Below are 88,559 nucleotides of genomic sequence, written 5' to 3' on the forward strand. Positions count from 1 at the left end.
TACGCCTCAAAATGAGCCATTGAATGCGGGCAACTCCGCTTCCTTGTTGATGTTCTGGCCAGAACAACAGGCATTTGTGAAAACGGCCTTAGGTCCAAAAATCAAAGCTGCTGGTTTGACCACTAAAATCTATGCTTTTGACCATAACTATAATTACGATGATATGCCAGAGCAAGAGGATTATCCGGTAAAAATCTTCCAGGATCCTGCAGCGGCAGCCTTTTTTGCAGGTTCAGCTTTCCATAATTATGGGGGTCACAAAGATGAATTATTGGACATTCATGCCAAAGCACCTAATAAGGATATCGTTTTTACAGAAACATCCATTGGAACCTGGAATGATGGCAATGTATTGGGCAAACGTCTTACCGAAGATATGCGTGAAGTGGCCTTAGGAACCGTAAATAATTTCAGTAAAGCAGTTATTGTTTGGAACCTGATGTTGGATTCTGACAAAGGACCAAACCGTGAAGGTGGATGTCAAACCTGTTATGGAGCTGTGGATATCAGTAAAGCGGATTATAAAACCATCCGTAGAAATTCCCATTATTATATCATTGGCCACATGTCTTCGGTGGTTAAACCTGGAGCTGTTCGTATTGGTACAACAGGGTATACCGACAGTAATTTGACCTATGCAGCATTTAAAAACACCGATGGATCCTATGCTTTCGTGATTACCAATCATTCTGGAGCTGATTCATTCATCGTGTTGGAGGATGGTAAGAACAATTTTGGCTATACCGTTCCTGCTAGTTCGGTAGTTTCTTATACTTGGAAAAAATGAAAAAACTAATCAATTATACCGCAATATTATGCCTTTTTACCTTGCTGTTCTCGTGTAAAGAGGATGAATTTATCGTTCCAATTGGTGGCGGGTCACCAAGCATGGAGATCACGAACCTGCCAAAAACAGCTTTCTTCGGAGATAGTCTTGCTTTCTCGCTCAATGTTAAAGACCAAGGTGTCGCCTTGTCCACGTTGAAAGCTCAGCTTTTATTCAGTGGGGAAGTGGTTGCCGAGAAGATTATCCGTACGAAAGATTATGGCGAATATACTGGAAAATTATTTGTGCCTTTTCTTAAGGATATTCCAAATGGTGCCGCAGAATTGAAATTTACCTTGGAAAACGTGGAATTGGTGAAAGCCGATACCAGCCAGTCCATCACGATCAGTAGACCTGATTTTCCTCATATCAATTTGGTGACACCCACCAAGACCTATAAAATGAACAGGGTAGCTCTGAATAAGTATGAATTAACAGAAAACCTACCATTCAAAGTGAACGGTTATTTAGAGGCACCAGCATTTGGAGCTGCAGGAAACCCGATTCAATTTGGTTGGGAGAATGATATGATAACGCAAGGGATCACTCAGAATATTCCGTTCTCCAATTCGGTATCTGGTGTATACACCATTTCGTTCAATACCCTTACTTATGAAGCAGCACCTTTTATTATTGGTTATGCGTTCAATGGAGAGGGCATGAAAATGGTAAACGACAACCTGTACAGTGTTGATCTGACGATTGAAAATGGGCAGGAGATTACGATCGATGGTATCGAAGGACTTTCTGCATGGGGTATCAGTTCCGATTATATCCGTGAGGATGGGGGTAAATATTACTTCAACGCCATGAGCGGTAAATACCGTTTCTATGCGAATTTCGATAAAGAATATATTTACGCGGAAGCGATGAACGGAAGTAACCTAGCGAGCTTAAATGCAGACGGAACCGGCGCTATTTGGATTATCGGTGAAGGAATCGGTAAACCAACGGTAGCCTCGAATGAAGTAGGCTGGAATCCAGATAATGCGATCTGTATGGCGCCAATTGGTGGCAAGAAATACCGTGTAACGGTAATCGCTGGAAAATCCATCAAAACGGATAACATCAACTTTAAATTCTTCCATCAAAAAGGATGGGGAGGTGAATTCAAGAATGAATTGACCACGACAAGTGATGTGGTATTTGTTGGAAATGGAAGTAACGGTAGAGATCCGGGTAACTTAGGATTATTGGCTGGCAAGACCTTAACGAAGGATTCGACCTATGAATTTGTTGTCGATCTATCGGAAGGAAATGCCAAACCAAAATTGACAGTGACAAAGAAATAACCTAACTATTAATACACAAGCACCCAAAGGCTGGATATCACTCGATATCCAGCCTCTTTTTTTTGTGGCAATATTTGGTTAATTTGTGGAAATGATTAGTTAATGATGAAAAAGATTCTATATACGCTACTAACTTGTTTAATGATGGTGGGAAGTCAGGATAATAGCCAGGCTCAGGCTAAAAAAGAAGTGAAATATGTGTTGGCCATCCATGGAGGTGCCGGAACGATTCTGAAGAAGAACATGACCGACTCCTTGGAGAAGGCTTATATCGCTGCTTTAACAGAAGCATTGGAGAAGGGATATGCTAAGATCAAGAACGGTGAATCCAGTCAGGATGCGGTCATTGCCGCGATAGAAGTCATGGAGAATTCGCCTTTGTTCAATGCTGGAAAAGGTGCGGTATTTACCAATCAGGGAAAGAATGAATTGGATGCTTCCATCATGGATGGAAAAACCTTGAAGGCCGGTGCTGTTGCGGGAGTTACGATTGTTAAGAACCCTATCAAGGCAGCAAGAGCGGTAATGGATAAATCGGAACATGTGATGATGATTGCGAAGGGGGCGGAGGAATTTGCTAAAAAACAGGGCTTGGAGATCGTTGATCCCCAATATTTCTGGACACAGCAACGATGGGATGGATTGCAGCGGGCATTGGAACGTGATAAGGAAAGAATGGAATTGGATCATGATGGACAGCAGAGTAATTTGCCGCCTGTTATTAAGGATGAAAAGTTTGGAACGGTAGGTTGCGTGGCATTGGATAAAGCTGGGAATCTTGCGGCTGGAACCTCTACCGGTGGCATGACCAATAAGAAATTTGGAAGGGTAGGGGATTCTCCGATCATCGGCGCAGGGAATTATGCCAATAATGAAACAGCAGCAATTTCTTGTACAGGATGGGGGGAGTTTTATATTCGGACCTCTGCAGCTTTTAATGTTTCTGCAAGGATGAAATATGGAAAGGAAAATGTGGCAACGGCAAGTAAGGCGGTAATCGATGAAATCGGTAAGCTAGGCGGTGATGGCGGAATGATCGCTTTGGATGCAAATGGAAATGTGGCCATGCCTTTTAATACTGAAGGTATGTATCGCGGAACTGTAACGGAGGATGGAGAGGTAAAGGTGGAGATTTATAAGTAGTTTTTTTTGTTGCGTCCGGGCTGCAGTCATTGGGGGTACTGAGACATTTCGTACTATGCGTCATTGCGAGGAGGCTCGACGAAGCAATCTTTCGATTAATGTCATCCTGAGCAGCGTCGAAGGATTTGTACAGGTACCATATGTAGATGCTTCGACTTCGCTCAGCATGACATGGTTAAAGATTGCTTCGTTCCTCGCAATGACGTTCAAAATACTTCGCAATGACGTTGGGCGCTAGGATTGCTTCGTTCCTCGCAATGACGGCAAAGTCTATCATCTATCTACTCCGGTATCTCATAAACATGCATATACCTCACAATAGCATTTACCCGTCTATTTACCCAATTAGAAGGCCTTCGTGCGTCCCATTTCTGCGGGCTAGGCAGCACCGCAATAATCAATGCCGCTTCCTTCTTCGTCAAACTCTTCCCCGATTTATGGAAATAATACTGTGAAGCCGCTTCCGCCCCATACACACCTTGTCCCATCTCAATCACATTCAAATACACCTCCAATATCCTTTTCTTACTCCATAAACCCTCAATCAACAACGTAAAATAAGTCTCCAATCCTTTCCGGAACCAAGATCTTCCAGGCCAAAGAAACACATTCTTAGCCGTTTGCTGACTGATCGTACTTCCTCCCCTCAATTTTTTCCCTGCCTTATTCTTTTCAAAAGCCTGCTTGATCGCTTCCGTATCAAAACCATTATGCGTCAAAAAATGGGCATCTTCACCCGCAATAGCCGCTCTTTTCAAATTATCCGAGATATCCTCGTAATCCAACCACTTCTTGTCGATCTTCCATTCCTTCCCTGCAGCCTTCCTTTCAAAGCCCCTAGTCAACATCAGATACGTAATGGGAGGATTGATAAAACGCAGGGCGATCACCCAAAGAATAGACAGCACAAAAAATGCAATAAGTCCCCTTAATGCATAGTAACCCACCTTCCTCCACAAAGTGGATTTTCCTTTGCTGTTGTTTTGTTTGATCTTATTCTTTTTGGTACTGCGCTTAATGGCCATAACCTTGAATTTTTATGCAAACATAAGAGGTATTTTTTAATAATTCTGCTATTTTTACATCTTATTCAAAATTGGCATATCTTGGCAAAAGAGAAGAAACAAACCCCTTTAATGCAGCAATATAATACCATCAAGGCGAAATATCCTGGTGCCCTTTTGTTGTTTAGAGTGGGGGATTTTTACGAGACGTTTGGGGAAGATGCGGTGAAGGCCGCCAAAATTTTAGGGATTGTTCTAACAAAAAGAGGTAATGGCACCGAATCGGAAACGGCATTGGCAGGATTTCCGCACCATTCCTTAGAGACTTATCTACCAAAACTGGTGCGTGCCGGACAACGTGTGGCGATATGCGACCAATTGGAAGATCCCAAACAGACCAAAACCATCGTGAAACGCGGGGTGACCGAATTGGTAACTCCAGGTGTTTCTTACAATGAAAACATCGTTCATCAGAAATCAAACAATTATCTGGCCTCCCTTTATACCGAAAAATCGGTCGTTGGAGTTTCCTTCTTGGATATTTCAACCGGCGAATTTTTGGTCGCCCAAGGGAATGTGGGTTATATCGATAAATTGTTGCAAGGTTTCAAGCCAACGGAGATCATTCTTCCCAAGAAGCAGTATAAAGAGTTTCTGGAACAGTTTGGTTCCGGATACTATACCTATACCTTGGATGAATGGCCATATTCTGGTGATTATGCCGAGGAACAGTTATTGAAGCATTTTGAGGTGAAATCCATGAAAGGCTTTGGGGTAGATCGCATGAACATCGGCATTATTGCTGCTGGTGTCGCACTCCATTACCTGAATGAAACCGAACACCGAAATCTGCAGCATATTTCCAATATTTCCCGTATCGAGGAAGATCGCTACATGTGGTTGGATCGTTTTACCATCCGTAACCTGGAGTTGATCGGTTCTGCCAATGAAAATGCCAGTACCCTTTCAGATGTCCTGGATGAAACATCATCGCCTATGGGTGCCCGATTGTTGAAACGCTGGATCATCATGCCTTTGAAGGATGAAAAAGCAATTCAGGAGCGGCTACAGGTGGTGGAATATTTCCATAACCATCGGGATGTACGCGATGAGCTTATCCGTGAGATCAAGCAGGTGGGTGATTTGGAACGCCTGATCAGTAAAATCGGACTTCAGAAGGCGAATCCTCGTGAGATTATCCAATTGAAGCGGGCCTTATATGCAGTGGAAAAACTGAAGGAGATGACCAATGCTTCGGATACCGAATCGCTACGGATGATAGCCGAACAGTTGAATCCATGTCTCCTTATTCGGGACAAGATCGAAAAAACGGTTAAAGCCGAACCTCCGGTGGCATTGAACAAAGGCAATGTGATCGAAGATGGGGTGGATGCGGACCTGGATAAGCTAAGAAAGGTGGCATTCGGTGGGAAGGATTACCTCTTGGAAATCCAACGTCGGGAATCGGAGGCTACGGGTATACCATCCCTTAAAATAGCATTCAACAATGTGTTTGGTTATTATTTGGAAGTCACCAATACCCATAAAGATAAAGTTCCGGATAGTTGGATCCGCAAACAGACCTTGGTCAATGCAGAACGCTACATCACCGAAGAACTTAAAGAATACGAAGAGCAGATCTTAGGTGCCGAGGAGAAAATACAGGTCATCGAAAATAGGATCTATGCCGAATTATTGCAGGATATCGCGGCTTACATCAAGCCCATCCAGCTCAATGCGCAATTGATCGCCAAGTTGGATGTGCTGTTGAACTTTGCGGTGATCGCAGAAAAGAACTATTATATAAAACCTGAGATCAATAATTCTCGTGTTTTGGATATCAAAGGCGGTAGACATCCTGTGATCGAAAAGAAACTTCCAATTGGGGAGGATTACATCACGAACGATACCTTTTTGGATCCAGAAACGCAACAGATCATTATTATTACCGGTCCGAATATGGCAGGTAAATCTGCCTTGCTCCGACAAACGGGTCTGATTGTATTGATGGCTCAGATCGGAAGTTTTGTTCCGGCGAAGGAAGCAAGTATTGGTATTGTCGACAAGATCTTTACCCGTGTTGGGGCTTCGGATAATCTATCCTCTGGAGAATCAACCTTTATGGTGGAGATGAATGAAACGGCAAGCATCATGAATAACCTGTCTGACCGCAGTTTGATCCTCTTGGATGAGATCGGTCGTGGTACGAGTACCTATGATGGTATTTCTATTGCCTGGGCGATAGCAGAATACCTGCATGGGCATCCGAGCTGTCAGGCAAAGACGCTTTTTGCCACCCATTACCATGAATTGAACGAGCTCTGTAATTCCATGCCCCGCATCAAGAATTACAATGTAAGTGTGAAAGAGGTGAATAATAAAGTGATCTTCCTAAGGAAATTGGTTCCCGGAGGATCTGAACATAGCTTTGGTATACATGTCGCGAAACTGGCAGGTATGCCGCCGAAATTGATCGGCCGTGCGAATGATATTCTGAAACGTTTGGAGCAGGAACGCACCGGCGGAGAAAAGATCAAGGATAGCATGCGGAAGATTCAAAAGCAGGCCTATCAATTGCAGATGTTCGCTATTGATGATCCGGTGCTGGAGAAAATCAGGGATATGTTGAACAACCTGGACGTGAATACCTTAACGCCAGTTGAAGCCTTGATGAAATTGGATGAGATCCAACGTTTACTAAAGAATTAGTTTTTCGTGTTTAAATTAGAAACTCGTATTTAATATTGGGACAGGTCTTTCAATTCAAACAATTTGCTGTAGATCAGAATAATGTACCGATGCGGATCAATACCGATGGAGTCTTATTGGGCGCAACAGCCGGATTTCAGCAGGGAGGGGCTTATCATGGAACAGCAGTTAATCCGGAATCCATGGATATCTTGGATATCGGAACAGGTACCGGTGTCATTGCCTTGATGCTTGCCCAACGTTTTGAGCAGGCGAACGTATGTGGCGTGGAAATTGATGAACTGGCCGCTGAAACCGCAGGCATGAACTTTAAGCAATCGCCCTTCAAGGATAGGATGCAGCTCGTTCATGGCGATATCTTTCATTGGCAAACGGAACTGCAGTTCGACTTGATTGTGTCCAATCCACCATTCTATTTAAATTCCCTCCATAATCCTGATCAACGGAAAAAAGTTGCAAAACACACGGATGATACCTTTTTCAAAGGGATGATTAAGTTTGCTTCGGAAAGATTAAAGGCGGATGGGCAGATTCAGCTGATAGTTCCTATCGAGATGGAACAGTTCTTAAAAGATGAGGCGATTAAGCATGGCCTGGAATGGAATGGACAATGCAATATCCGATCTTTTGAAGATTCGGATAGTTTTCGTTGTATCATCAGTTTTGCCCGTAAGGCCAATCAGCCAAAAACAGAAGAATTTATTATCTATAAGGGCCGAGGGATTTATTCAGATGCTTATAATCATTTATTAGAACCTTTCTTTTTAGCTTTTTAATATGAAAATCGGACTGATTTCGGATACGCATAGTTATTTGGACGATGCGGTCTTTGAATATTTCAAGGACTGTGATGAGATCTGGCATGCTGGAGATTTTGGTTCCATGGAGGTTATTGAAAGGTTGCAGGCTTTTAAACCACTAAAAGGGGTTTTTGGGAATATCGATGGAAAGAATATTAGGATGATCTATCCGGAAAATCTGCGTTTTCAATGCGAAGGAGTGAATGTTTGGATGACGCATATTGGAGGTTACCCCGGGAAATATAGTCCACTGGTTCGGGAAGAGATCCGCAAGAATCCCCCAAAGTTATTTATCTGTGGACATTCGCATATTTTGAAGGTGCAGTTTGATCAGAAATTGGGATTACTGCATTTAAATCCCGGAGCAGCCGGAAAACAGGGTTGGCATAAGCAAAGAACGTTAATGCGTTTTGAGATCAATCAGGATCGGATAGAGAACCTGGAAGTGGTCGAGTTGAACCCGAGATGGTGATGGAAAATAAATGGTATATCCGTTTATAAACAATATTCAGATTATAAACTATCCCTAACTTCCAGCAAGAAACTTTTCAATTTTTCCAAGGAATCCACGACCCGTTGATTTTCCTTAGCTTCATTTTTATTGTTTCTAAGAAAGTCGCGAGCGCCTTGAAGGGTGTACCCTTTATCTTTGACAAGATTAAAGATGATCTTTAGGTTGGCGATATCATCTGGAGTGAATAATCGATTTCCTTTTTTGTTTTTCTTAGGTTGTAGGATATCAAATTCACGCTCATAAAAACGGATTTGTGAGGCATTTACATCGAACATTTCGGTAACTTCCCCCATTGTATAGTACAATTTATTGATTTCGCGTTCTTTATATGGCATGAATTAATGCTTTTGGTGATTATAACAAATATACAATCAATTTTGAAATTAAAAAAAAGCTATATTTTTATAGCGAAAAACATAGTTATTGTGCAAATTCTATAAAAAGCATATTCTGATCGATGAAAGGGAAAATTATAGTGAGTAAGTTTTGGACGCGTTTTTTTTCTGCCGGAAAAGCGCAGGCCATCACGATATTTCCATTTATCTTTTTGCGAGAACTGGCGAATCGATCAGATAAAGTTTTGATCAACCATGAGAGGATTCACCTTTCGCAAGCATTGGAATTGTTGATTCTGCCTTTTTATATCCTCTATCTTTTGGAATTTCTATTCCGCTTTGTACAGTACCGAAATTTTCTTCAAGCCTATGTGCATATCTCCTTTGAAAGGGAAGCCTTTGAAAATGAAGAAAACTTGTATTATATTAACAAGAGACGCCCTTTTAGTTTTCTGAAGTATTTGAAAAAGTAATGTTTTCTTTAGAGGCTTCTTTATGCAAGTAGGATTAAAGCAAAAAAAGCGATCAATATTGATCGCCTTATGTTGTTAGTGGTATTTAAACCAATAATATTTATACCTACTTCACTAATTTCAAGAAAGTAGCTACTTTATCTTTCAATTGTCTTCTATCTACAATAAAATCTAAGAAACCATGCTCCAATACAAACTCCGAAGTCTGGAATCCTTTTGGAAGATCCTTTTTGATGGTTTCCTTAATCACACGAGGACCTGCAAAACCGATCAATGCACCTGGTTCTGCGATATTAATATCACCTAACATCGCATAAGATGCCGTAACACCTCCAGTTGTAGGATCTGTTAATAAGCAAACATAAGGTAGTTTTGCTTGCGCAAGAAGAGCCAGTTTAGCCGATGTTTTCGCCATTTGCATCAATGAAAAAGCGGCTTCCATCATACGTGCACCTCCGGATTTGGAGATCAGCATAAAAGGCAGTTTATGTTCGATACAATAATCGATTGATCTCGCGATCTTTTCACCAACAACAGAACCCATGGAACCTCCGATGAAAGAGAAATCCATACAAGCGATCACAATTTCCTGTCCATCAAGCTTCCCTACAGCAGAGCGCAAAGCATCGTTCAATCCTGTTTTTGCCTGACTTTCTACCAAGCGATCCTTATAAGGCTTGCTATCGATAAAATTTAAAGGGTCTCCAGCTTTTAGGTTAGGGAATAGTTCGGTGTATTCGTTATTGTCAAATAATACAGAAAAATAAGCCGTAGAGCCAATTCTAATGTGGTAATCGCAATAATGACAAACGTATTTATTTTCTACTTGCTCAACATTCAAAAGTGGTTTTTTACAGTTCGGACATTTATTCCACATCCCATCTGGTGCCTCCTTTTTATGTTCGGTCGCAGTTTGTATTCCTGCTTTGTTTCTTTTAAACCAACTCATAGATTCGTGTTAATTCGGATTACAAATAAACGAAAAATATCTAATATGTGATTAGAATTCTTTGCGGATTGCTGGATACTGTACCTAAGGAGGAATCTGTGATGGTAATCTTAATTACATTGTGATGTGTTTACTTCAGTAATATTTTAAACACCTTTTGATAAAATGGCGTTCATATTTATAAACAAACTTCATATTTTTATAATAAATAAAGTGTTAAGCATATTTTTTTCTTGAAATAATCTTGCTTGAGTGCACATATATTAATTATTCATGATCAAAAGTGGTATAATATAGTGTTTATGAGCAAACTGGACCAATACTACTATTTAATTGTATAATATGAAATTTCTCCACACAGTTATTTTGATGCAAATAGCTCTTTTGGTGCTCATGTCTTGCCATCAAAAAAAGAAAGGCTTCAGCAGCGAGGATATACAAGGAAGGTGGGCAATCGATATGGTATTTGAAAACCATAGTTTAGATCGGGTCATGGAAAATTCACCACACGATGTATATCCAACTCGTAACCTTTTCGGTGTTTTTTCAAATGGCTTTTATTTCTATGGGGATTCTTGTAATTATAAACCTGGTTTTTTTGATAGGAATAATTCAGATAATGGAATACCGATGTTGATTGGCTCCAAAACGAAATTTAAAATTAATGGCGACACACTTAAGGTATGGGATATAGCTAATCTGGATTGGCAAATGTTGTTAATAAAAGGCCTTGATGAAAAGAGTTTGATGCTTCAAACAATAGGAATTAAAGATGAGGTATTTAAATATAAAAAGGTTGAAAAAGTTTCAAACAGTATTAGAAGTTTTGATAAAGTAATCGTTGTATCAATTACTCCTGAAGATCTCTCAGATGAATTATACACCCTAGATAATGATGGCAATTATTTATATCAAAAATTTGAAATAAGAGAAATAGATGAAATTCCTGGTTCTTTTTATCAATCCAAATTAAAGGTGAATCTATTAGAATCAATAATTGATGGTTTTGATTTTATTGATCTTGATTCACTACAGGAAGAATACTTATCCGCAAAGATGGGAGGTAATACGACGAATTTTGTGTTTTTTATTAAAAACGGTGAAATATCGAAGGTCATTGAAGATCATGACAATGTTTCTCCGGACGAACTTCAGTGGGGATATAACGCTGTGATCTTTTTGCGGAGACAGCTAGATATGAAATTTGTTGAATCTTATAAGGATATTTATGGGAGTGAAGAAATTGAATTACTTCATCCCCGGATTTTCAAAGAAGTGAAAGAACGGTTAGGTTGGCATTGGGATTATATTGAAGCCAATAAAAAGGTGTTGAATAAAACTCCTACAAATTAAATTTTTTTTAAGAAGATTAATATAATCATGTTTCATAACCAAATTATTATTTGACCATTCAAAGCGTCATTGCCTTTTGCAGATGAGAATACTATATTTATCATCTATTTTTAATGAAATTAAGGGATTGTTAGTCATTTCGGTCTGCACCTTTTAAATTTTTATCGTTTTCACGGTAATACGATATGATTTTTTCAAATTCAACAGCTGAACCATTGAAAATTTACTAAATATTATCCCTTTAAGAACATCAATTATTCATTAAAAATAAATTCCATTCTAGGTTTAAAAGGGTTTGAAGTGGGTATTGGTTTAAAACTTTATGAATGAAAGGTGTTTCTAATTTGAAAGTATGTTGTTAGTATAATTGATATACATTTTACATACTTTCGGTATACTTTCACCTTGCTTTCAGTGCGATGCCAATATTGATCAACCAAAATTTATGTTTAAGTAGGTTTTATAAATTATATTTATAAAACGAAGTTTGAATTAATTATGAGTTTGATATTCAAGGAGTTTTATGTTGTTTGTTTTATTGATTTTATTAAATCTTAGCTCTTGTAAAAATATGATTAATGAGGATGTATACCCTTTAGATTTTTATACCCAGTATAGTCAATTTTACTTGACTGATGGGGCTGATGAAGATTCTGATGGCGATTTATGGACAGACACCGCTTTTTATCAAAGAATGGCCTCTGATAAGGGGTTTTTAGCTGTAGGAACAGAATGTTATGGTCCGGTAAAAGGGCGATTGGAGATAAAGAATGATGGATCTAATATTGGGAACTTAGATGAGTATGATCATGTTGTTGAAGGTAAAATCGATATTGAGACAGGTATTTTACAAGTTCAGGACTGTCCTACATCAAGTGTAGTTCAAGAAGTTGAGTTGCCATCGGGATTGTATAGTGTTCGGGTTTATTCAAAAGGATTGACGACTGTTGAGGGGGATGAAGGAGATGATTTTTATCGTATAGTTATTTGGCCAGCTATGAATAATGATAAGAAAGTAAATGTCTTAAAACAATACACTCCTTAATTTCGATAATGCAGAAGACTAGTATAGTAAACAATGGAGCCAATCTTGAAAAAGGTTGATACTATTGTTTTATTGCTCATATGTTTTCCTAGCCTTGTAATCTCTGATGAGCGCATCGACCAGCTTGGAGGCCACTTCCACGGAAGGCGTTCGCGTTGGTAGCGGCATATGATATGAATCTTTAACAAAAAGCATTTACGAGCATAAATTAAATGCTTTTGAGAGAAGTAAACTTAAAGTTCTTCATTATGATCGGGATAAAGATAGACGAAACCTAAGGAGAGTAAAGGTGTTCGAAGATTATGAATGGATTAGAGGTTTATCTGCTTTGCATATTTATGTTAAGTTCGTGTTTTATGAATATGCTGTATAGAAGTTATGAGTTAAATCTTGATACAGATTATTCTCAATTTTATTTAGTTGATGGAGATAGAGGCCTATCTCAAAGCTTTTGGTTAGATGAGAAAGATTTTTTTTCAAGAATTGACTCATCAAACGGTATTATTGTAGTTCGGACAGAAAGAAGTTGGGTGTTGAAGGTCCCGGAAGGTTGAAAATGGGCAAATCATATAATCCTAAATATGGTAAAAAAACGAGAAAAGAATTAACTGAGCTGGCAAAGAAAGGTGACAAGATAGCTTAGGATATGAAAAAATTAATAGACCAAGCTGAACGCATTCATGACAAACTAAAAACAACGAAACGATGATAAACCTAAACAACTTTATAGAGAGATTAACAGAATATGAAAGAAACATAAATGTGATTTCTCATGATTTAATGCGTAGAACTAAAAATGATACGTCATTCTTCAATTATTTGAATAACGTTGATCAAAAGTATTTAAACGACATAAGATTAATTTTAATTATGACAGCTGCACTACAGATTTCTGAGACAGAATCGATATATGATTCTTTTGAGTTAGAGGATATAGCTAAAATATTCGATATCCTTTTAAAACAACATAAATCTAATTTAGACTTGAATTTGGAAGCAATATACTTTAATTACAACGTAATGACGGATAATAACAGAGCCCTTGCCTTAATAATTGAGTTGGAAGAAAGACTAACTGCAGAGCTATCAAAAATTTATGAAATTAAAAATGAAATACAAAAAGAAATATAGCTGCTATACCATTATATTAACTATTAACGGTTTTTAAAACTTATCAAAACTATAACTGATTAAAAACTCTACTTAAGTCATAATACTAATGACCAATATAAGTTTGGAATTAAACTAATGGGCTACTAATATGATGTTATATAAGATAAACTTTGTTTTTGCTATCATTTTGTTCATATTGACCGTAACATATAGGAATGAAGTTGTTTATGCTCTTGTAAGCAATGTTGAACATGCAAAATTATTTCTGAATATTTGGAACTGGATAATGTTGGTTAGTTTGCTTTTTTCTTCGATCCAAAGCTTGTTTTTTGTATCGCAATATGGAGGTGTCTACTACTTTTTAAGCGTGTTGGCAATTGTTCTTTTGCTGTTTGCCGCTTTTGGAATGTTGATAATGCCAAGAGGAACTATATTGAGTTAAAATAGATAAAGGTGTCGATTTCCCTTTTGATGGCGAAAATATTTAAAACAAGACAACAATTACGTGAAAATAACCATAGCCATCCTAAATGGACAGATGTAGGTCCTTTAGACCTTTCTTCAATTTATCTTATCATACACTAAAGGTTATTCTTATGTCTAAGAATTGAAGCCAGATAAAGAGTAAAAACAAAGAGCAAAACTTTAAAGGCTCTGGAAAGTTGCACATTGTATGGAGGATAACAATATAGTTGTACATTTTTATATTGTTTTATTTTCTAATTACCTGTGGTGATAACGGAGCTGATAGGTTTCCGGGGAAACCTTTATATTCAAGATAGCTTAGGTAGAATGAGTAGGTATTTGGCTTCGTATTTGTGATCGCTTCAAGTTTACAGCTTTTTTTCTTTTTAGAAGAATTAGGAGAAGTTCCAATGATAGCCGTTCTTTGTCTTTAAGCAGATCTGGTTTATGTTTTTCTCAAGGAAATAGACTTGAAGTCAACAAGTGAATCTCTGCTGGTGCTGTGATAGTTCTACGAGAATATAGGTTTTAAAACTATAGTTACCTTGAAATGGAAAAGCAAAGAGGAATAAAGGTTCATCCGATAGTTTTTGTTTTAATGATAGGATTATGTCTTTTTTTAGTTTTTAAATTCATTTATAAAAAGGATAAATTATCAATGATGAAAGAAAATTATAATTTAGAAATTGAGGATTCCTATAATGGAAAAGTTGAAAGGAAATATTATGATAAATTTAATCACAATGCTTCTATGATTGAATTTGTTAATAATAAGAGTAGAGGAATTCATCCATATTTTTGGGGAAAGATGCAAGTTGGAGATTCTATCAGTAAAGTAAAGGGAGATTCTATAATACAGGTTTTCCGAAATGGAGAAAAGATTATATTGGAAATTGCTCCGTTTTATGAAAAAGCAATAAAGAAACAACAGAAAAATAAATAAAAATTCCAGGTGTTTGGTAATGTATCAAAAATATTGTTACACACAAGACAACTAAAAAATCCTTATTTAAAATTGAAAATTCCCAGCCTTAATGGTTGGGAATTTCTGGGGCTACTGTGCAAGGTTCTATGACGCAGAGATAGGTAGGTGGAAAGTGGTGGATCCAATGGCGGAGAACCATTAAGGGGTATCGGCCTATACCTATGTTTTAAATAATCCATTAGGATATACAGATCCCTTTGGATTGGATTCGCTATCTGCCAATACGGATTATATGCAGACGTATAGAGAAGATGTAGATGTCGTAGCTATAGATGAGGTTACTGTTACTGCACCGAACCGCTTTGAGAGCAGGAACTATGGAGGGGATGGTACCGGAAGCATTGCTGATAAGTTTATGTACGTTTTAGACCAAGTAAACCAATACCTTCCCACAACCCATGTTCTGAACAGTATTACCTACGCTTTCAGAGGTAAGGACATCATGGGTAATAGCATGAGTTTAGGAGGTGCCATTTTAGGGCTGCAAGCATCTTTCCTATAGGAAAAGTTGGAGGTGCCGCTGTCCGAGGAGATGCAAATATTGCCGCTAAGACGGGAACTCAGCTTTGGACATCAACAAGTAAGATGAGTTCTGTAAAAAATGCTTTTGGGCATTGGAAGAAACAAGGAGCGGAATTTCCAAAGTTTATAAATGCCAAACAGTATGTGGAAGGTGCTAAGAGTTTTATGCACAATTCACCAGCAGAAACTTTAATTAAAACAAGAACCAATGGCGATATTTTAAAAGATCATCCGGGAACAAATACATTTGGTGTTATGGAGTTCCAAGAACTATGTTTAGACCTACGGACGGTATGAAATATTGGTTAGGGCAATAAAACGATATAGAAATGAGCGACCATAATTGTAGAGTTTGTGGACTATATAATGAAGATTTACCTTGGGGGGAAGACGGTAATTGTCCTACTTATGAAATTTGTCCTTGTTGTGGTGTGGAGTTTAGTAATGAAGATTACACAATAGAAGCAATAAAACGATATAGGGAAAAATGGATAAGTGAAGGTGCAAATTGGTTTGAGCCAAAGGAAAAACCTGAAAAGTGGGATAAAGAAGAACAGTTTAAAAACATTCCACAAGAATTTTTATAATAGCAAAAGCCCGGATTTGCCGGGCTTTTGTTATTTAGCGTATGTTTTTTTAAAATCCCTGATGAGTGAATCGAGGGTCACGAAAATATATTCCTTGTCCTTCTCGGAGAGCTTGGTCACTTCCTGCACGCAAAAGTTGAAGAGCGGAGCTATTTCGCCTGATGCAGTAGCTCCGATAAGGATAGTTGAAAAAGGTGGACTAATTTATACGTTAGATAATAGAGGTTTAAAGGCTTTTCAAGATGCAGGTCTTCCCGTCAATTATCAGAAGTTGAATGCAATTCCCATAAAATAAAGTTTAAATTTACTACAACAAATCAAGGAGTATCAATTGAAATACGTTAATAATCGCTTTGAAAATGGATATATATGAACACACACAAAATGTCAGTTCCAAATATGGATTTATAGAGTTTCTTAAGTTATTGAAAAAAAGTCTTGAGGAAAAACCAGAAGATTGGGAAAATAATGACTTGACGAGTTTTATTGAGGGTTTGTTGGGATATTCCGTGGATAGGACTCATGAGGTTCCTTCATGGAAGGTTTTTTCTGAAATCTTATTGGCGGCAAGAGTCTATGAATAAACAGCTTAAGTACTCTGATTAAGCAACACGAAGTTCATTCATAAAAATAAGTGGAATGTACTTAGAATGGGTAGGTTGGAAAATGAAGTTGAAAATGGAATGCTAGACAAAGATGGGTAAGGCAATAAAAGACTGGATATAAATGACGATGGTATTGATATTATTATAATGGATTAGAACGAGCAAAAAAATATCATTTGATCAAATACCTAGATTGTTGGATAAAAATAAAACAAATGATAAACATAATTAGATATAAAAGAACGACTTAAAGCTTCTGAAGAGGATATCAGTAAGTTACTGGATGATCTCGAAGCAAAAAAAGAGGATGATTGTTCCTTTTTTAATTTGATTTTAGAAGTCGATGAGAAGTATTTGCTCAATCATAAAATATGTCAATTGATTCTGGAGGCTTTACAATTGTCTAAATCAGAAGCGATATTCTCCATCTACGATTTAAAAGATATTGAAGCTGTCTACGATCTTATGTTGAAGTATTATCCTAACGATTTACAATTATGGATGGATGCTATTTTATTTAACTTCAATGTTCTTGATAATGAGGAAAAGGTGCAAGAGATGATTAATAAACTTGCTTATAAAATTAGTTCAGTCTCAAGACAGATCGAAGATATTAGAATAGAGTTAAACAAAGAATAATGACTATTAATTGATGCCAAAGTGCTTAAAAATTAACGGAAATGATTCCATTTAGTCCTGCTAAAAAATTACCAGCAGAAAAGAAAGGTAGAAATGCATGTCCCACAATAACGAACTTTTTAGTCTAAATCATTTTTATCAATACCTGCTTGTTTGAGGATGGCAAGGTAAGTGCCCTTTTTCATGTCCTTGTCACTGTGTACAGGCACGATAACCGTTTTGTTGGTAACAGGGTTGTAATAGAGTTGGTGCGACCCTTTGGATCGTTTGAAAACAAAACCGTACTGTTTTAATATTTTGATAAGTTTCTTAGGGCTTAGGTTCATGCAGTTTAAAGGCTTAAAGAGTATTCCAGTGTATTGCTATCATCGGGAACAACTTCGCCTCTTTCCTGCAATTCTTCAATGTAAAGTTCAATCGCTTCCTTTGCCATTGCGATAGCTTCGTCAACATCTTCACCATAAGTAATACAACCAGGTAAAGCTGGAACAGAAACCGTAAATCCGCCTTCAATTTCCTTGTGTAAATGTATCTTGTAAGTGTACATATTATTGAGCAATTAAAGTTTGTAAATTATCTTTCATTCTTTTATTAGCTAACGCCAAATCAATCATTTTAAACAAAGCTTGTTGTTCGTCAGCGGCTAAATTATCAATCATTTTTATTTTTTGCATAAGAGGCATGTTTACCACTTGTTCCAGATCATCCGACTTAAATAACTCGGCTATTTCCACTTCAAAGACCGAAGCCAATTTTTCCAAAGTAGAAATAGAGGGTTCCACCTTTCCATTCTCAATACGGCTGTATTGCCCTTGCGGTACACCCGATTCTACACACACTTCCTTTTGGGAAAGATGTTTAACCTCTCTCAGACGTTTGATATTTTTAGATATTAGTGCGACTGTCTGTGCCATAAGCAATTTAATTATGCAGTAAAGTTAATAAATTAGCCATTTTTTTGCAATGAAATAAAATTTATAGTTTTTTTATATGCAGTTGGGCATATATGTGCTATCAAAATAAATATTCATTTTGGCATTAAATATATTTAAGAAATGGAAATTGCTTAATACACAACGCTCAATCAAAATGGTATTGTAATTGGAAATTAGTAAAATATGGATTTTAATAAACTTTATGATGAATCAATAGAACTATGGACGGATGAATGATAATCTCATTGTTTTACTTACAGAAATTGCATTTGTTGTGATTTCTGTTGTTGGGATGTTCGGCCTCTTCTTAATCTTCTATTACATGTTTTAAGGTTCAGACCGACCGACTAATTATATAACCTCTCCTCCCATAAATAATCCTATTTTAAATCCACTTCCTAATAATAATGAAGGATTTAATTTTCTTATATTTATAAGGAGCACGTCTCTATATGATATATGAAAATATAACCAACTGATTGAAGCTAATCAAAACCAATTTAGAAATAATCCTCCTAAAAATCGTGAGTAATTTTTATAGAAATAAATAAAAATGAGAAATGATCAAATTGATGTAATAGAAAATATTGCGCGAGTTAGTGCATTAATTTGCGGTACAACTGCAATAATACACGCCTTATTAAGGGATTATTTGGATGAGATTGTTTTATTGTTTTTAATTATAGAATTTTTAACTGCATTGGTTTTTACCACTTGTAAAATAACTAAGTTTATCCTAAAATTAAAATCTAAAAAATGAATAATAAATGGTCAAAATTTATTATAATAAATCGAATAATTAATTGGTATTTTAATCTTAGTTTATTGTTTTATTTCTTTAATAGGGCAACTGACTTTAAATATTTTCCAAATGATCTTACTACATATAACTTTGTATTAAGCATTGGGATAATTTTAGGTTTTACTATTTGTAAAAAGATAATTAAAAAAGCTTTAGAAGAATAACCTGGATAATAAAAAGATTATTTTAATGCAATTCCTGCCCACATTTGTAACGTAACGTCCAAGATGAAGCTATTAAGTTTAAAATAAAAGACCAAATTTAGCAAAGAAATAGCTGTATCCTAGAAGAATAGTCATGCATGAATTAAAAGCAAAAATTCAAAGGCTTTTCAATCGATAAACAGTTTACATTGTATCAATAGTAGAAGTGATTTAGTACGAAGTGATAATACAAGGGTTGTGCTTCCAGTATTTGAAATAAAGAGAAATTAATTATGGTTTTTACGTTTAAAAAAAAGAGATTGTTAAAGCAATTTTATTTAGTTATAAGTTTTTTGGTTTTGATAAATATCATAATTTATTATACAATGGGTGAAGAAATAGTCCGATCACTCGGTGGTTTATTAGTTTCGGTTGGAATTTACCTTTCTATTAAATCACTTACAAAAAATTCAAAAATTACAATTAATGAAATTATTATTCAAGATGGAATTATAAATTGTAGTTTTTTCCATACTATGACCAATAGAATTAAAGTTAATAGAGATGAAATAAGAATTCTTAATGAGAATAATCAATTGATTTTGCAATATCAATCTGGTGAATTAATAGGTTATATTAAAAAGGAATATCTAATTAATCAAGATCAATGGGATTTACTTTTAAAAGTATTGGGATTAAATTCTAATAAAATTTAAAGATATTGGCTGAAAGATATCTCATTTTAAATTGGTTTTTTTAAAACTTATCAAAATTATAACTGATTAAAAACTCTACTTAAATTAGGGAGAATAAATGAATTATTAACTTATAATTTTTTAAAAACCAGTAAATTATATTTTTTGATATGAAAGGAAGTAAAGCATTAAAAGAAGCATTGGATGAAATCCATATATTGATGGAGAACGCGAAAAAAAATCTAAGTAGTCAAAAAAAGGATAGCTATTCTAAATATCGACCTTTAATCCGGAAGAGTGCTTATCTCGGAAATCCAGAAGGGCAATATAGGTATGCGCAAATGTTCGAATTTAATAATTATACAAAAAATGACAAAGAAGATTATAATAATAAGAAATATATTTATTGGATGCAAAAGGCTGCAAATAATGGTTATGCTGAAGCATACAATAATTTGGCCGATTATTATGAAAGAGGTATTGGCGTTGAAAAAGATTTAAAAAAAAGTTTTGAACTTTATAAAAAAGCTGAAGAATTGGGGTCTTACCTTGGAAAAAAAAATTCAAAATTAATGGAAAAATATTTAAAAAAACAAGGAGTACTTTTTTAATCTGTTTAAAGATTTTTGAATAACTTAGATATCCAAAATAGGAAAATTTCTTCAAGGGAAGTATGGAATGATACAGTACTAAAAAAAGATTTTGAGATTGAAAAATTGGATTTGAAAATTTAATAGCAAAGGATGGAAAAGAGCAAAAAAAAGTATCTTGAAAATATTTATGTTCCCGACTTCTATTATTTTTCATCACCGGGACTAGTCGTCGAGCGGATATATGATCTTTCATTGATTGAACAAAGGTTAAAGAAGTATTCTCCTTCGCTTTTTTGGAGCCAAATTATTATTAATGCAGAGTTTTATCTTATCATTAATTCTAAAATTTTATGAGGCCCCTTCCTATGGGCCTATTACTTAAACTCTCTATTCAGTCTTCAATATTTCCGCCCCAATCAAATTAACCTCCTCATCCATACCAAACATCGGCAAGCCCGTCTCCGGATTTAATTTCAACCAGCTAGTCTCTGTATCCTTAATAATCTGCACATACTCCTTCCCATCCTTAAAAATCGTATAAGTATCCTTTTCATCCGGGAAAACCGAATATTCCACACCATTAATTTCTATATCAAAAGGTTCTTGCATTTCCATAATTGCTGAATTTACTCCTACAAAGTTAAGCATTTAAGTTTTACAGATGTTGCAGAAAGCACATCGAATCCTTATATTTAATACCAGCTAACCGAAATAATGAATGCAATAGAGCAAATTGCGATTACCAAAATAAAGGGAATCGGACCTAAATCCTGCAAGTTGTTATTGGCCTATTTTGGCTCGCTACATGCGTTGTTCCAAAGTTCCAGATCGCAATTGAACGCTATTCCGGGAATTAGTAAACAGGTCGTTGAAACCATTCTTTCCAAGAAATATATGCAAGAGGCGGAATCCGAATACCGATTCGCTGAAAAACATGGGATCGACGTATTATGGTTCGAAGATGAACGATATCCCCGTAGACTCCGTAATTGCGATGATGCACCTTTGCTCTTGTTCAGCAAAGGCAAGGTGGATTATAATAAACAGAAAGTAGTCAGCGTAGTCGGGACGAGAAATGCAACCAACTATGGCCGGAAACTTACCGAAGAGCTCCTGGGAGGAATCGGAAGGGCCGAGGTATTGGTATGCAGTGGATTGGCATTTGGGATCGATATTATTGCCCATAAAGCCGCGAATAGCCATAACATTCCGAATGTTGCAGTATTGGGGCATGGATTGGACCGGATCTATCCCTATGAACATCGGGAGGTGGCATTAAGGATCATGGAAAATGGCAGTCTATTATCTGAATTTACCTCCGGAACGAAACCCGATAAGACCAATTTCCCTATGCGGAACCGTATTATTGCAGGTTTGGCCGATGTAACCGTGGTCGTGGAGGCGGCCGATAAGGGTGGCGCATTGATCACGGGCGATATTGCCAATAGCTATAACCGCGATGTATGTGCCTATCCCGGCAATGTGGATCAGCCGTATTCCAATGGTTGCAACCAACTTATTCAGATGCATCAGGCACATCTGATCCGAAGTTCCAAGGATCTGATGCAATTGATGCGTTGGGAAAGTCCGTCTGAACCAAAAAAGGATTCGGGTGTTCAATTAAGCATGCTCCAGGATTTGAATGCCGATGAAGAAAAAGTGTTTGGTTACCTGAAGGATGCAGGACAGGCATTGATCGATGAATTGGCAAATTACTGCGATTGGCCGCAGAGCAAACTCGCCATCGTGCTGTTGGAATTGGAGCTTAAAGGCCTCATACAATCCCTACCAGGAAAAATATACAAACTACTTTAAATTTAAATAATTCAAAATACCTTAAATTTAAATAACACAAATTACCTAAAATCTGAATAACATAAATTACCTAAAACCTAATACATCTATGCAAGAACAAGTAAGTAAGAAGGGGATCTGGAAAGTGATCGGGGCTTCCTCACTGGGAACCCTGATCGAATGGTACGATTTCTTTATTTTCGGGAGTCTGTCTGTCGTTATCTCCACCAAGTTTTTCCCGGCAGATAATCCAACTGCAGCATTTTTATCCACTTTGGCCACCTTTGCAGCGGGATTTGTGGTCAGACCTTTCGGCGCATTATTCTTTGGCCGTTTGGGCGATCTCATCGGTCGAAAATATACCTTCATGGTCACTCTGATGTTGATGGGAGGAGCTACATTCCTCATTGGATGTATTCCAAGTTATGAACAGATTGGATTTATGGCGCCATTGATCGTATTGATATTGCGTTTGCTGCAGGGATTGGCACTTGGAGGAGAATATGGAGGTGCTGCAACCTATGTGGCAGAACATGCGCCAAAAGGAGAACGGGGCTATTGGACCTCCTGGATTCAGACCACCGCAACTTTTGGCTTGTTCATTTCATTGGTGGTGATCCTATTGACCAAATTCTTCCTCACGGAAAGCCAATTTGATCAATGGGGCTGGCGTGTTCCATTCCTGCTATCTATTCTGATGGTCTATGTTTCTTACCTGATCCGGAAGAATATGGATGAATCGCCGGAATTTAAAAAGGCAAAGGCAGAAGGGAAGACTTCTACCAATCCATTGAAGGAAAGTTTTGGTAATAAATATAATCTGAAGTTCGTATTGTTGGCCTTATTTGGTGCGGCAATGGGGCAGGGGGTGGTCTGGTATACCGGACAATTCTATTCCATGAGCTATATGAAAACCGTGATGATGTTGGAATCCAATCAGGCGGATACCATCCTAGGGATCGCCTTATTGTTCGGCACTCCGTTTTTTGTGGTCTTTGGAAGATTGTCGGATAGACTGGGCAGGAAATGGGTAATGTTGCTGGGGATGTTATTGGCGGTGCTTACCTACAGACCGATCTACCAAGCCATGTATAACATTACCAACCCTGTGCTAAAAGAAGAGGTCGTAGCTTCAAGAACCGAACATTACTCGGAAAGTCAGCAAGGGGAGGATATGTATGAGGTGCATACCATCAATAAGGTGTTTTCTGATGGAACTACCTTAAAGGAAGAACATAAAAGTTTGATCAGTAGGGAAGGAAAAGCTGTTCAGGGAGAGGTAAAGGCCTTGGATAAAACAACAGTACATATCAATGGGGGGAATTACATCAAACTGATCTTGTTGATCTTTATTCAGATCATCTATATCACTCTGGTTTATGGGCCAATCGCCGCTTTCTTGGTGGAGATATTTCCGGTTAAGATCCGTTATACGTCCATGTCCTTGCCCTATCATATCGGGAATGGGATTTTCGGGGGATTATTGCCTGCAGTTTCTACCTATTTGGCGACCAATGCCAAGACCATTGGGGATCCTACCTTTTATTTGGAAGGGCTGTGGTACCCGATCATTATTTCGGCGGTGAGTTTCATCATCGGCGCGCTTTATATCAATAAAAATATGGTTGCAAAAGATTTGAGTTAATTATGGAAGGATTAAAAAAAATATTAGGATGGTTGTGGATCGGGCTGGCATTGCTGACCGCCTATTTCTGTATCGCAAAATTTGGATTGCCAAAAATCATGTCCGGTCATCAGGAAGATGTGGTGTTTGGGATTATTATTCTGTTTATTCTTACGCCAATTATTAGTATTGGGTTGGGAGTTTTTGGATATTTCGCGCTAAAAGGGGAATATCATGAAGAGAAGATGTAATTTTTTGACTGAGATTCAGGTGGATAGCAGGATAATGCTATTTTCTTTTCGGAAACATTAAAAATTTGTTAATTTTGCCGTGGGTAAGTCCTTTACGACCAGCTCCCATTGACTCCCCCAGGTTGGGAACAAAGCAAGGGTATTTGGTTGAGCGGTGCGATAAAGGGGGCTTACCCATTTTTTATGGATAATTTTTAGTTTTAAAAATATTAGTAATATATATTTCCGAACAAAGGCCTCTCGATTGAGAGGCCTTTGTCGTTTGGTAGGTCATTGCGAGGGTTTGCGTTGCGAGGAACGAAGCAATCTTTGCGAGGTTTTGCGTCATTGCGAGGAACTTTACCCGTCATTGCGAGGGTTTGCGTCATTGCGAGGAACGAAGCAATCTTTAGCGATGTCATGGTGAGCGTAGTCGAACCATCTGTTCGTATACCAGCGTACAGATCCTTCAACTACGCTCAGGATGACATAGGGCGCCGCATACCGAAAGATTGCTTCGTCGTACCTCCTCGCAATGACGCAGAGCCAATGCAATGACGCCCCTACATCTGCACGTACATCACATACTTCGTATCAAAGAAATCTTCTTTAAAGAAATCCGAGATCTTATGCAATTCCGCCTTAACCCTTGCTTCCTTGATTTCCTCCTTCAAATCCCCACCCTTCAAATATAAAATCCCATTCGGAATCCCATTCTTATCCTTTTTCTCAAACTTATTCCTTACCCAAGGGATAAAATCTCCCAATCTAGTCACCGCTCTAGAAACCACAAAATCATACTTATAATCCAGTTCCTCCGCTCTCATATGATCCGCTTCCACGTTCGTTAGTCCCAAAGCCGCTGCTACTTCCCTTACCACCTTGATCTTCTTACCGATCGAATCCACCAAATGGAACTGCACTTCCGGAAATAAAATCGCCAAAGGAATTCCAGGAAATCCTCCGCCAGTACCCACGTCCAAAACCCTTGTCTTCGGTGCCAATTCCCCAACGAATTTCCCGATCGCCAACGAATGTAGCACATGCTTCAAATAAAGACTCTCTATATCCTTGCGGGAAACCACATTGATCTGGTCGTTCCAGAATGGATAAACCTCCGCCAATTTGGCAAACTGCTCTTTCTGTTTTTCCGTAAGCTTCGGAAAGTATTGGTAAATAATATCTACTGTTGGATTCACGATGAACAAATTAATTTTAAACGAATTACCTATCTATTTCCAGCTCTTCAATTTCTTATTCCTATTGAATAAACCATTAAAACAGATATAAAAATAATAATACAAATCTAATATAGGGAGCCAGACCAACAGGTCAGACACCTGAAGTTTTCTATATATCGCCCGGAAGACCAAAAGCTGGCAAAACAATCGGATCAGGTAAGCCGCCAACGCCACATACCAGAAACTAGGCAATAAAATAACACTGACCAACAATAAACTATAGAATAGCACAGCACTGATCAATTGAATGCCCAACATGCTTTTATGACGGGCTTTGTACAATACGGATGCGCCCGCATGCCTAGCCTTCTGTTTATAATAGCTTTTCCAGGTTGTCTTTGGTGCTGATTCCACAAAGGCATCCGGATGAATGGCAATCTCCACATTATTCCGATTGGCATTGGCATTCACAAAAAGATCATCATCCCCCGATTTGATGTGCATGTGTGCATTGAACCCTTTTCCCTTGAAGAACAATTCCTTGGTATAGGCCAGGTTTCTACCAACGCCCATATAGGCATCACCCTTCAATGCATACGCCAAATAACTCATCGCCGTATGCGTGGTTTCAAATCGGATCAATTTATTCAGAAAACCGGGATATTTGAAATAAGGCGAATAACCTAACACCAATTCTTTTTTTCCTTGCAGGGCTCCAGCCATTTCTGCCAACCATTGCCGACTCATCGGCTGACAATCTGCATCTGTCATCAGCAGAAGGCCATGTTTGGCGGCCTTGATCCCCATGGTAAGTGCAAATTTCTTGCTATGCTTCAGCTGGATATGTTCCTTGATCTCCACTACCCGAAGATGGGCGTACCTGCTGGAAAATTCCTTCAATACCCATTTGGTCTCATCGCTGGAACAATCGTTCACCACAATGACCTCAAATTCCGGATATTCCTGCTCTAGAATACTTCCCAAATATTGTTGTAGGTTTTCCTGCTCGTTATGGGCACATATAATCACGGAGACCGCAGGTTTTTCAGTCGCCTCCTGATAGGATTTTACCTTATACCTAGAGAGCCTCCCATAAACAAACAGGATAAAATATAGCTGGAACAGCAACAGCAATAACAGCAGTCCATAAGGAATATGGAAGTAATTAAAGGAGATATCGAAATTAAATGGCATAAATTAGGGTCAAAGATACAGGTTCTCGACCTAAAATGTCTTTGGGATGTTAATAAATACTAATTAAATAGCGGAATTAGCATAGGCTCGAAATTTTATAGTATTTTTGCCGACGATTAAGGATAAATATGAAATTCACGCTTCAGGCACAAGATAAAAATTCAAGAGCAAGAGCCGGTGAGATCGAAACCGCGCACGGCACCATAAAAACCCCGATATTCATGCCTGTTGGTACAGCAGGAACCGTAAAAGCGGTACATCAACATGAACTGGTCAATGATATTCAAGCACAGATCATCTTAGGAAATACCTACCACCTGTACCTTCGTCCAGGTTTGGAGGTATTGAACAAAGCTGGTGGCCTGCATAAATTCATTAACTGGGACCGCCCGATCCTAACCGATTCGGGAGGCTATCAGGTATATTCCCTCACCGAGGTTCGTAAAATCAAGGAAGAGGGGGTGACCTTCCGCTCGCATATCGATGGGTCGAAACATTTGTTCACTCCAGAGAATGTAATGGATACCCAACGGGTTATCGGCGCTGATATTATCATGGCTTTTGATGAATGTACGCCATACCCTTGCGATTATCGGTATGCCAGAAGATCTTTGGATATGACCCACCGTTGGTTAAAGCGTTGTTGCGATAGATTTGATAGCACCGAGCCATTATACGGCTATGAGCAGACCTTGTTTCCTATTGTTCAGGGTTCGGTTTATAAGGATCTACGTGAGAAATCGGCCGAAGTGATCGCCTCTTTCGAGCGGGAAGGAAATGCCATTGGTGGTCTTTCCGTAGGAGAACCAGCAGAGGAAATGTATGCCATGACCGAAGTGGTGACCAATATCCTACCAAAAGAAAAACCGAGGTATTTAATGGGCGTTGGTACGCCTGTGAATATTCTGGAAAACATCGCCTTGGGAATCGATATGTTCGACTGTGTGATGCCGACCAGGAATGCCCGTAATGGGATGTTGTTTACCCGCGAGGGAATCATCAACATCAAGAACGAGAAATGGAAGGATGATTTTACGCCGATCGAGGCGGAGAGTGATCTTTTGGTGGATCAGATCCATACCAAAGCCTATTTACGTCACTTGATCAGATCCCAAGAAATTTTAGGGGCACAGATTGCTTCCTTACATAATTTACATTTTTATCTTTGGTTGGTGAACGAAGCCCGCGAGCGAATCCTTGATGGCACGTTTTATGAATGGAAGAACAAAATGGTCGTGAAATTAGGCCAGAGATTATAAGCCAATTGGTATGAAAATTATCGATCGTTATATCATTAAAAAGTACCTTTCTACTTTTATATTCACGGTAGCCATCTTCTGTGTGGTTATCATCATATTTGATATTTCGGAGAAGATCGATGATTTCAATAAATACAAAGCACCGATGTCGAAGGTCTTCCTGCAGTATTATGCGCTAGGAAGTCTACCTTTCTTCATCAATATGCTGACGCCGCTCTTTAACTTTATTGCGGTGATCTTCTTTACCTCCAAAATGGCCGATCAAACCGAGATCGTGCCTATCCTCAGTGGAGGGATGAGCTTTAACCGGATGCTTCGCCCGTATCTGATCTGTTCCGGATTGATCTGTGCGATGACCCTGGTCTCCAATATTTACGTGATACCTTTTACCAACAAGGTCAAGGTAAATTTTGAAAATGTCTATGTGAAGCCGAATAAAGTGGAAGGAACTTCCACCTCAACCCACATGCAGATTGATTCGAATACCTATGTTTATATGGGATCCTTTGATTATAAGGCCAAAGTGGGCTATAACTTTTCCTTGGAGAAGTTCGATGGGGACAAGATGATCGAGAAGATGATGGCCGAACGGATAACCTGGGATTCTACCAAGAATAAATGGAGTATTGCCTCTTTTACCACCCGCCATATCGATGGTCTGGCCGAAAGAATGGAGTCAGGTGATCAACGGGATACCACCTTGGATATGCGTCCGCAGGATTTTGAGGTCTATGAGAATATCTTCACGACCATGAGTCAGGAAGAATTGGAAACCCGAATCAGTAAAGAAGAGATTCGAGGAACAGGGATGATGAACGACCTGCTCCTGGAAAAATATAAACGTATCATCAATCCATTTTCTGCATTTATCCTAACGGTGATCGGGGTAGCACTTTCTTCCAAGAAAGTTCGGGGAGGTATTGGTTTGAGTTTGGGTATAGGGATAGGTTTGAGCTGTATCTATATCGTATTGGAAAGGTTTTCAAGTATGTTCTCCATCAAAGGAGGGTTGGATCCCTTGATCTCCGTATTGATACCGAACGTTATATTCTTGTTCATCAGTTTTTATCTTTTAAAGAAGGCGCCTAAATAGGCCAAACCATGAAACTTGTTGTTAACCGCAATATTCTCATATTGCATTTTACGGTCCTTATCTGGGGTTTTACTGGGGTTCTCGGTGAATTGATCTCCGTTTCTGCACTGCACCTGGTTTGGTACCGGGTTTTGATCGCGGCGATTTCCCTTTATGTATTTTTCCTTTATAAAAAGAAAACCATTCGGGTTTCCAAAGAACAAATCTGGCAGTATCTTGGGGTGGGTGTGCTGGTTGGATTGCATTGGGTGCTCTTTTTCCATGCCATCAAAATCTCAACGGTATCCGTCACCTTGGTGACGCTATCCTCAGTAACCTTATTTACCGCGATTTTGGAGCCGATCATCAATCGAAAGCGGATCGCCATTTCGGATGTGCTGGTAGGTCTGTTGATCATATTCGGGATATACCTTATCTTCAAATTTGAGTTCAAATATTTCTGGGGAATTGTCTTCGGGCTGTCCTGTGCCTTCTGTGCCAGTATTTTCTCGATATTGAATGCACGGATGGTAAAGAAAGCGAGTCCAAGCATCATTACCTTCTATGAAATGATCGGCGCGTTTTTGGTGGTCAGTGGTTTATTGTTGTATACCGGGCAGTTTGATTCCCAGATGATCCTGAGTCAAAAAGATCTCATGTATTTGTTGCTTCTTGGCGTGGTATGTACGGCTTTTGCCTATGTGTTAGGCGTTGCGGTCATGAAGGAACTGTCTGCTTTTACGGTGGCTCTGACCACTAACCTAGAGCCGGTTTATGGAATAATCCTCGCCTTGTTGATTTTTGGTCAACGCGAAGCCATGAGTACCGGCTTTTATTTTGGGGAAGTCATTATTTTGGGAGCAGTTTTTGTCTATCCCTATCTAAAAACTAAACTTATTGCGTAACTTTGCAATTTACATGGTACCTGAAAAATGTTGCCGTGAGGTAACAATCAAATAATAAATATGGCAAATATTGTAGCAATTGTTGGAAGACCGAATGTCGGTAAATCCACATTATATAACCGTTTGACGGAGAGTCGGAAGGCGATCGTTGATGACTTTAGTGGCGTTACGCGCGACCGTCATTATGGCCAGGCGGAATGGGTAGGAAAGCGGTTCACCGTAATCGATACGGGAGGTTTCGTGCATGGCTCGGACGATGTGTTCGAAGCAGCGATCCGTGATCAGGTATTGATCGCTATCGATGAAGCTTCCGCTATCTTATTTGTGGTGGATGCCACAACAGGAATCACCGATTTGGATGATGAAATTGCCGATGTATTGAGACGGAGCAGCAAACCTGTTTTTGTGGTTGCCAATAAGGTTGATAGTGCAAAGCAAACCCACGATACCCACGAATTCTATTCTTTGGGATTGGGTGAAGTTTATAATATTTCCTCCATGACCGGATCTGGTACAGGAGAGTTATTGGATGAATTGGTAAAAGAGCTGGATGTAGAGGATGAGGAAGAAGAAGAATTGCCAAAATTCACCATCGTAGGTCGTCCGAATGTGGGTAAATCTTCCTTGACCAATGCTTTATTGGGTGAAGAGAGAAATATCGTAACTCCTATTGCCGGAACAACCCGCGATTCGATCCGTATTCATTATAACCAATTTGGGCATGAATTCCTATTGGTAGATACAGCAGGTCTTCGCCGTAAATCAAAGGTAAACGAAGATATCGAGTTCTATTCGGTGATGCGTACCATCAAAGCCTTGGAAGATTCGGATGTCGTAATCTTGATGATCGACGCTAAGGATGGTATCGAGGCGCAGGATATTAATATCTTCCACTTGGCAGAAAAAAACAAAAAGGGTATCGTACTTTTGGTGAATAAATGGGACACAGTTGAGAAAGATCATAAAACGGCAAAGGCATTTGAAGATACCATCAAGAGCAAGATTGCACCTTTCACGGATGTTCCGATCATCTTTACTTCCGTAACGGAGAAACAACGTATTTTCAAAGCGGTGGAAACAGCGATGGAAGTCTATGAGAACAAAACCAAGAAAATCCCTACTTCGAAATTGAATGATGTGATGTTGGAGATCATTGAAAAATATCCACCTCCAGCAACAAAAGGAAAATATATTAAGATTAAATATGTAACGCAGTTGCCAGGCAGATCACCTATGTTTGCCTTCTTCTGTAACTTACCGCAATACATCAAAGATCCATATAAACGTTTTATTGAAAACAAATTGCGGGAGAACTTTGATTTCAGCGGTGTGCCGATCCAAATATTCTTTAGACAAAAATAATAGCAGCAACAATTCATTATGGAGCATAATCTTGTATTATACAATACCCTTACGCGCAAGAAAGAGAAATTTGTGCCTATTCATCCCAATTTGGTTGGTATGTATGTTTGTGGGCCCACTGTTTACAGTGATGTTCACTTAGGGAATTGTAGGACTTTTGTTTCCTTTGATTTGATCTTCCGTTATTTGGTCCATTTGGGCTATAAGGTACGTTATGTACGCAACATTACCGACGCCGGTCACCTGGAAGGAGACAATGACGAAGGGGATGATAAATTTGCTAAAAAGGCTAAATTGGAGAAATTGGAACCCATGGAGATTGTGCAAAAATATACCTTGGGTTTCCATGATGTGCTCCGCATGTTCAATACCATACCACCAAGCATAGAACCAACTGCTACTGGACATATTTCTGAACAGATAGAAATGGTTCAGGAAATTATGAAGAACGGCTTTGCCTATGAAGTGAATGGTACGGTATATTTTGACGTGGATAAATACGTTAAAGAATATAATTATACGATTTTAACCAACCGTAACCTGGAAGATATGCTGAACAATACCCGTGAACTGGGTGGGCAGGATGAGAAAAAGGGTAGGTTGGATTTCGCCCTATGGATCAAGGCTAAGCCAGAGCATATCATGCGTTGGCCATCGCCATGGGGTGTAGGCTTCCCTGGCTGGCATATTGAATGTTCGGCCATGAGCAGAAAGTATCTGGGTGATCAATTCGATATCCACGGCGGTGGTATGGATTTGGCCGCAACTCATCATACCAATGAAATTGCGCAATCTGAAGCGTGTAACCATACTACACCTGCCAAATATTGGATGCATACCAATATGTTGACCGTAAATGGTGCAAGGATGTCCAAATCTGCAGGGAATGGCTTTCTTCCTGGGGAATTGTTCACCGGGAATCATCCTTTATTGAATAGGGGATACTCGCCAATGGCTGTTAGGTTCTTTATGCTGCAGGCCCATTACCGGAGTACATTGGATTTCTCCAATGAAGCTTTGGATGCTGCAGATAAAGGCTATAAACGATTGATGTCTGCCATTGCGCTGTTGGATAAGATTGCAGTATCCGGAAAGTCCAATTTTGGAAATCTGGAGGAAATCAAAGCAAGATCTTATGCCGCGATGGACGATGACTTCAATAGCCCTGTTCTGATTGCAGAGTTGTTTGAGGTGGTTCGTATCATCAATTCACTGTATGATGGCAAATTGACGATCACAGCAGCCGACTTGGAAGCATTGAAAGGCTATGTATCGGATTTTGTTTTCGATATTTTAGGCTTGAAAGATGATCAGGTTGGAGATGTGGACAATATGGATGATCTGATGCAGATCCTTATTGGAATCCGCAATGAAGCTAAGAAAAACAAAGATTTTGTGACTTCGGATAGTATCCGCGAGAAGCTTACGGAAATAGGTATTCAGCTCAAGGACAGCAAGGAAGGAACACTTTGGAATAAGATTTGATTAGATAGCAGAAATTATATCGAATGATCTATAAAAAAGGCTTATCAATACTAGCCGCTGCCTTGGTTTCCGTTTCTGCTTTCGCCCAGATGCCTGAGAAGGTTGGGGGATTGTTGAACGTGGATAAAACCGCAGCAAACATATCAAAATCGGAGGGTCCACATGCTGGATTCAAATATATGGTAGATAAACAGTCTACCTTTTATGTGCCCTCTCCTGTGAATGCCGTTAATTATTTGGATAATAGACCTAATATTCCCGATCTGTTGACCTGGGAACCCAATCTGGTTTTGGTATCCCGTAGTTTGGACTGGGGAGTGACCTCAGGCCCTATGGAATTTCAAAAAGTGGGATCTCCGAAAAGATTTGGTCAATACCTTTCGGTATGGCGTAGGGATAAAAAAGGAAACTGGAAGATCCATTTGCGTACAGAGGTTGATAACTTTGGAAAGAAAAAATCCGAAGGATTGGAATATTACGAACCGGATAGCAAGAATTACCTGAAACATCGCTCGGAGAAGAGATTACAACAGCGTGAGGAAGTCGTTTTCCAAACGGATGAGTTATTCTCTACCATCTTGAAAGCAGATACTAGGACGGGTTATAAAGAGTTCTTGGCGGATGATGCTCGTTTTTATTTTCCTTGGAAGGATGAGATTGAAGGCAGGGATAAGGTTCTTGACTTTTTGAAAAAGGACCGGATTGAGATCGATACGGAACCAACGGAGGTAGGACGTGCTTATAGTGGTGAGTTTGCTTATACGCTAGGAACGGCTACTGTAGGGATGAAGGATAAGGTGGTTAAGTTTAGTTATATCCGGATCTGGCAATTGAAAGATGATTTCAATTGGAAGGTTATTCTGGAAATGATGTGGGAAAGGTAGAAATTGGATTGTTTTAAAGCGTTGAGCTTTAAAACGTGATAGCTATAAAGCGTCATTGCTATAAAGCGTCATTGCGAGGAACGAAGCAATCTTTCGATAAGTGTAAAGATTGCTTCGTTCCTCGCAATGACGTTTAAGTTTCTCTCAATGAGGTTTAAGTTCCTCGCAATGAAGCGTTTTTATCTAATGTCTATAATCTAATATCTATTATCTATCATCCCCAACCTAATTCCCGTTCACCGCTACATCCTCCAAATTACTCTTCGAAAAGATCTTCAGCTCATCACAAGAACCAAAATCTTCATTGATCTGAACAAACGTAGTCTTTGTTTTCTTCTCAAACCACTCACTCATTTTACGGCGAGTTTTATCCTCTTGCGCATAAAACTGAATAGTTGCAAAATCCTGCTCTAAACTTGCGCGGTGTGGCGGAATACGAGTCTTCAAATAATTGAATTTATAACCTATCTTTCCAGTTCTTGGATCTTGGTATTGATAGGATTCTGTATATTCTCCAGGTTGGATCGGGTCAATAGCGACAAATACCTCTTTCTCCAAATTCTCCACGGCAATAATCGTCGAACGGTTTTCCGATCTAGGATCGATAACCATACCTCCTGTAAACTTCGTTTCTTTATTATCCGAATATCTAGATGCAGCCGCACTAAAGCTCATCTTACCAGTTTTAACCAAATTCAAAACAGAATCTAACTTGGTTTTCGCGCGATCTAAACTTGCCTGGGTAGGCTGGGTAAGGATCAAGACATGGCGCACATTAACATCCTCTCCACGGCGTTGTAATACCTGCAAGAAGTGGAATCCATATTCCGTTTCAAATACCGGTGAGATCTCACCCTCTTTTAATTTAAAAGCCATGGCGGAAAACTCCTTCACATAATTCGTTCTAGGCGCAAAACCCAATTCACCACCTCTTTTTGCAGATTCCTTATCTTCTGAATAAAAACGTGCAACCGTACCGAAATCTGTACCATCCAAAACCTGTTGGCGGTATTTCTCTGCACGCTCCTTAAATACATTCTTCTCGTCCTTGGTCAATTCCGGTTCAATGGTGATCTCACCAATTTCCACCTGGGTACTGATGTTTGGAACTTCATTTTCTGCCAAGGATTCGAAATATTTTTTAACTTCCAATGGAGTGATCGTGATCTTTTGGATCAAGGAACGTTGGAATTTTTGTGCTTTTAATTGTTCCGCAACTACTGGACGCATTTCCTCCTTATACTGTAAGAGCGAACGTTTCAAGAAAGCCTCTACACGCTCCTGACCACCACCTTGAGCAATCATTCCACGCATACGGGAGTTTAGATCATCATCTACTTCTGATTCGGTTACTTCTACCGAGTCAATGGCCGCTTGTTGAGCCAATAACTTCGTGATGATCAACTGTTGTAAGAATCTACATTTGATATCCGCAGCAGGTTCCCCACGATTAAGCAGGTATTGGGCGTATTGAGCTTCTACCTCTGATTGTAGGATTACCCCCGAACCAACAGTAGCCACTACGCGATCAATAAGTTTTTCTTGTGCACTTACCTGTATGGAACATACCGTAAGTATTAATATTATAATCTTTGAAAGGTTTTTCATTCTATTTTAACGCGCTATTCCGATAGTCTTTTGGCAAAAATATTAAATATTATGCCTTTTTTAATACATTTACGAATGAAATAAAATAATAATCTATTTCAGCCGCTTCTTAATTCCGCTAAAATAGCGAAACAGTCTTACAATAAACTCGATTTAACCATATTTAACAGATGATTAAAAGATATTTTTCAGTTGCATTAATCCTTATGACAGTGGTAGTTACAGAAATTAAAGCGCAAAAAATTCCATTATATGTTGGAACTTATACGGAAAAAGAAGGGAGTAAAGGGATTTATACTTTTTCCTTTGATACCGAAACAGCAGATGTAACGTTGTTGTCGGAGACGGAAACCCCTTCACCATCCTTTATTGCACGGAAAAATGAGCTTTTACTGGCTGTAAATGAATTGACCGATGGTAATCAATCGATATCGGCTTTTCAGATAGAAGGGGACAAGTTGAAATTCATCAATAAATTGCCCACAACAGGGTCAGCTCCCTGTCATGTATTGTTGGATCCCAAAGGTAAATATGCCATTGTCTCCAACTATTTAGGCGGAACATTGGATATCTATGGTATTGATTCTCAAAAGGGTTTATTAGGTCATGAAGGAAATGTAAAATTCGAAGGGTCAGGACCGAATAAAAAGCGCCAGGATGCACCACATATACATTCCACATTTTTTGGAAAAGACAATCATGTCTATGTTTCTGATTTAGGTTCGGATCAGATCTATGAATTCCAGGTACAGAAGAAAGATGGAAAACATGCCTTGAATTTAGCATCGATCATTAAAACTCCTGCAGGTGCTGGACCACGCCATCTTGCCTTTCATCCGAAGAAGAAGATAATTTACGCCATTATGGAAATGACAGCTGATGTGCTGGTCTATGAAAAGGAAAATGATACTTGGGTCGAAAAACAACGATTGAACATGAATGGGGAAGGCTTTTCTGGAAACAGTGGAGCTGCGGATATCAAGGTTTCCAAGGATGGTCGATTTGTATATGCTACGGATCGGGTTGATGCGAATAACATTGCTAGCTTTAAGGTGCTTAGAGATGGAAAATTGGAGAAAATCCAAGTACAATCTGTATTGGGCAAAGGGCCGAGAAACTTTAATTTTTCACCAGATGAAAAGTTTGTGCTCGTTGGAAACCAACTCAGTAATGAAGTTGTAATCTTCAAAAGGGATAAAAAAACCGGGCTATTAACAGATTCTGGCAAACGCATCAATGCATTTAAACCTGTTTGTTTGATATTTTAACCTGATATTTTAATCCGTGGCATCATCCGAATGCGCGATGTTCTCTTTTGCATGGGGCTGTGCTTTCTCCGGATCACTTTCTAAACAATGTGTTTCCTTGTTGTACATCCCTTTAAGTTCATCGACCACCGTGCCTTTCCACAAAGGGGTGCCAGTAAAATAGGCTGCTTTGGCTATCATATGGGCCGCAATAGGGGCAGTTAGAATTAAGAAGAAAATAATGGCGATGGATTTGGTAGTTACCGAGACATCTCCAGGGAACATAATAGCCGCACAGATCAACAATAAACCAACCCCTAAGGTGGAGGCTTTTACCGTTACGGATAGGCGTAGGTAAAAATCAGGCATCCGAAGAACGCCGATAGAGGCAAACAGGATACTCAGTGCACCTACGGTGCTTAATATGGCTAGAATAATATCAATCATCTTGTTGTTTTTCAATGTAATAAGAAAAGGCGATAGTGCCTAAGAAAGCGATCAGTGCCAATATGATCGCCACATCCAATAGCACATCCTGTTCCTGTCGGATGCTGTAGACGGTGATGATTCCAATCCCGATGGTAATGATCAGATCCAGCGCGATCACTCGATCCACCACTGTTGGTCCCTTGAATAATCGGATGAAAACCAAGAGCACCGAGATGGTCAATATCGGAAGAATCACAAAATCAAAATAGGCCTCTAAACTCATCGTAATAAATCTAATAATTTACGTTCAACTCCGGTTTTTAATGTTCGGATGAATTGTTCTTCATCCTTCAGGTACATCACATGGATATAAATAGCTTTTTTATCATCGCTGATATCAATGATCAGGGTGCCTGGCGTTAAGGAGATAAAAGTGGATAACAGGTTGATTTCAAAATCGGTGTTCGCATTGACCGGATAACGAACAATACCGGGTTTGAAAAAGTATTTTGGTGTAATCACATCATATGCGACCTGGACATTGGCCTTGATTAATTCGTATAGGAAGAAAAAGAAGAAACTGATGATCTTGGGCACCCGATAAAAATAGCGGACATCCGATTCATTCCGATTCATGATCCATAACACGCCAAATCCCAGGAGGTATCCAAAGATAAAATTAGAATAGAGCATGGATCCCGTAAGAGCTACCCAAATAAAGGATAGCAACAGGTTCATTAGAAAAAACTTGATCATTGTTCAAAAACTTTATCGCCCAATACCGTGCGGATATACAGGCTGGTGTCCAACAATTCGTTCGTTATCTTATCCACCAAGATGATGATGTTTTCTACATTCAGACCAATGTACAAAGTAACACCACACAAAAGGAGGATAGGTAGTACTAAAAGGATCTTTTTGAATGGTGGCAGATCCACAAATTTATCATCAACTTCTACGCCTTCAGGGGTGTCCTTCCAGAATACATCGGCCCACATTTTGGCTATGACATACATCGTTACTAAACTTCCTACAATTAAAGCAATGATGAAGAAATATTGTTTTTCTATAAAAGCTTCCTGGAAGAGGTAGATTTTTGGCCAAAAGCCTGATAATGGCGGAATACCTACCAGTGAAAATAAGACCAAAGCAATAATCAAAGAGATCAGCGGATAATTTTTATACAGACCTCCTAATTTATTCATATCCATCGTTCCTCTGATCTGTCGGATGATCCCTGCAATCAGGAACATATTGGTCTTAACAATAATATCGTGGATCAAGTAGAGCACGGTTCCCATCAGCGCAATCTTGCTGAACATAGCAATACCACCCAGCATAAATCCGATATGGCAGACGATCAAATAGGAAAACAGCCTTCTGATATTGGTTTTGATCAATGCCCCAAAAGCTCCAGTAAGGATCGTTAAAACAGCTAGGACCATAAACAGGTTCCTGGTAAAATCATCTGGTATAAATATCAGACTGAATACACGTAGAATAGCATAGATACCGACTTTCGTCAATAGACCACCAAAGGTAGCTGCTACTGCGGAAGGTGGGGTATGGTAGGAGGAAGGTAGCCAATAATATAAGGGGAAGACGGCAGATTTGATACCAAATCCCATGATAAAGAATACCGAGGTGATCCCGACCAAAGCTTTATTGTCAAATTCCCTGATCTTAAGGGAAAGGTCTGCCATGTTCAAGGAGCCGGTAATACCGTAAAGAATCCCGATACCAGTCAGGAAGAAGGTCGAGGCGAGAATATTCATCGCCATGTATTTTACAGCACCTTCCAATTGTGCTTTTCGGCCACCCAATGTCATCAGAACAAAGGAAGAAATGATAATGACCTCAAACCAGACATAAAGGTTGAAGATATCGCCGGTCAGGAAGGCGCCGTTCAATCCCATTAAAAGGAAATGGAAGATCGGGAAGTAACCGTATAACATCCGTTGCCTATTCAGACCGATGGAGGAGAAGATGGAAACCGCGAAACCTGCAATGGAAGTGAGCAGGACCATGGTGACACTGAGCAGGTCGGCAACAAAGACGATTCCGAATGGTGCTTCCCAATTGGAGGCATTCATATGGAGCGGTCCTTCGTTATAAACCTTAGCAAACAACCGGATGGCAATCAGAAGTCCGATAAACGCGCCACCCACACTCAAAAAACGCTGAGATATTGTCTTCCGCCAAGCAATCAATTGAATGATGGCAGTGAACAAATGGATAAAAACAGGGGCTAAAATATGGTTATCGATCATATATCTTCTTCTTCCGGCGTGTTTAAATCATCCAAATCATCTGAATTGACCAATGCGTAGACACGTTTCAATAATACGATGGCAAATGCCGTTAATGCGAAACTGATAACAATCGCGGTGAGGATCAAGGCCTGCGGGATCGGATCAGCATAAATATCCTGAAAAACATTATGGTCGGCATCAATTACTGGTGGTTTTCCTTTGGTAATACTACCCAAAAGGAAAATTAAAATGTTTGTTCCATTTCCTAGGAGCATGATCCCCAAGAGGAGCTTGACCATACTTCGCCGCAGGATGAGATAGACCCCCGCAGCATACAATAAACCCAAAACAGCAACAAGTAATAATTCCATATGATTAGTCCTTGGTTAATGAGATGGTGAACAATATGGTTAAGACGACGCCTACTACGACCAGGTAAACGCCTAGGTCAAAAAATAAGGCTGAGCCTATCATGCCAATTACGGGTATCTTTTCTTCCCACCAAAGACCGGTCATTGGTGGAAGGCCAAAAAAGGTAGGAAGCACTACACTTGTGGCAGAAATGCCCAATCCGATGGGTATCAAGGACAATGGTTTTCTTTTCAATATTTTCATGGTTGCTTCGGTACCATTGGCAAAGCTATGGAGCACGAAGGCGATGGATGCGACCAAGCCGCCCACAAATCCTCCTCCGGGATAATAATGGCCACGTAGGAGCAAAAAGAAGGAAAATAAGAGTAGGATAGGCAACAGATATCGTGTTGCGGTCTGTAAAATTATACTGCGCATATTTCTATTCTTTTTCTGATGATTTCAACCTTAATTTTAACAAACTATATACGCCTAAGGCTGCTATACCAAGAACCACCGTTTCAAACATGGTATCTATACCCCGGAAGTCGGCAAGGATGAGGTTGACAACATTCTTTCCTTTGGCCAAGATATAGGCATTCTCCCCATAGAAATCACTGGTCTGTGTTTGGATAGGTTCGTATAATACCTTCAATGCAATAATGGATAAAATGGCTCCAAATCCTAATGCAACCACGATATCGCGGTATTGCTGTTTAGCGGAGGCTAGATTCAGGAAGCCTGGAAGTTTATAGAGAACCAGTACAAACAATACGGTACTTAAGGTATCAATAGTAAATTGGGTCATGGCCAGATCCGGTGCACTGTAGAACACATACATCAAACAGATACAGTAACCGATGACACTCATGGAAACTACTGCAGTTAAGCGAGAAGGGGTGGATACAACGATCAATAATGCCCCAAGGAGGATGACGACCACTGCTACTTCATAGATAGTTAAAGGAGTCAGGTTGTCAAAATCAATTTGAATTGGCCCGCTCATCCATAATTTATAGATCAGCAATCCCTCAGCAAATAGAATGATCTTCAGGTGGTAAGAGCGTAGATAGCCGTTATGGAATTTGCCCGTATACCAAGTGGAAAAACGAATAATATCGTTACTGTATCTTGTTAAAATACTTTGGGAAGATATGGATTGGAATTTTTCTAAAAAGGAGACTTTCTTTTCACTTGGTTTATTGAATATATATAGTAGGATCCCTAATCCTAGGGTTACTAGGCTAAGTATCAATACGGTATTAAAGGATCCGTGCCAGATGGCTAATTTCAAATCTGTTTCAGCACCGAATATGCTGTTTGCAGTTGCCAGGCTCATCCATTTCCCAATAAAACCAGGAAACAACCCGAACAAAAGACCTAGGGTACCTAAGATTAATGGTGGAATCCACATGGATTTATAGGGTAAGTGTAGCTTGCTATATTCCTGCGGAAGTTCCCCAGCAAAGGGTTTCCATCCTGCCATAAATCCTGCCGCTACTAGGCAGGTATTGGTAATAACCGCCAGAATGGTCAAAATTAGCATTAGGTTTTCTTTGCTATGTAAAGTGGCTTCATAGATGAGGTCCTTACCGATGAAACCAAAAGTTCCTGGTAGACCGGCACTACTTAAAGCTGCCAGTATACCTGCGATGGCCACCGGCATCAATACCTTTCTTAAGCCGGAAAGCTTAGTGATGTCCCTTGTGCCAGTTTCATGATCGATAATCCCCGTTACTAAGAACAATGTTGCTTTATAAAGGGCATGGACTAAGATAAATACGGCAGCAGCTATAATAGCTTCCCGGGTTCCAACGCCTAAAAGGAATACCAGAATTCCCAATGCCGAGATAGTTGTATAAGCTAAAATAGATTTCAGATCGATCCGGAACAGGGAATGTATGGCCGCATATAGCATGGTGAATCCCCCTACGATCATGAGTGGATAGGACCAGAGGTCGGTGCCACCTAAGGCAGGAAAGAACCTCGCCAACAGGTAGATCCCCGCTTTTACCATGGTTGCGGAGTGCAGATAAGCTGAAACTGGTGTTGGAGCTTTCATCGCTCCAGGCAACCAAAAATGGAAAGGGAACTGTGCGGATTTGGTAAATGCTCCTAAGAATATAAAAAGGAGGATTAATGGATAGAAATCACTGTTAATAATCCTATCCTTATATTCGATCAATTCCGAAATCTGATAAGTTCCAGCCACATTTCCGAGCAATACCAAACCTGCTAAGAGAAAGAATCCACCCATCCCGGTGATGGTCAACGCTGTCATGGCGCTTTTCCTGGAATCCTTATTGTCGTTATTGAATCCGATCAGGAAAAAGGAACTGATACTGGTCAACTCCCAGAAAATAAATAAGAGCAGGATGTTATCCGAAAGGACCAATCCCATCATGGCGGTCATGAAAAGGAATAAATAACCGAAGAACCGGTCAAAATAAGGATGTCCTTTGAGGTAGGTTCGCGCATAAAAGAAGATGCCGGTCCCTATTCCGGTAATCAGCAACATGAACAACATGGAGAGACCATCCAAACGGAAGTCAAAATTAACACCCAGTGTCGGGACCCATTCGATATGTTGGACAAAGGATGCTCCTGATGCAATTTTCGGGATAAATCCGAGGTAATAGGCAAAGATTCCCGTTGGGATAAGCGGTAATAAAATACTCCATTTGGATTTGAGCCTGGATCCGAAAGGGATAAGCAAAATGGCGGAAAACAAACCAAGAAGTATAGTAAACAGCATGAACTAATTATTAGAAATTTATGGGAATTGGCTAAAAATAATAAAAAACTCGCATTTTTCGTCGTTAAATTACGGTTAAACTTGAAAAAAATGTAGTTTTCGTGTGGTTTTATAATTAGCTTTATTTATCAATTACTAATCAACATGAATAAAAAACCTATCCTAATTTTGACTCTATTTCTAGGGTTTTTGATGTATAATTTTACGGCTTCAGCACAGCAAGCTTATGTGAAACCAAAACTTAGTAACAAAGACTCTTGGTCTTTGGTTTTGATTCCCGATCCGCAATCCTATGTGAAATTTGAACGCAATGTTCCGCTGGTCAATTTAATGACTGCTTGGATAAAAGAAAATGTAGACTCCTTGAACACGCAGTTTGTGTTATGTACAGGAGATCTGGTGGAGCAAAATGATCTGTTGAATCCTAATGGAAAGGCGGCCAATCAGACCAGCAAACAACAATGGTCGAATATCCGTGGAGCATTTCAGAAGTTGGATGGGTATGTGCCGTATGTATTGGCAACTGGAAACCACGATTATGGGCATGTGAGTGCCGAATACCGGTCCACGCAGTATGATCAGTATTTTAGTTCGGATCAAAATGGCTTAAATGCAAAGGCTTTGCGTGAAGTAGGTCCCAATTTGAATGGCAATTCCAGCGCGGTAAATGCGGTATATGAGTTTACTACCCCACATCTGAAGAAGATATTGGTGATGGTATTGGAATTTGCACCACGGGATACCGTATTGCAATGGGCTAAATCGGTGGTGGATAAACCGGCATATGCTGAGCATGATGTGATTGTTCTTACGCATGTATTCTTGGATAAAAACAGCAAGCATATTGTTAATCAAGGATATAAGATTCAGGATGCTAATTATGGAGCTGCGGTTTTTGAGAAGTTGGTGAAACCTTCTAAGAATATCCGTTTGGTATTTTCGGGTCATATCGGGGAACCCAATAATTTTGAAGGACATATAGGTTTCCGACAGGATAAGAATGCCGCTGGAAAAACGGTCTCCCAAATGACTTTTAATGCGCAGGCAATGGGCGGTGGTTGGTTTGGAAACGGTGGCGATGGATGGTTGAGGTATCTGGAGTTCTTGCCTGATGGAAAGACCGTGAAAGTAAAAACCTTTTCACCTTTGTTTGCAATATCGCCAGCTACCCAATCTTTAGCGTATAAAACAGAGAAAAATCAAGAATTTGAGTTTGAATTGTAGTTCTTTTTATACTTTTGGGTTTACCAAGCTATATTATGAAGAAATTAATTTTATCTCGTTTATTTGTTTTTGCCGTTTTATCGTTAGTTAGCCTGCAATCATTAGTTGCTCAGGATATTTCCAAAGATAGTTTATCCAAACATGTACATTATCTTGCTTCGGAAGAATTGGAGGGAAGAGGTTTGGGCACTGCCGGAAAGGATAAAGCGACCAAATTTATAGTAGAACAGTTCAGATCGGCAGGTTTACAGCCATATCAAGGGGGTTTTATACAGGATTTTGAATTGACTTTTAGTCTTGCGAAGGTTAAGGCGCATAATGTATGGGCATTTGTAGAAGGGTCGGATCCTCAATTGAAATCAGAATTGATCGTGTTAGGAGCTCATTATGATCATCTGGGCTATAAAAAGGATCGTAAAGTTTGGTATCCTGGTGCTGATGATAATGCTTCTGGTGTAGCGACGGTAATTGAATTGGCGAAATATTTTGGAGAGGATGTCAATAGACCGAAACGAAGTATTTTGTTTATTGCCTTTGATGCGGAGGAATCGGGTCTTTTAGGTGCGAAACATTTTGTTGATAAGTTGAGTGCTGAAGAGCGCAATAAAATTAAGGCAATGTTCAGTTTTGATATGGTGGGAATGTTGAGTAAGAATAAGGGCTTGGTGTTAAAGGGTGTTCGGACATTGGGAGATGGCGTGGAATTGGCCGAACAAGAAGCAAAAGGATTAAACCTATTAAATCTTTCGGATAAAATTGAGGAGCGAACGGATACAGAACCTTTTGGGTCAGTAGGAATTCCTGCTATCCATGTTTTTACGGGATTGAAATCTCCTTATCATAAGCCTGAGGATAAAGCGGAATTATTGGATTATGATGGGATGAAGGAAATTGCTGATTTTTCAGCTCGATTTGTTGGAGCACTGGCTAATCAGCAGAAGGAACTTGTTGCTACCAAGAAGATGCAGAGGTTGAAGGAAAATCCGAAAAGTATTGGAAAACCAGTGACTTTAGCAGGAATGTTCCAGTTGAATTCGGGAAAGCATCTGTATGATGATGAGTTTTATGATGCAAAATCGGATATTGGCTTTAGCCTTGGTCTGCAAATGGAGTATCGGTTCAAGAAATTGTGGGCGGTTGATTTAGGAGGATATTTTAATAATAATGCAAGTCGATCTGCAGAAGGAAGGTTTGAGAGGAATTCATTGATGGTTCCGATGAATCTTAAATTTGGAAGTAATGTGGTTATTTCTGCAGGGCCGTATTATAAATATCATTTTAATGGTAAGAATGGGAATACGGATTTGGATTTTGAAAATACGTTTAGGAGGGATGAATGGGGGTATTCGCTAGGTGTGGCTGTAGAGGTGATGAATTATCATGTAGGATGGATAAGTAGAAGATCTTTTCACTCTATATATTCGAATGGGCCAAAGGTGATTCCAATTGAAAATGGGGTTTCTTTGGGGTGGAGGTTTTAATTTTTTTTGGGAAGACGCTGTCCTTGCGAAGGGTTAATAACGTCATTGCGAGGTGTGTATTACGTCATTGCGAGGCACGAAGCAATCTTTACATTAGTCGAAAGATTGCTTCGTGCCTCGCAATGACGGGGAAACCCGCAATAATGATGAAATATGCAATGCTGGAGTAAACCGGCAATAACAATGGCTCCCTATTTATTTCATCTCCTTGGAGCCTTCAATAATCGCTTCCACAACAGTAGGGTCCTGCAAGGTTGAAGTATCACCTAAAGATCCCAATTCGCCTTCCGCGATTTTTCTCAAAATCCTACGCATAATCTTCCCAGACCTTGTCTTAGGCAATTCAGTCACAAACTGAATAATATCAGGTTTAGCGATCGCACCAATAATCCTAGTCACGGTCTGCAAAATATCCTGACGTGTTTTCTCAGCATCGATATGATGGTTCGCAATCACATAAGCATAGATGCCCTGTCCTTTAACAGGATGCGGATAACCAACAATTGCTGATTCCACCACATCTGCGTGCATATTGATCGCATTTTCTACTTCAGCAGTTCCGATACGGTGTCCAGAGACATTCAACACATCATCCACACGGCCCGTAATTCGGTAATATCCTTCCGGACTTCTATAACAACCGTCACCTGTAAAATACATATCCTCATACGTAGAGAAATATGTCTGTCTACAACGTTCATGGTCGCCCCAAGTTGTACGCAGCATACCTGGCCAAGGGAATTTGATACAAAGGTTTCCAGAAACATCGTTTCCTTCAATCTCTTCTCCGTTCTCATCCATCAAACAAGGTTGAACGCCTGGCAATGGTAACATGGCATATCCTGGGATTTCCGGTGTAATACCCGCAATCGGCGTAATCAAATGACCACCATTTTCTGTCTGCCACCAGGTATCCACAATCGGACAATTTCCTTTTCCCACTTTATCGTGGTACCAATTCCAAGCTTCCTCATTGATTGGCTCACCCACGGTACCTAACACTCTTAAAGAAGAAAGGTCCTTATTCTGCACATATTCATCTCCAAAAGCCATCAACGAACGGATCGCTGTAGGAGCGGTATATAAGATGTTAACTTTGTATTTTTCTACGATATCCCAGAAACGGCTAGCATCAGGATAGGTTGGAATTCCCTCAAACATCAAAGAAGTAGCTCCTTGCGATAATGGTCCATATACGATGTAACTATGGCCAGTAATCCAACCAATATCAGCTGTACAGAAATACACTTCTCCAGGTTGGTATTGGAAAGTATTGGCGAAGGTATATCCGGTATAGACCATATAACCGGCAGTACTGTGCACTACACCTTTCGGTTTTCCGGTCGAACCGGAGGTATATAGGATAAATAAGGTATCCTCAGCATCCATTTCTTCTGCTGGGCATGCTGGATTTCCTTGTGTTTCCACTTTCTTGATCTCATCTTCCCACCATACATCACGACCTTTGATCATGGAAATCGGCGTACGCGTACGGGTAAGTACAATCACTTTTTCTACCGATTTACATTGCATCAAGGCATCATCAACAATGGTTTTAAGTTCCAGGATTTTCTTTCCACGGAAACCACCATCCGAAGTGATCACCAATTTACATTCCGCATCATTGATCCTGTCTGCAATGGATTGCGCCGAGAAACCACCAAAAACCACCGAGTGGATGGCGCCTATTCGAGCACAGGCAAGAACAGCAATCACCAATTCAGGAACCATCGGCAAGTAGATACAAACCCGGTCGCCTTTGCGGATGTTGTTGTTCTTTAATACATTGGAGAATTGTTCTACCTTCTGTAATAATTGTTTATAGGAAAGCACACGATGTGCCTCATGTGGATCATTTGGCTCCCAAATAATAGCAGGCTTATCGCCCAACTGGTAAATATGACGGTCTAAACAGTTTTCGGTAATGTTCAGCTTACCACCTTCAAACCACTTAATATCCGGCTCCTTGAAATTCCAGTTTAATACATTGGTCCATTTTCTTTTCCAAAAGAAATTCTCCGCAATGCCTCCCCAGAATTGTTCCGGATTTTCTACACTCTCTTTGTAAGCTTTTTGATACTCCTCAAAAGATTTAATTTGAAAACTCATCTTTCTAAAATAAAATTATAGGTCTATATGTTTATTTGCTAGGGAAATTATTTAATTCGGTCAATTAGTTATTAGATGCCGTTAAATAGCCTCCCAGCAGAGCTAATTTAATTTTTTTTAATATGTTTTACTAATTTTTCCTGTCTTGATTGAATAAATTGCATTTTTGTTTAGGTTTTATTGTGGAAATTTTAAAGAGGATATATTATTTTTTGGTGCATACCAACCTGCTCATTGCTTTGGCTGCAATAGCCCAATGCGCCTTGACTTACATGATCCTCCAACTCCCGATAAATCCTTCCATCTTAATTGTCGAGGGAACAACCACCTTATTGTTGTACAATTTGAGCTTGTATCTCTCTTTACCCCGAGAAACCGAAAAATCACCTTATATACGAACGCGCTGGATAGGAAGGAATTTGCCTGTTTTTTGGGTATTAAGTTTATTAGCCTTTATTGTTTGTCTGTTTGCATTATGGCAACTGCAACTTATCACTTGGGTGTTTCTTGGTGTCATCGGGTTGATCAGCATTGCTTACGCTGTTCCGCTCGTCAAATTCAAAGGTAAGAGACTTGGTTTGAGGCAGGTTCCAGGTTTAAAGGTATTCTATATTGCGGTAATATGGTCGCTGAGCAGCGTGGGATTGCCCGTCCTTGAATTATATGCAAATGGTGAGGCGATCGATTGGTATATGGCTAATTACTTAGGCATCGTTAAGATTCTATTTCTGCTGCTCTGTACCTTGCCCTTTGATATCCGAGATTATGAGCAGGATGTACAATATAATCTGAAAACCTTGCCCATTCTATTGGGAAAAAGGAAAGCGATAGGTTTATCCTATGCTATGGGCGTAATCCATATTCTCTTGATCTATTTTTCACCTTATTCAGATCCTGTTAAAATGGGAATGGTTTTAACCAGTTTGCTTGTACTGTTTCTTTTTAAAGCCCTTATTTTCACAACAAAAAAACATTACCACCATGTTTACCTCTTGGATTTAGCTTTGATTGTACAGTGGTTGATCGTATGGATCTGCTTATCGTGGAAGTAGTACCTAGCCTAATTTTCTACTTTTATCTGTTCTTTAAAAAACCGATAATCTTTTCACCAAGGAAGGAGGAAAGCTTCTCGTAACTTTCAAAGGTCCAACCGGCCACATGCGGACTCAACAAAACATTGTCCCTGCTGATCAGATCTGCATACCATTCCTGTTCCGCTAAAGCTGGAAATTTTTCGAATGGGAGCACATCAAAGGCTGCTCCAAGAATCTTTCCATTGTCGAGATTCTTTAAGACCGCAGGAACTTTTGCGATTCCTCCTCGGGCGCCCATCAAAAAAAAGATGGGTTTGCGGAAATGGAAAAGATATTCCTCATCCACCATACCTCTTGTTTCGCGGGTCAATGGGATGTGGAAACTTAATACATCGGCTTGTTTTACCACTTCTTCCATGGAAACCTCACGCGCATATTGATCCGAAAAGCCAGTTTTGTATTTATCGTAAGCAATAACATTAACCTCAAAACCGGATAGCTTCTTGGCCATGGCCTGGCCGTTATTCCCATAACCGATCAATGCAACAGTCCGACCTTTGAGTTCATAACCTCTGTTTTCTTCCCTTTTCCAGAAACCCGTTCTCACTTCCTTATCCCCCCGATTCAGGTTATTCATCAAGCTCAATAACATGCCGATCATATGTTCGCCCACTGCATCGCGGTTTCCTTCATTAGCAGAAAAAAGGAATATTGCTCTAGAAGCGGCATATTCTTCATCGATATTGTCCATCCCAGCTCCGGCCCTGCCTATAAATTCCAGCTTATTCCCCAAATCGATGAAAGCCTGGTCAACTTGGAATTTTGATCGGATGATAAGTCCTGAATAGTTCCCTATTATTTTTTCTGCCTCTTCACGCTGTATATCAGGTTGATAATCATAAGCAATGTTCTCCTTCTTGAACTGGTCAAGAATAACCTCATGTAAATCATCGACAATTAATATGCTCATGAAAAATGGAATTAAATTTCAACTATTTATGTTGATTAGGGTTTCTTAGCGATTTCATTGGTCAATTGAACAAAATCGTTTACATCCAATCGTTCCGCTCGAAGTTCGTAAAGAGGATTATCACTCATCTGTTCTTTTGGGATAACGCCCGAAAGTGCATTTCTTAAGGTTTTCCGTCTTTGGTTAAATCCAGCTTTCACTACACGCCAAAATAATTTCTCATCACAATCCAAAGATTCCTTATCATTCCTCACCATGCGCATTACACCTGATAAAACCTTTGGCGGTGGATTAAAAGCACCTGCTTTTACCGTGAATAGATAAGAAACATCATAATAAGCCTGCAAAAAGACGGATAAGATTCCGTACTCTTTGTTCCCTGGCTTAGCCACACAACGTTCTGCAACTTCCTTTTGGAACATGCCCACCATTTCAACTACGCGCTGTCTTTCTTCTAAGATCTTGAAAAGAATCTGGGAGGAAATATTGTAGGGAAAATTCCCGATCACGGCCATTTTATCGCCAAAATATCGACCAAAATCCAGGTTAAGAAAGTCTCCATGGATCAATCTATTTCCTAATTCGGGGTACTTATCAGCTAAAAATTCAATGGATTCATCATCTACATCGATGAGAAAGGTTTCGTAGTTAGTGTTCTGAAGGAGGAAATCGGAGAGTACACCCATCCCAGGACCTACTTCCAACACCTGATTGAATCCTAAGGAAGGAGTCAAAGCATCCACTATACGTTGTGCCGCATTTTTATCATTAAGAAAATGCTGGCCTAAATGTTTCTTTGCACGAACTGAACCCATAAGCTTAAATTATGCAAAGATACTATTTTTAAATAACCTGATTGTTTATCTTTTTTTGCTATTTTTGACTATCTAATGCGCAAAAAAGATGAGTGAAAAGCTAAAAATTGGGATTTCAATCGGCGATATCAATGGTATCGGACTAGAGGTAATTATCAAATCGTTAATGGATCCTCGGATCTTGGATTTCTTTACCCCAATTGTATACGGAAATACCAAAGTAGCTTCCTTTCATCGCAAAGCAATAGGTGTTAATGATTTCAGTTTCAACGTGATCAATGCCGCATCAGATGCCAATCCGAAGCGTCCTAATATGATCAATTGTTGGCAAGAAGATGTGAAGATAACTTTGGGCGAACAGAACGAAACAGGCGGAAAATACGCATTCATTTCCCTACAAAAAGCAGCAGAGGACTTAAAAGCCGGTGTGATCGATGCATTGGTTACTGCACCCATCAACAAACATAATATCCAACAAGAAGGATTTAATTTTCCTGGGCATACCGAATATCTTCAAGACTTTTTCGGGGCTAAGGATGTTTTGATGTTCATGGTCAGTGAAGATCTTCGAGTAGGGGTGGTAACAGGCCATATTCCAGTTAAAGAAGTATCCGCAGCGATTACCGAAGAATCCATCCTACACAAATTGCGCATGATGAATGCCAGTCTGAAAGTAGATTTCTGGATCCAGAAACCAAAAATAGCCGTATTGGGATTAAACCCTCATGCTGGCGATGATGGACTTATCGGTACAGAGGACCAGGACATCGTCGCTCCAGCGATCAAAAAAGCCTTCGATGAAGGGATATTCTGTTTCGGACCATATCCTGCAGATGGTTTTTTTGCTGCAGATGCCTATACCAAATTTGATGCGGTATTAGCGATGTACCACGATCAAGGTCTGATCCCTTTCAAGCATATTGCTTCTCGAAACGGGATTAACTTTACTGCGGGCTTACCGGTAGTAAGGACCTCTCCGGACCATGGAACGGGTTATGATATTGCTGGAAAGAACCAAGCGTCGCATACTTCCTTCCTTTCCGCGATCTTTGAGGCCGTTCATATTGTGAATAGGCGTCGGGAGCAGGCTGTATTGGCAGAAAATCCATTAGCATTCCGTCGTTTGAGCAAGGATAGAGACTAATCTATCCGTTTTTTAGTCAGGTAGCAGGTCCCTGTTATCTATAAATTTCATTACTTTTGCACTTTGTTGCTATGAGTGAAAATTTAAGTCATCCAATATTTTCCATTATCCGAGATTTGGCGAAGGAAGAACAGGTATCTTGTTTCGTAATTGGCGGCTATGTTCGTGATCGGATCATGGGCAGGCCATTAAAAGATGATATCGATATATTAGTGTTGGGAAGTGGGATTGATTTTGCTACCAAACTAGGGGAGAAGCTGCATACGAATGTAGCGGTGTATAAATCCTTCGGAACCGCCATGCTCAATTTTCAAGGTTTACAGGTCGAATTTGTGGGGGCTCGCAAAGAATCCTATCGTCGGGAATCGAGAAAACCTATTGTGGAAGATGGTACATTGGAAGATGATCAGAATCGGCGTGATTTTACGATCAATGCAATGGCCTACTCCTTGAATGAGGAGAATTATGGCGAGTTGATCGATCCTTTTGATGGCGTGGCTGATATCCAGAACCAACTGATAAAAACCCCATTAGAACCCGGAATAACTTTTTCAGACGATCCTTTGCGAATGATGCGTGCCATCCGCTTCGCTACCCAATTGAACTTTCGAATTGATTCAGCAGCGTTGAATGCTATTGCTGAACATGCCGATCGTATCAAGATCATCTCCAAAGAGCGGGTAATCGATGAACTGAATAAAATTATCCTTGCTAAGAAACCATCCATCGGTTTTAAGTATTTGTTTGATACCGGCTTATTGGAGTTGATATTTCCGGCGATGCATCAATTATATGGTGTAGACTATGTGGATGGAAAAGGACATAAGGATAATTTCTATCATACTTTGGAGGTATTGGATAATGTAGCGGAAATGTCTGATGATCTCTGGTTGAGATGGGCAGCAATCATGCACGATATCGCCAAGCCGGCCACCAAAAGATTTGATAAGAAGGTAGGTTGGACCTTTCATGGCCATGAAGATAAAGGGGCTAAAATGGTTCCGAAACTATTTGCCGAGCTCAAGTTGCCTCTCCATGAAAAGATGAAATTTGTGCAGAAACTAGTGGCTTTGCATCTTCGTCCTATTGTGCTTGCAAAGGATATCGTAACAGATTCTGCAGTTAGAAGACTATTGTTCGAAGCGGGAGATGATATTGATGCCTTGATGATGTTATGCCATGCGGATGTAACGACCAAGAATGATTTCAAGAAAAAGAAATACCGCGAGAATTTCGACTTGGTCAAACAGAAGTTGAAAGATGTGGAGGAAAGGGATCAGATACGAAATTGGCAGCCGCCAATTGATGGTGATGATATCATGAAAATGTTTGGTATAGGCCCTGGAAGGCATGTAGGTATTATTAAAAACGCTATCCGTGAAGCTATCTTGGAAGGCGAAATTCCAAATGCAAGGAAGGAAGCACTACAATTTATGTTGGAGAAAGGTAAAAACTTAGGCCTTGAAGTGGTTGGTCAAGTTTAATTTTTTTAAAAAATATGTAACTTTAATGCTCGAAATATCGCATTATTAACGAAATATAAAATGGCAATTTACAGATTTAGGGTAACCTTTGAAGACTATGAGGATGTGTACAGAGAGGTTGACATGCCTTCTAAAGCAACTTTTTTAGAACTGCATGAAACGATCCATAAATCAACGGGTTACGATCAGGACAAATCTTCTTCTTTTTATGTAAGTAATGACCAATGGAAAAAAGGCACTGAAATCGCATTTCAACCTAATCAAAGGAAGAAGAGTGCAGGTGTATTATTGGTAGAAGATGTTCGACTTAGTAAATTCATCGATGATCCACATCAGAAATTTTACTACGTATATAATTTTGATCGTCCATACGACTTTCATGTAGAGCTGATCAAGATCCTTAAAGAAGAGGATGGGAAGGAATATCCTGCGGTATTCAAAAAAGTGGGTGAAGCACCAAAAGTGGTTTCTGCGGCTAATTTCCCTGTTACAGGCGATGAGGATGAGGACGATGATTATGTTGAAGAAGTTGGCGAAGAGTACGGTGTAGATGAGGAGGATGATTATGATATGTTCGATGACGAAGAAGGGGAAGAAGGAGAGGGCGAAGAAAAAAGCTCATCAAACGAAGATTATTAAGATTTTTTAGATTCGAATAGGAATAGATGATAGCCAAACTATCATCTATTTTTTTAAATATCCATTATGTCAAGTCAGAAAACATTGATTGTTGTTGTTGGACCTACTGCTGTTGGCAAGACGGCTATGGGCATCGCCTTGGCAAAATATTTCAAAACATCCATTATATCGGCTGATTCCCGGCAATTCTATCAAGAAATGAGTATTGGGACAGCCAAACCGACAAAAGAGGAACTTGCCGAAGCAAAACATTACTTTATCGATTCCCATTCTATTGCCACTGATTATACGGCGGGTGACTATGAACGGGAAGCACTTCAATGCTTGGAAGAATTATTCAAAACTACAGATGTAGTGATCGCTGTGGGAGGATCTGGTTTATTTGTTCGTGCGCTGACAGAAGGACTGGATGATTTACCTAAAGCACCGGAAGAAGTCCGTGAATCTTTGAACCAATCCTTTAGGGAACATGGTTTGCAACCCCTCCAAGCAAGATTAAAGGAGGTTGATCCCACTTACTATGCCAAGGCTGATATCGAAAATCCGCAGCGTGTAATCCGTGCATTGGAAGTTTTTGAAGCTTCAGGGAAACCTATTTCTCATTTTTTGAAAAATGAGACTATGAAAAGACCATTCGATGTCATCAGTATTGGTTTGAATACGGATAGAGCGGTGTTATACGAACGAATCAATCGTCGGGTAGACATCATGATGGAACAAGGTCTTTTAGCGGAGGTACAATCCCTTTCCTCCTATAAAAATAAGCCAGCGCTATTGACGGTTGGTTATGCAGAACTATTCGATTACCTGGATGGTCTAATCTCTTTGGAAGAAGCAATAGACCGAATCAAACAGAACTCTAGGCGTTACGCAAAACGACAGATAACCTGGTTCAAGAAATATGGCCAAACCCATTGGTTCGAGCCCAACGATCCGCAGGCCGTCCTGGAATTTCTATCAGAAAAATTGCCAAAAAAATAGCCCCTCTTTCAAGGGGCATTCATTTGTGTATGTAATAGATGTGATTTAATCGTTTGGCAGCTCTTCCAGGTATTTCAATTCACTCTCTGATAAACCTTGAGAAGAATCGGTTAGCTTCCATAGAATATCCTGCAATTCATCAACAATATCCCAATAATCGCTGCTGTAATCTTCCTGTACGTTGTATTGTTCAATGTTAATTTTTTTATTCTTTAACTTGTTGATCAGGTCATGAATGATTCTCGAATTGGTAACCACCGCAAAGTCATATTGTTCAGAACTTGATGAACTTGATTTTGATGCATTTCCACAGTACATATGTAGATCCAATAGTTTCGTGCTGTTAGCTGGGATGGTAATCGTCACTTTCTTCAACAGAACACCATTCTGATAATGTCCTGACCTGGATTTAATGATCAATCCTGCCGGTATTTCAAATCTTTTTTCAGAAGAAGTGCTATTCTTCAAATTAAGGGCTAACCTCACGTATTCCCCACTTCCTCTTGTAAAATCAGCGGTATTATTAGCTAAATCAGCTTTTAGCGCAGCTCTTTTTTTGGAAATAGACGCTTTGAACCCTTGCTGTGTTTCGGTATTTACCTTGGAGAAGTTACCATAGTACCCTGAAAAGCCTGTGATCTCACCTTCTTGGCTAATACCTTCAGGTAGGGTGTATTTTATCCCGGTCAATTCTCCCTCTTTTTGCCCAAGGCCAGGGATCTCTCCAGGAGTGTAATCTTTTAATTCTTGATTATAGGAGGTATCATCATTACTGTCTTTAGAACAGGAAATTTGGAAGAAGCAGATGCTGCATAAAAGGACAAGGCTTGTCAAGATGGATCGTTTTTTCATAAGATTCGTTTTATTAATAGTAAGTTTCAATTGAATAGAACTTCTGTTTCAAAGGTATGAAGAAGAAAAACCTTAAAAAATACCGGATTTCAGGTAAATTTCATTTCATTTTACGGGAGTTGGCAAAGTTTACAATTTGCGCAATCGATTGACAGCAATTTCAGAAGAAGAGAATTCTTATATTGTCGCTCAAATTATAATACCCCATATCATGATTTTCAAGAAACTACCTTATTTGACGCTTTCGATGGTTTTAGGCCTTTCGTCCGTTCATGCGCAATCAAGAGTTGATAAACCATTTAATGATAATTGGCAATTCTATAAAGCGAACAACAGCACATTTTTTACGGATTTTGATAATGGCACTAAGTATTTTGAAAGCCAAAGTCAATGGACCAAATTAGAAGTTTGGGAGGATATTCAGTTGCCTCATACCTATAATAGGGAAGATATGCAAAAAGATCGGAATTTCTTTGAAGGCAAAGCTGTTTATCAAAAGAAATTCCAGATGACAGCTGCGGATAAGGAAAAAAGGAGCTTTCTGAAATTTGAAGGAGTAGGGGCAGTCGCTCAACTATTCATCAATGGAAATTATATTGGAGAACATAAGGGCGGATATGGAATGTTCGTTTTTGAGATCACCAATTCGGTGGATTATGAAAAGGAGAATACTGTGGTTGTTGTTACGGACAATAAATCGAGACGTGATATTATTCCGATCAACCAATTTTTATTTCCGGTATATGGCGGTATTTACAGGCCGGTGCATTTGATCCAAACGAATAAAACAGGATTTGTAGTTACGGACCAAGCTTCTGCCGGTATTTATATCCGTCAGAAAAATGTATCTTCCAAGAGTGCTGATGTTTCGGTGGAGGTAAAATTGGAAACCAAAGAAAAGCATACCCAATCGGGAGAATTGCTTGTTGAAATCCGGGATTTTGAAGGCAAGGTGGTGCAAACGGAAAAACAGGCGGTTAAGATAAGTCCACAAGGTGTAACCTATGTAACCCAGGATATCAAGATGAAATCGCCAAGATTGTGGGACGGCGTTAGGGATCCATACCTCTATTCCTTGACCGCGAAATTAATGGTGAAAGGGAAAGAGATGGATGCGGTAAAACAACCGTTGGGGGTTCGTAAGGTAGAATTGATCGCGGGTAAAGGTGTGTTCTTAAATGGCAAGCAATATCCAATGTTTGGTGTATGTAGACATCAGGACCGGGAAGGATTTGGAAGTGCATTAAGTTTTGAACAGCATAAGGAGGATTTCGAATTTATGAAGGAAATGGGGGTTACTACGCTCCGTTTGGCACATTATCAGCAATCTCCGGAGGTATATGCTTTGGCTGATACTGTAGGTTTTCTTACTTGGGCAGAGATTCCTTTTGTGAACAGGGTGTCGTATTATGAGAATGATAATGCAAAGCAGCAGATGCATGAATTGGTGAAACAGAATTTCAACCATCCTTCCATTTATATCTGGGGAGTACATAATGAAGTATATTCTAAAACTGCGGATGAACAAGTTCCGGTGTTGTCAAGGGAATTGAATGATATCGCAAAGACATTGGATCCAGATCGTTATACTGTAGCAGTTACGGGTTATAATGTAGTTGATCGTCAGGAAAATCTGAGTACAGATGTTCAGGGGATAAATCATTATTTCGGATGGTATGGTGGTAAGATTGAAGATCTGAAACCATGGGCAGAAAAGGTTCAGCAGAATTTCCCGGATTATAAGGTTATTTTATCGGAATATGGGGCAGATGGAAATATAGATATTGGCCAAGAGTTGTTGGAACAACCTAAGGATGTGGTTTCGGGGAAGTCTTTTCCAGAGAATTATCAAACGGAGACCCATATTAAGCAATGGGCTGCGATAGAACAGAATCCAATTATTTTGGCTTCCTATGTTTGGAACATGTTCGAATTTGCGGTTCCTGCCTGGAATAGGGGTGGTGTGAATGCAAGAAACTTAAAAGGGCTGATTACATTTGATCGCAAGCGTAAAAAAGATTCTTTCTATTGGTATAAGGCAAATTGGAATCCAGAGCCGATGATTTATTTGGCGAATAGGAGAGATAATAAAAGAACAAATGCAAGTACGAAGATTCAGGTGTTTTCGAATTTAAATAATGTGGTTGTTTCGGTTAATGGGAAAGATTATAAGGCAGTGAAAGGGGAGAACGATAAGCATTGGGTGGTAGAGCAGGTTCAGCTTCAAAAAGGAGAAAATAGGATTGTAGCGAAGGGGGAAAATAATGCAGGTGGTAAAGCTGTTGGTGGTAAAGTGGCTGGTAGTAAAGCTACTGCTGCTAATGTGTTGACCGATGAAATGATTTGGACTTTGGAATAGATTAGGGGTTGGAATACGTTGTGCCTTGGAATAGGTTGGATGTTTTCACTCAAACGTCATTGCGAGGAGGTACGACGAAGCAATCTTACCTTATGTCATGCTGAGCGTAGTCGAAGCATCTGTTCGTTAGTAACCGTACAGATCCTTCGACGATGCTCAGGATGACAAAGTGTAAAGATTGCTTCGTTCCTCGCAATGACGATAAAGTTCCTCGCAATGACGTGAATTTATCTTAATCCACCATTATCCCTACTTCACTATAAAATTCCAGCCAAATGGATCTTCGATCCTCCCATATCTTAAATCATTCAAATAATTCAATACCTTATTTGAAAATTCTCTTCCTTCAACCGGAGGAAGACTATAATCCTCACCTTCATATCCAATACGATCAATATGCGTAATAGTCGCAGCAGTACCTGCCGCAAAAGCTTCCGTAACTTTACCCTCTTTTATCCCATCGATCAGCTCCTGAACAGAAACCTTACGTTGCTCTGCCTTATAACCCCATTTTTCAGCCAATTCCATAATCGTCCTACGCGTCACACCATGAAGAATCGTATCCCCATGAGGCGTAATAATCGTATCTCCAATCCGGAAAATTAAATTCGCTGTACCAGCTTCTTCAATGTACTTATGCTCAAGCGCATCCGTCCACATGATCTGGTCATAGCCTTCATCGTTCGCTAATTGCGTAGGATATAACGATAACGCATAATTCCCAGCATTTTTAGAGAAACCAACACCACCTTCAGCAGCACGTGTATAATGCGTTTCCACTTTTAAACTGATCGGTTTGCTGTAATAAGCCCCTACCGGACAAGTGATAATAATGAATTTGTATGATTTTGATGGATGTACGCCCAATGCAGCTTCAGTCGCAAACATAAAAGGTCGAATATAAAGGGAAGTTCCACCTACTGCTGGAACCCAATCTCTATCTACATCCAATAATTTTTTTAACCCATCCATGAAGATCTCTTCCGGCACCTCTGGCATCTGCAAACGTGCAGCAGATTTATTGAATCTTTCCCAGTTTTTATCCGGACGGAAAATACTAACCGTACCATCTTCAAACTTATATCCTTTGATACCTTCAAAAATAGCTTGACCATAGTGCAGTGCAGACATGGAAGGGCTTACAGAAAGGTCTCCATAAGGCACAATGCTTACATCTTCCCATTTGCCATTGTCGTAGCTAGCTACGAGCATGTGATCAGACATGATCTGTCCGAATTTTAAATTGTTAAAGTCTACCTGCGAGAGTCTTGATTGTGTTACTGGCTCTACGCGAAATGAAATTTGTTCTGTCGCGCTCATATCTTAATTGATTGTTTTCGTTCTGCAAGTTAGGCAAAATTATTAAAATCCATACATTGTATGTTTTCCTATTCAGCACTGTATACTCTTTGCTATACTGTTAAGTATTAATACCCGAAAAATCCGAGAAAATTCAGTTCGGTATAATATTTGGATTATCGACCGGCAACTAACAATATTTTGTTAACAAACAACAGGTTATGGAAAGGAAATTGACAAATTTTAATAATTACGAAACAAAAGAAGTAGGTGGTTGGAAATTCATCTTGGGTTTTTTTGTGTTTCTATATAAAACAGCGATTCGTCCTTAATAATAGGCTATCATTGGTGGTCAAGCGACCCACCATTCACTAACTATTTTTCATTAATTCGAGCAGGGGATCAAGATATTCTCTACTATTCGCTAATCTTGGGACTTTATTTTGTCCACCTAATTTACCCCTACTTTTCATCCATTTGTAGAAGGTTTCTTGAGGAGCATGATGTATGATCGGCTTATTCAAGGCCATATTCTTGTGACGTTTAGCGTCATAGTCGGAATTTATCTCGCGAAGGGTATTATCCAAAATATCACAGAATCTTTCGAAGTCTATTGGGTCTTTTTCAAATTCGATGACCCACTCATGTGCTCCAGCTTCCCCTTGCCTAAAATAAACTGGCCCTGCTGTATAATCTTTGATGTTCGCATCGGTGGCCAAACAAGCGGCTGCTAAGGCATGTTCCGCATTATCCACGATCACTTCTTCTCCAAAAGTATTGATGTACTGTTTGGTTCTTCCTGAAATCTGAAATCGATAAGGTGTGGTCGAAGTGAATTTAATTGTATCACCAATCTTATATCTCCAAAGACCAGCATTGGTAGAAATAATGAGGGCATAATTCTTCCCGATTTCTACTTCGTGTAAACCCAGAGTTTTAGGATTCTCTTCGTGGATATTCTCCATGGGAAGGAATTCATAATAGATTCCATAATCCAACATCAATAAGAGGTCGTCGGAGTCCGACTGGTCTTGGATTCCAAAATATCCTTCCGAAGCATTGTAGTTCTCCAGGTAATACATGCTATCCGAAGGGATCAATCGTTTGAACTGTTCCTTATAAGGCTTGAAACTGACGCCTCCATGTCCATAGAATTCCAGGTTTGGCCATACCTCCAAGAGGTTGTCTTTCCCGGTAAGTTCTAGGATGCGGTTCGCCATGACAATGTTCCAGGTCGGAACACCCGCTAATGAAGTAACATTTTCCTTGATGGTGATCTCCGCAATCTGAGCAATCTTTTCCTCAAAGTTCGGATTTAGGGTCACCTCAAGCGTTGGTGTCCTTTTGAACTCTGCCCAAAAGGGAAGATTTCGAATCAATATTGAGGATAAGTCCCCATAATAGGAATCAGGGCTGAAATTGTTGATTTGGGAGGATCCACCAATGACGACGGATTTTCCAGTGAAGACTTTATTCTCTGGCTTATTATGGCAGTAAATGGAAAGCATGTCCTTTCCGCCTTGGTAATGGCATTCTTCTAATGCCTCAATACTTACAGGAATAAATTTACTGCGGTCAGAAGTAGTGCCAGAGCTTTTTGCGAACCATTTGATATCTGATGGCCAAAGGATGTTCTGTTCGCCTTTGATCATCCGGTCTACATAACCTTTTATGTCATCATAATCCTGGATCGGTACCCTTCTTTTGTATTCATCTGGCGTAAAAATGCTATTATAGCCGTATTTTTTACCCCATTCTGTAGCTTCTGCGGCAGATATCAAACTTTGGAACCACTCATCCTGTACATCATGTGGATATTTCATGAATAACTCAATCTGATGAATGCGTTTTTTCATGATCCAGGTAAAAAGTGAGTTCAGTAAAGCCATAGTGTATTGCCGAAAGCTAAATTTAGAATTTTTTTCTTCTCAATTCAAAATGTCTACCCAAGTAAAATTTACGTGCAAGTTCATTGTTCGCGATTTCTTCGGGTGTTCCAGTTAACATGATCTTTCCTTCGGTAAGGAGATATGCCCTGTCCGTAATGGAAAGGGTTTCCTGTACGTTATGGTCAGTAATAAGGATACCGATGTTTCTGGTCTTTAATTTTGCAACGATGGTTTGGATCTCTTCCACAGCGATCGGGTCGACCCCTGCAAAAGGCTCATCCAATAGAATAAAGCTCGGATTGGCGGCCAAAGCGCGAGCAATTTCCGTCCGGCGTCTTTCACCACCCGATAGTAGATCGCCCCGGTTCTTACGAACCCGGTGCAAACTGAATTCGGTAAGTAATTCTTCCAGTTTTTCCTTGCGTTCAGCTTTGTTGGGGTAATGGATCTCCAGTACCGCCATAATGTTGTTCTCCACAGATAACTTACGGAAAACGGAAGCTTCTTGAGCCAAATAACCAATACCGCGTTGCGCACGTTTGTACATCGCATCTTGTGTGATTTCAAGATCATCTAAGTACACATGCCCATCATTGGGCTTGATCAATCCCACGATCATATAGAAAGAAGTGGTTTTACCGGCTCCATTGGGGCCTAATAAACCGACAATCTCCCCTTGTTCTACGTGGAAGGAAACATCATTAACAACAGTACGTTGTTTGTATTTTTTGATGAGATGTTCTGCTCTAAGAATCATGTGTTATTCCTTTATCTGCAAAGATATTTTTAAAATTTTATTGCCTTTACATTTAATTGCAAATTCTTCTTCCCGCGCCAATTATTTTCTTCGATCGAGTAACAGATGTCGAATGGCTGTCCGGAATTGATCTGATCCACAAATTCGCCAAGGCCAAAACCGATACAATCGTATGTGACGGAATCGGATTGTTTGACAGAAAATTTCAAATGTATCCCCCCTACAATGTAGGCGGGATAGGCAAAAGTAACCTGCTTCGTCAAAAAGATTGGTGCTTCATTCTGTGGGCCATAAGGCTCAAACTGGCGCAGCAATCTAAAAAACTTCGTATCAATATCGTTAAAATTGATTTCTTTTTCAATTAAAACTTCTTGTTGTAGCATTTCTGGTTTAATGGTTCTGGAAACCACCTGTTCGAAGCGTTCCTGAAACAGGGTAACATTTTCAGTCGGCATGGTCAATCCAGCGGCATATTTATGTCCTCCAAATTGATCCAATAGATCAGCACACTCGCTCAAGGCTTCATAAAGGTCGAATCCAACTACGGAACGTGCGGATCCCGCGATATGTCCATTTGTTCGGGTTAGGATAATGGTCGGTCGGTAATATTTCTCCGTTAATCTGGATGCTACTATACCAATCACGCCCTTATGCCAATCTTCTTTATACAGCACGGTGGTCTTGCGCTGTTGAAGGACGGTATTGTCGTTCAATAGTCGTAATGCTTCCTCAGTTATATTTAAATCAAACTCCTTACGGGCATTGTTCTGATCATCAATATTGAGTGAAAATTCCTTCGCTTCTTTCAAGGATTTGGAGATCAATAATTGAACGGCATCCTTCGCGTGGTCGATCCGTCCTGCAGCATTGATCCGAGGTCCGATCTGGAAAACAATATCGTTCACCGAGAAGGTTCCGGTTTTGTTGCTGGAGAGATCAATTAAGGCTTTTAACCCAAAAGAGGGGTTGCTGTTTAGTTTTTTAAGTCCAAAATGGGTTAAGAGACGGTTTTCGCCTGTGATCGGAACGATATCTGAAGCAATACTTACCGCTACGAGATCCAGGTATTGGTAGGCAAGTTCCATATCCATATTATTCTGGAGGATAAACGCCTGTACGATCTTAAAACCAATCCCACAACCGGATAATTCCTTATAGGGATAGGGGCAATCCGACCGCTTAGGATCTAATACGGCAAATGCATTCGGCAGTTGATCACCTGGTAAATGGTGGTCCCCGATGATAAAATCAATGCCCTTACTATTGGCATAATCAATCTTGTCGTTTGCCTTGATACCACAGTCCAGGGCGATGATCAAGCTGAAACCATTGGCTTCGGCATAATCGATCCCTTGGGTAGAAATACCGTAGCCTTCACTATAACGGTCTGGTATATAATATTCCATACCAGAGTTAAAATTCCGGAAGAAACTGTACACCACCGAAACGGCCGTGGTTCCATCCACGTCATAATCGCCATAGATCAATATCTTTTCCTTATTCCCGATAGCTCTTTCAATGCGTTCTATAGCCTTGTCCATATCCTTCATCAGGAAGGGGTCAAGAAGGAGCGAAAGGGAAGGGCGGAAGAATTCTTTGGCCTGATCGAAAGTCTCTACGTTTCTGTTGATTAAGAGTTCTGCTATGATGGGGTTTATGCCAAGCTCCTGTTGGAGCTTATCGGTTTTATCTGTATTCTTTTTTGGTTTCAGGACCCACCTTTTTTGCATATCTTTGCCTCTAAATAACGTGTAAATATACATTTTCTAGCGCTACTTACCTACAAACATATATAAATGGCGAAAGCATATTCATTATTTGAGGGTTCTTATTCTGTCGATTCCAGTAAAAAATTTATTCCATTTGATCCCAAAAAAGATGATCCGAAAGACAGGCCGGGTTCATTGTTCGTACATGTACATCCTTTTCTTATCGAAACTTCCGATGGTCTGATCGTATTGGATACGGGTTTAGGATTGAGAAACGAAAAGGATGAATTGATCATCCATGAAAATATTAAAAAATTAGGCTTCTCGCCAAACGATGTGCGGTATGTATTGATGTCGCATCTGCATAAGGATCATGCTGGTGGCATGGTGGATATTAAAGATGGCGTAAAACGCCTTGCATTTCCCAATGCGGAGTATGTGATCCAGGAGCAAGAGTGGGAATATGCTTACAGTACCGAGTCCTCATCCTACAAGACGGAGGTCTTCGATGTCTTACAACGCAGTGGAAACATTCTTTTTGTGAATGGCGATGGGCAATTGACACCAGAGATCAGCTATGAACTTTCCAGTGGGCATAGCAAATACCATCAGGTATTCCATGTGTTGGCGGATGGTAAGAATTACTTTTTCGGTGGTGATGAGTTGCCGGAACCGGAAGAGATCTTCCGCAGCTTCATTGCCAAATACGATTATGATGGTCGCAGGGCGAGGGATCTTCGCGCACAATATTGGGCAGAAGGTGCACCAGCAGGTTGGATTTACCTGTTCTATCATTCTAAGAACATCAGCGTAGGGAAGCCTGAGCAGAAACCGGATGGGACCTATAAGATTGTTACAGCCGAATAATCACGAAAAATTATTATATTTATAAACAAGGTTTGTTTAAATTATTTAATTTTTATTTAAAATATAACGTTTAATCATGTCGATAGTTAGAGAAAGTGACCTAATTGGTATTGGCAAAAAATACCAGATTGAGACGGAGGCTGGAGACAACATGGTTGTCGTTATCCATGATGATGGTCGTCGGGAATTATACCGGCACGAAGATGAAGATAACGAAACCCATTGTGTCATGACCCTTTCTGACGAGGAGTCTAGACAAGTTGCCGGCATTCTTGGCGGTTTATCCTATAAACCAAAAGCATTAGAAACGATAGAAGTAGCCTTAGATGATTTAAGGATCGAATGGTATAAGGTAGAACCAAGCAACGATGGTGTGAACAAAAGCATCGGACAATTGGAGGTTCGCCAGCGTACGGGGGCTTCTATCATCGCGGCCATCCGGGAAGAAGAAACCATTATTAATCCAGGACCAGATTATGTAATCACTCCAGGTACCACACTGGTTATTGCTGGAAAGCAAAAAAACATCAAATTATTAAAAGAAATCTTACTGTAATTTAATTCTATGCACAATACCATTATTATAGAAATAGGAATCGCTGTTTTATTAGTTGCGTTAGTAGGTCTTTTGGCCAATAGACTTCGGTTTTCAGTAATTCCTTTTTTTATTGTGATCGGCATGGTGCTGGGAAATGAAAATTACCCTGATTTTGTAGGTGATTTATTGGCAAAGGTCAACCATGAGGGTTTTACCCATGCGGTGCAATCCACTTGGAAGTTTTTGACCTTTACCGAGAGTAAACCTTTCATTGATTTCATGGGGCGCTTGGGAGTGTTATTCCTGCTGTTCTATCTAGGGCTGGAATTTTCCGTTGGAAGGCTCATCAAGTCCGGTAAATCCATCGTAGCAGGAGGAACGATCTATGTATTGTTGAACTTTTTCTCCGGCCTATTGGTGGGATGGATGATGCATCTGCCTTTTAAAGAGATGATGGTGCTTTGTGGGATCATGACAAGTTCATCCACGGCGATCGTAGCCAAGGTCTTGACCGATCTGAAACGAACCGCCAACCCGGAAACAGAGGTGATCATGGGTATGATCATGTTTGATGACCTGTTCATTGCCATGCATATCTCTTTCCTCTCCGGATTGATCCTTACCGGGAGTGGTTCCTTCTGGACGGTTGCAGGAACCTCTTTGTTAGCATTGGGATTTATCCTCTCTTTCCTTATTTTAGGAAGGAAATTAGTTCCCTTCATCGATCGGTTATTGCAGGATAAATCATCCGAATTATTCATTTTGGTCATCTTCAGTTTGTTGTTCTGTATCGCAGGTTTTTCCGAAACCATCCATGTGGCAGAGGCTATTGGAGCCTTAATGGCAGGCTTGGTATTCGCGGATTCCAAATACCTAAAGAAGATTGAGAACATGGTGCTACCGTTCAAAGATTTCTTTGGTGCGATGTTCTTCTTTAGTTTCGGATTATCCATTGATATGTACTCCCTTGGAGGAGCAGTAGGATGGGCATGTTTCGCCGCAGGTATTACTGTTGTTTGTAATGTGGCGTCTGGTTATTTCGCTAGTAGGTTCTCCAACCTGAAAGCGAAAAATTCTGTCGATATCGGTTTTACCTTATCGGCCAGGGGAGAGTTCTCCATTATTATGGCGAACATCGGTAAGGCTGGTAAGTTGCTGCCGGTAATCCAATCTTTTGTAGTGGTGTATGTATTGATCCTGTCCATTATCTCTCCTTTGTTGACCAAGGAGTCCAGAAATATCTGGAATAAGTTGGCAGGGCATGAGGCAGCCCCTAAAAAACCAAGAAAGAAACTTAGTGATTTAGAAGCTCCCTTGACCGACTCTTAATCGTCGTATCCGAATCTTTTCAGGTAATTCTTTTTACTTCTCCAATCGGGGATAACCTTTACGAACAGTTCCAAGAAGACTTTTCCGCCAATAAATTCTTCGATATCCTGTCTGGCATAGGTGCCCACTTTTTTGATCATGGCGCCTGCTTTTCCAATAATGATGTTCTTTTGGGAATCTCTTTCCACAATGATTTCGGCAGCAATCCTAGTCAGGTTGCCTTCTTCTTTAAAGGCCGTTATAATGATTTCCGTACTGTATGGGATTTCTTTTTCGTACAGTTTGAATACTTTTTCGCGGATGATCTCAGACACAAAGAAACGCATGTTCTTGTCCGTTAACTCGTCCTTTGCATAATAAGCAGGATGTTCAGGCAATTTATCTTTGATATATTGCATCACCGATTCCACATTGTAACCCAGTAGGGCGGAAATTGGGAAGATGGCGTCTGGATTGATCTTGTTTTTCCAGAACTCAATTTTAGCTTTCACTTCTTCCTCGGAGGATTTATCAATCTTGTTGATGATGACGGCAACCGGTGATTTGGTGGTTCTCAGTTTTTCAAGAACATCGTTTTCGTCGTATTTTTCGTTGATGTCTGTAACAAAAAGAAGAATATCCGCATCAATTATGGATCCCATCACGAAATTCATCATGGATTCCTGCAGGGAATAGTTGGGTTTGATGACCCCAGGTGTGTCGGAAAACACGATTTGGTGGTCTTCATCATTGACAATTCCGATAATTCGGTGTCTTGTTGTTTGTACTTTAGGAGTGATGATTGACATCTTTTCACCTACTAAAGCGTTCATTAGCGTAGACTTACCTGCGTTTGGCTTACCAATGATACTTACGAACCCTGCTTTATGTGACATTATTTTTAATTATTTATTTGGAATACAAAGAAACAAATAATATCTTTGTGCTCCAATTCGGAAGTAATATAATCTGCTTTTATAGATATAGGGAGCAAGATTTTAAAAATATAATGCGGGATGGAGCAGTTGGTAGCTCGTCGGGCTCATAACCCGAAGGTCATCAGTTCGAGTCTGGTTCCCGCTACTAAAAGGGTTAAACGCGAGGTTTAACCCAAAGACATTTAAAATACATTGCGGGGTGGAGCAGTTGGTAGCTCGTCGGGCTCATAACCCGAAGGTCATCAGTTCGAGTCTGGTCCCCGCTACTACTAAGGTTTCTATGGTAACATGGGAACCTTTTTTTTTGGTTTAAATCGGAGAATTTTCATTTTCAAACAAATCGTGTAGTTTTTGTTGGAGCAACCTTTTATCAGGTAGTTGCATTTGATATTCAGCGACCATTGTTGGTGAAAGGCTGCGGTTCAAAGCATATTTTACTACTTCACTATCTTTGTCTTTACAAAGCAATATACCAATACTTGGGTTTTCGTTGGGTTTTTTCATGTCCCGATCCAAAGCTTCGAGATAGAAATTGAGCTTTCCTAAATGCTCTGGCTTGAATTTATGGGCTTTAAGTTCAAAAGCTATTAAACACTGCAAACCTCGGTGATAAAACAATAAATCGACATAGAAATCACTATTCCCAACTTGAAGCGTATGCTCTTCAGCAATAAATAAAAAATCTTTACCTAATTCTAGAATAAAGTTTTTCATTTGATGTATTAAGCCTTTTTTTAAATCGCTCTCGTTAAATGGTTCAGGAAGGTTTAAGAAATCAAAAATATAACTGTCTTTGAATGCATTAGTAATACCTGCATTTATTTCTTTAAAAGTTTCGGGCAGTTTAGCCGTGCTAATTATTGTTCGCTCAAAAACAGCGCTATTAATTTGACGTTCCAATTCTCGTATGCTATATTTTTCCTGGATGGTTAACCGGAGATAAAACTCTCTTTCTTCTTCGGATTTACAACGAGAAAAAATTGTTCGATGATGTGTCCAACTTAGTTGAGTCAAAATGGTTTTTCTAATGTCCTGAAATTCGAAAGTAATTTGTGTCCCCAGTGGGGGCACAAATTTATCGTATTGATTATCAGCATGTTGAAATTGTCGCTTCACTGAGGCGACAAATTCAACATGCTGATAAGTTTCATAAAACTGAATCATTCTATATAGCCCTCTGCGATTGAACCCCTTTAGCTCAGGATTGTTCTTTTGAATGAATTGGGCTAATTCATCAACCGTTTTATCTCCCCATTCCGCAACAGAAAGTTTTTGTTTTATGTAAGCTCCAATGTTCCAATACAAATTGATCAATTCGACATTTACCGCTTTAATCGCTTTGTTTCGAGACTGTTGTATTAAAGAAATGATTTCTGTAAACTGTTGATGCATAATGAGTTGTATGTAGCATAAAATTATATATTATACTCCAATCACATTAGTCGTATATTGTACATCCTTAATTAATTTTCTTTACATTTATTATTCTTTTTCTTGCCATGGTTTCTATGTTTGCTATTCAAAATATGTTTGATTTAGGATTAAAACAGTGCCTAAGTATGCTTGAAGCAAGGTTATAGTATGTAAAAAGTATGCCCAACATACATTTTATATACTTTCAGTATGCTTTCATTATAGTTTCACTACGGATTCAACTTTACTGTTTTATGATTTGAACTCATTTTTTACTAATGAAATAGTTGTTTAACGAACTGGTTTATAGAGTCTCCAATTAATTATATTTAAAATAAAATATATAATATTAAGAAAATATAATTACCTTTGCTTTTACTATTTTTGAATATTGTACCATTATTGACAATTCCTTTCTATTTAGTTATTCAAAATTAACCGGAAAAGCGAATTATTGCTGTTATGATCTTGGAGCAGAGAAGTATTAAAATCGGTTTGTTCGTATTCGAGGAAACAGATGGGCAACGCTTGGAAGACATTATGTTGGGATATGAGTTGACCAATTTTCTGGTTTACAATTTAAGAGAGACAACCGTAGATAGGCTATTACCGTCCCTTTCCTTAAATGCTATGGATATTTGCATCCTTGACATCGATTTGGGATTGGAACAAATCGAGAGGTTATTTGCCATGGCTGCTTTGGAAAACTCCTGTCATATTTTGATCTATACCGATGAACATCAGATGGATTCCATGCGTAAATGTATGGAATATGGAGCTAAGGGTTTTTTAAAAAAGGGAGTACAGGAGGCCGAATTATTATTTGCCATGGCCTCTCTTTTAGAAGGTGAGTCATTTATCAGTCCGGTCCTGGCTACCCATTTATTTAAAACCTACCAACGTAAATGGAAACTATTAAATGAACTGACCGAGAGAGAAATCCTTGTAGTAAATGGTTTGGTTGAAGGATCAAGCTACAAACAAATTGCACAACAGAACCACATGTCCATCAATACTGTTAGGGATTATGTGAAGAAGATCTATCGAAAACTCCATATTCAAAGCCGGGGCGAATTGCTCTATAAAGTACATATTCTCTAGCAAATAGGATTTAATTAAATTCGACATGCGAGATTCTTCTACCGTAGGGATACTATTCCTTATTTTTCTCTATTTATTTCCATACCTATGTTTTGGTCAGGATAAGGATTTGAATATTCATTTTGAAAAAGATAGTTTGGAAATTCAAGATGGGATGACCTTTTTGAATTCATTGATCATTGAGAATCTGAGATCGGATACCCTTTATTTAGAAATAGCTGGAGAATTTTTGCCGATGGCTCTATTGAAAATTCCTGATGAGCTCCAGATTGCGCCCCATGGAACCTTACATCTCCCCATAAAATTTTTAGCATCCAAGTCCCTGATCCATCAGCAAGATCAACATTTCTATTTTGATGTTGTTGTTAGGAAAAAAAGCGCCTCTCCAAAAAAGATAGTTATCGGTTTCAAGGCCCATATAACCCATAAAAAAGGGCTGTCTGTGCAATTAGAAAAATCCGAATTCTATCTGCTTCCCGGAATGGAAAAGACCTACTTAAGCATTTTGGTTTCCAACCCAGGTTTGTTGCCCGTTGATTTTAAAGTGAAGGTCAAGAACCTGCCTAAAGGCTTTGAGCTTTTAGCGCATGCAGAAGCTCATCACTTGGGAGGTAATGAGAAGAAAGAAATTGTAATTCCTCTTAAGCATCCCAGTTTTGAGGGGAAATCAATCGATTTTTACAGCTCTTTGGAATTGGAGTTGGACCCTAGGGAAAGACCTTTGCGCTATACCCTGCGGTTTTTAAGTTTAGGCAGTAAGGTAAATTTAATTGATCAATATGCAAGTGCTGGAAATTTCAGCGTAAGTAACAATGAAATAAATTATTTGGGCAGTAATTTCATCAATAGTCTACAACTGAATTCCAGATCAGAACTTTATTTTCCAGGCCACAAGAAATTGGATTATTCGCTGCAATACAATTATTACCTCAATCAATCCACTTACCAATTGTTCAACAGTTATTTGCAATTCACCAACAAGAGCTGGGGAATTTATGCGGGTTCGTTGAATGAAAATTTGAATTATAATCTGAACGGAAAGGGAATTAAAGGAACCTATCGCTGGAAGGATCAACGGATACACGGCATTTTCATGGATAATGACCTGGTTATCCTTGGAAATGAAATGGGGCGTAGGCCTGTGGGTTATAATATAGCCTTGGAATACCTGAAAGGTCCACTTTCGAAGGAAACCAGCCGATTTTTAGCGGTATTCAATAGCAGACCCGACCTTTACTCCAAAGGTGCCATGATGAATGTAGAACAACAGGTTTTTCAGTCGGGGTTTCATAAAATGCAATTGGAAAGCGGTGTAAGTTTAAATAGATTGACGCTTGATCAGGATCAGATTTATGAACTGGGATATGCTGGTGGGATACGCTATGGATTTCAAGGAGAACGATTTGGCTGGCAAAGTTTGCACTATTATTCCCATCCAAATTTTACCGGAAACCGTAGGGGGGTATTACAATCGGAGATTTTGTTTGATCATAAACCACATAAGATCCGGAGTTATACGTTGGGATGGACCTTTAACCGGAACCGGATAAAATCCAACGGGATGGAATATGCGGCTGTGCTAAAAGATCTGTTACAGATCTCCCAGATGAATGCCAGCGTTGGTGTCCAACAAAAATTATCCAGGGATTGGTCTGTAGGTTTTAGCCCTTATTATATGAGGCAGGAGATGGATCGGTATGATGCAGCTGCGGAAATCGAACATAATGAATCCCAATCCTGGAGGCTTCGAAATTCATGGAGTTATTTCGGAAGAGGGAAAGGCATGAATATAAGTTTGGATCAGGGGTTTTCCGAACAGCACATTGGTCAATCCAGAATAGAGCGGTTCTATTCCATTAGGGTGAATTCACAAGTCAATTTAAGAGCCTTCAGCCTGACGATGTTCTACCAATATAACCCCTATTTTTTGTCCGATGGGTTAAGCAATATGAAATTTGGGAAGTACCATGTGTTAACCGTAGAACCCAAATATTCCAAAAGTTTCTTGCATAATACCTTACAAGTTTCCAGTTCCTTGATGTACTATTATCATGGTGATAGCCGGAACAGCAACTATGTTTGGAACGGACAGTTTGAATATGAGGTAAAACCTGGATTACAGTTAAGGGGAGATTTCTATTTTGGGATAAACAAGGTGCAGCGAATGATGATGTATAACCCGGAAACGGGAATCGATCCGGAACCGATTGTATATAATAAAAGAGATCCTACGCTGTTGTCTACCCGACAGATCCGATTAGGCCTTAGGAAGGATGTTAAGTTCAATAGCCAACGAAATGAGGCCAACCTATTGTTACAATTTTTCCATGACAGCAATGGAAATGGCAAACGTGATGATGGTGAATCCGCAGCGTCGGGAGTGCTCGTGGGAATGAAAGGATTGATGGCGCAGACGGATAAGAATGGAAAAGTAAAGTTTAAGGTGTTAAAGGGAGAAACCTATTCTTATAATTTACAAAGCCATAATGGTTGGATGCTCTCGAATGATGCCATCAAGCAGTTTAGCCTGAGTAGGAATCAATCTTTTGACATTCCCTTGGTCAAGATGGCCCTGGTCAGAGGGGCGATTTTTCAGGAATTAAAGGCCTACCAGCAACAGGTTTCGGATTTTTCCGATTATCAGGTCCTTATCCGCGGCGAAAATGGCGGTTTTTTTCAAGCTCGAACGAATGCTGAAGGCCGTTTTATCGTTTTTTTACCCGAGGGAAACTATAGGGTGGAGGTCATTCCTAAACAAGGGTTTATGGAAGTGGTGGAAAACGGGAAGCACTTTAGTATTCAGGAAGGAAAAGAGGTTAGTTTGAATTTTCAGGTCATCAATTCTGAACGACGGATTAGGATACAACAATTTTAATATGGAAAAACACATCTTTATGTATAGAAAAAATAATTAACTAATAAGACAGTATGCTTAAATTAGCAGTCTGTTTAATTTATTAATGATTATGTTAAAAAAATCAGTTTTAATGTTTGCTACACTGTTGTGTGTTAGCATGGTTCAAGTTGTTTATGGACAAAGTAGAGATGTAACGGTCAATGTGGAGTTACGAGATGTTTTGAGTGGGGGTGGTACAGGAGATGGTGGTACAGCCACCGGTTCCAATAATGTTGCTTTCCTTTTTGATACGGAGGCAAAATATCGCCAAACCCAAACGCAAGTGGTTGCAGATCAATTGCGTGTGTTGGCTACCAGGAATTACAATATCAACGTAAAAGCCCAAACGCCTACATTCACATCCACTACCTCTTCAAGCACCCTTCCACTTAGTATTTTGAAAGTATCGACAGCCCTAAATGGAACAACTTCATTTAGTACCGCTGTTGTCCCAACAACCGTAGATCAAGTTGTTTACACAGGTGGAGTACCGACTTTAAGTCAAGGATTTGACTTTAAATACGAAATTGAACCAAACGTATTGTTGGTTCAAGCCCCAAAGGAACAGTATAATGTGGTATTAACTTATACAGTTGTTGCAAATTAACAGTCATGGACAGGGGATTCTTTTTCCCTGTCCTATTTTTTTTATTACCTATGTTACGCTCCATATCCTTTTATTTTTTCCTGGTTTTATTATTTACGATAACCAAAACATCGGGGCAGGAAATATCGATTTCACCAGCTATTTTGATTTTTGACGGGGAACCAGGTCAAAGTATGAGCAAAACCATAAAGTTGACCAATCATGGGAAAAAAGTCTATGATTTCCAGGTAACCATCAAAGATTGGACAAGGGATTCCATTGGAACCAAGATCTATGCAGAACAGGGAACTATGCCAAATTCCAATGCCAATTGGATCCGTGTGAATGAAACCATTGTTCGGATTTTGCCTGGTCAGGATCTACAGATGACCATCCAAATGGAAATACCTGCTGGTCATGTTGGGGATTTTACGAGTAACTCCATGTTCTTCCTAACGCAAATAAACGCTGAAAGACAACAAACCAATCATCCCTCTATAGGAATTCAAATAAATTATGAATTTGGGGTGCAGATTTTTCATAATCCGGTGGGTGCCAAAAAAGGGGAAGTCATCTTCAAGAACCTATCCTATTTGGAAAATAAGGAAACGGGAAAACGCCAGATCCGTGTTGATTTTGAGAACAATGGTCATCTCCATAAATCGGGTCAGATTCGTTTCGAAATGACCAATACCGAAAATGGAAGGGATTATAAGTTAAATGAACTGGCCTTCGCCATCATGCCTTTGGGTAAACAATACCAATTAATAGATATCCCAAAAGAGTTGGAAGCAGGAAAGTTTCATTTGGTAGCGCTGTTGGATGCCGGAGCGGGCTATGAATTGAATATTGCAGAAAAGAAGATAGATGTGGGCTTTTAGGATATATTTATTTCTACTTGTCTTCATATCACATGGTTATGGGCAAACGGCACGTATGGAATTGACTATGGCTTCCATGCAGGCAGGAAATGCGAGCATGTTAGGTACAGGATACCAATATAGTCGCGGATTGGCATTTACCAATACAATCCTTGCAAGATCTCAGTATATTTATTTTCAGGAGGGATATGCGATTTCAAATTTGCCAATTGGTTTATTATATCTTCGTGCAGAACAATCCGACCGAGTTTATCCGACCTTCCAATTGACGACCTATGATCAAGAAATGGCGCCGGATGTGATTTTAAACCAGATGAGTTCCGGTAGTTTTAATATTAGATATGAGCTATTAAATCTTCAACAATATGCTTTGAAGGCTGGGGAATATCACAATTTAATCCAACTTGAACCTAAAAACAACGCATTATTTTCGCAGGTTAGTCCTAATCCGACCAGATTTGATCTGGTGATACCACGCGTTGTTTCCCCTAACTTCATCAATAGGGATGTGACATTGAACATCAATCAATTGTCGTATTATCGAAATGGGTTTACCTATCAAGTTCCCTTTAATTCATCCGTATATCATTCCGTACCAGTCCGAGCAGAATTTAATAGCCATAGTCCTTATTTTAATTTCTCTTCTCCACATAATACCATCCAAAATAACTACGTCGAAGTTTCCAATCTCCAGATGCATGGTGGAAAATTTATAAATAATGCCTTCTATAGGTTAAGTGATGCCCAGCAATTTTTATGGCAAATTACAGACATCCCCGTAGGAAACAGGACCCAACTTTATTATGGATTTAAACTGACCTCGACAGATTTGAAATCTTCTTTTTTGCAGCCTGGGACCTATAGCACACAGATCCAACTTCGGTTGATGGATGCGAACGACCATCGGATTAATCGAGATCAGGCCATTAATGTCCATTTGGAAATTCCGGAAATGACCGAGTTTCAAGTGAGTTCCAACCAGGTGGATTTAGCGTTAAATTCTGCTGTTGCATATCTGCAGGGCGTAAATAAAGATTATGCAGGACATTTGGTTCTTAGTAAGAATGGGCCTTTCCAAGTGACCGTTCGTTCGAATTCCGCCTGGTTATACAATGGGCCAAATAGGATTCCGGCCAGTACCATTTCGATCGGGCCGGTTGGGAGTGACCCGCGCATTACGCCTATCGAACAATTGAGCTATGATCCCCAAACGCTGATCCTTTCTTCCACTGGCATCATCGATGGCTCCTACAATATCCGTTACTCCATTCGCCCTACAGCCGCCCATCAGCTCATCCATGTGGAAAAAGGGCGGTATACAGGCCTTATTACCTACTCCATTACAGCCCTCTAGCACTGTATAATAATATTATTACAGAATCGTATCCCTTTTTTCGCTAATTTTCAGTTCGTTTTATTTAGCAATAAACCCTTATTCGCACTAAAGTGCATGTACTGAATGAAAAAGAGATCCATTATCTTGATAGGAATTGCGATAGCAATTGTTGTAGGCTTAATTGTTTATCGTGTGATAAGCAATAAGGAGAAAGAGGAAAAGCAAAGTGGCCCTGGAGGTCCAAGGGCGGCTTCTAAAGTTTATGGAAAAGTGATACAGGGTCAGCCATTTTCTGATTTCCTTTCCTTGTCGGGTTCTATTGAAGCCGATGAACAGATCGAGATCCATTCGGAGATTTCTGGTCTGGTGGAGTCCATCAATTTTTCGGAAGGTGGTAGGGTTGGCCAGGGGCAGACGCTGCTGAAGATCAACGACGCCGAATTGCAGGCCCAATTGGCGCAGGCGCAGACCCGCAATAACCTGGCAGGTGAAAATGAACGCCGAGCAAAATTATTGTTGGAGAAAGAGGCGATAAGTCAGGAAGAATATGATATTGCCAGTGCAGATTTTCGTACGGCACAGTCACAGATCCAATTAATCCGAGCACAATTAAGCAAGACCATTATCAAGGCGCCATTTTCGGGAACCATCGGTCTTCGTAATATTTCCAAAGGAAGTTATATCACGCCGACCACCAATGTGGCACAGTTGGTGAACACCAATCGGGTAAAGATTTCCTTTTCCATTCCGGAAAAATATGCCAACAAAGTACGGGTGAACAATCAGATCAAGTTTTCTGTTCAAGGAGTAGAAGGCGAGTTTACTGCCAAGATCTATGCAACAGAACCATCTGTGGAACTGAATACCCGGACCTTATTGGTAAAAGCGGTCACACCAAATCCCAATGCTAAACTGATGCCAGGTACCTTTGCGAATATCATCTTTCCGTTGGAAACGGTAGAAGATGGCCTATTGGTCCCAGCAGAAGCATTAATCCCGATTCAGAATGGGAAGAAGATTTTTGTGATGAGAAACGGTAAAGCAAAAGAGGTGATGGTGGAGACGGGCGCACGTACGGATGAGGACGTGTTGGTCACCTCGGGATTGGTAGCTGGGGATACTGTGCTGACATCAGGGGTGATGTCTTTGCGTGATGGTGCAGCAGTGAAAGTCACACTTCGTTAATAAGCGAAAACATGAGTTTATCTACCTTAAGTATAAAACGTCCGGTTCTGACGATTGTGATGAACCTGCTCTTGATCCTGTTCGGGATCATTGGCTATACCTTTTTAGGGATCCGGGAATTCCCTTCCATTGACCCAGCGCAGATCTCCGTAAGGACCAATTATGCTGGAGCGAATGCGGATATTATCGAATCCCAGATCACGGAACCCCTGGAAAAGGCCATCAACTCCATCGATGGTATCCGAAATATTTCGTCCTCCAGTAACCAAGGTTCCAGTAATATCAGTATTGAATTTAATTTGGGCAAGAACCTGGAGGAGGCGGCCAATGATGTTCGGGATAAGGTTTCCCAGGCTTTACGCAGTCTTCCACAGGATATTGATGCCCCGCCAGTAGTTTCCAAAGCGGATGCCGATTCGGAGCCTATTATCACCATGACCATCCAGAGTGCCACGAAAAACGTATTGGAGCTATCGGATTATGCGGAGAATGTTATTGCTCAACGATTGCAGACCATTCTTGGTGTCAGTTCGGTACAAATCTGGGGGCAGAAAAAATATGCTATGCGCTTGTGGATAGATCCGGTAAAACTGGCTTCCTATGGGTTAACAGTAATGGATGTGCGGAATGCACTGAATACGCAGAATGTGGAGCTTCCATCAGGGAAGCTGACCGGAGCAAATACCGAACTCGCCATTAAAACCTTAGGGAATCTGGCAACAGAAGAGGAATTCAGCAATATCATCATCCGTTCTGATAACAACCGAACCATCCGGTTTTCGGATGTGGGAAAAGCGGCTTTAGAGGCGGAGAATTTTGAAACCAAAATGTCGGATTCAGGTTTCCCGATGGTGAGTTTAGCAATCATTCCTCAGCCAGGAACCAATTACTTGGAAATTGCAGATCAATTCCATAAGGAATACGAAAAGTTAGAGAATGAACTGCCTGAGGGGTTTGAAACCAATATTGCCATCGATAATACCCTTTTTGTTAAAAAGGCGGTGCTGGAGGTAGTGGAGACCTTAGGGATTGCGATTGTCCTGGTGGTACTGATTATTTACCTATTCTTTAGAAACTGGTCCATTGCATTCCGACCTTTGATCGATATACCCGTTTCTTTGATCGCTACTTTCTTTATCATGTACCTCTGCGGGTTTTCCATCAATGTATTGACCTTGTTGGCTATCGTACTGGCAACGGGATTGGTGGTGGATGATGGTATTGTAGTTACGGAGAATATTTTCAAGAAGGTGGAAGAGGGGATGTCGCCAATTGAAGCGGCCATCAAAGGTTCCAATGAGATTTTCTTTGCGGTTATCTCCATTTCTGTTACCCTTGCTGCGGTTTTCCTGCCGGTAATCTTCCTCGAAGGGTTCGTGGGAAGGCTTTTCCGAGAATTTGGGGTCGTCATCGGTGCGGCGGTACTGATCTCGGCCTTTGTTTCCCTGACCTTAACGCCGATGTTGAATGCCTATTTAATGAAAGGTGGCGAGCAGAAACATTCCAAGTTCTACATGAGAACGGAAAAGTATTTCGAGATGATGAACAAGGATTATGCAAGTGGGTTAAAAAGCTTCCTGAAATATAAATGGTTGGCTTTTGCGACGATTATCCTTTGTTTTGGTTTGATCTATCTTTTCTATCAATTATTACCAAAAGAGACTGCTCCTTATGATGATCGAAGTTACATCAGTTTGAGAGCAACTGCACCAGAAGGTGTTTCCTACGATTATATGGATCGTTTTATGACGGATCTCACGATGCTGATCAATGATTCGGTGCCGGAAAAGAAAGTGAGCTTAGTGATCACCTCTCCAGGATTCGGTTCTGCTTCTTCCAATAGTGGCTTTGTGCGGTTGGGATTGGTTCAGCCGGATGAACGGGAGAGATCGCAGGCTGAAATCGCCGATCATCTTTCAAAATTGACCAGGCAATATTCCGAGGCCAGGGTGGCAGTTTCACAACAGCCAACGATTTCGGTGAACCGCCGTGGAGGGATGCCAATACAATATATTATCCAAGCGCCTAACTTCCAGAAATTGGAGGAAAAGATCCCTGTGTTTATGGAAGAATTGGCGAACGATAAGACATTTTCCATCACCGATGTGAACCTGAAGTTCAATAAGCCGGAGATCTATGTGACTATTGATCGGGAAAAAGCAGAATCTATGGGCGTATCGGTATTGGATGTGGCACAGACCCTACAGATGTCTCTTTCGGGCCAACGCTTTGGTTATTTCATGATGAATGGAAAGCAGTATCAGGTGATGGGACAATTTGATCGGAAGGATCGTTCTACACCAATGGATCTGGCATCTATCTATGCGAAGAATGGTCAAGGAGAATTGATACAGTTGGATAATATTGTTGAAATTGAGGAGCGGAGTAGTCCGCCGCAATTGTACCATAACAACCGTTACATGTCGGCTACGGTTTCTGCCGGACTTGCTCCAGGTAAAAGTATGGGCGACGGTATTGAAGCAATGGAAGCTATTAAGGAAAAGGTATTGGATGATACCTTTACCACGGACTTGGGGGGTGAATCCCGAGATTTCGTAGAAAGTGGATCAAATACCATGTTTGCGTTCGGATTAGCTGTTCTTTTGATCTTCTTGATCTTGGCAGCACAATTTGAAAGTTTTATCGACCCGATCATCATCATCATCACGGTTCCGATGGCTGTTGCAGGGGCTATGTTCTCGCTGTGGTTATTTGGCCAATCCTGGAATATCTTCAGTCAGATCGGTACGATCATGTTGATTGGTCTGGTAACCAAGAACGGTATTCTGATCGTTGAATTTGCCAATCAGTTGCGGGAAGAAGGAATGGAAAAATACGAAGCAGTGGTAACCGCTTCGGAAGCCAGGTTGAGACCTATTTTAATGACTTCCTTGGCCATTGCCTTGGGGGCATTGCCTATTGCGATGTCTTTAGGTGCGGCATCCACCAGTAGGATCGGTATGGGGGTTGTGATTGTAGGTGGAACCATGTTTGCCTTGGTATTGACCTTATTTGTCATTCCTGCCTTTTATTTAATGATGTCCAGAAAGAAACATAAGAATCCAGAATTGGAGCAAATTGAAGAATAACATGAAGAATTTAGGGATCATATGGTTATTGATGTTGGCTTGTTCGGGTTCTCAAGCTCAGGGGCTATTAACGGTGCAAGAGGCCGTGGAAATAGCCTTGGAGAATAATTATGAAATCAAGCTTTCCAATAATGATTTAAGGATTGCCGAGGAAAATGTGACCTACGGTAATGCAGGTATGCTACCAAATGTGACGGGAAATTTCTCCCAGAGCAATAGTGTGCAGAACTCCAGGCAGACGCAGTCCAATGGAGATGAACGTTCTTTAAGGAATGCCAAAAACAACAGTATGTCGGTCGGGGTGAGTGTAGGATGGACGATTTTTGATGGTTTTGGCATGTTCTCTCGTTATGACCAATTGAAGGAATTGCGGAAACAAGGCGAGTTTGAATTGAAAAAAACGGTATTGACGACGGTTTCAGATGTAATCTCTACCTATTATACCATAGTGGAACAGCAGAATTTGTTGTTGGCCATTGATTCCAGTATCAATATCTCGAAGGAAAGGTTGAAAACAGCAGAAAACAGGTTTTCGATCGGAAAAGCCTCTCGCTTAGAAGTGCTTAATGTGCAGGTGAATTTGAACGAAGATGAATCTAGCCGGTTGCGGCAGGCCGATGTAGTCAAGAATCTGAAGATCAATCTGAACAGTTTGATGGCAAGGGAGCTGAGTATTGATTTTGATGTGGAAAAGGATGTGGAATATGACGATACCCTCATTTTCGAGGATTTATTGCAGAAAGCTAGGGCGCATAACCCGGACCTGCAGATCATAGCAGTGAACAAACGGATGGCCGAACTGGAAGTGAAACGGGTTAGGGCAGGGCGATATCCAGTAGTACGTTTGACCACCGGGTATAACCTTTCGGAATCCGAATCCAGCTTGGGATTCGTTTCCAGTTCCAATTCACGTGGATTGAATTATGGTGTTACGGCATCGATCAACCTGTTCGATGGCTTTAACCAACGGAGGAATGAAAGAAATGCCAAGATACAATTAGAAAGTGCGGACCTATTAATCCAACAACAGGATCTAATGGTTAGAACAGCGATATCTACCGCCTTTCAGACGTACCAAACCAACTTGTCTTTGGCACGTTTAGAAGATAACAATGCGGCTATTGCCCGTCAGAATTTGAATATCACCCTCGAAAAATATAGGATCGGAACAATCAGCGCAGTGGAGTTCAGGGATGCCCAGGAGAACTTCATCAATGCGATATCTCGATTTAATTCCGCTCGTTTACAAGCTAAATTATCCGAGTTGCAATTGAAGGAAATTATAGGGAACATCGATCTTTAGGTAATTGTCTCAAGAAAATGACAGTAAAGCAATCGGTTGTGTAAATTGAACAAACGTTTGCATTTCCAAATCATTTTTGAATTACTGAAAAACGTATTATACTTGTATTAGGGGTTTGATTATCAAGCTCCTCAACCAAATTATGAAATTCAATAATTTGATAGTTTTCAAAATTCGACTGTTTAGTTTGTTTTAAAATAGGTGATTTATTGGGGGGCTATTAGTCCCCCATAATTTTGTAACTTAGTTTCTTTATTATTATATACTATGAATAACAACCGTAGAGATTTTTTGAAGAAGGCAGGTTTATTGTCGTCAGCGGCAATTGCTTTACCTTCATTAAATAACCAAGTTTTTGCAGCTCCAAACTTTAACATGGCAGGATTTGCTGCTCCAAAAATTGATAAAGTAAAAGTTGCTATCATTGGATTAGGAATGCGTGGTCCAGGTGCCGTTGATCGTATTTCTTACATCGAAGGTGCAGAGATTGTTGCTTTATGCGATAAGCATGCTGACCGTGTAACGAAAGCACAGACCATCCTGACCAAAAAAGGATTAAAAGAAGCTAAAGCTTATTCTGGCGAAGATGGCTGGAAAACCATGCTAAAGAATGAAGATTTAGACCTCGTATATATCTGTACACCTTGGGAGTACCATGCGCCAATGGCGATCGAAGCGATGAAATCAGGTGCTCATGCGGCTACTGAAGTTCCGATCGGATTGACCATTAGCGAGATCTGGGAAGTGGTGAAAACATCAGAAGCGACCAAAAAGCACTGTATGATGTTGGAGAACTGTTGTTATGATTTCTTCGAGATGTTGACTTTGAACATGGCCCGTCAGGGTATGTTCGGGGAGTTGGTACATGCTGAAGGAGCTTATATCCACGATCTATTGGATCTGAACTTCAACAAAAATGGGTATGACAATATGTGGAGGTTGCGTGAAAACATCAAAATGAATGGTAACCTTTATCCAACACATGGTATTGGTCCGATCGCACAATGTTTGAACATCAACACCGGTGATAGAATGACGCATTTAGTGGCTATGCAATCCAATGATTTCCAAATGGCTGATAAGGCTAGGGAATTGGCAGCTAAGGATTCTTTCTACCAAGAATTTGTGGGTAAGAAATACAGAGGAAACATGGACGTTACGTTGATCAAGACGGAGAAAGGTAAAACCATGATGATCCAACATGATGTAACTTCGCCAAGACCTTATTCCCGTATTCACTTATTGAGTGGTACCAAAGGTTTTGCACAGAAGTATCCGCAAGAAGGAATTGCTTTTGGTCATAGCTACATCAAACCAGAAGAATTGAAAGGGCTATATGACAAATACACACCAGAATTGGTTAAATTCATTGGTGAACAAGCGAAGCAAGTTGGTGGTCATGGTGGTATGGACTTCATGATGGACTGGCGTATGATCGACTGTTTGCGTAATGGTTTACCATTGGATCAGTCGGTATATGATGGTGCATCTTGGAGTGCTGTAGTTCCTTTGAGCGTACAGTCTGTTGCTAAAAACAGTCGTACAGTAGAGGTTCCTGACTTTACAAGAGGTAACTGGAAAACCAACAAGCCACACGACATGACCTTGAATGGTGGTGGGAACACGAAAATCCGTGCGAAAGTAAACGGAAAGAACATTCAATTGGACGTGTAACGAATACGTATAATTTAAAATAATCCCCTTATAAGAGGTTGCTTTCTTTGGATAGCAACCTTTTTTTTGTTATCATCGTTCTATCATGAAGAAAATCAACCTATTGATCCTTCTGGCTTGTGCTCTACAGGCTTGTGAGTCAACGAATAAAAAACAAGATTCCAATTCTTTATTGGCTTCAGATTCTGCGGCGGTATGCCATAATGGAAGTATTCCTTCTCGTTTTGCTTCTTTGGTGAACCAGGGCGATTCCTTGCAGCGTATTCAAGGTAAGGATGAAGTGGAAATGGTTTATATACCAGGAGGTTTGTTTCGGATGGGTTCGGAGGCTTTTGAGGATGCTAAGCCTATTCATGAGGTGCAGGTTTCGCCATTTTATATGGATGCACATGAAGTAACTAATGCGCAGTATACCGTTTTTGTAAAGGCGACAGGTTATGTGACGGTAGCTGAGCGCCCATTGGATCCTAAGGAGTTTCCGGGGGTTGATCCGGCTATGTTGGTGCCTGGATCGGCTGTTTTCGCTGCGCCGGCTAATGTGGAAGGTTTGCAGAACCATCTGCAGTGGTGGAAGTATGTGCCTGATGCGAATTGGCGGCAACCGGAGGGTCCTGGGAGTTCTATTGTAGGAAAAGAAAACCATCCGGTTACTCAGTTGGCATATCAGGATGCAGAAGCCTATGCGAAATGGGCGGGCAAGCGTTTGCCTACGGAGGCGGAATGGGAGTTTGCGGCGAAAGCTGGTAAGCATGTGAATGAAACCTATTATTGGGGGAATGAGAAATTGGAGGATGGGAAATGGTTGGCGAATATTTATCAGGGCAAGTTTCCATTGAAGAATACGAAGGAGGATGGGTATGAAACGACAGCTCCTGTAAAATCTTATCCGGCAAATGCTTATGGGTTGTATGATATGGAGGGGAATGTATGGGAATGGTGTTCGGATTTCTATCGACCGGATTATTATGGGGCGAGTGCTAAGGATAATCCGAAAGGACCTAAGGATTCTTATGATCCGCAGGAGCCAGGGGCAGTGAAGAGGGTGCAGCGCGGTGGTTCTTTTTTATGTAATGATGAGTATTGTGAAAGGTATAAGGCGGGGAGTAGGGGAAAAGGGGAAGTGAATTCGCCGACTAATAATGTGGGGTTTAGGTGTGTGGTTGATAAATAGGTGTGTTGTTGGCTAGGTACGCCCTCCGTCATTGCGAGAAAAATTTGCGTTATTGCGTTCTCGTCGTCATTGCGTTCTCTTCGTCATTGCGAGGAGGTACGACGAAGCAATCTTTCGATTAGTGTCATCCTGAGCAGCGTCGAAGGATCTGTACGGGTACCAAATTTAGATGCTTCGACTTCGCTCAGCATGACATGGGGGAAGATTGCTTCGTTCCTCGCAATGACGTGGGGATAAAGATTGCTTCGTTCCTCGCAATGACGCAGGGTTATGAAGCGGGTTATTTCATAGAATTTTTCAAAAACAAATCTGACAAGGAGGGCACTCGCCCTCCTTTTTTATTTTTATTTACTTTCTTTTTTATACCAAAACATTAATCAACCATAATTTTTATTAATTCCTACCCATATTATTATCTTTATTAAAAATATTAATGAATTAAAATGTATTAATTTTTCAAAAAATATTTGTGTAATTAAAATTAAATTTGAATATTTAATTAATGATTAATAACATGGTAGTTATTTAGCAGTTTACGCGCCACTGTAAACCCCAATTAACAAACAACAAACTAATTAACCGTATGAAACAAAAAATTTTACTCTTTTGTTTGCTCATCTGGATGATGATGGGACAAGCGTATGCACAAAGTCGACAAGTAACTGGAACAGTTACTTCAGCAAGCGATTCCAAACCTTTGGCAGGTGTTTCAGTTTTAGTATCTGGAACAACTTTAGGCACCCAAACCAATCAAGATGGACAGTTCACCATCACCGTACCAAATTCACAAGCGAAATTATTATTTTCTTATGTTGGCTATCAGGATCAATCTGCCCAAGTTGGTTCAAGAACGGTTATCAATATTTCTCTCCTTGCTGTTGGGGAGGTGTTGGATGAGATAGTTGTAACAGGATATTTGGTACAACGAAAACAAAGTTTTACTGGATCATCGGCAAATATTGCTGGAGATAAAGTTGCTAATCGGCCTTTACAGAGTTTTAGTCAAGGTTTGACAGGACAAGCATCTGGTGTGAATATTATTCAACCTTCAGGGGTGCTGAACAACCCTCCTGTAGTTCGGGTTCGGGGTCTAAGTTCCCTTTCCTTAAGTTCATTTCCGTTGGTCGTAGTGGATGGAATTCCGATCTCCACAGGAGACGTATCTTCCAACTCTTCGGTGAATAACCCGCTAGGAGATATCAATCCTGAAGATATTGCTTCGATCAATATTTTAAAGGATGCAGCTTCTACGGCGATTTATGGTTCGAGAGCTGCAGCCGGGGTTTTGGTGATTACGACAAAACGCGGAAAAACAGGCGATGCCAAGTTCAGCTATGATGGCTGGATGGGTTCTTCCCAAGCGGTCAGATTACCTGAGCTCCTTAATGCAGAACAATATGTAACCCACAAAAACAAGGCTATAGCTAATGCAAGAGCCTTGAATCCGAGATTACCTCAGGGGTCTTTTCCTCAGGCAGGAGGCTTTTTCCTAGACACCTTGGAAGACGGCCGTATTGTGGAAACCAACTGGGCGGATTTAGTTTATCAAAATGGAATATCCCATAACCATAATTTAAGTGTTACTGGCGGAACCGAAAAGACAAGTTATTATTTTTCAGGCAACATGTCGGATCAACGCGGGATCTTGGTCAAGAACAATTTTAAAAGAAAGGCAATTAGAGCGAATATAGATCATCGGTTGTCCGATAGATTTAAGTTTGGCGGATCTTTTAGTTACACGAACAGTCATAACCAGTCACCCAATTCAGGATCTGTTCCTGGAGCAGCATTCAATACTTCTGGGCTTGGTCGGATTGCCATGGTTCAAGCACCGAATGTTTCCCCTTATTTACCAGATGGTGGTTATAGTGTTACCGGTAATTCTATTGGAAAAGGTAAGAATGTCCTTGCTCCAAATTATCCAAACCCTATGCCGATCATTGACTTGGATAAAAACACATCGGAAACCAATCGTTTATTTGCCAATGCAAATTTTGAGGCCAATATAATTGAAGGGTTAAAATTCTCTTCTAGTTATACTTGGGACTTGAGGAATACCGGAAACCAGACTTTTTGGAATCCTATAAATGGAGATGGCTTCAGTTACCAAGGTTTTGCATCGAATAATACGGCTAAGGCTAATAACTGGATTTTCATGAATAACCTGGTGTATTCAAAATCCATTAATGATCATAATTTCGTGCTTTTGGTTGGTCATGAATCTCAATTGAACCGGGTGGAAACTTGGGGTGGTACAAGAACAGCTCTCACCGATAGATTCTTTAACCAATTTCAAGGAGGGTATAAAAATAACCTACCAAGTGGAAACGGGATTGGAGAACAGGCCTTTGAGTCGTACCTAAGTTCTTTGAACTATGATTTTGCTGGGAAATATTTCATCACCGCAAATATTCGAAGAGATGGTAATTCGGCTTTATCAGCGGCCAATCGTTGGGGTAATTTTGGAGGTGCATCCTTAGGCTGGACCATTTCAAAAGAAAATTTCTTTGAATCCTCGGTATTGGGTGAGTTGTTCAATTCCATGCGTTTTAAAGGAAGTTGGGGGCGTGTTGGTAATGGAAATCTAACAAACTGGTATGCCACCAATAATCTATATACAGCGGGGGTTTATGGGCAAGATGGTATTGTGGCTTTCGCACAAGCGGGCTTAAAGGACCTGAAGTGGGAATCAAGCAGCCAAACCAATATTGGATTGGATTTTACCATGTTGGATAATCGATTGACGGCAGAAGTGAACTGGTTCAACAAGGATATCGATAATATGATTTTGGCTGTTCCACAAACGTTGTCAAAAGGTATCCCTGGCAGTTCTATTCTGATGAACGTGGGTAGTATGTATAATAAAGGATGGGAATTTTCTCTGAATTTTCAAGCTATACGAAGAGAAAATTTTAAATGGAATACAAATGTGAATTTTGCAACCAATGAAAATATGGTGACAAAACTTTACGATGGTAGACCGATAATTGCCAGTACGGCTACGTTGGAAACAACAAGTATAACGGAAGAAGGAAAGTCTGCGGCGCAAATTTATGCCGTTCCTACCGCAGGGATAAACCCGGAAAATGGACGAAGGATCTTCATCAATAAAGAAGGTGAAAAGGTTCAATTTCAACCTTCAGCACCTGGCGCTGCATATACCTATTTGGACGGTAGAACAGCTCCTACAGCTGCAGACCAGGCTGTGGCCATGGGAAATACCTTGCCAACATGGTATGGGGGTTTCAACAATGATTTCCAATTCCGCAATTTCGATGTACAGTTGAATTTCACCTACTCGGGCGGGAACTATATTTACAATGGAACAAGAGCGGGCTTATTGGATCAACGGATCTGGAATAACTCCACTGAAATTTTGGAATCTTGGACGCCAGAAAATAAAAATGCTAAAATTCCATTGGCCATCTACAATGATAATGTTTCCAATGGATCTTCTTATGCCATTGGGGCCAATGTAGAAAAAGGAGATTTTTTAAGGCTTCAGACGGCCACAGTTGGCTATCGAGTACCATCGGATTTCTTGCAACGTGCGCAGATTTCTTCTGTTCGGTTTTATGTTTCTGTGCATAATGCCTTCTTACTTACAAAATATACCGGTGTGGATCCAGAAATTTCCTCGAATGGTAACAGTAACCTCAGTTCTGGTGTAGAGCGGAACTCGATTCCGAACGGTCGGACTTTTACATTTGGAATTAATCTAGGGCTATAAATTATCAAGACATGAAAAAAATGAAATCAACAACAAAAATATTAGCGAGCTTCCTGTTTTTAGCCGTTTATTTAATGGTTAATTCCTGTGGGAAGGATTTTCTTGACCGAGCTTCAGAAACGGAGATTCCGGAGGATCAAATCAGTGCAGAAGCTACCAGGATTGAAGGGCAAGTAAATGGTCTATATGCATCGTTGAAAAGTGGTGCTTTATATGGAGGACGGTATCTGATTTATAACGACATCCGAGGCGATGAGTTTTTAAACAGAGCCCAAAATGGGGTAACCGGTTTTACGGTTTATTTGTTTACTAATGATCCTGCGGACAGTTACGTAGGTGGTTTTTGGGTAGCAGGATATCTAACCATCAATCGGGTTAATATTTTCCTAGATGAAATGGCCAAATTAGGTCCTAATATTATTACGGACGCCAAAAAGAAGGAATATATTGCGGAAGCGAAATTTGTGAGGGCAATGGCCTATTATGCATTGGTGCAATTGTTTGCTAAGCCATACGTTGCTGATAATGGTGCATCAAAAGGTATTCCTCTGCGTTTGAAACCTGAAAAAACGACAGAAAATAATGCGATACAACGTTCAACAGTAAAAGCAATTTATGATCAAATCCTAAAGGATCTGAACGAATCGGAGATTGATGTCCCAATGAGTCACTCCAATGGTTATAGGACTTCGACAAGAGCACATAAAAACACGGTAATCGCCTTCAAAACACGTATCTATTTAGCGATGAAGAATTTTCCTAAGGTAATTGAAGAGGGAAATAAATTAGTAACCGCTACTGCTCCTTTTAAAACAAAAACTGGTACTCATCAGGAACTGCTTGGACGAGTAGCGACGGTTTATGCAGATCGGATCAGTGCCGAACGAATTTTGAGTTTCCCATTTGAATTAACCAACGTCCCAGGTACACAAAATCAATTATCCTATTATTATAATATCGGAAACTTGGAATATCATATTAATACTTCAGGTACCGGTATTTATAATAATCCGAATTGGCCCGCTACGGATGCTAGAAAAAGAGATCTGACGGATTTGTATGCCAACACCTTTCGATATCTAACGAAATTTACAGATGTGGAAACTTACTTGGATTGGGTTCCGGCCATCCGTTATGCTGAAGTATTGTTAAATCTAGCCGAGGCTGAAGCAGAAGAAGGGGATGAGGCGCGAGCTTTAGCTTTATTAAAAGCGATTAGACATCGTTCGGATGCGAATTATGTATTCCCAACATTTGACAGTAGGGCTAAATTGGTAGAAGCTATTTTATTGGAAAGAAGGATAGAGTTGTTAGGAGAAGGTTTCCGAATCCCAGATTTACAACGGAGAAATATGCCTATCGTTTCTGTTGGTGCAGCAAAAAGCATCCTACCAACGGATCCGGAATATATTTTTCCAATTCCTTTGCGGGAAATTATTGATAATCCAGATATCAACAAATAATAGAGAAGTTTTTATTGATAGAACGTGGTTTATATTACATTAAGTTAATGATCAACAAAAAAGAGGCTGTCTCCTATGTTTGTGTCAAGCAAATGTAGGAGACATTTTTTGTTTTATAGATTTGCTGTATTTAGTGAAAAGAGGGAGAGCCTAGGGCTGTCTTAGTAGCTTTTTT

General features: G+C 40.0%; 80 protein-coding genes, 2 tRNA genes and 1 other RNA gene. 56 read left to right on the forward strand and 27 right to left on the reverse strand.

The features are described 5' to 3' along the window. From VJ786_RS05480 to VJ786_RS05490, 3 genes are all read left to right on the forward strand, one after another. Nucleotides 1–787, forward strand: a 787-nt coding sequence (locus VJ786_RS05480; RefSeq protein WP_336557384.1) for a glycoside hydrolase family 30 protein, incomplete at its 5' end; no start/stop codon positions are given. Further along, nucleotides 784–2,118, forward strand: coding sequence for a DUF5125 domain-containing protein (locus tag VJ786_RS05485; RefSeq protein ID WP_336557385.1), 1,335 nt, complete (start codon nt 784–786; stop codon nt 2,116–2,118). The genes VJ786_RS05480 and VJ786_RS05485, both read left to right, overlap by 4 nt. A gap of 102 nt (nt 2,119–2,220) precedes the next feature. After that, nucleotides 2,221–3,261 carry an isoaspartyl peptidase/L-asparaginase family protein gene (locus VJ786_RS05490; protein WP_336557386.1) on the forward strand — a complete coding sequence of 347 codons (1,041 nt, stop codon included), beginning with the start codon at nt 2,221–2,223 and terminating at the stop codon, nt 3,259–3,261. 281 nt (nt 3,262–3,542) lie between these two features. On the opposite strand, the gene mtgA is transcribed toward VJ786_RS05490, so the two are convergent. Further along, the gene (gene mtgA / locus VJ786_RS05495) at nt 3,543–4,286 is read right to left on the reverse strand and encodes a monofunctional biosynthetic peptidoglycan transglycosylase (RefSeq protein ID WP_336557388.1); all 744 of its coding nucleotides are present in this window, start codon (nt 4,284–4,286) and stop codon (nt 3,543–3,545) included. A gap of 111 nt (nt 4,287–4,397) precedes the next feature. Here mtgA and mutS point away from each other — a divergent pair, with 111 nt between their 5' ends. The 3 genes from mutS to VJ786_RS05510 are packed head-to-tail and all read left to right on the forward strand — an operon-like array spanning nt 4,398 to nt 8,246. Next, the gene (gene mutS / locus VJ786_RS05500; RefSeq protein ID WP_336557389.1) at nt 4,398–6,974 is read left to right on the forward strand and encodes a DNA mismatch repair protein MutS; all 2,577 of its coding nucleotides are present in this window, start codon (nt 4,398–4,400) and stop codon (nt 6,972–6,974) included. Between the two features lie 35 nt (nt 6,975–7,009). Continuing rightward, nucleotides 7,010–7,750 (forward strand): tRNA1(Val) (adenine(37)-N6)-methyltransferase, encoded by a 741-nt coding sequence (locus tag VJ786_RS05505; RefSeq protein ID WP_336557390.1) that lies wholly within the window; start codon nt 7,010–7,012, stop codon nt 7,748–7,750. A gap of 1 nt (nt 7,751) precedes the next feature. Continuing rightward, the gene (locus VJ786_RS05510) at nt 7,752–8,246 is read left to right on the forward strand and encodes a metallophosphoesterase family protein (protein WP_336557391.1); all 495 of its coding nucleotides are present in this window, start codon (nt 7,752–7,754) and stop codon (nt 8,244–8,246) included. A 41-nt stretch (nt 8,247–8,287) separates the two neighbouring features. On the opposite strand, the gene VJ786_RS05515 is transcribed toward VJ786_RS05510, so the two are convergent. After that, the gene (locus VJ786_RS05515; RefSeq protein ID WP_099367696.1) at nt 8,288–8,623 is read right to left on the reverse strand and encodes a MerR family transcriptional regulator; all 336 of its coding nucleotides are present in this window, start codon (nt 8,621–8,623) and stop codon (nt 8,288–8,290) included. Nucleotides 8,624–8,745: 122 nt separating this feature from the next. Here VJ786_RS05515 and VJ786_RS05520 point away from each other — a divergent pair, with 122 nt between their 5' ends. Continuing rightward, a complete protein-coding gene (locus VJ786_RS05520) occupies nt 8,746–9,096 on the forward strand; it encodes a hypothetical protein (RefSeq protein WP_336557392.1) in 351 nt (116 codons plus the stop codon). Nucleotides 9,097–9,202: 106 nt separating this feature from the next. Here the strand turns inward: VJ786_RS05520 and accD are convergent, their stop codons facing one another. After that, nucleotides 9,203–10,045 carry an acetyl-CoA carboxylase, carboxyltransferase subunit beta gene (accD, locus tag VJ786_RS05525; protein WP_099367695.1) on the reverse strand — a complete coding sequence of 281 codons (843 nt, stop codon included), beginning with the start codon at nt 10,043–10,045 and terminating at the stop codon, nt 9,203–9,205. 342 nt (nt 10,046–10,387) lie between these two features. Between accD and VJ786_RS05530 the strand changes: the two genes are divergently transcribed. The 10 genes from VJ786_RS05530 (at nt 10,388) to VJ786_RS05575 (ending at nt 17,359) form a co-directional block, all read left to right on the forward strand. Continuing rightward, nucleotides 10,388–11,398: a hypothetical protein gene (locus VJ786_RS05530; protein WP_336557393.1), complete on the forward strand. Its 1,011-nt coding sequence runs from the start codon at nt 10,388–10,390 to the stop codon at nt 11,396–11,398. A gap of 523 nt (nt 11,399–11,921) precedes the next feature. Then, nucleotides 11,922–12,443: a hypothetical protein gene (locus tag VJ786_RS05535; RefSeq protein ID WP_336557394.1), complete on the forward strand. Its 522-nt coding sequence runs from the start codon at nt 11,922–11,924 to the stop codon at nt 12,441–12,443. A gap of 705 nt (nt 12,444–13,148) precedes the next feature. Then, nucleotides 13,149–13,574, forward strand: a complete 426-nt coding sequence (locus tag VJ786_RS05540) for a hypothetical protein (protein ID WP_336557395.1) — start codon at nt 13,149–13,151, stop codon at nt 13,572–13,574. Between the two features lie 997 nt (nt 13,575–14,571). Continuing rightward, complete coding sequence (locus tag VJ786_RS05545) at nt 14,572–14,964, forward strand: hypothetical protein (protein WP_336557396.1); 393 nt, start codon at nt 14,572–14,574, stop codon at nt 14,962–14,964. A gap of 244 nt (nt 14,965–15,208) precedes the next feature. Continuing rightward, nucleotides 15,209–15,508: a hypothetical protein gene (locus VJ786_RS05550; protein ID WP_336557397.1), complete on the forward strand. Its 300-nt coding sequence runs from the start codon at nt 15,209–15,211 to the stop codon at nt 15,506–15,508. 83 nt (nt 15,509–15,591) lie between these two features. Further along, nucleotides 15,592–15,825 carry a hypothetical protein gene (locus tag VJ786_RS05555; RefSeq protein ID WP_336557398.1) on the forward strand — a complete coding sequence of 78 codons (234 nt, stop codon included), beginning with the start codon at nt 15,592–15,594 and terminating at the stop codon, nt 15,823–15,825. 32 nt (nt 15,826–15,857) lie between these two features. Further along, complete coding sequence (locus tag VJ786_RS05560) at nt 15,858–16,115, forward strand: hypothetical protein (RefSeq protein WP_336557399.1); 258 nt, start codon at nt 15,858–15,860, stop codon at nt 16,113–16,115. A 61-nt stretch (nt 16,116–16,176) separates the two neighbouring features. Further along, a complete protein-coding gene (locus VJ786_RS16635) occupies nt 16,177–16,410 on the forward strand; it encodes a hypothetical protein (protein WP_437129007.1) in 234 nt (77 codons plus the stop codon). Nucleotides 16,411–16,474: 64 nt separating this feature from the next. Continuing rightward, nucleotides 16,475–16,699, forward strand: a complete 225-nt coding sequence (locus VJ786_RS05570; protein WP_336557400.1) for a DUF7660 family protein — start codon at nt 16,475–16,477, stop codon at nt 16,697–16,699. Nucleotides 16,700–17,047: 348 nt separating this feature from the next. Next, on the forward strand, nt 17,048–17,359 hold the full coding sequence (locus tag VJ786_RS05575; RefSeq protein ID WP_336557401.1) for a hypothetical protein: 312 nt from the start codon (nt 17,048–17,050) through the stop codon (nt 17,357–17,359). A gap of 119 nt (nt 17,360–17,478) precedes the next feature. On the opposite strand, the gene VJ786_RS05580 is transcribed toward VJ786_RS05575, so the two are convergent. From VJ786_RS05580 to VJ786_RS05590, 3 genes are read right to left on the reverse strand one after another with little or no spacing between them, the layout of a single operon-like run. After that, entirely contained in the window at nt 17,479–17,685 is a 207-nt protein-coding gene (locus VJ786_RS05580; protein ID WP_336557402.1) for a type II toxin-antitoxin system HicA family toxin, read from the reverse strand. 5 nt (nt 17,686–17,690) lie between these two features. Continuing rightward, a complete protein-coding gene (locus VJ786_RS05585) occupies nt 17,691–17,906 on the reverse strand; it encodes a type II toxin-antitoxin system HicB family antitoxin (RefSeq protein ID WP_336557403.1) in 216 nt (71 codons plus the stop codon). A gap of 1 nt (nt 17,907) precedes the next feature. Continuing rightward, nucleotides 17,908–18,273, reverse strand: a complete 366-nt coding sequence (locus VJ786_RS05590; RefSeq protein WP_336557404.1) for a helix-turn-helix domain-containing protein — start codon at nt 18,271–18,273, stop codon at nt 17,908–17,910. A gap of 574 nt (nt 18,274–18,847) precedes the next feature. Here VJ786_RS05590 and VJ786_RS05595 point away from each other — a divergent pair. From VJ786_RS05595 to VJ786_RS05605, 3 genes are all read left to right on the forward strand, one after another. Further along, a complete protein-coding gene (locus tag VJ786_RS05595) occupies nt 18,848–19,054 on the forward strand; it encodes a hypothetical protein (protein WP_336557405.1) in 207 nt (68 codons plus the stop codon). 571 nt (nt 19,055–19,625) lie between these two features. Beyond that, nucleotides 19,626–19,955: a hypothetical protein gene (locus tag VJ786_RS05600; protein ID WP_336557406.1), complete on the forward strand. Its 330-nt coding sequence runs from the start codon at nt 19,626–19,628 to the stop codon at nt 19,953–19,955. Between the two features lie 149 nt (nt 19,956–20,104). Next, nucleotides 20,105–20,545, forward strand: coding sequence for a tetratricopeptide repeat protein (locus tag VJ786_RS05605; protein ID WP_336557407.1), 441 nt, complete (start codon nt 20,105–20,107; stop codon nt 20,543–20,545). Nucleotides 20,546–20,914: 369 nt separating this feature from the next. On the opposite strand, the gene VJ786_RS05610 is transcribed toward VJ786_RS05605, so the two are convergent. Beyond that, nucleotides 20,915–21,175, reverse strand: a complete 261-nt coding sequence (locus VJ786_RS05610; protein ID WP_437129008.1) for a hypothetical protein — start codon at nt 21,173–21,175, stop codon at nt 20,915–20,917. Nucleotides 21,176–21,241: 66 nt separating this feature from the next. Here VJ786_RS05610 and dprA point away from each other — a divergent pair, with 66 nt between their 5' ends. The 4 genes from dprA to ffs all read left to right on the forward strand — a co-directional run bounded on the left by dprA (nt 21,242) and on the right by ffs (nt 24,375). Then, the gene (gene dprA, locus VJ786_RS05615; protein ID WP_336557408.1) at nt 21,242–22,342 is read left to right on the forward strand and encodes a DNA-processing protein DprA; all 1,101 of its coding nucleotides are present in this window, start codon (nt 21,242–21,244) and stop codon (nt 22,340–22,342) included. A gap of 88 nt (nt 22,343–22,430) precedes the next feature. After that, a complete protein-coding gene (locus VJ786_RS05620) occupies nt 22,431–23,966 on the forward strand; it encodes an MFS transporter (protein ID WP_336557409.1) in 1,536 nt (511 codons plus the stop codon). Between the two features lie 2 nt (nt 23,967–23,968). Next, a complete protein-coding gene (locus VJ786_RS05625; RefSeq protein WP_099367688.1) occupies nt 23,969–24,196 on the forward strand; it encodes a DUF6814 family protein in 228 nt (75 codons plus the stop codon). An 81-nt stretch (nt 24,197–24,277) separates the two neighbouring features. Next, nucleotides 24,278–24,375, forward strand: an RNA gene (ffs, locus tag VJ786_RS05630) — signal recognition particle sRNA small type. 363 nt (nt 24,376–24,738) lie between these two features. On the opposite strand, the gene rsmG is transcribed toward ffs, so the two are convergent. Further along, nucleotides 24,739–25,374 carry a 16S rRNA (guanine(527)-N(7))-methyltransferase RsmG gene (gene rsmG / locus VJ786_RS05635; protein ID WP_099365493.1) on the reverse strand — a complete coding sequence of 212 codons (636 nt, stop codon included), beginning with the start codon at nt 25,372–25,374 and terminating at the stop codon, nt 24,739–24,741. Nucleotides 25,375–25,407: 33 nt separating this feature from the next. After that, complete coding sequence (locus VJ786_RS05640) at nt 25,408–26,550, reverse strand: glycosyltransferase (protein WP_336557410.1); 1,143 nt, start codon at nt 26,548–26,550, stop codon at nt 25,408–25,410. Between the two features lie 128 nt (nt 26,551–26,678). On the opposite strand from VJ786_RS05640, the gene tgt reads away from it, so the two are divergent. Genes tgt through VJ786_RS05670 form a run of 6 tightly spaced genes read left to right on the forward strand, consistent with a single transcriptional unit; the run spans nt 26,679 to nt 33,517 of the window. Further along, nucleotides 26,679–27,809 carry a tRNA guanosine(34) transglycosylase Tgt gene (tgt, locus tag VJ786_RS05645; protein ID WP_134777123.1) on the forward strand — a complete coding sequence of 377 codons (1,131 nt, stop codon included), beginning with the start codon at nt 26,679–26,681 and terminating at the stop codon, nt 27,807–27,809. Between the two features lie 10 nt (nt 27,810–27,819). Beyond that, nucleotides 27,820–28,902, forward strand: a complete 1,083-nt coding sequence (locus tag VJ786_RS05650; protein WP_336557411.1) for an LptF/LptG family permease — start codon at nt 27,820–27,822, stop codon at nt 28,900–28,902. An 8-nt stretch (nt 28,903–28,910) separates the two neighbouring features. Next, nucleotides 28,911–29,786 carry a DMT family transporter gene (locus VJ786_RS05655; RefSeq protein ID WP_336557412.1) on the forward strand — a complete coding sequence of 292 codons (876 nt, stop codon included), beginning with the start codon at nt 28,911–28,913 and terminating at the stop codon, nt 29,784–29,786. 60 nt (nt 29,787–29,846) lie between these two features. Next, nucleotides 29,847–31,148 carry a ribosome biogenesis GTPase Der gene (gene der, locus VJ786_RS05660; RefSeq protein WP_099365498.1) on the forward strand — a complete coding sequence of 434 codons (1,302 nt, stop codon included), beginning with the start codon at nt 29,847–29,849 and terminating at the stop codon, nt 31,146–31,148. Nucleotides 31,149–31,166: 18 nt separating this feature from the next. Next, nucleotides 31,167–32,633: a cysteine--tRNA ligase gene (cysS, locus tag VJ786_RS05665; protein ID WP_099365499.1), complete on the forward strand. Its 1,467-nt coding sequence runs from the start codon at nt 31,167–31,169 to the stop codon at nt 32,631–32,633. Between the two features lie 23 nt (nt 32,634–32,656). Beyond that, entirely contained in the window at nt 32,657–33,517 is an 861-nt protein-coding gene (locus VJ786_RS05670; RefSeq protein WP_336557413.1) for a DUF4440 domain-containing protein, read from the forward strand. 225 nt (nt 33,518–33,742) lie between these two features. Here the strand turns inward: VJ786_RS05670 and VJ786_RS05675 are convergent, their stop codons facing one another. Then, nucleotides 33,743–35,125, reverse strand: coding sequence for a peptidylprolyl isomerase (locus tag VJ786_RS05675; protein ID WP_336557414.1), 1,383 nt, complete (start codon nt 35,123–35,125; stop codon nt 33,743–33,745). Nucleotides 35,126–35,295: 170 nt separating this feature from the next. On the opposite strand from VJ786_RS05675, the gene VJ786_RS05680 reads away from it, so the two are divergent. Further along, nucleotides 35,296–36,393, forward strand: a complete 1,098-nt coding sequence (locus VJ786_RS05680; protein WP_336557415.1) for a lactonase family protein — start codon at nt 35,296–35,298, stop codon at nt 36,391–36,393. A 9-nt stretch (nt 36,394–36,402) separates the two neighbouring features. On the opposite strand, the gene mnhG is transcribed toward VJ786_RS05680, so the two are convergent. From mnhG to VJ786_RS05715, 7 genes are read right to left on the reverse strand one after another with little or no spacing between them, the layout of a single operon-like run. Next, nucleotides 36,403–36,819 (reverse strand): monovalent cation/H(+) antiporter subunit G, encoded by a 417-nt coding sequence (gene mnhG, locus VJ786_RS05685; protein ID WP_336557416.1) that lies wholly within the window; start codon nt 36,817–36,819, stop codon nt 36,403–36,405. Beyond that, nucleotides 36,812–37,084 carry a monovalent cation/H+ antiporter complex subunit F gene (locus VJ786_RS05690; RefSeq protein ID WP_099365504.1) on the reverse strand — a complete coding sequence of 91 codons (273 nt, stop codon included), beginning with the start codon at nt 37,082–37,084 and terminating at the stop codon, nt 36,812–36,814. The genes mnhG and VJ786_RS05690 overlap by 8 nt, the downstream gene beginning before the upstream one ends. Continuing rightward, entirely contained in the window at nt 37,081–37,557 is a 477-nt protein-coding gene (locus tag VJ786_RS05695) for a Na+/H+ antiporter subunit E (protein WP_336557417.1), read from the reverse strand. Before VJ786_RS05695 ends, VJ786_RS05690 begins: the two co-directional genes overlap by 4 nt. Then, a complete protein-coding gene (locus tag VJ786_RS05700; RefSeq protein ID WP_336557418.1) occupies nt 37,554–39,071 on the reverse strand; it encodes a proton-conducting transporter transmembrane domain-containing protein in 1,518 nt (505 codons plus the stop codon). The genes VJ786_RS05695 and VJ786_RS05700 overlap by 4 nt, the downstream gene beginning before the upstream one ends. Next, a complete protein-coding gene (locus VJ786_RS05705) occupies nt 39,068–39,424 on the reverse strand; it encodes a Na+/H+ antiporter subunit C (RefSeq protein WP_099365507.1) in 357 nt (118 codons plus the stop codon). Before VJ786_RS05705 ends, VJ786_RS05700 begins: the two co-directional genes overlap by 4 nt. A gap of 4 nt (nt 39,425–39,428) precedes the next feature. Continuing rightward, nucleotides 39,429–39,842 carry a Na+/H+ antiporter subunit B gene (locus tag VJ786_RS05710; protein WP_099365508.1) on the reverse strand — a complete coding sequence of 138 codons (414 nt, stop codon included), beginning with the start codon at nt 39,840–39,842 and terminating at the stop codon, nt 39,429–39,431. Between the two features lie 4 nt (nt 39,843–39,846). Next, the gene (locus VJ786_RS05715) at nt 39,847–42,159 is read right to left on the reverse strand and encodes a putative monovalent cation/H+ antiporter subunit A (RefSeq protein WP_336557419.1); all 2,313 of its coding nucleotides are present in this window, start codon (nt 42,157–42,159) and stop codon (nt 39,847–39,849) included. Between the two features lie 144 nt (nt 42,160–42,303). On the opposite strand from VJ786_RS05715, the gene VJ786_RS05720 reads away from it, so the two are divergent. Both VJ786_RS05720 and VJ786_RS05725 read left to right on the forward strand, forming a co-directional pair. Further along, nucleotides 42,304–43,383 carry a metallophosphoesterase gene (locus VJ786_RS05720; RefSeq protein WP_336557420.1) on the forward strand — a complete coding sequence of 360 codons (1,080 nt, stop codon included), beginning with the start codon at nt 42,304–42,306 and terminating at the stop codon, nt 43,381–43,383. Between the two features lie 35 nt (nt 43,384–43,418). Further along, the gene (locus VJ786_RS05725) at nt 43,419–44,864 is read left to right on the forward strand and encodes a M20/M25/M40 family metallo-hydrolase (RefSeq protein WP_336557421.1); all 1,446 of its coding nucleotides are present in this window, start codon (nt 43,419–43,421) and stop codon (nt 44,862–44,864) included. 195 nt (nt 44,865–45,059) lie between these two features. On the opposite strand, the gene acs is transcribed toward VJ786_RS05725, so the two are convergent. Then, nucleotides 45,060–46,973, reverse strand: coding sequence for an acetate--CoA ligase (acs, locus tag VJ786_RS05730; RefSeq protein ID WP_336557422.1), 1,914 nt, complete (start codon nt 46,971–46,973; stop codon nt 45,060–45,062). 182 nt (nt 46,974–47,155) lie between these two features. On the opposite strand from acs, the gene VJ786_RS05735 reads away from it, so the two are divergent. Beyond that, nucleotides 47,156–48,025, forward strand: coding sequence for a UbiA prenyltransferase family protein (locus VJ786_RS05735; protein WP_336557423.1), 870 nt, complete (start codon nt 47,156–47,158; stop codon nt 48,023–48,025). 22 nt (nt 48,026–48,047) lie between these two features. On the opposite strand, the gene VJ786_RS05740 is transcribed toward VJ786_RS05735, so the two are convergent. Together VJ786_RS05740 and rsmA are read right to left on the reverse strand one after the other, a co-directional pair. Further along, nucleotides 48,048–48,977, reverse strand: a complete 930-nt coding sequence (locus VJ786_RS05740; RefSeq protein WP_336557424.1) for an NAD(P)-dependent oxidoreductase — start codon at nt 48,975–48,977, stop codon at nt 48,048–48,050. A 35-nt stretch (nt 48,978–49,012) separates the two neighbouring features. After that, nucleotides 49,013–49,792 (reverse strand): 16S rRNA (adenine(1518)-N(6)/adenine(1519)-N(6))-dimethyltransferase RsmA, encoded by a 780-nt coding sequence (rsmA, locus tag VJ786_RS05745; protein ID WP_336557425.1) that lies wholly within the window; start codon nt 49,790–49,792, stop codon nt 49,013–49,015. Nucleotides 49,793–49,880: 88 nt separating this feature from the next. On the opposite strand from rsmA, the gene pdxA reads away from it, so the two are divergent. The 4 genes from pdxA (at nt 49,881) to miaA (ending at nt 54,040) form a co-directional block, all read left to right on the forward strand. Next, a complete protein-coding gene (pdxA, locus tag VJ786_RS05750; RefSeq protein ID WP_336557426.1) occupies nt 49,881–50,936 on the forward strand; it encodes a 4-hydroxythreonine-4-phosphate dehydrogenase PdxA in 1,056 nt (351 codons plus the stop codon). Between the two features lie 71 nt (nt 50,937–51,007). Beyond that, nucleotides 51,008–52,420, forward strand: coding sequence for a CCA tRNA nucleotidyltransferase (locus VJ786_RS05755; protein ID WP_336557427.1), 1,413 nt, complete (start codon nt 51,008–51,010; stop codon nt 52,418–52,420). Between the two features lie 60 nt (nt 52,421–52,480). Then, entirely contained in the window at nt 52,481–53,059 is a 579-nt protein-coding gene (locus VJ786_RS05760) for an IS1096 element passenger TnpR family protein (RefSeq protein WP_336557428.1), read from the forward strand. A gap of 66 nt (nt 53,060–53,125) precedes the next feature. Further along, the gene (gene miaA / locus VJ786_RS05765) at nt 53,126–54,040 is read left to right on the forward strand and encodes a tRNA (adenosine(37)-N6)-dimethylallyltransferase MiaA (protein ID WP_336557429.1); all 915 of its coding nucleotides are present in this window, start codon (nt 53,126–53,128) and stop codon (nt 54,038–54,040) included. A 45-nt stretch (nt 54,041–54,085) separates the two neighbouring features. Here miaA and VJ786_RS05770 read toward each other — a convergent pair whose 3' ends face one another. After that, on the reverse strand, nt 54,086–54,892 hold the full coding sequence (locus VJ786_RS05770; RefSeq protein WP_336557430.1) for a hypothetical protein: 807 nt from the start codon (nt 54,890–54,892) through the stop codon (nt 54,086–54,088). 211 nt (nt 54,893–55,103) lie between these two features. Here VJ786_RS05770 and VJ786_RS05775 point away from each other — a divergent pair, with 211 nt between their 5' ends. Further along, nucleotides 55,104–57,251, forward strand: a complete 2,148-nt coding sequence (locus VJ786_RS05775; protein WP_336557431.1) for a glycoside hydrolase family 2 protein — start codon at nt 55,104–55,106, stop codon at nt 57,249–57,251. 249 nt (nt 57,252–57,500) lie between these two features. On the opposite strand, the gene VJ786_RS05780 is transcribed toward VJ786_RS05775, so the two are convergent. The 4 genes from VJ786_RS05780 to recJ all read right to left on the reverse strand — a co-directional run bounded on the left by VJ786_RS05780 (nt 57,501) and on the right by recJ (nt 62,926). Then, nucleotides 57,501–58,571, reverse strand: a complete 1,071-nt coding sequence (locus VJ786_RS05780) for a branched-chain amino acid aminotransferase (protein WP_336557432.1) — start codon at nt 58,569–58,571, stop codon at nt 57,501–57,503. A gap of 350 nt (nt 58,572–58,921) precedes the next feature. Continuing rightward, complete coding sequence (locus tag VJ786_RS05785; RefSeq protein WP_099365523.1) at nt 58,922–60,439, reverse strand: GH3 auxin-responsive promoter family protein; 1,518 nt, start codon at nt 60,437–60,439, stop codon at nt 58,922–58,924. 22 nt (nt 60,440–60,461) lie between these two features. Further along, nucleotides 60,462–61,196: an LPS export ABC transporter ATP-binding protein gene (lptB, locus tag VJ786_RS05790; protein WP_099365524.1), complete on the reverse strand. Its 735-nt coding sequence runs from the start codon at nt 61,194–61,196 to the stop codon at nt 60,462–60,464. A gap of 29 nt (nt 61,197–61,225) precedes the next feature. Then, a complete protein-coding gene (gene recJ, locus VJ786_RS05795) occupies nt 61,226–62,926 on the reverse strand; it encodes a single-stranded-DNA-specific exonuclease RecJ (RefSeq protein ID WP_336557433.1) in 1,701 nt (566 codons plus the stop codon). 66 nt (nt 62,927–62,992) lie between these two features. On the opposite strand from recJ, the gene VJ786_RS05800 reads away from it, so the two are divergent. The 3 genes from VJ786_RS05800 to VJ786_RS05810 all read left to right on the forward strand — a co-directional run bounded on the left by VJ786_RS05800 (nt 62,993) and on the right by VJ786_RS05810 (nt 65,639). Beyond that, a complete protein-coding gene (locus tag VJ786_RS05800) occupies nt 62,993–63,772 on the forward strand; it encodes an MBL fold metallo-hydrolase (protein ID WP_099365526.1) in 780 nt (259 codons plus the stop codon). A 76-nt stretch (nt 63,773–63,848) separates the two neighbouring features. Beyond that, nucleotides 63,849–64,328 carry a cation:proton antiporter regulatory subunit gene (locus VJ786_RS05805; RefSeq protein ID WP_336557434.1) on the forward strand — a complete coding sequence of 160 codons (480 nt, stop codon included), beginning with the start codon at nt 63,849–63,851 and terminating at the stop codon, nt 64,326–64,328. Nucleotides 64,329–64,337: 9 nt separating this feature from the next. Further along, nucleotides 64,338–65,639: a cation:proton antiporter gene (locus tag VJ786_RS05810; RefSeq protein WP_336557435.1), complete on the forward strand. Its 1,302-nt coding sequence runs from the start codon at nt 64,338–64,340 to the stop codon at nt 65,637–65,639. Here the strand turns inward: VJ786_RS05810 and era are convergent. After that, nucleotides 65,636–66,514 carry a GTPase Era gene (gene era, locus VJ786_RS05815; RefSeq protein ID WP_336557436.1) on the reverse strand — a complete coding sequence of 293 codons (879 nt, stop codon included), beginning with the start codon at nt 66,512–66,514 and terminating at the stop codon, nt 65,636–65,638. The two genes, VJ786_RS05810 and era, sit on opposite strands and share 4 nt — an antisense overlap. A 114-nt stretch (nt 66,515–66,628) precedes the next feature. On the opposite strand from era, the gene VJ786_RS05820 reads away from it, so the two are divergent. Both VJ786_RS05820 and VJ786_RS05825 read left to right on the forward strand, forming a co-directional pair. Further along, nucleotides 66,629–66,701: transfer RNA gene (locus tag VJ786_RS05820), tRNA-Met, on the forward strand. Between the two features lie 48 nt (nt 66,702–66,749). Next, a tRNA-Met gene (locus VJ786_RS05825) sits at nt 66,750–66,822 on the forward strand. 43 nt (nt 66,823–66,865) lie between these two features. Here VJ786_RS05825 and VJ786_RS05830 read toward each other — a convergent pair. After that, complete coding sequence (locus VJ786_RS05830; protein WP_336557437.1) at nt 66,866–67,948, reverse strand: PDDEXK nuclease domain-containing protein; 1,083 nt, start codon at nt 67,946–67,948, stop codon at nt 66,866–66,868. A 483-nt stretch (nt 67,949–68,431) separates the two neighbouring features. Here VJ786_RS05830 and VJ786_RS05835 point away from each other — a divergent pair, with 483 nt between their 5' ends. The 12 genes from VJ786_RS05835 (at nt 68,432) to VJ786_RS05890 (ending at nt 88,384) form a co-directional block, all read left to right on the forward strand. After that, nucleotides 68,432–69,070, forward strand: coding sequence for a response regulator transcription factor (locus VJ786_RS05835; RefSeq protein ID WP_336557438.1), 639 nt, complete (start codon nt 68,432–68,434; stop codon nt 69,068–69,070). Between the two features lie 25 nt (nt 69,071–69,095). Next, nucleotides 69,096–71,945, forward strand: a complete 2,850-nt coding sequence (locus tag VJ786_RS05840; protein WP_336557439.1) for a hypothetical protein — start codon at nt 69,096–69,098, stop codon at nt 71,943–71,945. A gap of 139 nt (nt 71,946–72,084) precedes the next feature. Beyond that, a complete protein-coding gene (locus tag VJ786_RS05845) occupies nt 72,085–72,573 on the forward strand; it encodes a hypothetical protein (protein ID WP_099365533.1) in 489 nt (162 codons plus the stop codon). 173 nt (nt 72,574–72,746) lie between these two features. Next, nucleotides 72,747–73,433 carry a fimbrial biogenesis chaperone gene (locus tag VJ786_RS05850; RefSeq protein ID WP_336557440.1) on the forward strand — a complete coding sequence of 229 codons (687 nt, stop codon included), beginning with the start codon at nt 72,747–72,749 and terminating at the stop codon, nt 73,431–73,433. Between the two features lie 55 nt (nt 73,434–73,488). Beyond that, on the forward strand, nt 73,489–74,787 hold the full coding sequence (locus VJ786_RS05855) for a hypothetical protein (RefSeq protein ID WP_336557441.1): 1,299 nt from the start codon (nt 73,489–73,491) through the stop codon (nt 74,785–74,787). 105 nt (nt 74,788–74,892) lie between these two features. Further along, nucleotides 74,893–75,954: an efflux RND transporter periplasmic adaptor subunit gene (locus VJ786_RS05860; protein ID WP_336557442.1), complete on the forward strand. Its 1,062-nt coding sequence runs from the start codon at nt 74,893–74,895 to the stop codon at nt 75,952–75,954. An 11-nt stretch (nt 75,955–75,965) separates the two neighbouring features. Then, nucleotides 75,966–79,043, forward strand: coding sequence for an efflux RND transporter permease subunit (locus VJ786_RS05865; protein WP_336557443.1), 3,078 nt, complete (start codon nt 75,966–75,968; stop codon nt 79,041–79,043). Between the two features lies 1 nt (nt 79,044). Beyond that, nucleotides 79,045–80,346, forward strand: a complete 1,302-nt coding sequence (locus VJ786_RS05870; protein WP_099365538.1) for a TolC family protein — start codon at nt 79,045–79,047, stop codon at nt 80,344–80,346. A 267-nt stretch (nt 80,347–80,613) separates the two neighbouring features. After that, nucleotides 80,614–82,020 (forward strand): Gfo/Idh/MocA family protein, encoded by a 1,407-nt coding sequence (locus VJ786_RS05875; protein ID WP_099365539.1) that lies wholly within the window; start codon nt 80,614–80,616, stop codon nt 82,018–82,020. A gap of 85 nt (nt 82,021–82,105) precedes the next feature. Then, the gene (locus tag VJ786_RS05880) at nt 82,106–83,191 is read left to right on the forward strand and encodes a formylglycine-generating enzyme family protein (RefSeq protein ID WP_099365540.1); all 1,086 of its coding nucleotides are present in this window, start codon (nt 82,106–82,108) and stop codon (nt 83,189–83,191) included. A gap of 583 nt (nt 83,192–83,774) precedes the next feature. Then, nucleotides 83,775–86,921 (forward strand): SusC/RagA family TonB-linked outer membrane protein, encoded by a 3,147-nt coding sequence (locus tag VJ786_RS05885; protein WP_099365542.1) that lies wholly within the window; start codon nt 83,775–83,777, stop codon nt 86,919–86,921. Nucleotides 86,922–86,941: 20 nt separating this feature from the next. Continuing rightward, on the forward strand, nt 86,942–88,384 hold the full coding sequence (locus VJ786_RS05890) for a RagB/SusD family nutrient uptake outer membrane protein (protein ID WP_180268416.1): 1,443 nt from the start codon (nt 86,942–86,944) through the stop codon (nt 88,382–88,384). Nucleotides 88,385–88,559: the final 175 nt, after the last annotated feature.

The sequence above is a fragment of the Sphingobacterium tenebrionis genome (genome assembly GCF_037126265.1).
GTDB classification, from domain to species: domain Bacteria; phylum Bacteroidota; class Bacteroidia; order Sphingobacteriales; family Sphingobacteriaceae; genus Sphingobacterium; species Sphingobacterium tenebrionis.

What these genes read in the sequence shown, in the direction of transcription:
- VJ786_RS05485 (WP_336557385.1), top strand. Translation starts at nt 784, where the DNA reads ATGAAAAAACTAATCAATTATACCGCAATATTATGCCTTTTTACCTTG.
- VJ786_RS05490 (WP_336557386.1), top strand. Translation starts at nt 2,221, where the DNA reads ATGATGAAAAAGATTCTATATACGCTACTAACTTGTTTAATGATGGTG.
- mtgA (WP_336557388.1), bottom strand. Translation starts at nt 4,286, where the DNA reads ATGGCCATTAAGCGCAGTACCAAAAAGAATAAGATCAAACAAAACAAC.
- mutS (WP_336557389.1), top strand. Translation starts at nt 4,398, where the DNA reads ATGCAGCAATATAATACCATCAAGGCGAAATATCCTGGTGCCCTTTTG.
- VJ786_RS05510 (WP_336557391.1), top strand. Translation starts at nt 7,752, where the DNA reads ATGAAAATCGGACTGATTTCGGATACGCATAGTTATTTGGACGATGCG.
- VJ786_RS05515 (WP_099367696.1), bottom strand. Translation starts at nt 8,623, where the DNA reads ATGCCATATAAAGAACGCGAAATCAATAAATTGTACTATACAATGGGG.
- VJ786_RS05520 (WP_336557392.1), top strand. Translation starts at nt 8,746, where the DNA reads ATGAAAGGGAAAATTATAGTGAGTAAGTTTTGGACGCGTTTTTTTTCT.
- accD (WP_099367695.1), bottom strand. Translation starts at nt 10,045, where the DNA reads ATGAGTTGGTTTAAAAGAAACAAAGCAGGAATACAAACTGCGACCGAA.
- VJ786_RS05530 (WP_336557393.1), top strand. Translation starts at nt 10,388, where the DNA reads ATGAAATTTCTCCACACAGTTATTTTGATGCAAATAGCTCTTTTGGTG.
- VJ786_RS05535 (WP_336557394.1), top strand. Translation starts at nt 11,922, where the DNA reads ATGTTGTTTGTTTTATTGATTTTATTAAATCTTAGCTCTTGTAAAAAT.
- VJ786_RS05540 (WP_336557395.1), top strand. Translation starts at nt 13,149, where the DNA reads ATGATAAACCTAAACAACTTTATAGAGAGATTAACAGAATATGAAAGA.
- VJ786_RS05545 (WP_336557396.1), top strand. Translation starts at nt 14,572, where the DNA reads ATGGAAAAGCAAAGAGGAATAAAGGTTCATCCGATAGTTTTTGTTTTA.
- VJ786_RS05555 (WP_336557398.1), top strand. Translation starts at nt 15,592, where the DNA reads ATGAGTTCTGTAAAAAATGCTTTTGGGCATTGGAAGAAACAAGGAGCG.
- VJ786_RS05560 (WP_336557399.1), top strand. Translation starts at nt 15,858, where the DNA reads ATGAGCGACCATAATTGTAGAGTTTGTGGACTATATAATGAAGATTTA.
- VJ786_RS16635 (WP_437129007.1), top strand. Translation starts at nt 16,177, where the DNA reads ATGAGTGAATCGAGGGTCACGAAAATATATTCCTTGTCCTTCTCGGAG.
- VJ786_RS05570 (WP_336557400.1), top strand. Translation starts at nt 16,475, where the DNA reads ATGGATATATATGAACACACACAAAATGTCAGTTCCAAATATGGATTT.
- VJ786_RS05580 (WP_336557402.1), bottom strand. Translation starts at nt 17,685, where the DNA reads ATGAACCTAAGCCCTAAGAAACTTATCAAAATATTAAAACAGTACGGT.
- VJ786_RS05585 (WP_336557403.1), bottom strand. Translation starts at nt 17,906, where the DNA reads ATGTACACTTACAAGATACATTTACACAAGGAAATTGAAGGCGGATTT.
- VJ786_RS05590 (WP_336557404.1), bottom strand. Translation starts at nt 18,273, where the DNA reads ATGGCACAGACAGTCGCACTAATATCTAAAAATATCAAACGTCTGAGA.
- VJ786_RS05595 (WP_336557405.1), top strand. Translation starts at nt 18,848, where the DNA reads ATGAGAAATGATCAAATTGATGTAATAGAAAATATTGCGCGAGTTAGT.
- VJ786_RS05600 (WP_336557406.1), top strand. Translation starts at nt 19,626, where the DNA reads ATGGGTGAAGAAATAGTCCGATCACTCGGTGGTTTATTAGTTTCGGTT.
- VJ786_RS05605 (WP_336557407.1), top strand. Translation starts at nt 20,105, where the DNA reads ATGAAAGGAAGTAAAGCATTAAAAGAAGCATTGGATGAAATCCATATA.
- VJ786_RS05610 (WP_437129008.1), bottom strand. Translation starts at nt 21,175, where the DNA reads ATGCTTAACTTTGTAGGAGTAAATTCAGCAATTATGGAAATGCAAGAA.
- dprA (WP_336557408.1), top strand. Translation starts at nt 21,242, where the DNA reads ATGAATGCAATAGAGCAAATTGCGATTACCAAAATAAAGGGAATCGGA.
- VJ786_RS05620 (WP_336557409.1), top strand. Translation starts at nt 22,431, where the DNA reads ATGCAAGAACAAGTAAGTAAGAAGGGGATCTGGAAAGTGATCGGGGCT.
- VJ786_RS05625 (WP_099367688.1), top strand. Translation starts at nt 23,969, where the DNA reads ATGGAAGGATTAAAAAAAATATTAGGATGGTTGTGGATCGGGCTGGCA.
- VJ786_RS05640 (WP_336557410.1), bottom strand. Translation starts at nt 26,550, where the DNA reads ATGCCATTTAATTTCGATATCTCCTTTAATTACTTCCATATTCCTTAT.
- tgt (WP_134777123.1), top strand. Translation starts at nt 26,679, where the DNA reads ATGAAATTCACGCTTCAGGCACAAGATAAAAATTCAAGAGCAAGAGCC.
- VJ786_RS05650 (WP_336557411.1), top strand. Translation starts at nt 27,820, where the DNA reads ATGAAAATTATCGATCGTTATATCATTAAAAAGTACCTTTCTACTTTT.
- VJ786_RS05655 (WP_336557412.1), top strand. Translation starts at nt 28,911, where the DNA reads ATGAAACTTGTTGTTAACCGCAATATTCTCATATTGCATTTTACGGTC.
- der (WP_099365498.1), top strand. Translation starts at nt 29,847, where the DNA reads ATGGCAAATATTGTAGCAATTGTTGGAAGACCGAATGTCGGTAAATCC.
- cysS (WP_099365499.1), top strand. Translation starts at nt 31,167, where the DNA reads ATGGAGCATAATCTTGTATTATACAATACCCTTACGCGCAAGAAAGAG.
- VJ786_RS05670 (WP_336557413.1), top strand. Translation starts at nt 32,657, where the DNA reads ATGATCTATAAAAAAGGCTTATCAATACTAGCCGCTGCCTTGGTTTCC.
- VJ786_RS05675 (WP_336557414.1), bottom strand. Translation starts at nt 35,125, where the DNA reads ATGAAAAACCTTTCAAAGATTATAATATTAATACTTACGGTATGTTCC.
- VJ786_RS05680 (WP_336557415.1), top strand. Translation starts at nt 35,296, where the DNA reads ATGATTAAAAGATATTTTTCAGTTGCATTAATCCTTATGACAGTGGTA.
- mnhG (WP_336557416.1), bottom strand. Translation starts at nt 36,819, where the DNA reads ATGATTGATATTATTCTAGCCATATTAAGCACCGTAGGTGCACTGAGT.
- VJ786_RS05690 (WP_099365504.1), bottom strand. Translation starts at nt 37,084, where the DNA reads ATGAGTTTAGAGGCCTATTTTGATTTTGTGATTCTTCCGATATTGACC.
- VJ786_RS05695 (WP_336557417.1), bottom strand. Translation starts at nt 37,557, where the DNA reads ATGATCAAGTTTTTTCTAATGAACCTGTTGCTATCCTTTATTTGGGTA.
- VJ786_RS05700 (WP_336557418.1), bottom strand. Translation starts at nt 39,071, where the DNA reads ATGATCGATAACCATATTTTAGCCCCTGTTTTTATCCATTTGTTCACT.
- VJ786_RS05705 (WP_099365507.1), bottom strand. Translation starts at nt 39,424, where the DNA reads ATGGAATTATTACTTGTTGCTGTTTTGGGTTTATTGTATGCTGCGGGG.
- VJ786_RS05710 (WP_099365508.1), bottom strand. Translation starts at nt 39,842, where the DNA reads ATGCGCAGTATAATTTTACAGACCGCAACACGATATCTGTTGCCTATC.
- VJ786_RS05715 (WP_336557419.1), bottom strand. Translation starts at nt 42,159, where the DNA reads ATGCTGTTTACTATACTTCTTGGTTTGTTTTCCGCCATTTTGCTTATC.
- VJ786_RS05720 (WP_336557420.1), top strand. Translation starts at nt 42,304, where the DNA reads ATGAATAAAAAACCTATCCTAATTTTGACTCTATTTCTAGGGTTTTTG.
- VJ786_RS05725 (WP_336557421.1), top strand. Translation starts at nt 43,419, where the DNA reads ATGAAGAAATTAATTTTATCTCGTTTATTTGTTTTTGCCGTTTTATCG.
- acs (WP_336557422.1), bottom strand. Translation starts at nt 46,973, where the DNA reads ATGAGTTTTCAAATTAAATCTTTTGAGGAGTATCAAAAAGCTTACAAA.
- VJ786_RS05740 (WP_336557424.1), bottom strand. Translation starts at nt 48,977, where the DNA reads ATGAGCATATTAATTGTCGATGATTTACATGAGGTTATTCTTGACCAG.
- rsmA (WP_336557425.1), bottom strand. Translation starts at nt 49,792, where the DNA reads ATGGGTTCAGTTCGTGCAAAGAAACATTTAGGCCAGCATTTTCTTAAT.
- pdxA (WP_336557426.1), top strand. Translation starts at nt 49,881, where the DNA reads ATGAGTGAAAAGCTAAAAATTGGGATTTCAATCGGCGATATCAATGGT.
- VJ786_RS05755 (WP_336557427.1), top strand. Translation starts at nt 51,008, where the DNA reads ATGAGTGAAAATTTAAGTCATCCAATATTTTCCATTATCCGAGATTTG.
- VJ786_RS05760 (WP_336557428.1), top strand. Translation starts at nt 52,481, where the DNA reads ATGGCAATTTACAGATTTAGGGTAACCTTTGAAGACTATGAGGATGTG.
- miaA (WP_336557429.1), top strand. Translation starts at nt 53,126, where the DNA reads ATGTCAAGTCAGAAAACATTGATTGTTGTTGTTGGACCTACTGCTGTT.
- VJ786_RS05770 (WP_336557430.1), bottom strand. Translation starts at nt 54,892, where the DNA reads ATGAAAAAACGATCCATCTTGACAAGCCTTGTCCTTTTATGCAGCATC.
- VJ786_RS05775 (WP_336557431.1), top strand. Translation starts at nt 55,104, where the DNA reads ATGATTTTCAAGAAACTACCTTATTTGACGCTTTCGATGGTTTTAGGC.
- VJ786_RS05780 (WP_336557432.1), bottom strand. Translation starts at nt 58,571, where the DNA reads ATGAGCGCGACAGAACAAATTTCATTTCGCGTAGAGCCAGTAACACAA.
- VJ786_RS05785 (WP_099365523.1), bottom strand. Translation starts at nt 60,439, where the DNA reads ATGGCTTTACTGAACTCACTTTTTACCTGGATCATGAAAAAACGCATT.
- lptB (WP_099365524.1), bottom strand. Translation starts at nt 61,196, where the DNA reads ATGATTCTTAGAGCAGAACATCTCATCAAAAAATACAAACAACGTACT.
- recJ (WP_336557433.1), bottom strand. Translation starts at nt 62,926, where the DNA reads ATGCAAAAAAGGTGGGTCCTGAAACCAAAAAAGAATACAGATAAAACC.
- VJ786_RS05800 (WP_099365526.1), top strand. Translation starts at nt 62,993, where the DNA reads ATGGCGAAAGCATATTCATTATTTGAGGGTTCTTATTCTGTCGATTCC.
- VJ786_RS05805 (WP_336557434.1), top strand. Translation starts at nt 63,849, where the DNA reads ATGTCGATAGTTAGAGAAAGTGACCTAATTGGTATTGGCAAAAAATAC.
- VJ786_RS05810 (WP_336557435.1), top strand. Translation starts at nt 64,338, where the DNA reads ATGCACAATACCATTATTATAGAAATAGGAATCGCTGTTTTATTAGTT.
- era (WP_336557436.1), bottom strand. Translation starts at nt 66,514, where the DNA reads ATGTCACATAAAGCAGGGTTCGTAAGTATCATTGGTAAGCCAAACGCA.
- VJ786_RS05830 (WP_336557437.1), bottom strand. Translation starts at nt 67,948, where the DNA reads ATGCATCAACAGTTTACAGAAATCATTTCTTTAATACAACAGTCTCGA.
- VJ786_RS05835 (WP_336557438.1), top strand. Translation starts at nt 68,432, where the DNA reads ATGATCTTGGAGCAGAGAAGTATTAAAATCGGTTTGTTCGTATTCGAG.
- VJ786_RS05840 (WP_336557439.1), top strand. Translation starts at nt 69,096, where the DNA reads ATGCGAGATTCTTCTACCGTAGGGATACTATTCCTTATTTTTCTCTAT.
- VJ786_RS05845 (WP_099365533.1), top strand. Translation starts at nt 72,085, where the DNA reads ATGGTTCAAGTTGTTTATGGACAAAGTAGAGATGTAACGGTCAATGTG.
- VJ786_RS05850 (WP_336557440.1), top strand. Translation starts at nt 72,747, where the DNA reads ATGAGCAAAACCATAAAGTTGACCAATCATGGGAAAAAAGTCTATGAT.
- VJ786_RS05855 (WP_336557441.1), top strand. Translation starts at nt 73,489, where the DNA reads ATGGAATTGACTATGGCTTCCATGCAGGCAGGAAATGCGAGCATGTTA.
- VJ786_RS05860 (WP_336557442.1), top strand. Translation starts at nt 74,893, where the DNA reads ATGAAAAAGAGATCCATTATCTTGATAGGAATTGCGATAGCAATTGTT.
- VJ786_RS05865 (WP_336557443.1), top strand. Translation starts at nt 75,966, where the DNA reads ATGAGTTTATCTACCTTAAGTATAAAACGTCCGGTTCTGACGATTGTG.
- VJ786_RS05870 (WP_099365538.1), top strand. Translation starts at nt 79,045, where the DNA reads ATGAAGAATTTAGGGATCATATGGTTATTGATGTTGGCTTGTTCGGGT.
- VJ786_RS05875 (WP_099365539.1), top strand. Translation starts at nt 80,614, where the DNA reads ATGAATAACAACCGTAGAGATTTTTTGAAGAAGGCAGGTTTATTGTCG.
- VJ786_RS05880 (WP_099365540.1), top strand. Translation starts at nt 82,106, where the DNA reads ATGAAGAAAATCAACCTATTGATCCTTCTGGCTTGTGCTCTACAGGCT.
- VJ786_RS05885 (WP_099365542.1), top strand. Translation starts at nt 83,775, where the DNA reads ATGAAACAAAAAATTTTACTCTTTTGTTTGCTCATCTGGATGATGATG.
- VJ786_RS05890 (WP_180268416.1), top strand. Translation starts at nt 86,942, where the DNA reads ATGAAATCAACAACAAAAATATTAGCGAGCTTCCTGTTTTTAGCCGTT.